The 115,218-nt window shown below is 51.8% G+C and carries 69 protein-coding genes; 20 read left to right on the top strand and 49 right to left on the bottom strand.

From position 1 onward, the window contains the following. The 18 genes from THS27_RS12605 to tssB all read right to left on the bottom strand — a co-directional run. On the bottom strand, nucleotides 1-620 hold a 620-nt coding region (locus tag THS27_RS12605), incomplete at its 3' end, for a hypothetical protein (RefSeq protein ID WP_139835571.1). Continuing rightward, nucleotides 620-3,328, bottom strand: a complete 2,709-nt coding sequence (locus THS27_RS12600) for a toxin VasX (protein WP_085591365.1) — start codon at nucleotides 3,326-3,328, stop codon at nucleotides 620-622. The genes THS27_RS12605 and THS27_RS12600, both read right to left, overlap by 1 nt. Nucleotide 3,329: 1 nt before the next feature. Continuing rightward, a complete protein-coding gene (locus THS27_RS12595; RefSeq protein WP_085591363.1) occupies nucleotides 3,330-4,703 on the bottom strand; it encodes a DUF4123 domain-containing protein in 1,374 nt (457 codons plus the stop codon). Between the two features lie 337 nt (nucleotides 4,704-5,040). Beyond that, a complete protein-coding gene (locus THS27_RS12590; protein ID WP_085591361.1) occupies nucleotides 5,041-6,420 on the bottom strand; it encodes a type VI secretion system domain-containing protein in 1,380 nt (459 codons plus the stop codon). Nucleotide 6,421: 1 nt separating this feature from the next. After that, entirely contained in the window at nucleotides 6,422-7,813 is a 1,392-nt protein-coding gene (locus THS27_RS12585) for a WD40 repeat domain-containing protein (RefSeq protein WP_085591359.1), read from the bottom strand. After that, the gene (gene tssM, locus THS27_RS12580; RefSeq protein WP_085591357.1) at nucleotides 7,810-11,445 is read right to left on the bottom strand and encodes a type VI secretion system membrane subunit TssM; all 3,636 of its coding nucleotides are present in this window, start codon (nucleotides 11,443-11,445) and stop codon (nucleotides 7,810-7,812) included. The genes THS27_RS12585 and tssM overlap by 4 nt, the downstream gene beginning before the upstream one ends. A 13-nt stretch (nucleotides 11,446-11,458) precedes the next feature. Further along, nucleotides 11,459-12,268 carry a type VI secretion system-associated protein TagO gene (locus THS27_RS12575; RefSeq protein WP_085591355.1) on the bottom strand — a complete coding sequence of 270 codons (810 nt, stop codon included), beginning with the start codon at nucleotides 12,266-12,268 and terminating at the stop codon, nucleotides 11,459-11,461. Further along, nucleotides 12,247-13,803 (bottom strand): sigma-54 dependent transcriptional regulator, encoded by a 1,557-nt coding sequence (locus THS27_RS12570; RefSeq protein ID WP_168184885.1) that lies wholly within the window; start codon nucleotides 13,801-13,803, stop codon nucleotides 12,247-12,249. Before THS27_RS12570 ends, THS27_RS12575 begins: the two co-directional genes overlap by 22 nt. A gap of 2 nt (nucleotides 13,804-13,805) precedes the next feature. Continuing rightward, complete coding sequence (tssH, locus tag THS27_RS12565) at nucleotides 13,806-16,586, bottom strand: type VI secretion system ATPase TssH (protein ID WP_085591352.1); 2,781 nt, start codon at nucleotides 16,584-16,586, stop codon at nucleotides 13,806-13,808. Continuing rightward, nucleotides 16,586-17,449, bottom strand: a complete 864-nt coding sequence (gene icmH / locus THS27_RS12560) for a type IVB secretion system protein IcmH/DotU (protein WP_168184884.1) — start codon at nucleotides 17,447-17,449, stop codon at nucleotides 16,586-16,588. The genes tssH and icmH overlap by 1 nt, the downstream gene beginning before the upstream one ends. Before the next feature lie 5 nt (nucleotides 17,450-17,454). Beyond that, nucleotides 17,455-18,798, bottom strand: a complete 1,344-nt coding sequence (gene tssK, locus THS27_RS12555) for a type VI secretion system baseplate subunit TssK (protein ID WP_085591349.1) — start codon at nucleotides 18,796-18,798, stop codon at nucleotides 17,455-17,457. Nucleotides 18,799-18,806: 8 nt separating this feature from the next. Next, nucleotides 18,807-19,334, bottom strand: a complete 528-nt coding sequence (tssJ, locus tag THS27_RS12550; RefSeq protein ID WP_085591347.1) for a type VI secretion system lipoprotein TssJ — start codon at nucleotides 19,332-19,334, stop codon at nucleotides 18,807-18,809. Continuing rightward, entirely contained in the window at nucleotides 19,331-20,758 is a 1,428-nt protein-coding gene (gene tagH, locus THS27_RS12545) for a type VI secretion system-associated FHA domain protein TagH (protein WP_085591346.1), read from the bottom strand. The genes tssJ and tagH overlap by 4 nt, the downstream gene beginning before the upstream one ends. Nucleotides 20,759-20,772: 14 nt before the next feature. Further along, nucleotides 20,773-21,792 (bottom strand): type VI secretion system baseplate subunit TssG, encoded by a 1,020-nt coding sequence (tssG, locus tag THS27_RS12540; RefSeq protein ID WP_085591344.1) that lies wholly within the window; start codon nucleotides 21,790-21,792, stop codon nucleotides 20,773-20,775. After that, nucleotides 21,756-23,528 (bottom strand): type VI secretion system baseplate subunit TssF, encoded by a 1,773-nt coding sequence (gene tssF / locus THS27_RS12535; protein WP_085591342.1) that lies wholly within the window; start codon nucleotides 23,526-23,528, stop codon nucleotides 21,756-21,758. Before tssF ends, tssG begins: the two co-directional genes overlap by 37 nt. A gap of 2 nt (nucleotides 23,529-23,530) precedes the next feature. Further along, the gene (tssE, locus tag THS27_RS12530) at nucleotides 23,531-23,986 is read right to left on the bottom strand and encodes a type VI secretion system baseplate subunit TssE (protein WP_085591340.1); all 456 of its coding nucleotides are present in this window, start codon (nucleotides 23,984-23,986) and stop codon (nucleotides 23,531-23,533) included. Then, nucleotides 23,986-25,467, bottom strand: coding sequence for a type VI secretion system contractile sheath large subunit (gene tssC / locus THS27_RS12525; RefSeq protein WP_085591338.1), 1,482 nt, complete (start codon nucleotides 25,465-25,467; stop codon nucleotides 23,986-23,988). The genes tssE and tssC overlap by 1 nt, the downstream gene beginning before the upstream one ends. 66 nt (nucleotides 25,468-25,533) lie before the next feature. Further along, entirely contained in the window at nucleotides 25,534-26,061 is a 528-nt protein-coding gene (tssB, locus tag THS27_RS12520; protein WP_085591336.1) for a type VI secretion system contractile sheath small subunit, read from the bottom strand. 1,174 nt (nucleotides 26,062-27,235) lie between these two features. Here tssB and THS27_RS26900 point away from each other — a divergent pair. From THS27_RS26900 to THS27_RS12480, 9 genes are all read left to right on the top strand, one after another. Further along, on the top strand, nucleotides 27,236-27,376 hold the full coding sequence (locus tag THS27_RS26900) for a hypothetical protein (RefSeq protein ID WP_168184883.1): 141 nt from the start codon (nucleotides 27,236-27,238) through the stop codon (nucleotides 27,374-27,376). Between the two features lie 312 nt (nucleotides 27,377-27,688). Beyond that, entirely contained in the window at nucleotides 27,689-28,747 is a 1,059-nt protein-coding gene (locus THS27_RS12510; protein WP_085591332.1) for a LacI family DNA-binding transcriptional regulator, read from the top strand. Nucleotide 28,748: 1 nt separating this feature from the next. Beyond that, nucleotides 28,749-30,095, top strand: a complete 1,347-nt coding sequence (locus THS27_RS12505) for an ABC transporter substrate-binding protein (RefSeq protein WP_085591330.1) — start codon at nucleotides 28,749-28,751, stop codon at nucleotides 30,093-30,095. Nucleotides 30,096-30,161: 66 nt separating this feature from the next. Continuing rightward, complete coding sequence (locus tag THS27_RS12500; RefSeq protein WP_210402896.1) at nucleotides 30,162-31,481, top strand: carbohydrate ABC transporter permease; 1,320 nt, start codon at nucleotides 30,162-30,164, stop codon at nucleotides 31,479-31,481. Nucleotide 31,482: 1 nt separating this feature from the next. Beyond that, a complete protein-coding gene (locus THS27_RS12495) occupies nucleotides 31,483-32,712 on the top strand; it encodes a carbohydrate ABC transporter permease (protein ID WP_085591326.1) in 1,230 nt (409 codons plus the stop codon). Between the two features lie 3 nt (nucleotides 32,713-32,715). After that, nucleotides 32,716-34,017, top strand: a complete 1,302-nt coding sequence (locus tag THS27_RS12490; protein ID WP_085591324.1) for a hypothetical protein — start codon at nucleotides 32,716-32,718, stop codon at nucleotides 34,015-34,017. Between the two features lies 1 nt (nucleotide 34,018). Beyond that, entirely contained in the window at nucleotides 34,019-35,071 is a 1,053-nt protein-coding gene (locus THS27_RS12485; RefSeq protein WP_085591322.1) for an ABC transporter ATP-binding protein, read from the top strand. A gap of 115 nt (nucleotides 35,072-35,186) precedes the next feature. Next, nucleotides 35,187-36,230, top strand: coding sequence for a hypothetical protein (locus THS27_RS26655; RefSeq protein WP_139835570.1), 1,044 nt, complete (start codon nucleotides 35,187-35,189; stop codon nucleotides 36,228-36,230). A gap of 129 nt (nucleotides 36,231-36,359) precedes the next feature. Beyond that, nucleotides 36,360-37,982 carry a hypothetical protein gene (locus THS27_RS12480; RefSeq protein ID WP_139835569.1) on the top strand — a complete coding sequence of 541 codons (1,623 nt, stop codon included), beginning with the start codon at nucleotides 36,360-36,362 and terminating at the stop codon, nucleotides 37,980-37,982. Between the two features lie 437 nt (nucleotides 37,983-38,419). Here THS27_RS12480 and THS27_RS12475 read toward each other — a convergent pair whose 3' ends face one another. From THS27_RS12475 to THS27_RS12430, 10 genes are read right to left on the bottom strand one after another with little or no spacing between them, the layout of a single operon-like run. After that, complete coding sequence (locus tag THS27_RS12475; RefSeq protein WP_085591318.1) at nucleotides 38,420-38,818, bottom strand: RidA family protein; 399 nt, start codon at nucleotides 38,816-38,818, stop codon at nucleotides 38,420-38,422. Next, entirely contained in the window at nucleotides 38,808-39,296 is a 489-nt protein-coding gene (locus THS27_RS12470; RefSeq protein ID WP_085591316.1) for a thioesterase family protein, read from the bottom strand. Before THS27_RS12470 ends, THS27_RS12475 begins: the two co-directional genes overlap by 11 nt. Next, nucleotides 39,296-40,141: a tryptophan 2,3-dioxygenase gene (kynA, locus tag THS27_RS12465; protein WP_085591314.1), complete on the bottom strand. Its 846-nt coding sequence runs from the start codon at nucleotides 40,139-40,141 to the stop codon at nucleotides 39,296-39,298. Before kynA ends, THS27_RS12470 begins: the two co-directional genes overlap by 1 nt. Then, nucleotides 40,138-41,331 carry a kynureninase gene (gene kynU, locus THS27_RS12460; RefSeq protein ID WP_085591312.1) on the bottom strand — a complete coding sequence of 398 codons (1,194 nt, stop codon included), beginning with the start codon at nucleotides 41,329-41,331 and terminating at the stop codon, nucleotides 40,138-40,140. Before kynU ends, kynA begins: the two co-directional genes overlap by 4 nt. Next, on the bottom strand, nucleotides 41,328-42,953 hold the full coding sequence (locus THS27_RS12455; protein WP_085591310.1) for an AMP-binding protein: 1,626 nt from the start codon (nucleotides 42,951-42,953) through the stop codon (nucleotides 41,328-41,330). The genes kynU and THS27_RS12455 overlap by 4 nt, the downstream gene beginning before the upstream one ends. Before the next feature lie 15 nt (nucleotides 42,954-42,968). Further along, nucleotides 42,969-44,126, bottom strand: a complete 1,158-nt coding sequence (locus tag THS27_RS12450) for an acyl-CoA dehydrogenase family protein (RefSeq protein WP_085591308.1) — start codon at nucleotides 44,124-44,126, stop codon at nucleotides 42,969-42,971. Nucleotides 44,127-44,128: 2 nt separating this feature from the next. Next, nucleotides 44,129-44,941 carry an enoyl-CoA hydratase family protein gene (locus tag THS27_RS12445; RefSeq protein WP_085591306.1) on the bottom strand — a complete coding sequence of 271 codons (813 nt, stop codon included), beginning with the start codon at nucleotides 44,939-44,941 and terminating at the stop codon, nucleotides 44,129-44,131. Then, nucleotides 44,934-45,425 (bottom strand): MarR family winged helix-turn-helix transcriptional regulator, encoded by a 492-nt coding sequence (locus tag THS27_RS12440; protein WP_246832947.1) that lies wholly within the window; start codon nucleotides 45,423-45,425, stop codon nucleotides 44,934-44,936. The genes THS27_RS12445 and THS27_RS12440 overlap by 8 nt, the downstream gene beginning before the upstream one ends. Nucleotides 45,426-45,427: 2 nt before the next feature. Then, on the bottom strand, nucleotides 45,428-46,189 hold the full coding sequence (locus THS27_RS12435) for an SDR family NAD(P)-dependent oxidoreductase (protein ID WP_085591373.1): 762 nt from the start codon (nucleotides 46,187-46,189) through the stop codon (nucleotides 45,428-45,430). Between the two features lie 3 nt (nucleotides 46,190-46,192). Next, nucleotides 46,193-48,487, bottom strand: coding sequence for a bifunctional salicylyl-CoA 5-hydroxylase/oxidoreductase (locus THS27_RS12430; RefSeq protein ID WP_085591303.1), 2,295 nt, complete (start codon nucleotides 48,485-48,487; stop codon nucleotides 46,193-46,195). Nucleotides 48,488-48,703: 216 nt separating this feature from the next. Here THS27_RS12430 and THS27_RS12425 point away from each other — a divergent pair, with 216 nt between their 5' ends. Beyond that, entirely contained in the window at nucleotides 48,704-49,552 is an 849-nt protein-coding gene (locus THS27_RS12425; RefSeq protein ID WP_085591301.1) for an alpha/beta hydrolase, read from the top strand. A gap of 1 nt (nucleotide 49,553) precedes the next feature. Next, entirely contained in the window at nucleotides 49,554-51,515 is a 1,962-nt protein-coding gene (locus THS27_RS12420) for a 3-hydroxyacyl-CoA dehydrogenase NAD-binding domain-containing protein (RefSeq protein WP_085591372.1), read from the top strand. Nucleotides 51,516-51,626: 111 nt separating this feature from the next. Here the strand turns inward: THS27_RS12420 and THS27_RS12415 are convergent, their stop codons facing one another. The 15 genes from THS27_RS12415 to THS27_RS12345 all read right to left on the bottom strand — a co-directional run bounded on the left by THS27_RS12415 (nucleotide 51,627) and on the right by THS27_RS12345 (nucleotide 83,234). Then, nucleotides 51,627-53,039 (bottom strand): TolC family protein, encoded by a 1,413-nt coding sequence (locus THS27_RS12415; protein ID WP_168184882.1) that lies wholly within the window; start codon nucleotides 53,037-53,039, stop codon nucleotides 51,627-51,629. Between the two features lie 32 nt (nucleotides 53,040-53,071). Further along, complete coding sequence (locus tag THS27_RS12410; protein WP_085591297.1) at nucleotides 53,072-53,989, bottom strand: efflux RND transporter periplasmic adaptor subunit; 918 nt, start codon at nucleotides 53,987-53,989, stop codon at nucleotides 53,072-53,074. A gap of 8 nt (nucleotides 53,990-53,997) precedes the next feature. Next, complete coding sequence (locus THS27_RS12405) at nucleotides 53,998-56,190, bottom strand: biotin/lipoyl-binding protein (protein WP_085591295.1); 2,193 nt, start codon at nucleotides 56,188-56,190, stop codon at nucleotides 53,998-54,000. After that, nucleotides 56,187-58,055 (bottom strand): efflux RND transporter periplasmic adaptor subunit, encoded by a 1,869-nt coding sequence (locus tag THS27_RS12400; protein ID WP_139835568.1) that lies wholly within the window; start codon nucleotides 58,053-58,055, stop codon nucleotides 56,187-56,189. Before THS27_RS12400 ends, THS27_RS12405 begins: the two co-directional genes overlap by 4 nt. Before the next feature lie 78 nt (nucleotides 58,056-58,133). Beyond that, nucleotides 58,134-58,430: a DUF3467 domain-containing protein gene (locus THS27_RS12395; RefSeq protein ID WP_085591292.1), complete on the bottom strand. Its 297-nt coding sequence runs from the start codon at nucleotides 58,428-58,430 to the stop codon at nucleotides 58,134-58,136. A 57-nt stretch (nucleotides 58,431-58,487) separates the two neighbouring features. Further along, complete coding sequence (locus tag THS27_RS12390) at nucleotides 58,488-70,607, bottom strand: LEPR-XLL domain-containing protein (protein ID WP_085591290.1); 12,120 nt, start codon at nucleotides 70,605-70,607, stop codon at nucleotides 58,488-58,490. Nucleotides 70,608-71,187: 580 nt separating this feature from the next. After that, nucleotides 71,188-71,616: a universal stress protein gene (locus THS27_RS12385; RefSeq protein WP_085585201.1), complete on the bottom strand. Its 429-nt coding sequence runs from the start codon at nucleotides 71,614-71,616 to the stop codon at nucleotides 71,188-71,190. Nucleotides 71,617-71,628: 12 nt separating this feature from the next. After that, nucleotides 71,629-74,226: a TRAP transporter permease gene (locus THS27_RS12380; protein WP_085591289.1), complete on the bottom strand. Its 2,598-nt coding sequence runs from the start codon at nucleotides 74,224-74,226 to the stop codon at nucleotides 71,629-71,631. Between the two features lie 185 nt (nucleotides 74,227-74,411). Beyond that, the gene (locus THS27_RS12375; protein ID WP_085591287.1) at nucleotides 74,412-75,389 is read right to left on the bottom strand and encodes a TAXI family TRAP transporter solute-binding subunit; all 978 of its coding nucleotides are present in this window, start codon (nucleotides 75,387-75,389) and stop codon (nucleotides 74,412-74,414) included. Nucleotides 75,390-75,602: 213 nt separating this feature from the next. Beyond that, a complete protein-coding gene (locus THS27_RS12370) occupies nucleotides 75,603-76,454 on the bottom strand; it encodes a 3-keto-5-aminohexanoate cleavage protein (RefSeq protein WP_085591285.1) in 852 nt (283 codons plus the stop codon). Beyond that, nucleotides 76,451-77,791, bottom strand: a complete 1,341-nt coding sequence (locus THS27_RS12365) for an aspartate aminotransferase family protein (protein WP_085591283.1) — start codon at nucleotides 77,789-77,791, stop codon at nucleotides 76,451-76,453. Before THS27_RS12365 ends, THS27_RS12370 begins: the two co-directional genes overlap by 4 nt. Beyond that, nucleotides 77,788-78,723 (bottom strand): MurR/RpiR family transcriptional regulator, encoded by a 936-nt coding sequence (locus THS27_RS12360; RefSeq protein WP_085591281.1) that lies wholly within the window; start codon nucleotides 78,721-78,723, stop codon nucleotides 77,788-77,790. Before THS27_RS12360 ends, THS27_RS12365 begins: the two co-directional genes overlap by 4 nt. 361 nt (nucleotides 78,724-79,084) lie before the next feature. Then, nucleotides 79,085-79,405, bottom strand: a complete 321-nt coding sequence (locus THS27_RS12355; protein WP_139835567.1) for a hypothetical protein — start codon at nucleotides 79,403-79,405, stop codon at nucleotides 79,085-79,087. A gap of 189 nt (nucleotides 79,406-79,594) precedes the next feature. Continuing rightward, nucleotides 79,595-81,991, bottom strand: a complete 2,397-nt coding sequence (locus THS27_RS12350; RefSeq protein WP_085591278.1) for a PIG-L family deacetylase — start codon at nucleotides 81,989-81,991, stop codon at nucleotides 79,595-79,597. Between the two features lie 13 nt (nucleotides 81,992-82,004). After that, entirely contained in the window at nucleotides 82,005-83,234 is a 1,230-nt protein-coding gene (locus THS27_RS12345) for an ROK family transcriptional regulator (RefSeq protein WP_139835566.1), read from the bottom strand. Between the two features lie 194 nt (nucleotides 83,235-83,428). Between THS27_RS12345 and THS27_RS12340 the strand changes: the two genes are divergently transcribed. From THS27_RS12340 to THS27_RS12310, 7 genes are all read left to right on the top strand, one after another. After that, nucleotides 83,429-84,682, top strand: coding sequence for an extracellular solute-binding protein (locus tag THS27_RS12340; protein ID WP_085591276.1), 1,254 nt, complete (start codon nucleotides 83,429-83,431; stop codon nucleotides 84,680-84,682). Between the two features lie 17 nt (nucleotides 84,683-84,699). After that, the gene (locus THS27_RS12335) at nucleotides 84,700-85,632 is read left to right on the top strand and encodes a carbohydrate ABC transporter permease (RefSeq protein WP_085591275.1); all 933 of its coding nucleotides are present in this window, start codon (nucleotides 84,700-84,702) and stop codon (nucleotides 85,630-85,632) included. Between the two features lies 1 nt (nucleotide 85,633). Continuing rightward, nucleotides 85,634-86,482: a carbohydrate ABC transporter permease gene (locus THS27_RS12330; protein ID WP_210402895.1), complete on the top strand. Its 849-nt coding sequence runs from the start codon at nucleotides 85,634-85,636 to the stop codon at nucleotides 86,480-86,482. 4 nt (nucleotides 86,483-86,486) lie between these two features. Further along, a complete protein-coding gene (gene argH, locus THS27_RS12325; protein ID WP_085591273.1) occupies nucleotides 86,487-87,998 on the top strand; it encodes an argininosuccinate lyase in 1,512 nt (503 codons plus the stop codon). Then, entirely contained in the window at nucleotides 87,995-89,074 is a 1,080-nt protein-coding gene (locus tag THS27_RS12320; RefSeq protein ID WP_085591271.1) for an ABC transporter ATP-binding protein, read from the top strand. Before argH ends, THS27_RS12320 begins: the two co-directional genes overlap by 4 nt. Beyond that, a complete protein-coding gene (locus THS27_RS12315; protein ID WP_085591269.1) occupies nucleotides 89,071-90,000 on the top strand; it encodes a carbohydrate kinase family protein in 930 nt (309 codons plus the stop codon). Before THS27_RS12320 ends, THS27_RS12315 begins: the two co-directional genes overlap by 4 nt. 333 nt (nucleotides 90,001-90,333) lie before the next feature. Beyond that, nucleotides 90,334-90,789 carry a MaoC/PaaZ C-terminal domain-containing protein gene (locus THS27_RS12310; protein ID WP_085591267.1) on the top strand — a complete coding sequence of 152 codons (456 nt, stop codon included), beginning with the start codon at nucleotides 90,334-90,336 and terminating at the stop codon, nucleotides 90,787-90,789. A 64-nt stretch (nucleotides 90,790-90,853) separates the two neighbouring features. On the opposite strand, the gene THS27_RS12305 is transcribed toward THS27_RS12310, so the two are convergent. From THS27_RS12305 to THS27_RS12280, 6 genes are all read right to left on the bottom strand, one after another. After that, the gene (locus THS27_RS12305; RefSeq protein ID WP_246832946.1) at nucleotides 90,854-91,429 is read right to left on the bottom strand and encodes an N-acetyltransferase; all 576 of its coding nucleotides are present in this window, start codon (nucleotides 91,427-91,429) and stop codon (nucleotides 90,854-90,856) included. Further along, the gene (locus THS27_RS12300; protein ID WP_085591263.1) at nucleotides 91,401-91,970 is read right to left on the bottom strand and encodes a helix-turn-helix domain-containing protein; all 570 of its coding nucleotides are present in this window, start codon (nucleotides 91,968-91,970) and stop codon (nucleotides 91,401-91,403) included. The genes THS27_RS12305 and THS27_RS12300 overlap by 29 nt, the downstream gene beginning before the upstream one ends. 421 nt (nucleotides 91,971-92,391) lie before the next feature. Continuing rightward, a complete protein-coding gene (locus THS27_RS12295) occupies nucleotides 92,392-93,510 on the bottom strand; it encodes a replication initiator protein A (RefSeq protein ID WP_246832945.1) in 1,119 nt (372 codons plus the stop codon). A gap of 864 nt (nucleotides 93,511-94,374) precedes the next feature. Then, nucleotides 94,375-94,857 (bottom strand): hypothetical protein, encoded by a 483-nt coding sequence (locus THS27_RS12290; RefSeq protein WP_085591261.1) that lies wholly within the window; start codon nucleotides 94,855-94,857, stop codon nucleotides 94,375-94,377. Then, on the bottom strand, nucleotides 94,857-95,732 hold the full coding sequence (locus THS27_RS12285) for a ParA family protein (RefSeq protein WP_085591259.1): 876 nt from the start codon (nucleotides 95,730-95,732) through the stop codon (nucleotides 94,857-94,859). The genes THS27_RS12290 and THS27_RS12285 overlap by 1 nt, the downstream gene beginning before the upstream one ends. A gap of 1,101 nt (nucleotides 95,733-96,833) precedes the next feature. After that, complete coding sequence (locus tag THS27_RS12280) at nucleotides 96,834-98,042, bottom strand: winged helix-turn-helix transcriptional regulator (RefSeq protein ID WP_139835565.1); 1,209 nt, start codon at nucleotides 98,040-98,042, stop codon at nucleotides 96,834-96,836. 1,259 nt (nucleotides 98,043-99,301) lie between these two features. Between THS27_RS12280 and THS27_RS12275 the strand changes: the two genes are divergently transcribed. Continuing rightward, entirely contained in the window at nucleotides 99,302-100,939 is a 1,638-nt protein-coding gene (locus THS27_RS12275; RefSeq protein ID WP_085591255.1) for a ShlB/FhaC/HecB family hemolysin secretion/activation protein, read from the top strand. Between the two features lie 15 nt (nucleotides 100,940-100,954). After that, nucleotides 100,955-115,003, top strand: coding sequence for a filamentous hemagglutinin N-terminal domain-containing protein (locus tag THS27_RS12270; RefSeq protein WP_085591253.1), 14,049 nt, complete (start codon nucleotides 100,955-100,957; stop codon nucleotides 115,001-115,003). Nucleotides 115,004-115,218: the final 215 nt, after the last annotated feature.

The following is a 115,218-nucleotide window of genomic DNA, read 5'->3' as shown; positions in this document are numbered from 1 at the left end:
GACTGTAATTTTATCCGCATCGCACCGTTAAAGCCGCCACCGCTTAAAAGATTAAGGCCAGGCTTGTAGTCGTAGTCAAATATGTACTGCGGATGTATCCAGAGTTTTCCACGATGCCACGTGTAAATAGCACCGAGATTACGATTGAAGCGCACAGGAGCCGGACGGCGTAGGAAGAAAAATCCGAATGCCAAATAAAAAAAGCCACAGGAAATCATCAAAATATCTACATATCTACGAGGATGTCTCTTTACTAATATCAGAAGAAATTCTTCGGGAGTTGTTTGAGCATTACACCCGTACCAATTTTTCTCTAAACATCCCTTTTCATAAGTTCTTTCCCAAGTGGGGTGTTCACCCCATAGATAACCATAACCAAAATTTCCAAGAAATTTCGTATACCGTTGCCAAGTAGTCAACTCAACGCTAGAACTATTATATTTTAAATCATCAAATGAACTTTCATAAAATAAAAAATATTGGATCGACGCAAGCCAAACACCAATAGCCACAAGTCCGAGAACCATCTTAAAACCAGCAAAGAAACGCTCAACGTCAACAATTCCTAATTTATTACCAGCCGCCCCTATATAGCCTTTATATGTTCCGCATCGCGCCATCAGAAACTCCTAATTCTTCCAGAGGACGCCGATAATTTTTTACCCGTCTCTGATCGAGTATATTCAACATGAAATGTATGTTTATGATAAGGACTACCACGCTGATCATCGCGCTTAATTCGGACGATAATTTCAGGCACACCGCCAATTCTGCTGACGCTAATATAATCTTTGTTGAAACCACTAATTTCTCCGTTTGACAAGCTGTATTGCACGTCAACGTATTCATTAAACAGCATCAATTTTATCGAAACATCACCCGGGTCATCTTCTTTAAATGCAGGACTTGAAACTGTAAAAATTCCATCTCCTTCTTCTTTATTCTCAATATCGATTCCCCAAAATAGGTCTTCAAATCTATGAGTTTCTTCGTTATAAAACCCCTCCAATCCGGAAAAATTACTTTTTGCCTCTTCAATCAAATCAGAGATCTCCGGCCTCTCATCATAATCCCAATAAGAATCAGAACTTCCCCAAAAAGATTTCCTAATAATATCTTCAACATTGGAATATGATAACAAAGTAATAGCAAAACCGGTTGCAATAATAAGTGCCGCACCAACTGCAACTGCAACATTAGCACCCGGAATAGCCAATAGAAGCGTGCCAGCAAGCATTGCGGAATTGCCAATAATCTCAGCCCGGTCCTCACGCTCTGCACCCCGCACAATCGCGCCGAAAGACATTAATGCCCCCAAGACCAGAGACACACGGGGAAGCCAGGTTGACACCATGCGGCCCACACCCCCGACCATTCCCATGCGCGGTGCGTAAGAAAGCTTGTTGGCGGCTTGCGGTAATGCTTTTTTATAAAGGGTGGATAAGGCGTCTCCGGCAATACGTTCTGTTGGCCCATATGCCGTAGACATTCTTGTGCCAAAAGTTAGCATGGAATCCGCTATGCCAACGGCTGTTGTTGCAAGCGCAAACTTGTTATCCGTCAAAACAGCCGAGATTTCGCCTTTTTTAAATAACTCAGGCGCTTCCTGCTCCGCCTTGGCCAGTTCAAACAAGGACCAAGCCCCCAACAGCATCCCAACACCGGCAGAAGCGCCATCAAAGGCAACAATACTCCGCTCTGCATTTAGCCCGCCAACCAGAGTAAATTTGCCATCTATTTCGGCTGCGGGCACGTCCACATCGGGCATACGCGGTCTTTGCGTATCCGTTGCGTTAACCTGTAAATTCCCAGATGAATCTATGCGCGCATTCAAATCCTGAAGTTCGGGATCACTAAATCCGCCTTGCAGGAACTTTACGGCATCGTCATAAGAAAGCCTTACCGTTTGAACCATCAAGGTTCCGTCAGATTTCCGACGGTAGGCATTCTGGAAAGCACGACGCCAAGGATCTTCGTGCATTGACCCTTCAGCCGCCAGTTCCAACGCAAAGGCTTCAATTACGCCATCAAACGCCAGCCGCGATCTACGCACCTTATCATATACACCGACCTTAAATCCGCCCCATGCCTTAAGAAAAGATTTCAGATAAACTCGAAGTTCAGATTTATCATCATCCTTTAAGTCGTCTTCCTTTAAGGCATCACGCAATGCCAAGTGGCCCCTCACCGTTGCGCCTAAACCCTTGACGCCGACTTGAAATAACATAGAGGCATATCCGGCAGCGTCCGGATCATTATCTTCCGCGAACCCCAACTCCATATGTTTGCCCAGAAAAAAATTCTGGCGATATGTTACATACTTTTGAATGGTATCAACCAGTTCGTCCGTTGTTTTTTCTATTTCTTTAATATCGGATACGAGACTATTATATTTTTTGTCCCAACCGTCAGCAAATGCAGGAGGATTCCCCACTAAAGAATCCCACATTCCGTCTCGTGGATCGACCTTGTCTTTTAGCACGTCACAATATCGGCCAATCGTCAGTGGATATTTATAAGCTGTGGAAAAATTACTCCGATGCTCGATCATACTCGCCAGACGATGGTGCATTTCGCGTATGTCACCTAACGGATCATGCAGCGCAACAACGACACCACATTCGTCCGAAATTTTCGGCGGTATGGATGGCGCAAACTTAACCTGGGAGAGGTTCAAACGCTTCAAAAGAAGCGGGTTTGCCATCAGCGGCGCGGGCTTATATTCCTCAACCAGTTCCTCAGCCTTGCCGATATAGGCCGCCCATTGATTTTGCCCCCGCAAATTAACAGGCTGCATAATCTGCTTACGAAAGCTCTCCTGATGGGCCTTTTGAAAAAACTTTGATGGCCAGCGATATTCGCTATAGGCCAGCCAGACTTTGCTGGAACTTTTTCTGACCTCTATGAACTTTTGCGCAGCGACAGTCTCATCATATTTCCAGTCTTCAGCGCCATAAGCATCAGACCATTTATATTTGTTAAAACTGAAATCCGCACGGTTATAGTTGTCAGTTCCACTCGGAACAAAATCGCTATTAACGTCCTGCCCCTTGGTCTCGAAACGATAGACGTGCCATACACCAGGACCGTTACGATCGGTAGCATCATCTGTTTCCTGCGGATTTTCGACATAAACATAAACAAACCCGCGCCGCAGCGTGCGGATGATATAAGAGCCCGGATTGCCAATCGAGATCGGTTCCTGCACGCTATCAAGGTCATAGGGCAGCAGCGAAAAACGCACAGGTAGGATAGGGATCATGCCGCGCTGGCAAGGAAAAAACGTTTCTTCTGAATCTGCGTTGGCAGAAAAATCGCCATATTCCATATCAAACGCTCGCCATGTTAACTGCCTGTTCCAGCAGGGCATCGGCCCGGTGGACATCGCTCATATTATCAAAATCGGGGATTGCATCGGTATCAAGTGCATCGGCAGATTTGCCGGCACGCTGCAAAACAAATTGTGCTTCCATGGTTTTTAGAACAGCCAGTTCCGATCGCATTGCCATGCTGCGCGCAAACTGGTACTGGCCGGTCAAAACATCACTGGCGGGGCTTTCGGCATATTTGGCGGTGAAAAACGCCTGAACACGGTCAAGAAAACCGTTCTTTTTATGCGCCGCCACAAAAGTGTTAAAGGTTTCAAAAAACGGTTCGCTGGCGGTGGCATCATGCCCGGTTTTGCCAACCACCCGCACCGACCGTTCCTTATGCGGCACAATCAGCGCATCGATCTGGCGGAAAAAACCATCGGGAAAGGGGCCGGTTGGATGTTCCTGCAAATAATGGGCAAACATGCGGTCCCAAAACCGCAAAAAGAACCACTTGCCATTTGCATCAGGAATTTTGGTAAATTTGCGCAAATGGCGCCAGATATCATCGAAACCACCTGCAGAGCGCACAAACATGGCAGCTTCGCGGTCCCAATATTGCCAGGGTTGATCGCCCTGCGACAAAAGATTGCAGGTGAAACGGTGATCCTCCAACAACTCAACCAGATACGGTGCGACATCCACCAGATTATCACCAGCCTCACCCGTGAAAAGGCAGCGATATTTCAACTCCGAAGATGCCAGCGTTTCGACCAGATTGGGCAGTTTGGAAGCATCAATAACCGCATAGGTTTTAAGGTCGCCTTGCCCGCCTTTTGCCAATGGCCCAAACAGAAAATCCTGCAAATCATCGGGCACCATCTTGCGCGGCCAGACACCAAACTGGTCATCAAGCGGTGTAATACCAACAATAAAATCAGCCCATATGGCGTCCGGATTGTCATGATGAAGGCTGCCGTCCACGGTACTTAGCGGCCCAATTTCGACCGGTCGGTAATCATGAACCCTGCGCGCCAGATCAATCGCAGCCTTATCCTTGGGATGGCGCATCATCCAGCGTGTTGCCGGCATGATATCCTCGCACCACAACAACCGCAGCGGCTGGTCGTTCAAGTACCTTTCAAGTGCTTCTTCAAAACCTGCACGTTCAGTCGTTAAAACCGCCACAAGCCCGTGGCACTGGTCGCCGGTTTCGCTGGAAAACTCAAAAGCAGTGTCATCATCAGGTACAGACGAACGATCATTATCTTCCGCCGAAACGGCCAAACCGGGGCCATCCTGCAGGACGGAATGACGCCGGACAAAATGGCATTGGGCCAGCCATGGTTCGGTCGCCGCAACGGTCGTATCGCTGATCAGATCAACTGACATAACTTATCAGGTTCCGTTTTTAATGTGTCACAACAGCCCAATGCAGCATCCAGCCAGTTGCCTTTACATCCCTGGCAAAGCACAATGCCGCATCATCACCATGCCCAAAACCATTGGGCAGAATCTTGAAAAATTCCGGCACTTGGGCATGAAATGGTTATTTCGATAACACCTTGTTACTAAAAAGATTTTTGCAAAATCGAAAACGACCGCGAAACGCTAACCGGGCGGATTTTCGCCAGTTCGGGCGAAATCCCGCCCAAAACCCGATGCCGGCGGCAAAACACCCGATATACAAAGTTGCCAACATGATATGCGCTGGTGCGCTGCATATTAATCATCCCACCTTGCTGCGGGCCTGTTGGACATCACGCAAAAGCGACTTGTCCCATTCGCCCAGTTTTGCCACGCCAAATTCATGCAGAATTTCGTCAAAAATCAGCCGTGCATGGCTTTTTAACCCGTGACCGGCCATTTCCTGTGCCAGGGCAAATTTCGCCAAGGCGGTTTCGCGCCCCGAGGTGCTTTTTGCCACCGCATCATCTGTATCGCGCAATACCTTTTCCAGTGATGGTTTGGTATTGGCTTCATCGCCGTCGCCCGTATCGCTTAAAACCGATTGCGAAGGAGTTTTATCACCCTTGTCTTTTTGCCCTTTTCCCGGCCCGGTTTGGGCTGCACTTTCCAGCCATTTGGCAATATCGGGCGACACATAGGGTTTGTTATTCGCGTATTGCAGCTTGTCCAGCCCCGGCAAGGACTGCACACGCTCAACCGACCGCTGGCAAATGGCATTGGCAACATTTTCACGGCCCAGCCGACGGGCCATTTTATCGGCCAGTTTCTGGCCTTCAAACCAGTCCGGGCTCATGAACAGGCGGTCTTCAAGTTTGGCAAGTTTCGCATCATCCGGGTCACTGGCTGCTGCCTGATGTTCATCCAGAATAAAAGCGGGCATAGCCTGCTGGCCGGTTACGCCATCCGTGTTTTCCGGTAAGGTTTTATGTTCCAGCCAGGCGGCATAACCACGCATCAGGTATGCTACCGGTGCGTCAGGGTCAAACTGTGTGATCCGATCGGCAACCGATCGAATATCCTTGCGCAAAACGGCACGATCCCGCGCATTAAGTTCACGCGGAATAAACTCGCCCGATGACGTATTGCCGTTTGGCTTTTCCGGTTGCGGTGCCGGTGGGGTTTTTGCGGCCGTCAACGCCTCGTTAAGGTCCGAAACATCAACCCCGTGCGGTGATGCCAGTTCAACAAGGGCCAGCGCCTTAACCCGGCTTTCTTCGGGTATGGCACGTTCTGCCTTGCACACATAGCCTATGGCACCGGCAAGGTTACCGACAATATCGCCCACCCAGACGTCGCGCAGTCGCCCCGCCCGTTTGGATTTTGGGTGCATTTCCTGCCACGCCTGGGCGAACATATAGGTTGCCAGTTGCAAGGACTTTGCCAGATCACCCGATGACGGCTGATGGGTCAATGCAAGTATGGCGGCGTGAAACCCTTTTAAATGGGCACATTGTTTTAAAACCACCGCTGCCTGTTCGGCAACGCTCGCCCAATCCAGTCCTTCGGCGTTCAACGTGCCGCGTTTCATCAGTTCGTTGTCGATCTGATCAAGGGCATCCTGAACGGTATCATCAATCTCGCCAAATTCCCGGTCAGGACCGGGAATACTGGCAAGAATATCGTCAATTGGAAACTTCATATCATTCAAACATAAAGGTTTTTTCGGGTTTATCGGCCATCACGCGCCAGCGTGCCAATTGCCCGTCTGCCTGCGCCACCACTGCCCGGGTGCCATCAGGACTAATTTCAACACCAATTAGCGGCGTATCGGTATGGAACGCCGTACGAATGTAACGTCCGGTGTCGAGGTTCCAGTATTCGACATTGCCTTCGGTGGTTGCCACCGCAATCAAACCAAGGGCATCGGAGACAGCAAAGCCCACAATGTTACCGCCCTGTTCAGGGCTGATCCTGGCAACCAGACTGTTACGCTCCATGCTCCAGACCCGGATCATGTCGTTGTTTTCGCGCGCCAGCAACAAGGTGCCATCCTTGGCGAAGCGCCCCTGCGTCATATGCGCGCCCGAGCCGACATAAAGGCGGCGGGATTCCATTGCATCAAAATCGATATAGTACGGCGAACCAAAGGTCTGGAATATCGCGGCATAGCGGTTGTTTGGGGCAACAACAAGGTTGTAAACCACGGTATCAAATTCCAGCGTATGAACGATCTCGCCTTTTTTACGATCATAAATCGTTACCGTGCCGTCCTTGGCCGACGACACAATCAGATCCCGCCCGCCGACACTCACGATATCAAGCACCGGCCCGGCATGGGCATAAAGTTTGGTGCTATCAACAGCGGGTTTCCATTCCTCAATCTCGCCGCGATTGGTGCCATAGATCACATCGTCATAGGCGCTGCCATCCATGATCTGGCGCGGTTGCGACACCTTGTTTTCCGTGAACTCAACCATTTCACCGGCGGCCAGATCCCATAATTCAACCCGACCCCCTTCAACCGCCATCGCCAGGTAGGGCGAATTTTCGATTGTGCCGACATCAAACACGTTGGTCAGGCCAAAGGTGCTGTTTTGCGGTCGTAACACCACTTGCTGGCTTAAATCCTTTGTATTCCATGACATCATAGTGCCACGCGGGCTTTCGCCAACAATACGTTCATGTTCTTCACCCGCCAGAACAACACCATTCAGACGCGGAGCAACCTGTTCCAGTTCGGTATCTGTACCTTCGGGGGTAAAGGTCACAGCCTTGCCATTGCGATAAACGGCATAGGGCATGTTTTCAGCGCCGACAAAACCAAACCCGGCAAACGGGCTTTCAACCGGCTGACCCAGTTTTTGAAAATCGAACTGTGCGGCAAGCCGGGTACGGTCGATATTTTCCAGTTTGTCGCGTTCGGCATCGCTCATGCCAAAACCCTTGGCGCGTAATTTGGCTTCTGCGTCGGCGCTAAGCGGGCCGGTATAGGTTTTACCCGCCTGAGGGATGGATGATCCCGGGCTGGCACAGCCCGAAAGCATCATCACCGTCGCAACAGCCGTTAATGTAGAAATACCGGTTCTGGTCATGAAGATAGTCCCCCATGGAGATTTCTGGGCAATGAGAAGCCGCTGAGCGGACTGTTGAAAAACGCATTCACACGGGCTTCCGGGCGAACACGAAATGTCGCAGTCTGGCCGTTGGCATTGGCAAAAGTAATGTCGACAGAATTGTTTCCGAGGTTCGATTTTTTGGCACTGTCATACAAATGCAGGAACGACCACGGACCATCGAACTGTTTGGCCATCGACCGCCCCGAACCCGAAAGAGCAGACATATCCACCCGTGAGGAAGCCGGACCATCGATAATATTGGGCCAGAAAACCGTAATCGGGCGGCTGGGGCCGTGGCTGCTCACCACAAGCTGTCCTTCAAAATTCAGAACTGCACGGCTGATATTGGCATTCATGCCTGCCGGGGCGACACTGAATTCAACTGACAGATCCCCTGTCTGATTAAAGAAGCTTTTGGTGATGTTCATGGCGGTGCGCAACTGGTTGGTAAAGTTGCGATCCACCGAGATCGACTGACCATCGATCACTTTGGGTTTTCCGCTGTTTTCATCCACAAATGTCAGTAGTTCCTGCTTGTAGAACGCATCGAGAATGCCACCGGGACGGAAAAATTCTTCAAAATCCTGCAAGGGCAAATCATTGCCGGATTTACGATTAAACGGATATTTCCCGGCAATCAGTCGCTGATAAGCCCCATAAACCTGATCATGCCATTTACGGCTTAAGGCAAGCGATGCCCCCTGCATGATCACACCCCAGGACTGGTTTGCAACCGACTGCAAATGTTTACCAAATGGTTCAGGCGTACGTTCTGCAACCCGTTCAAGCACAAAAATGGGGTCGTCTCCGGCCAGTTTGGCCCGTTCAATCGCCATTTCCAGCGATTTGGCATTGGGATCAGACGCATCGCGTACCGATTTCATATATTGATACACAGCCCCCAACGCATCTTCGATTTCATCCATATTGGATGGCCCACCATCCGGGCGTTCCACCAGCATTTCACGGATATCGGCAAACTCGCGTTTGATATCGCGCGCGGCAACACGGTTGGGGTCTTCGGGGGTATCAAAATCAACCTGGTCGGTAATATCTTCGCCGTCCCCGCCTTTGTCTTGCGGGTCTTCTTTTGGCTCGTACAACACAGTATTGTCCTGCACCAGTTCAGCCACACGACGAATGGGATTATTGCCATCGGCCAGGGTATGTAAAATTTCTGTTGCCTGGCTGATATCGCCGAACGGACGCACCTGCATGGAATTCAGGCTGTGATGCCACGCCCCCATATAGTCATTGACGTAACTTTCGCGTACGCGGCTGCGGATATCATCATAATCGGCTTCGCTGACATTGCTGGTTTCCAGTTTTCCCAACACCCACAAATCGTCACCGGCAACCTTGGCAACCTGTTCAAGCTGCGGCACGAACATGGCGTGATACTGCTTCTTGGTGAAAAAACGCGGGATTTCAAACGGACCCTGATCCGGATCGCTCACACTTTGCACACTGCAATCACGCGCAGCAGCAAGGCCGTTGCCTTCGGCATTTTCGGCTGCTGCCTCCTGCTGCAGGTCAACAGGTTCATACACCACATTAAACGGTGCCCCTGCCGCAATTGGCAATTCAAGCGGCTTTGCCAGTTTCTGGCTGGTCCGGGCGCGAATGGTTCTATAAACGCGACGGAAAGGTGTTTGCTGGCTTAAATCACGCTGGGCCTGTGCGACCAGGTTCTTATCAACCTCGTAGGCTTGCGGGTTCTGGTTCAGCATATAGGCAAGGTGGCTGGCCAGTTGCTGGCGTGCGGCATCGTCACGTTTCAGCCGCGTTTCCCAAAGCTGGTTGAAGTAACCATCAACGATCTGGTTATCGCGGCCCTCAAGTTCGGACATCATGCGATAAATGCGTAAATAATCGAGTTCCTTGTCACCCCCTTTGGGGCACACAGACCGCAGGTTACGCGCCAGCCCGGCCACCAGTGCAGGGGCAAATTCGCGGTGCAGTTCCAGGTTATAGGCACGATCCACGATCGGGCCAATATCGCGACCCTGATACAAGGTCATCTGGGCCTGCACCGCCCCGACATCACGGTAATCGCCAAATTCATCAATGGCAGCACGCAATTCGTTTAAGGGCTGCAAATATTGCTTACCGGTCGGGTCCAGGCTGGCTTGCGTATTGACCTTGCTAAACGCCTGGGTTTTTGCCAGCACATCCTCGGCCCGTTCCAGGTTAACCTGGTAGCGGTCGTTCCAGTAAAACGCCCCGACCAGACAGGCCGCAGCCCCGACCCCAAACGACATCAGAATGCGACGACGATAGCGTTCTTCAACGCGCACATTGTTGCCCGCAAGGCCCGCTTCGGGGAAAACAACCTTTTTCAAAAACGCGGTTACAAAATAGGGATAGGACGTGTTTTGACTGGTCCCATAAAGCGGGGCAGGCAAGGCATAGCGCTGCCCAACGGCTTCAAGAAACACGTTTCGCGGTGCGTTTTCCTGACGGTTACTAAAGAAATACAGGCCGCGCACCAAAGGCGGTGTCGTAAATTTATCTGGCGAAAGTGCGCCTTCAAGAAAAGACCGTAATGGTGCTTCAAGCCCCAAAAAGGTGCGATAAAACGAAAATGCTTCCTGGCGGCTATGCGCGGATTTAAGTTCAAGAACCCGCTTTTTCAGGCGCAAATGCAGACGGTCCAGATATTCGCTATATTGCTTGTCAAACTGGTCCAGCCAGTCCGGGGTATGGCGCCCTTCATACAGGAAGTGAAACCCGTACAGCATTTCGCGGTCAGCCGCACTTAACGTGGCGAAATAATCGCTAAATCCGGCAACCTGATCAAGTTTGGTAAAGGCCAGATGAATGGTCATACGCGTGCCAAGACGGTCGACCATATCGTTAATGACGCGCCGCGTTTCTAGGGCATAGTTTTCGCGTTGGTTAAATGACATGCCCATAAATTCGGACAGGTCAATCGCCAGAATGATGCCATTTACCGGGCGGCGTGGGCGAATGCGCTGCAAATTGCTGTAAAAGGCATCCCACAGGGCATTTTCGACCGAAGACCGACGCTGATGCGGACGGAAATACATCCCGTTCATATCAAGCAAAACGGCCTCGTTCCCCGCGACACGCCAGGTAAAGAAACTATTGGCCTGACGAGAGGGCAACTGGCGCAGTTCCATATCGATTTCATGATCAATCGGAAACCGCAGATCGCCATTTTCGATCAGGCTGGTTTTACCGCTGCCAGGCTGGCCCAACACCAGATACCAAGGCAGGCTATACACACCGCGCCCCTCGCCCGACCAGCGATTGCGAATAACCGACATTGCCCGGTCAAACATCTGGGCCATGGCCGCCTTTTCCATTTCCTCTTCCGAGGGCTGGCGCGCACTGGCATTACGGCGAGACAACCACCAGCGAATGGCCGCACGGACCGCCATAAACAGAAACAGGCAAATCGACAGGATAAGCAACCCGACCGCCACAACGAACCGGATACCTTCATCCTTAAAAGGATAAACGCCGTGCGTTCCAATGCGTTCGCCGAAAAAGAAGATGACCGGCGCCATAATAAGGCTGAAGACTGCGATCAGCACCATTGGCTTGAGCAGTTTTTTTAGAATTGTGAATAATCGCCTAATCATTTTTCTGACCTGCCTACCTGCTATCCATTTTCCATGCGCAGTGCCGCCCCATCATTGGAAGCGCGCCACGCAATGCGTCAGCATCAAAAAACAGCGACCGCTGTTCCTGCCCGGCATCCACCGACACCTGTATTCTGCTGCCGTCCGATATCGTTTTTAAAAGCCGAATGCTTTCCAGCCCGCGCGGCGTTTCAAGGATGTGTCCCTGGCCATTTACCCGCAAAACCGTGCCGGTGGCATTTTCCTGCGCGATGCTGCCGCCATACAAAAATCGCGCATCAGCCGTTCGCCCGGAAAAGGCGTCTTTCCACATCAGACGCAGGCGCGTGATATTGTTTTCACAGCTTACCAGCATCGCGCCCTGTTCACCGGCATCAGCCAGCGATGACAAAGCCAGATACAAATCTGCCTTACGGCGCAACGCATCAAACGCGGCACGATCACGGGGCGGATTAATACGGTCCAGCAAACTGCCATCCTTGCCGCCGGTTATTTTCGCGCCGCTTTTATGATCCAGCAGGGTCACAGCAACACCTTGTGGCGTAACATCGGCTGATCGTAAAAAACCGTTTACATACGAAACGGCAACCGGTGTTTTTTCATCCTCTTCCACCACCGGACGGGACACAGTAATGCCTTCGTCCCCGGTATTGGGACGACCCAGCAGGCTGTCATAACAGCCTAACCGATCCAGCCGGTTCGCCTTGGCAAAACAGGCCCCAAGGGCCGTATCATCAATTACAGTTTGCGCCTGCGCATCAACGCTGATGCCACCACACACCATCATTAACGCCATCACGCTTACAGTCCGTATTTTTTGCATTTATCAGCCAGTGTTCTTTTGGGAACACCCAGCATTTGCGCCGCCGTGGCACGGTTGCCATCGGTTTGCGCCAACGCGCGGGTGATCAGGTCCTGTTCAAACAGTGCAATTGCTTCGGGTAACGGCAAAATTCCGGTCGAAGATGCATTTTCCGGTACAGCATCGGCATCCACCGCCTGAAAATGTGCCACCGTCAACATCGCCCCGTCTTCGGCATTGCTGGCAGCCAGGCGTGTCAGCCCTTCCAGTTCCCGACGATCGCCGGTAAACGGGCGCTGTGCCAAAAAGGCAAACGCCGCAGGATGCAATTTAAGATGACGTTTTTCCTCGCGTTCGATACCGGCCAGAACGGCATGAACAATATCGCCAATGTCTTCGCGGCATTCGCTAAGCGAAGGCACCGCCAATGTCGTTTCACGCAACCGGTAATAAAGGCCCGGAAGGAACGTATTGTCCTGTGCGCGTGTCGCCAGGTCGGAGCGGGCCGAAACAATAATCCGGGCCGAAAGCGGCATGTCGCGCTCGCTGCCCAACGGGCGATATTGCCGGGTTTCAAGCAGGCGCAACAACATTTCCTGACAGGGACCACAAAGCCGGTCAATGCCATCAAGATACAAAACGCCATTGCCCGCCTTGCGCAGCAATCCCTTGCGCGCACTGGCCACTCCTTTGATTGCACCACGTTTATGGCCAAACAATTCGGGGGCAAAAATATCGGCCGACAAGGTCGCGCAATTAACATAAACAAACGGCGCACCTGCCTGCACGGAATGTTCATGCAGGGCCCGGGCAACCTTTTCCTTGCCCACACCGTCATCGCCCAAAATCATGACGGGGCCGGTTTTACCGGCAAGATGGGCCACCTTTTCCCGCAGAATTTGCATCGAGCGGGACCGGCCAATCAACCGTTTGGATAAACGCCCCGTTACCCGGCGACGCAACGACACGCGGTCACCTTCGGCACGGGCCAGCGATTTTTCCAGGGCGGCTTTTTCGGTTTCCTGCCCAGCCACAAATTGCCGGGTTTCAATAGAGGATGAAACCGCACGTAAAATCTGGCGGGTAACGCTGCGGTTCAACCACGGTGCAATGGCACCGTCGGACAAAACGACGGCAACACCCAAAAAGTCCTCGTTGGCGCGTGCCAGGGGCAATACCACCATATGCGACGGTAACGACAAACCATCGGTCGCAGCCGTAACGGGCGATATATCATAGCCCGCCATCCCGTTATCCAGACACAGGGTTTTACCTGTAAAGGCAACCTGGGTTAACGGGCAGACAGGCGACCCGCCACTGCCTTGCAAAGGATGCACCAGCGATTTGGGTGCCCATGTCGAAAAACCATGAGCATACCCGCCCGACAGCACAAAATTACGTCCCGTCGCATCGAGCAGATAAATCAGCGCAATCCGTCCACCGGTCATATTCGCGACCAGCTCACCGCTTTGGACCAGTACCCCGTCCAGCCGTGTCTGGTTCACCAGATTGCACAGCGAAACAAAATGATCCCGAATATTGAACTGATCGATCATGTTCATCCTGCCCTGGCCTCTTTTTCAGGCAACACGGCATCATCAGCCTGTTCCGTGGCGGCCGTTTCCAGTTCAGGCAGAAATGTCATGACAAAGCCGCCATCTGCCGCATCAAGTTCCAGCGCATCAAGGCTGGCATGAAGCGAAATACGTTGCAGGGCTTCCTCGGCAATGCTGGGTAAAATCCAGCGATCAATCACCTGTTCAACCATACGGGCACCATTATCTGCGTGCGAACAAAGATCCTCGATCAGGGCCAGAACATTATCGTTCCAGCTCAGTTCCAGTCCTCGTACTTTTTGCAGGCGATGTGCCAGGGCATTCAGTTTCAAATCAATGATCTGACGAATGCTTTCGCTTGAAAGCGGTTTGAAGCACAAAATACGCATCCGGGCGAGCAAGGCCGGTTTGAAATGTTCCTGCAAATGCGGGCGCAGGGCCTTTTCCAACGCTTCCATCGAGGCATCCTCGACCGTTTCGCGGTTCTGCATCAGGGCGTCGGAGCCAAGGTTTGATGTCATGAAAAACACGACATTGCGGCAATCAATTTCACGGCCTTCACCGTCATTGATGACGCCCTTGTCAAAGCCCTGATAGAAAATGTTCATCACATCGGGATGGGCTTTTTCAACCTCATCAAGCAGCACCACCGAATAGGGCATTTTGCGAATGGCCTCGGTCAGGATACCGCCCTCGCCATAGCCAACATAACCGGGGGGCGACCCAATCAGCCGCGAAACCGTGTGTTTTTCCTGATATTCGGACATGTTGATAACGCTTAAAAACTGGCGCCCGCCGAAAAGGTGAAGGGCAACCTGTTCGGCTGTTTCGGTTTTACCCACACCCGATGGGCCAACCAGCAAAAATACGCCGCGCGGTGCCGTATCACGCACCAGATCAAGCCGGGCAGCTTTCATGCGGTCATGAATAACGTCAATCGCAAGATCCTGCCCTTTGATCACACCGCGCAGGGCGTCGCCCAAACCAAGGATACGGTCGGCATCGTCATCTGACATGGCGGATGCAGGAACACCCGTCCAGTCCGAAATCACATCGGCAATAACGGCTTCGCCAACCTCAAATTCAACCAAAGCAGTTTCATTGCGTCGTGCATCACGCAATTCAGCCAGCAGGGTCACAATCTCGGCACGCAACACATCGGGGTCATGTTGTGCTACTTCTGCGACACTCGTTTCTGCGGCGTCATCATCCTGCACGGGATCAACAATCGTGTCATCATTGGCGGCATTATGGCCATCGCTAATCAGGGTGCGCAGCTCGATCACGCGATCGACCTTTTGCTTTTCCATCTGCCAGCGATGTTGCAATTTTTCGGCCTGGGCCTTTAAGCGGGCAATGGTTTCCTCGATCTGGTCGCTGCCGGCAAGCGCACCGATTGCAGCCATGCGGCTGTCACGATCCCGATCTGATAATTCACGTTCCAGCATCATGATGCGTTTGTTTAACCAGTCCAGTTCGCGCGGCTGGGCCGATTGCCCGGCAGCCACACGAACAGCGGCAGTATCAAGCACATCAAACGCCTTGTCGGGCAATTGCCGACCGGTCAGATAGCGCACCGACAGGGAAGCCGCAGCATGCAGGGCAACATCGGAAATATATACATTGTGCTGTTTTTCATATTGCGGGCGCAGACCGCGCAAAATCGTCACACATTGATCAATGGTGGGTTCCGCCAGCTTGATCAGTTGAAAGCGCCGGGTTAAGGCAGCATCTTTTTCAAAGTATTTTTTGTATTCCGACCAGGTGGTTGCCGCAATAGCGCGAATTTGTCCGCGTGCCAGTGCAGGTTTCAGCAGGTTGGCTGCATCCGAACTGCCCGCTGCCGCACCCCCGCCAATCAGGGTATGGGCTTCATCAATAAACAGAACAATTTTTTCAGGCGCGCTGATCACTTCATCCAGCACTGCTTTCAGTCGCCGTTCAAATTCACCTTTAACCGATGCACCGGCCTGTAACGCGCCAAGGTCAAGTTCCCATAATGCAGCCCCTTGCAAGGCAGCAGGGACATCACTTTCGATAATTTTCAGGGCCAACCCTTCGGCCAGGGCCGTTTTACCAACACCGGGATCCCCCACCAGAATGGGGTTGTTTTTGCGCCGACGCGACAAAATATCGGTCATTTGGGCAATTTCGGTATCACGGCAAAAAACGGGGTCAATTTCGCCGTTTTTTGCCTGTTCCGTCATGTTGCGACCAAACTTTGCCAGCGCGCTTTCGCTTTGGATGGCGGCCGCCCCGGCACCGTTATTGCGGGCGTCGTTCGCGGGGTTATCGGGGTCGCCATTGCCTTCCATGCTGCCTTTTACCAGGTCGTAAAACCCGGCCAGAATGGCGCGGCTATCCAGCGCTTCAAATTCGGAAAATGCATAAAAATGGCAATACCGATCCGGGTTTTGCGCGATAGCGGCAAAAATGGTCCCGGTCCGAATTGTTTCTTCTTCCAGCTCGCCACTGCCCAGCATCAAGGCGTCTTGTAACAATTCAAGCAACAAGGTGGCAAATTCGGGCAGGTCCTGTGCGCCCCGGCGTGCATGATCCAGCGATTTGCGCAGTTTGGCTTCCAGCCGTTCAGGCTGAATGCGCAACACCGACAAAAGTTTGCCAATGTCGCCGCCGGGCTGTTCCATCATCGCCAACAATAAATGGCTGACGGTGACTTCAAACTGATTTTGTTCAATCGCCATTTCGCTGGCCCGTTTCAGGGCCTCACGGCTGTAATTATTCAGTTTTGCAAGAATACGTTCTTTGGAAACCTTTAACATCAGGGCCTCCCTGCCATGTTGTTACCACCGAGGGAGGCCTCGATCTCTGCCCCGATCCGGTCAATCTGAGCGGATAAATTATGATTAAAGACAATGTTGACGCCCGCCAGAATGACGACACAAACCAGCACTACGCCCCACACCGGGAAACGCCATCCCATGCGTTCCTTGCTGTCGTAAATATTGGGTTCCGGATTCACCAGTTTGTCGGGCGCTTCGCCACGATGCTTTTCAAGAATGCCATGAACGGCCAGCAACAGTTGTTCCAGCTTGGCTTGCCCGTTGTGCATCACGTGGTATTTGCCTTCAAACCCCAACGCCAGGCAGTAATAAAGCAGCTCCAGCAAATCAAGAAAGCGGTGCGCTTCGTCCATTACCCGGTCAAGGATGGCAAAAACCTTTTCCCCGCCCCAGGTTTCATTATGGAAAATTGACAACATCGGCCGTTCCGGCCACAGGCTTTCGGCCCCCCAAACCTGCGACAGCACCGCTTCATCCAGGGTTGCGCATAAAATGTAACGGGCTGCCAAAACGGTTGCCTCGTCATATTCCATCTTTTCCAGTTCCTGCTGGAAAACCGGAATTTCATTAACCAGGCGGCTATGCAGACTTTCGATATCGTCAAAATCGTGCAGGTTACGAATACGCACGCTAAGGCCCAGCAACGGCACCGCCGCTTCCAGCAAACGGTTTTTACCCTTGGCCGACAGTTGAAAATCCATCGTTTCGCGCGACGACATCAGTGAATCGATCATGTCATCGGACTTGTTGCCATAGGGTCTTGCTGCGGCCCCACCGCCGGCATTGGCAGGCAAAGCCGCCGAACGCCTTGAATCATATGGTGATACGGCAATATCGGTCATTTGCATTATCCCATGATTGCCCAGAATTGCAGTTCAAGTTCCGGGAACTCCCCGGCGATGTGAAATGCAAATCCGTCGGAATTTTCCAGATGTCCCCAGCGCGGCGAAGACCGTTCGAGCGCAAAATAGGAATATCCGGCATGATAAGGCAGCTGACGCGGGGCAACCGGCATCAAACGCAGCGGAATGCCCGGCAGCTGCTTGTGAACAAGTTCGCGAATTTTTTCGATCGAACTGATTTTGGATTGCGCGACAAAATCGCGGTGCAGGCGTTCCTGCGGCACATTGGCCTTCACCGCCAACACAAATTCCGCCGTGCGGATCAGTTCACGTTCATGAACCGGTGCCACCACATAACCATGCAATTTATGTTCATGCGGGATCGGAATGGCATTTGCCACCAGTGTTGCCGTGACCAGCTGGCGCAAATGTTGCGTTACAGTCGGCCAGCATTGATGGGGCAAGGCGTGGTCATATACCGGCAGGTCCGGGCAAATTTTGCTTTCGTTAAGGAAAGTCGACAATTCACCAATGATTTGCAGCAAAAGTTCATAAACCGGGCGCGGATGCACCATCGACATGCGCACGTAATGGCGCAACAAGGGTGACATCGAATTTAACCCGCGCAGCAACAAAAAGTCGGCTACCTCGGCAACGCCGTTTTGATCAGGTTTGCCAATGCGCCCGGCAATGGTGGCTGCACGTTGCTCAACCCCGTCGGCCAGTTCACCTAAAAACCGACGCAGTGAAGGGGCCGCCGAGATTGACAGCATGGTGGGATAAAATCCCTTGTCGATCACAATGGCCCCTTCGCCGGTTTTATCGACGATGCGGGCAACCGCCAGCTTCGAATATGCCGACAGGTCTTGCGACCCGAGCAGCAACACCGGGCAGGCACGGGCGATATCGATGGCGGCAAGTTCGCCTGCCTGCACGGTATTATCGCGCACGGCAATTTCATCGGTCACATAACGTGCACCAACCCCGGTGGTCGACTTGCGGTTCTTGTCTACCTCAATGCCGCCATCAATCATTAATGGCACACACAGATAGATAATTTCGTTGGCCGTCAAACCTTCGGAAATATCAAGAACCGGCGGCGACACGTCATTCCCGGGAATATCAAACACCGTACCATCGGGCATGATGCCACTGGCATTCACCACGGCCACCTTGCCAAGGGACAAAAGTTCCTCGTTCAGGATCAACTGATGAAAGCCAAAATTGTGGGCCTCACTGCCTGACGCGTAACGTTGCGCCAGGTTTTCCAGATAGCGGGTCTGCTGCTGGAAATGATGGGGTTTGACAAACAGGCCGTCAGACCATGCCACTTTATTATTCGAAGCCATAAACGCGGTTACCCTTCCTGCTTGACCAGACGAACTTCTTCATCAAGCAACAACAACAAAAACTGATCATTGTCGCCAAGGTCGCGTACGCTGACCGAAGTTCGCCACACGGCACTTTCCAGATCGAGATATTCGGCAATCACAGCAATCTTTTTGGTCCCTTCGGGAACCTCATAGGGGCCAAGCACCTGATAGCTGTCAGGCTTGATCATGGTTTCCCCCAGATCGGCCTTCAGGGTCGATCCCAGGGTTTTTTCCATTGAGTCCGTCAGCGAGAAATAGTCATAGCTAAACACCCGATGATCACTGCTTAACGCCAGCACCCGCACCACAACCGGCGAGGGTTCACCTTCAAAGTTTTTGTTCACATCGGCTGCTGCATAGGCCTGCAACGAAACCTTGGTTGGTTGTACCTCCGCAGCGCCTACCTGAATGTCAGGGTCGGAAATGACGTCATAAATCTTTTCTGACGTTTCACATGCAGCCAGCGACAATCCCATCACGGCCACCAGAAAAAAGCCCGCCAAACGCTTCATTGTTCGATATCCCTTTCGTTTTCTTCACCCAGATCGCGCTGCATCTGTTCGTGGCGGCGCGTCGCACGGTATTCGTTGCCAAAAACTTCCCAAAACAGCATCTGCAACCCCTGCTGACGCTGGGACCGCAATTCCGAAAAATAAGCCCGGTACATTCGCCAGCACCACGCGTCATAGGCTTCCTGGCTTTCAGGCACACCGGCGGCGTCATAGGCCTTGAACCGGCGTTCAAGCGCGCGGGGCAACAACGCTGCCAAAACAGCATCAAGGGCACGGTCAATGGATTTTTCCGTTGCCGCCTGATGGGAATTCAAATGATCAAGTGATTCCTGCATTGCGGCGGGGGCTGAAAGGTGAACCGGCCCGCGCTTGGAAAAAAACGCATGCAATGCTTCGTCGGTGTCACTGCTAAAACGGATCGGGTTATCTTCCAGCGCGTGCAAATGCATGGTTGCAAGCGGGAAATTGGCCGACCGTTCCGACGTGCTTTTGTAAATCTGGTTCAAACCTTCAAGAGCCGCACGAAGGGACGCACCAATATCGCTTAGGACCCGGGCGGCTTGCTCCGTGCTCATTTCGCCCAGATGAATGCCAAGGCTTTTGGCCAGGGGGCGCAGTGCCACATGGTCAACCGCATGGGGCAAATCCACCGAAACGGCGTCAATCGGGCTTTCGCTGGCGCGCGATGATCGTGCTGATGTGGTGTTGTCAGACTGAACCGGTTCTTCAAAACCATAACGGTCGCGCCGGATGCGGGTATTAGGCATCGAGGCAAAATGCATATTGGCATCATCCTGCTGGCTGTTGGTAACCCGTGGCTCGGCACCGCGATGAAGATTAACATCGTCCTGAAGCAGGATTTCATCGTCGGTCTGGCGGGCGCGCTGGGCATCGCTAAACGCCGATAACGGGTCTGTTTGCTGGCGGGAAACCCGGCGTTCATCAAGAACATCAAGCGGGTCATCACGGGTTTCGCGGGCCGGGGCTTCGTCTACCGGCCGGGCTTCAACATAAACACTATCGCGCACCAGACGGTCACGCTTGCCATGATCGGCCCCAACCATGGAATGAACACTTACCGGGCGGGCGTCTAGATATTCCGTTTGTCCGGTGCTAACAGTGCATTTCAGATTTTCGATCTGCACTTCATCCTTGTCAGATAAAATCACCGGCCGCCCGGTGGGGATCGGTGCTTTGGCCCGGTTAACCCGGATATTGGCATTCGACACCCGTTCAATGGTAAAATGCCCGTCCGATACCATAATGCGCGCCGCCGTTTCCGGAATGGCCCCTTCGCTATCCTGTATCCGCCAGGTAGCATCGGATGCCGACCCAATCAGGCCGCCGCGCTGTGAAAACACAAAACTGACGGGAAATGCGGGTACCGCGTCATGCACATTTTCGATTTGAAACTTTGCTTTCATCGTTTGTCCCGTTCTTACCCTCGTGCCTGCAACACCACGGGCTTAAGCCCCTCGCGCTGCGTATTTCCGATAAATGTTGTCCATCCCAGACTGGCCGTCCGGGGGCAGCCCAGCTTGAATGCCGGGACTTCGTTACGTTGCAAATTCAGTTCAACGTCGTAGGCAAGCTGATCTTTCAGCAAAAACTCGACCAGTTCCTTCAAGCGGGCGAAATCCTTGCCGCTAGGCAAAAAGTCGCGGAAACGCTCGAATGTCAGGTTTTTCAAAACCACCGTAAACTTGCCTGCGCGGTCCTCGACAAACCGGCCAATAACAAAATCCTGCCCCAGCGACATGTTGGTGGCCCCCATCCGGGCGCGCTGATCTTGCGGAATTTCAACCTTGCGCAGTTCAAGCTGGCGGATCGATACATCAGGCAGGGAAAAAGCATGGGCGATAACACCACTAACCATTTCCGCCGAGCGCACCCGCCCGGCCACAACGCCCAAATAGGTCAAAAGTTTTGCCCAGGGCACATCGGCCTTGCCACGGCTTTCATCGCCGCCAATTCCGATCAGGGAAAACATCCAGTCCGAAAACTGATCCGATGCACCGGCGTGATAGCGCACGTAATACCGGTATTTGCGCCAGATCAGATAAAACAGCCACACCAGCCGGTTCGAGAAAAAGTCGTTAAACGCTTGTTGAACACCTTCTTCGCCCTCGCTCCAGGCGGCGGTTTCCAGCATATGCGACGGCAAAGGGGAAGATGGACCATGCAACCCCAGAAACGAGACTGTCATTTCCAGTTCGCGACAATCACCGTCTTCATCCACCGGGCGCAGCGACACCACATCGGATGCCGGAAAACCAAGGCCCGGTGCGACCCGAAAAATCAGGTCTTCTACGCGCTGGGTTTGCAAGGCACGTTCTTCTACCTGCTGTCCTGATGCCTTCAGCAGGATCTCGACAGCCCGGAAAAACGAATACCGTTGCGGGTTGGCCTTTAAATCATCAATCATATGAGGGGCTGGTTGCCGATACGGGCCGTCCATCGGTATTCCTCCCCTGCTTCAAGTCCACGTACGACAAGTTCGTGGAACGAATTGATGGTGGCATACAGCGCAAAAAACTCGGCCAGCACGGTCGAAAACAGATACATTTCGCCTTCGCTGGCAAACTTGCTTTCGCGCATATCAATCGTCGAACGCATGCCGCGCACAGGCAGCCCTTTAAACAGACGATCAATCGTATGCGATGAAATATTGGCGATCCCTTCCAGGCGCATCACGGCTTCGCGTTCGCGCTGGCGATCGACCTTGGCGTTAAAATCGAAAACATTTAAAATGGTGCGCAGCGCCTCAACACTTTGCAGCGACAGGTAATTCAGCGACAAAGCCGAAATCAGCTGCCATTGCAGGGCACCATCGACAACCGGATAGCGCGGCGGTGTTGGCCGGGTCACATTGGTCGGATTTACAAAAGACGGGATCATATGGGTCGGAATACAAATATCGCCCACCGCCAGATCACGCGGTGTTGCCCCGTTTGAACAGGTCAGGCGCACCGAAACCGTTTCGCCGTCATTGACCTGGTAAAGTTCATCTTCGCGGACAAACGATATCAGCCGGTCCAGTTTTTCCCCCGACAGGGACTGACGCACCTTTTCACGAAAATAAACCGCAGCCCGGCCATCAACCCGTTCAATTTCATGCATAAAGGATTCAAAACGGCTAAATTCGCGTGAAATACCACCTGAATGCCCTTCTTCAGAGGGCCGCCAGCCGGTAACGCCGTCAATCGAAAAGACCTCGATCTCGCCAGCATCGCGCCGGGTGGGGCGAATGTGATATTCAGTACGCCGCCCATCAAGCAAAATGGGTTCGGCATCATGTTCAAACAGGTTAATCGCTGGCACGCAGTGCAACAGAAAACTTTGTTTTCCAATGCGCACATCAGGCGGAAGCGGACGTTCAAATTCAAATACCACTTCAAACTGTGTGGCATCCTGCCCCAGATGCGCGGTCGGAATATTTAAAAGATCGACAAAATAGTACTTTTGCGGAAAGGCATAAAATTCCTGCAACAGGCGATAGCCGACAAAGCTGTTATCGGGATAGGGCAAAACTTCTTCGGATTTTTGCAACCCGACCTGGCGGACGCAATCCTTACCCAGGGCAATTTCATTACCGGTTGCCCGATCGCGAATTTTCACCATCTTTAAATAGCGATGCAGCCACAGGCCAAGGGTTAAGGCCGAATAGTCGCTTCCGCCAAGATGGAACCGCAATTTGGTAAGATTAATGCCGCGAATTTCTTCTTCGGCCAGGCTTTCAACCTGCATGGTGATAACCGATTTTTCCTTCGACACACCATGATGAACATCGCGGATTCCGATGGGCAGGATTTCAGTGTCATAAGCAGTGCGGAATTTGCAAACCGTGCCCCCAACAGGAATACTTTCAACTTCCAGCCCGGCGGGTAATGTTTGACTTTCGTTAATGGCGCCCTGTCGCGGGTTCATTTGCAGAACCACCATTGACGGCACCGGGCGCAAAAAGTTAGGCCACAGCAACATCAAAAGGGATTGGGTGACTTCGGGTAACTGATCGTCAATTTTCTCACGCAGGCGGCCGGTCAGAAGGGCAAAGCCCTCCAGTAACCGTTCGACATCGGGGTCTGTACTGCGTTCGGACAAATAATTTGTCAGCTTGGGGAAATGCCGGGCAAAGTCTTGCCCGGAATTCCGCAAGTAATCCAGTTCGTCCTGAAAATAACGTGCTGTAGACAAAACTACCTACCCATTCTCAAGGCGAAGGAACGACCTTCACACAAAACAAGATCAATTGTGACCTGCTCACGTGCTGTACCGATCTGGGTTCGCGCCGATATCTGGAAAAACAGTTCAAGCCCGCTTTCCTGTTCACGATCGAAACGAACGGCCACGTTACTTACACGTGGCTCGTAGGTTTCAATCACGGTACGGATATCATTGGCGACAATGCGCAACATGTCGGAAGATCCGACCGAGGCATCGTTAAAATCGGCAAGCCCATAACCCGGCGCACTTTGTGACCCGCCACTGCGACCGTTCAGAACCTGTAAAAGGTTGTGTTTGATCGATGCGACGCGGGCGGCAAACCTGTCGCTTACATGCGAGGTCTGCCCCAGATCGTCGGCACGGATGCGTTCCATCAAGGAACGCGACCGCACCGCTTCAACATGTTGACGTGCCAGGGGATGATTCATCAGTCTTTATCCAACCGGCCAACCAGGGAAAGTTCGAAATTCGCGCCCATATATTTGAAATGCGGACGAACCGACATGCCAACCCGGTACCAGCCCGGATCACCGGCAACATCCGAAACCTCGATTTTGGCGGCACGCAGCGGACGGCGCGAACGCACGTCAGCAGGCGGGTTTTCCTGATCGGCGACATACTGAACAATCCAGGCATTCAGTTCGCGTTCCAGATCAGACCGTTCTTTCCACGCCCCGATCTGTTCGCGCTGAAGCACCTTGATGTAATGGGCCAGACGATTGATGATGAACATGTAAGGAAGCTGGGTGCCCAATTTGTAATTGGTTTCGGCTTCCTTGCCTTCCTTGGTATTGGGAAAGCGTTTGGGCTTCTGGATCGAATTTGCCGAAAAGAATGCCGCATTGTCCGAACCTTTGCGCATGGTCAGCGCAATAAAGCCTTCCTCGGCCAGTTCAAATTCACGACGGTCGGTAATCAGGGTTTCAGTCGGAATTTTCTGTTCAAGCTGACCAAAGGATTCATAAACATGAACCGGCAGGTCATTCACAGCCCCGCCCGATTGCGGACCAATGATGTTCGGGCTCCAGCGAAATTTGGCAAAGCTGTCATTGATACGCTCACCTAATAGAACCGCTGTATTACCCCACAGGTAATTTTCATGGCTGTCTTCAACGGCTTCGCGGTACTGGAAGGTTTTGGTGGGATTTTCCAGCGGATCATAAGGAGTGCGAAGCAGGAAACGGGGTGCCGTCAGGCCAACATAACGGGAATCTTCTGACTCACGCAGGCCGCGCCATTTGGCGTATTGCGGGCCTTCAAACAGCGACGACAATTCCTTGATCTCGCCAATCTCGGTGAAGGAATCAACACCAAAAAATTTTGGCCCAACCGACGAAATGAACGGCGCATGCGCCATCGCACCAACCGACGCACAATATTGCAGAAGTTTCATATCCGGCGAGGAGGCGTTAAACGCATACATGCCGATCATGGCCCCGACAGGTTCGCCACCAAACTGGCCGTAACCGGCGGAATAAACATGTTTATAAAGGCCCGATTGCGGAACTTCCGGTGACAGTTCGAAATCTTCCAGCAATTCGTCCTTACGGATCGACAGCAGTTCGATTTTGATATTCTCGCGAAAATCGGTGCGGTCCACCAAAAGTTTCAGGCTGCGCCAGGTTGATTCAAGGTCCTGAAACTCCGGGTGATGCAAAATTTCATCCATCTGATGGGAAATCTTGCGATCCAGTTCGGCGATCATACGATCAACGCGGGCCTTGTTAACCGGTTCAGCGGTGCTGTCGCCAGCCAGAAGTTCGGCAATAAAGGCTTCAACACCCTTGCGCGCAACATCATAGCCATCATCTTCAGGGACCAGATTGCTTTTTGCCATGATCTGATCCAGAAGTGAATCTTCAGCATGTCCATGACTTTGGGCAACAGGATCAAGTGTTTCGGTATTCATGGTTCTCGTCTTTCCAACACTATGTTCGGCGTTTTAACGCCTGGCATTTGTCATGTTTTGGGATGATCAGCTTTTGTCGCCGGGCGTTTTGCCTTCGGCGGTTGCTTCTGCCTTGTCTGCACCGTCAAGTTCGGCCAGCAGGGCGTCGCGTTTTTCCGGATCATCGACGATTTCACTCAGCGCACGGCGAAATGCCGGCAAATTCCCCAACGGGCCTTTTAAAGCCGTCAATGCTTCACGCAGATCCGCCAGCTTCTTAAGCTCGGGCACCTGCTCGACAATGGAATCAGGGGAAAAGTCCTGAAGGGATTCAAATTTCAGCTTCAGGCTAAGTGTGGCATCAGGATCACCGCGCAAAACATCATCAACCTGAAGCGTACGCTCCAGTTTCATTTCACGCAGAACATTACCAAAAGAATTTTTGTCAATTTCCACCGCTTTCCGGCTTTCAAGGGGTGTATCGTCGGCTTTGCCGGCGAAATCCCCCATCACCACCATCTTAAGCGGCAGTTCGACTTCTTCTTTCTGGTCCCCCGTTGCCGGTACGAATTTAACGTTAATGCGCTCTTTAGGCGCTACAGAAGAATCTCTCATGCCGTCTCCAATCTCGAACACAAAACCTCGTGGCTGGCGCTGCCTTTGCGCTGAAAACAGCGATAAGTAAGGACAGCCACTATTTCAGTCCTTTCGGACCAAGGGACACAGCATCACAGCCATAGCCCCCCGTAATCGCGATTGGTTAGTCAGACGGAAAACCGGACACAGCAAATCCTGCAATCTCACGGTTTACGCACAATTCGGCCTGCATGTTTTCAGTTTTCACCAAAAATCATCAAACCCCGAAAACCCGGACACACGTCGTCATCATCCTGTTGCGGCATGACCAAAGGTCACAAGCCAAGATAACGTCAGCCGTCAGCCCTCACCGACAAGCCAAGCAATTGACTCAACCTGTGCGATACCGGTTTACGGTTATATGTTTGGCAACATGCCGGAGGTGATGTCAGAACCGTTAAACTTCAATAAAACCTAAACTAACCGAAGATAGTATTAGAACCCACTCAAACGGTTAGTTAACAATCCTAATGGAAAGTCTAAAAGTGTAGGACATCATATGTATAAGTCTAGATAACCTATTCCCATCCAACTTTGTTAACCCGTCTTTTCCCAACCAAATATTCTACGGAATTTTTTCCGTTGTTTTATAGACAATCCATTCACAAGAACTCGTGACAGATCGTTCTGTATATGAACCTACAAGCATTTAACTCGTCTGGACAATACTTTAATGTTCAAACTTTATGTCCAAAATGTGATGAAATTCGAATTATTGCTGAAACTAGTGGAATCCCGTAGATTTATAACGCAACGGCAACACGAAACCTCACCAATACTTAGTTATTCTGGAATGGGTATTCCATCGCTGAAACGCGCAGAATTCATTAGGTTTCAGGCCAACCGAAACCACAGCAACCGCTAAGTGCCGATCAATATTGTATAAAATCTGCTAAACGGGCACCCGCGAATAAAAATGCATCGTAAACGGGAAATTCACAAACTCCCGCACGCAAATACGTCGAATCCGGGTCAGGATTCGTCATATGCCACCAGAGATAGCAACAGCTGTTCCATCGATTCCGTCATATATCCTGCGCACATTATCGGCGGGCGATATAAAATCGTGTCGCGCGCACAAGGAATTTGTCAGACCGGCACCATGTAAACGGCCCTTATGTAAGGGCACCATATTTTCGTCAGGATTTCCGTTATGCCACCCCTCACTGATCACGACCAGTCCCTGGGGGATGTGTCGGCGGGCGACCTTATCGAACCATTGCCAGTTGCCCCCAATCGCATCACGTCTTTCACGATTGGCCAGATCAACATAAATCATCTCGCCGAAAGCTGATATGCCACCGCCGCTATTTCGCTCTCACTCAGCCCGAACTTCTCTTCATAGCGTTTAGTGCCGGTTTTGATGCCTCATCCATGCGGATGCCACCGTCTCGAAATGCATCTTTCGATCCTTATCAGATAAAAAATAGTCGGCCGGCGGGAACAAAATCAAAAAAATACAGTTATTTGACTTCCGAAAGCGCTTTCGGTAGCGTAATGCGCGTTATCGGAGACGAGTGCAAATTTTATACGCGTCAAGATGTAGGTTGCCTTTTTCATCCGATCAGGAGGTTGCGTGTCACGTTCAACACCACGGAATGAAACCATGTCAATCGCCCGACTGGCCCGCCATCTTGGCCTGTCGGAAGGGACTATTTCACGTGCGTTAAACAATTATCCCGACATTGCCAAAAAAACCCGTGAACGTGTCCAAAAGGCAGCTCGCGACCTTGGATATCGCCCGTCATCCAGTGCAAGGCGCCTGGCACGCGGCGTTATCGAAACCATTGGCTTTGTGTTGCCCACCTGCCGCACCCAGCATTCCGACCCGTTTCTGGCCGAAATCCTTAACGGCCTTGCCTCCGAGTTGGCCCGCCATGACTGGGACTTGCTGGTATCCGCCGTGCCAGAGGGGCAGGATGAGATAGAAGTAATCGACCGGCTGGTAAGCTCTGGCAAGGTTGGCGGGTTTGTTATAGCCCGAACCTACCGTCAGGATGCGCGGGTAGATTATCTCCGCCAAAGTGGTGTTCCCTTCGTGGTGCAGGGCCGAACCGATGACCCGTCTGATTATTCCTGGCTTGATATCGATAACGAACAGGCCTTTGTTGATGCCGTTACCTACTTACGCGGTTTGGGCCATCGCAAAATTGCCTGTCTGGGTGGCGACCCGAAAATGAATTTCGCATGGCAACGCCGCTGTGGTTATTTGCGCGCCATGGCGCAACAGGGCGGCCATATTGGTGTGGGCTATCTGATTGACGGCATAACTGATGCGGTTTCGGCGAAAAATGCCACAGCCCACCTACTTTCCATCTCGAAATCCGACCGCCCCACCGCCCTTTTATGCGTCACCGATGCCGTCGCCATCGGCGCGATGCAGGCCCTTAATGGCGCGGGACTAACGGTAGGGCGCGATATGTCGGTGATGGGATTTGACGGGTTGCCCATTGGGCTGGCCGTCCAGCCAGCGCTGACCACCCTTCACCAGGACAGTTATGAAATCGGCCGCGAAGCCGGGCGTATGGTTTTGGAACTTTGCACCAGCAGTGCAACGTCTCCCTCCCCGTCGCCCCGACAAACCTTGTGGCAAGCCAAACTGACGCCGCGCGCGTCGGTCAATCCGCCGGGCACAAGCCCGGCCCAACAAAACCAGGGAGGCTAAAATGACACTGAAATTTCCCCGTATTCTGGCAGTTGCTGCCATTGGCCTGATGGCCACTACCAGCATTGCCAGTGCCCAGCTTCGCTTCTGGACCACCGAGGAGCAACCCGACCGGCTGGCAAAACAGCAGGAAATGGCCAAGGAATTTGAAAAGGAAACCGGCACATCGGTTGAAGTTATACCGGTGACGGAAACCGACCTTGGCAAACGCGCCACCGCCGCCTTTGCCGCTGGCGATTTGCCCGATGTGATTTACCTGACATTGCAATATGTGCTGCCATGGTCGGAAGCAGGCATTTTAGACACAGTCGCCAATGACGAGATCGTCAAGGAACTGGGCACCGAAACCTTCACCCCCAAAGCCCTTGAAATGGCCGATTTTGACGGTGAAACAGCCGCCGTCCCGTCCGATGGCTGGACCCAGATGGTACTGTATCGCAAGGATTTGTTTAAGGAAAAAGGCCTGGCCCCGCCCAACAGCTATGCCAATATCGAAGCCGCGATCAAGGCGCTGAACAATCCGCCCGATATGTATGGTTTTGTCGCCGCGACCAAGGTTGATGAAAACTTCATGAGTCAGGTTCTTGAACATGTGTTTCTGGCCAATGGTGCCACCCCGATCAAACCGGATGGCAGCATCGGTTTTGATAAAAAGAAACTGGTTGAATCGCTTGATTTCTACAAAACCCTCGCCAACGCATCACCCCCCGGCGATTTATACTGGCAACAATCGCGTCAGGTTTATTTTGCGGGCAAGGCAGCCATGATCATTTGGTCGCCGTTTATCCTTGATGAACTGGCCGGCCTTCGCGACAGCAACCCGCCCACCATCAACGATGACCCGACATCAACCGAACTGGCCGAAAAAACCGGCGTTGTTACCCGCCTTTCCGGGCCATCGAACAAAAAAGGGGCTGCGTGGGGCGACATCCGCTATTTCGGGGTGACGGCTGATGCCGATACGGACCCGGCGATGGCGTTTGTCAAATTTTCGCTTGATAAGGGGTATACCCAAACCCTGTCGATTGCGCCCGAGGGCAAATTCCCGGTGCGCCCCGGCACCAAGGATGATCCCGAAAAATTCCGCAAGGCATGGATGACCCTGCCTGCCGGGGTGGATCGCAAAAAGCCGCTGGCCGATATTTATTCCAAAGAAGTGATTGATAACATCATGGATGGTCTGGATAACGCAGACCGCTGGGGGGTAAAGGAAGGCGAACTGGCACAGGCATCGCGCATCATCAATTCGCAGGTGATTAACCGCCTGACGCGTGAATTTATCGATGGCGAACGCGATGCCGACGCCACCGCAGACATGATCAACGAAGAAATCGCCAAAATTCAGTAAGCGATCCGTTTTGCGCCAACCAACCGGTCAGGGGCCTCCCTGACCGGCATGACTAGGCAGGCCAACATGACCACGGCAACACCCGATACACCATCACAATCCCCCGCCCTACCGCGCAAAAAAAGGCGCCGCATCGGCCCGATGGAACGGCGCGAAGCACGGCTGGCTTACAGCCTGCTGATGCCCACATTTGCCATTGTGCTGGGCATTGTTTTGTTTCCGCTGATTGCCAATTTCTGGATTTCGGCAAAGCCGGTCAGGCTGGGGGATTTGCGACCACCGCGCATTATTGCCTCTGAACGGCTTCGCGGCGATCTGGCAAAAGCCGGTGATGAAGCCCGCATCGAATACCGGGTCCGCAACTCATCGCAAACCCGGGACATCAGCAATGTTACCCTGCGCGATACCCTGCCTGCCGGATTAAGCCTGACCAAACCGGATTCTCATTGCCGGGTCACAGACCGCAAAATTATGTGTGAACTCGGCGATTGGGAAGGTGGTAGCCGCGAACGTTTTTCAATCGGGGTCAAAGCCGAACAGGCCTATATCGATAACCCCGTCAAACCGCGCGACAGCGAACCTGTGCTGACCGGCAAAGCCAATAACATCCTGACCAATTTTGAGTTCACTTTTGATAATTTCATTGGGGTCTTCAACTCGCGCGAATTCTGGTCGGTTTTCTGGGTCACCATCGCCTATACGGTTTTTGGCACCGGTGGGGCGTTAATACTGGGCCTGTTTGCCGCATTGTTGCTTAACAAAAAATTCCCCGGCCGGTCCATTTTGCGCGGCTTGTTTCTGTTTCCCTATGTCGCACCGGTCATTGCCGTGGCTTTTACCTGGTTGATCCTGCTGGACCCGTTTTCGGGCACCTTTAATGCCGTTTTGCAAAAAATGAATATTGCGAACGAAGGCATCAATTTCTTTGGCAGCCGGTCGGTTCCGCTAACCTTTTTTGGCATCACCTTTGAATTCCCCCTCGCCCTTGCCACGGTTATCGCGTTCGAGGCATGGCGCTATTTCCCGCTGTCCTTTTTGTTTATTCTGGCCCGAATGCAGTCCATTTCGTCAGACATGTACGAAGCCGCCGAGGTCGACGGGGCAACGCCCCTTCAGCAATTCTGGCACATTTCCATGCCGCAACTGATTGGTATTTTATCGACCCTGTTCCTGCTGCGCTTTATCTGGACGTTTAATAAATTCGACGACATTTTCCTGCTAACCGGCGGGGCGGCAGGCACACGCACGCTCACGGTTGATGTTTATGAACAGGGCTTTGCACTGTCCAATCTGGGCGCGGGGGCGGCTGTGGCCGTGGTGATTTTCTTAATGTTGCTGATTTTCGCCGTCGTTTATTTCCGTTTCGTCCACCGCGAGGATTCCTGACATGCGTATCGGAACCGGTTTTCTTCTTGCCATTCTTTCCGGGTTGCTGTGGGGTATCATCGCCATTGCCATTGCGGGCATCTCGCTAACCCTTATTTCCGGCTTGCCATCGGCCCCTGTCCTGTCGGCCGGGGCCATTGCCGGGGCGGTCAGTGCCGCCATTATCATGCTGCGCGCGCCCAAATTACGCACAAACGGGCTTTATCTGGCGGCATTCATGGGGGCGATCATCGCCATGCTGGCCATATCCTTTGCCGCACCTTTTACCGAACCCTTTGCCACGGCCCCGATAGGCCAGGCGATTGCCATTGCCATTATCGCCGGGGCCGTCACACTGGCCAACCGCGCCTGTCTGAATGACATCGAAAGTGGCATGCTCAAACGCTACACCCTTGATGTTGTGATTGTGCGGGTATTGCGCGGTTTCGGTTTTGTCTTTTTTACCGTCATCGTGGTTTTGCCCTTTTACGTCATGGTGATGACCAGCCTGAAAAGCCAGCAAAGCCTGTTTCAAAACCCGCTGGATTTATCGGTCGATCTGACACAAGGAACCGGCAGCCTGTTTAACAGTTATGTTGAACTTTTTACCAAATTCCATTTTGGCCGGTTTTTGCTGATCTCGACCATCGTGTCGGTCTCTACCGTATTGATCACGCTGGCATTTTCCATTCCCGGGGCCTATGCCGTTGCCCGCCTGCGCTTTCCCGGGCAAAACGTGCTGTCAAAATCGGTTTTGCTGATTTATCTGGTGCCCATGATCGTGCTGGTCATTCCGCTTTATTCGGTTTTCAGCCAGCTTGGCCTGCGCAATTCCATCATCGGCTTGCTGATTGTATATCCTGCCACCACGGTGCCAGTGGCGCTTTATATGTTGCAGGGTTATTTCCGCGGCCTGCCGGTCGAGCTTGAAGAAGCCGGGTTGATGGATGGTTTGGGCAGACTGGGTGTGATCTGGAAAATCACCCTGCCGCTGGCCCTGCCCGCTTTGGCATCAGTGTCGCTTTATGTGTTCATGATCGCCTGGAACGAATTTTTGTTTGCCTTCATGTTCCTTGATGATCCCAAAATATTCACCCTGTCACGCGGGGTGGTATCGCTTAATTCATCCGAGGTTCCACGCCAGCACCTTATGGCGGGGGCCGTTGTCGCCACGATCCCGATTTTGGTGATCTTTTTGTGGTTTGAACGGTTTCTGGTTCAGGGCCTGACATCTGGCAGCGTGAAAGGATAATCCATGATCGATCCCGAAACAGTTACCCGGCTGGATGCCCGGGCACAGCAGATTTTGCGCGCCAACGACAAAGGCGGTTATACCGTTCCCACCAAGGGACTTTATCCTTTTCAATGGAACTGGGATTCCGCCCTTACAGCACTGGGCATTGCCTGTTTTGATGCCGATCGCGCCTGGCAGGAAATTGAAAAACTGTTATCCGCACAGTGGGATAACGGCATGGTGCCCCATATTGTGTTTTGGCAGCATGAAGAAGGCTATTTTCCCGGCCCCGGCGAATGGCGAAGCGAACGTACCCCGCCCACATCGGGCATCACCCAGCCGCCGGTGGCGGCAACGGTTGTGCGCCAGCTGGCAAACTTTTTGCCCGGTGATCATGGCGCGCGGGTGACACCGATGCTGCATGCGCTTGACCGCTGGCATCAATGGTTTGCCGATGCCCGCGACCCCGACGGCATTGGCGTGGTTGCCATTATGCACCCATGGGAAAGCGGGCGCGACAACCTGCCAGACTGGGATACCCCGCTGGCCCATGTTGATACGTCCGATGTGGGCGCCTTTATGCGCCGTGACATTCAACTGGTGAACGCGGCCGAACGCCCCGTCAACGACGATTACAATCACTATATGGCGCTGGTGCAATTTGGCCGAAATTGCCAATGGGATGTGAAAACCATCGCCGAAAAATGCCCGTTCTGGGTGGCAGAACCGGGCATGAACGCCATTTTGCGCCGTGCGGAGCGCGACCTGATTGCCCTGGCAATGCAGTTTAACCTGCCCGAGATCGCAAGCCGGGCCACCCGCCGCCTCACCCGCCTCGACCACGGCTTTAACCAGCTTTGGTCAGACATCGCCCAAGGCTACACCACGCTTGATTTACGAAATAAAAAACTTGAACATCGTTTATCATCAGGAAGTTGGTTGTCATTGTACGGAGGGCCGGAAAACGATATTCGGGCCAAATCGCACTATTCCAATCTGATTGAATGGCGGCAAAAAATTCGCTTTGCCCTGCCCAGCTTTGACCCCGGCGACCCGGCCTTTGACGACATTCGTTATTGGCGCGGCCCGGTATGGGCCATGATCAACTGGATGGTGGCAACCGGCCTTGCCGAACATGGCCGACCGGACCTGGCAACGCTGCTGGCCAATGATACCGCCGCCCTCATCGAACAATCCGCCTTTCGCGAATATTTCAGCCCCGTCACCGGGCACGGCGGTGGCGGCAAGGATTTTTCATGGACAGCCGCGATGTGGCTTTACTGGGCATCGCCGAGCGCCCGCCAAAAAACGGAGACACAATAACATGGGCCAGATCGAACTTCGCAATGTGCGCAAATCCTTTCGCGATGTCGAGGTGATCAAGGGGATCGACCTGACCATTGAAGAAGGCGAACTGATGATTTTTGTCGGCCCGTCGGGCTGTGGCAAATCAACCCTGCTGCGCCTGATTGCCGGTCTGGTTGAAGCAAGCGACGGGCAAATCCTGATCGACGGCGACGATGTCACCGGCAAACCACCAGCGGAACGCGAATTATCGATGGTGTTTCAGTCTTATGCGCTTTATCCGCATAAAACCGTGCGCGAAAATGTCGGCTTTGCGCTGGAAGTATCGCATATGGCCAAGGCCGACATCAAAGCCAAGGTCGATGAAGCCGCCGCGACCTTGCAACTTGACCAGTTGCTGGATCGCAAACCAAAGGAACTGTCGGGCGGGCAGCGCCAGCGGGTTGCCATTGGCCGGGCCATCGTGCGCGAACCCAAGGCATTTTTGTTTGACGAACCGCTTTCAAACCTTGATGCCGGGTTGCGGGTTGAAATGCGCCTGGAAATTGCCCGCCTGCACAAAAAGCTGGCCGCCACCATGATCTATGTGACCCATGATCAGGTGGAGGCCATGACCCTTGCCAGCAAAATTGTGGTGTTGCAGGCAGGCCAGATCGAACAGGTTGGCACCCCGCTGGAACTGTACCGCAACCCGGCCAATCTCTTTGTCGCGCAATTCATCGGCTCGCCCAAAATGAATGTCGCGGAATGCAAAGGTGAGGGCGAAACCATCATCTTTGCCGGGGGTGGCCGCTTTGCCACCGGGCGCAATGCACAAACCGCCACCCGCTTTGGCATCCGCCCCGAACATATCACCCTGACCGACCCCGCCAACGGCGTTCTGACCGGCCAAATCGAAGTGATGGAACATCTGGGATCAGATAGCTTTGCCTATATCCAAATCGAAAATGTCGGCCTGTTTACCGTTCGCATTGTCGGCTATTCCGAACTTGAAAGCGGCGCAACTGTTGGCCTGTCCTTTGATGCCGAGAACCTGCATCTGTTTAACCGGGATGGAGAGGCATTGCGATAAGAAAACGACACAATCTACCTGCATGCTTCTAGCCGGACTGGTTTAAATCAGTAGTGTTTGCAAAATAGATGTCCACTTTAGCGCGACATCCGACTTAAAAATGAGGTGTGCTTCTGTGTTGCTCAACGAATTATTCCCTAACAGGTCTATCAAAATCGACCCGGAGGATTTTAAAGACCGGTGCGGCCCCAAGGTGCTGGTTGCCCGGCCAGGAGAAATGACACCGGTTCAACAGCTTTTTGATGAGTGCCACTTTCCTTGGCAAGAAAGCTACCAAAAATTGCTTGATGATTTTAATAGTCCGAATTGCGGAGAGTTGGCGAGAGAAACGGACAAACCTTGCATAAAATGCACGGTTGGCGCAGCACGTATTGTGCTATGGCCGTATCATGTAAAATCAACCAGAGACTTGCCGCCTACCTATTTCTCCGGAAGAATTGAACCAGAATACTACCATCCGTTAGATAATCTCAAATTTGCACGAGACCAGTTCACGGAAAGATTGTCATCTGCCAAAATTGCAATACAGGCCTCAAATACAATCGGATGCGGATGGACTTCGGGCCCCAGCAACTTACACCTCACGATTTTCCCGTACGAATTATCCTGCGAACCGGAAAAAACTACGCGACGCTTATATTATCGCAATAGAAGCTCAAGAATCTGCTCGATTTCCACCTATACCGGGTTTCGACAAAAGCTCAGTTCACAGGAGCTCGAATGGCTTCACAACAGCCAGCGCATCATCGAGCGCCCAAACCAGATAAAAGCATCAAACTTCCGTGAAATATGGTCGAACACTCCCATCCGGGCAGAAAGGTTCCAAAGAGAACCGCCTGAAACAGATATTCCCGTTTATGAATCAATTAGCGTGTCGAACGATGGAAAGGCACTGATCGCTTGTAGTCAAAACCTGACAGTCATTCCGACGGAACGAATTACGCATTTGGCCATACATACACTATTGCCAGCACGAGGAGGCCCGGAAACATGGTTAACTTTACTGGCAGTTTCCCGTCATATAGAAACAACAAATGAAGAATTTTGGATCGAGTTGTTTTGTGATACAGCAACTTCCGACTTCATGGAACTTTCCAAAAAACTAGCAAAAGCCATTGAAAAACCGATCAGACGCCTAGAGCCGCAATATAATTGTTAACCGCGATATTTGCGCTATGTCTGCACACGCTTAGCGAAACTCGCCATCAAACAACATTTGAACTATTTTATTTACATATGATCGAAATCTGAAATCATACACCCTTGGGTTGATATGGTCCGGGGGGACATGATGAAAAAATTACCGGTCTTGCGCGGTTGTGCCTTGGCAATGACGCTGATCTTCACATCCGGTTGTGCAATGGTCTCCAATGTCGATATTCCCATTTCCGACAATATGACAAAAGGTGCCAATACGCGCCTGTGGGAACGGGACCTGTGCGGGATCAGGACCACCAAAGGCACAAAAGCCAAAGACATAACACTACCCGACCTTTACCCGCAGCAAGGTTGCGTTGCCTTTGCCTCCGCCCTGATAAGCTGGAAACGTTATCGCGATGCGGCTGACGACATCACCACCAGCGAAAACCTGATCAATATCGGCATTCTCGGCCTTGCTGCTGGCACCATATGGGCCGCCGTCAGTGAAGGACCAGATGACCTGATTGCCGGGCTTGGTTTGGGTACGGCGGTTCTTTATGCGGGTTCGAACATTCTGGCCCCCGAGCAGAAACGTGAAATTTACCGTGCTGGCGCAAGAGCTACCGCGTGCATCATGCGCCGCGCAAACAGCCTGATGACCGACCCTGTCATTGCGGGAAACTATCAGCACACACTAAATGGTCTGACCAAAGAATATATTACCGTGAGGCAAGAATCAGCGTCACTGCCAAAATCGGACAAAGAGGTGGTAAAAAACCAGCTTGCTTCAATCAGAACAACAATCCGCGAAGATCAACAGGCGATCGACGTGCATAACCTGAAAGGAAGCCAAGCAGCGGTCGAGATCAGCCAGCTTCTGATCGAAATTGACGACAAGCTGCGCGAGCTTTTGGATCAAACACTTCCCAATCCCGCGACCATTTTCGAAACGGTACAACGCAGCACGACCGGTTATTTGACCCAAGCCAGCACGATAACAACAACACCTATCGCCAGCCCCCATATGAACGAAACCGAAAACATGTTTCCGGCTGCTGACGATACTGATATTGAAAATTCGCAGCAAAAAATTACCGAGCTAATCTCGAAAATAAGCGAACTTGCGACAGAGATTGATGCCTTTCACCTGAAATTGCAGGCGACCCTTCAGGTTCCTTACGACTTTGACTTTGCAGGCTGCAACGATTTGGGCATCGACACAAAACTGGTGCTGACCGAAAGCGAAATCTCGCTTCAGGCTGGTCAAACCGCAACCGTCAGCATCATTGGTGGCAAACGCCCGATCCGGGCTGCCATGACCCGCAAACCTGCCGGACTAATGCTTGATCGAGATTTCAACCAGGATGGCGACACGGAATATACCATTCACTGGAACGGAACAGGCAACCAGTATGGCAGTTATCCTGTGCGATTTATTGATGATAACGGTGCCAGCAATATCGTGATGCTTGAACTGTCACCCGGTCTGGTTTTGGCAGAAACGGAGCTTACACCCGATACCGGCAATAAGGTTACGTTGACCATCAAAAATGGCAAGCAACCTTTTCACATTTTCTATCAGGGCAACGAAACAGCGCCGGATCTGAAAACAAAAAACAACACCAGCTACACCTACGGTGCGCCGATCACAGAACAGCCCATTACATTAAATGTCGCCAATAACGGCAGCGCCGCAAACTCAACTGGAACGTTCATGCTTGTTGATAAAACCGGAAAATCGGCGACCTTTACTATCGCCATCCCAGATTGAGATCCGGCTGGTTTTGCACGCCGGACATTGTAAAACAGTCACAAACAGGCAGCGCCGATAAATTCGGCGCTGCCTGTGCCCGTTTTAACTATATCGGAACCGTAACAGAACAGAAAATTCGGCACTGACGACATTCTCGACGATCTAAACCCGCTAATGTCATTACGGTTATTTAATAAAATTAACCATCAACAACTACAAATGAAGATAGAGAGAAATCGAGATCTAATGCTACCGCAAAAATTCCACACCAGATAACTTTAAAAATCCCTAATAAGGGATAATATGCTTTAAATTAGCAAATAAATGCAAATTCAGAACTTTAGAGTTGCCTAATAGGGAATATCGCATACGCCATATATCAGCAGAATGACCATCGTGGCACCATCGTCATTCAATCCGCCCCCTATCGAATAACGCTTAAACACCGCTCTCGTCTAGTCTGGCAGCACCGCCGTTGCTTCAATCTCGACCAGCGCCTCATCCTCAACCAAAGCGCGTACAACCACCATTGTCATGGCCGGGAAATGCTTGCCCAAAACCCGACGATAGGCTTCGCCAACTTCGCGCTGATGGCTCAGATAATCCTGCTTTTCGGTGACATACCAGGTCAGGCGACAAATATGTTCAGCTCGTCCACCTGCGGCCTCAACTACCGCCATGATATTGCGCAAGGCCTGCTCCATCTGGCCGACAAAATCACTGGCTTCAAATACCTGCTTTTCGTTCCAGCCGATCTGCCCACCGACAAACAGGGTTTTGCCGCTTGCCAGCACGCCATTGGCATAACCTTTCGGTGCGGTCCAGCCTTCGGGCTGCACGATTTTATGTATCATGTTGGTCCTGTTTGTTAATGTGATGTTGCAATGCTGTGCGCAAATCGGCGGGCCAGGGTGCCGACCCGGCAATATCCTTGCGGGTAAAAACCAGCGTCGATGTCATGGTAAAACGATCCGGTCCATCCGGGGCATCAGCCGGTGCCGCCGTGATATGCAAATCGATGCTGCTGCGCCCCAACCGCGTTACATAAAGTCGAAATTCCAGCACATCGCCTAACCGGCTGGGATGCCGAAAGTCGATATTAATGGCTGCGGTTGGCACGGCTGCGGCCATATCGCCGTGGATTTTGGCAAAGCTGAAGCCCAATGCCGTTTCAAACCATTCTTCGACCGTGGCATTAACCATTTCAAAATAACGCGGATAAAAAACAATCCCCGCCGGGTCGCAATGCGCAAACCCAACCTTATGACGGCAGCAAAAAGCGGGCCGAAACGACGATGTAGCGATGGAAGCACCAGCCAGCTTTTGCCCCATTACAACACCGTCCGCACACGCCATAATTCGGGGAACAGTTCGACCTCTAACATCCGTTTCAAATAGGACACCCCGCCTGTACCCCCGGTGCCGCGTTTAAAGCCAATAACCCGTTCCACCGTGGTGACATGGTTAAAACGCCAGCGGCGAAAATAATCTTCGAAATCGACCAGCTTCTCCGCAAGCTCGTATAATTGCCAATGATCTTGCGGCGACTGATACACCTGTTGCCAGGCTGTAATCACATCGTCGGAGGGCTGATAAGCATCGGATACATCACGTTTCAAAACAAGCTCGGGCACGGCAACGCCAGACTGGTCTAGCAGCCACAATGCCTCGTCATACAAGCTGGGCTTTGCCAGTTCCCCTTCCAGTATCGCCAAAATATCGGGCCGGTGAGCATGGGGCTTTAGCATCGCCTTGTTACGGTTACCCAGCATGAATTCAACCATGCGATATTGCCACGACTGAAACCCGGATGACGGCCCCAGCGCATCGCGAAAAGTGGTGTAATCGCTGGGCGTCATGGTACGCAAGACATCCCAGGCGTTATTAAGCTGTTCAAAAATGCGCGATATTCGGGCCAGCATTTTAAAGGCCGGCTGCAACTGCCCGGCCCGCATGGCCGTGCGGGCCGCATCAATTTCGCGAATGGCCAGTTTCATCCATAACTCAGACGTTTGATGCTGAATGATAAACAGCATTTCATCATGGGCGTCACTTTTGGGGTGCTGCGCGGTCAAAATCGCATCGAGCGACAAATAATCGCCATAGGACATTTTGCGGGAAAACTCGGTTTCCGCCCCTTCGGAAGACGGATCATAGGGGGTGTTTTTGGTTTTCATGTCACAGCCTGACGTTTTTTATATTCTGCAACATCCCACAGGCGGTTTTCCATAATATCGGCCAAAATGTTAATCCCGGCTTCCACATCCGCTTCATCAAGATAAAGCGGTGTGAACCCGAAACGGATCACATCGGGGGCGCGAAAATCGCCGATCACACCCCGCGCGATCAGGGCCTGCATCACCGCATAACCATCATCACACCGGAAAGAGACTTGCGATCCGCGACATTCGGCATTTCGCGGACTAATCAGTTCAAGCATCGGGCAGCTTTTTTCAACACCGGCAATAAACTGTTCGCATAATTCAATCGATTTGGCCCGAATTTCGGCCATTTCCACATCATCCCAAACATCAAGCGCGGCATCAAGAATGGCCAGTTGAATAACCGGCGGCGTGCCCACGCGCATCCGTTCAATCCCCGGGGCCGGTTTGTAATCGCACTCAAAGGCAAAAGGGGCCGCGTGCCCCAACCAGCCCGAAAGGGCCGGGCGCACCTGATCAACCAGATCGGGGCGCACATAAATAAAGGCCGGCGCACCGGGACCACCATTGAAATATTTATAGGTGCAGCCAACGGCAAATTCGGCGTTACACCCGGTCAAATCAACCGGCACCGCCCCGGCAGAATGGGCCAGATCCCAAATGACCACAATGCCCAGCGCCTGAGCCTTCTTGGTTATTGCCGCCAAGTCGTGCATACGCCCGGTGCGATAATCGACCTGGGTTAACATCAACACGGCAATATCGGTGCTTAAAGTTTCAACCACATCTTCGGGATTGACGGTTTTTAACACATGGTCCTGTTTCAAACTGTCAATCAGGCCCTGAGCCATATAAAGGTCGGTTGGGAAATTGCCGTTATCAGACAAAACCACCTTGCGACCGGGATTAAGCTCCAGCGCACTTGCCAGCGCCTGATAAACCTTGATTGACAGGGTGTCACCCATGACAACACTGCCATTTGGCGCGCCGATCAGGCGGGCAATGCGGTTTCCCACCCGTCCCGGCAAGGCCATCCAGTTAGCATCGTTCCAGCCACGAATAAGCATTTCGCCCCACTGATCGGCAATGGTGGCGCGCGCACGTTCTATCGCGGCCTTTGGCATCGGGCCCAGGGAATTGCCATCAAGATAAATCACATCGGATGGCATATGAAAAAGTGCCTTGCTGGCAGCAAAGTCCGTCATGCTGCGGGCTCCTGTTTTAGTCTGAAACGCTGAATTTTGCCGGTTGCCGTTTTTGGCAGGGCGTCGGTGAAAATTATGGATCGGGGATATTTATAAGGCGCAATCGTCGCCTTCACGTAATCCTGTAACAGTTTTGCCATTTCCGGCGAGGGATTGGCCCCTGCGTTTAGCACCACATGGGCCTGCACGATCTGCCCGCGATCGGCATCATTTGCCGAAACCACGGCACATTCGGCCACATCGGGGTGCCCCAGCAATGCGGCCTCAACTTCCGGCCCGGCAATATTATAACCCGCTGAAATAATCATATCATCGCTGCGTGCGGCAAAATGAAAATAACCATCTTCATCGCAATAAAATGAATCCCCGGTCACATTCCAGCCATCACGCACATAGTCGCCCTGCCGGTCATCGGCCAAATAGCGACACCCGGTTGGCCCACGCACCGCAAGGCGGCCCACCGCCCCCACCGCAACATCATCCATGTTTTCGTCAACGATGCGGGCCTGAAAGCCCGTCACCGGCCGCCCGGTGCAGGCGGGGTGGCTATCGCCAAACCGGTTGGAAATAAAGATGTGCAGCATCTCGGTCGACCCAATGCCATCAAGCATTGGTTTGCCGGTTTTTTCCATCCATGCCTTGTAAACCGGGGCGGGCAAGGTTTCGCCCGCTGAAACGGCGGCGCGCAACGACGACAAATCAGCCCCGTCTTCCATTGCCGCCAACATCGCCCGATAGGCCGTGGGTGCTGTAAAGCAAATGGTCGCCTTATAGGTTTCGATAATTTCGATCATGTTGGGTGGCGATGCCTTTTCCAAAAGCGTTGCGGTTGCCCCAAAACGCAATGGAAATACTGCCAAACCACCCAGGCCAAAGGTAAAGGCAAGAGGTGGCGATCCGACAAACACATCATCGGGCGTCACTGCCAGAACTTCTTTGGCGTAGGCATCGGCAATGATCAAAAGATCGCGATGGAAATGCATGGTGGCCTTGGGGTCGCCAGTCGTACCCGATGTAAAACCCAGCAGGGCCACATCATCGCGCCCGGTTTTCACGGCGGTAAATTTCACCGATTTGGTCAGGGCAACGCGATCAAGCTCGGCATCGTGGTTGGCGGTGCCGTCAAAGCCGATCACCTTTTGTAAAAACCGGCTGTCCTTGGCACAGGCAACCATTTCATCCATCAGCCTTGTATCGCACAAGGCAAAGGCAATTTCGGCCTTATCAACAATTTTGCCAAGTTCACCTGCGCGCAACATCGGCATGGTATTAACCACCACTGCGCCAATTTTCGTCGCCGCCAGCCAGCACGCCACCATCGCCGGATTATTGGCCGAGCGGATCAACACCCGGTTGCCCGGTACAACCCCGTAATCCTCGGCCAAGGCGTGGGCGATACGGTTGGTCCAGTCCGATAATTCCTTGTAAGTGCGCTGGCGGCCATTGCCGATCAGGGCAGTGTTATCGCCAAATCCCAGATCCACCATGCGGTCTGTCAGTTCAACCCCGACATTGATATGGTCGGGATAGTCAAAGCCATCCAGCAAAAATTCCGGCCAGGTGCTTGCTGGCGGTAAATTATCGCGGGTGAAGGTATCTGTATGCGCCGATGGTCCAAGCATGATGAAGCCCCTGAATTATGGCTGTGCCAGCGTTTGCCGTGCGATGATTATTCTTTGGACGTCAGATGCGCCTTCATAAATCCGAAGGGCACGGATCTCCCGGTACAGGCGTTCGACGATGTGCCCAGATCGCACACCATCGCCCCCATGAATTTGCACCGCCTTGTCGATGACGGTTTGAGCATGATCGGTTGAAAAAAGTTTCGCCATCGCGGCTTCGCGGCTGACGCGCGCGGCCCCGCTATCTTTTAACCATGCGGCGCGATACACCAAAAGCGCGCTGCTATCGACATCCAGTGCCATATCGGCCACATGCCCCTGCACCATTTGCAAATCAAACAAGGGCGCACCAAACAAATGCCGGTTTTGAACACGATCAATGGTTTCATCAAGCGCACGCCGCGCAAAGCCAAGGGCGGCCGCCGCCACGGTGGACCGAAAAACATCCAGCACCGACATGGCAATTTTAAAGCCCTGCCCGCCCGCACCAATGCGGTTACTTGCGTGAATGCGGCAATCGGTGAATTTCAGCCGCGCCAAGGGATGCGGGGCAATGGTTTCCAGTCGCTCGGCAATTTCAAGCCCTGGCGTATCACCCGGCACGATAAAGGCCGACAACCCTTTGGCCCCGTCCCCTTCGCCCGTGCGCGCAAAGACAACGTAAAAACCGGCAATGCCGCCATTGGAAATCCAGGTTTTTTCACCGTTCAACACAAAGCTGTCGCCATCACGGGTGGCCGATAAGGTGATATTTGCAACGTCCGACCCCGATTGCGGTTCGGTCAGGGCAAAAGCCGCCAATGCCGTGCCATTGCGCACCTGTGGTAGCCATTCGGCCTTTTGTGCATCCGTGCCAAACAATGAAATCGCGCCGCTGCCCAGCCCCTGCATGGCAAAGGCGAAATCGGCCAAACCATCATGGCGGGCCAATGTTTCGCGGATGATACACAGACTGCGCACATCAAGGCGCGATTGCGCATCGTCGGGGTTTATTGTGGCGTTGGTTAACCAGCCGTCCCGGGCCAGCTTGGCAACAAGGGCGCGGCAACTGTCGTCCACATTACCCTGATCAACCGCTTGAAGATTTTCGATTGCCCAGACGTCCAGCCTTTCGGCCAGTTCCCGGTGGGTGTCGTTAAAAAACGGCCAATCGCGCCATGATGTATCGCCCATCATCAATCCCCTTTGAAAACCGGCTTTTCGCGGGCAACAAAAGCATCATAGGCGCGTTTGAAATCGGCGGTTTGCATACACAGGGCTTGCGCCTGGGCTTCGGCCTCTATTGCCTGTTCAATGCCCATATTCCATTCCTGCGCCAGCATGGTTTTGGTCATCATGTGGCCGAAATTGGGGCCTGTGGCAATGCGCTTCGCCAGTGCAATGGCATCGCTTTCCAGTATTTCGACATCGACAATCCGATTATAAAATCCCCATTTTTCGCCTTCTTCGGCACTCATCGACCGCCCGGTATAAAGCAGTTCCGCCGCCCGCCCCTGGCCGATAATGCGCGGTAATATGGCACATGCACCCATATCACAGCCCGCCAGCCCAACACGGGTAAACAAAAACGCTGTTTTGGCATTGACCGTCGCCAGGCGCAAATCCGACGCCATCGCAATAATCGCGCCCGCCCCCACACACACGCCGTCCACCGCTGCAATTACGGGTTTGCCACAAGCCACCATCGATTTAACCAAATCGCCCGTTAACCGGGTAAAGGCCAAAAGACCCTTCATATCCTTGTCGATCAGCGGGCCGATAATATCGTGAACATCACCACCCGAACAAAAATTGCCCCCGTTCGAGGCAAAAACAACCGCCTTCACATCATCGCATTCCGGCAAGGCGCGAAACATGTCGCGCAGTTCGGCATAGCTTTCAAATGTTAGCGGGTTTTTGCGATCCAGCCGGTCCAGCGACACCACCGCAACATCACCGTCCATCCGCCATTTAAAATGAAGGGGCTGAAAATGGCTCATATCAGTCATGGGTCTGTCCCTTTCGGCTTTGCACACGCCGTAAAATGGCAATCAAATCGTTGGCATCCTCGGCATTCATGCCGTCAAACAAATCGCTGACCCAGCCTTCATGCACCAGGGCGCGGCGGGCAAAATCGGCACGGCCTTCGTCGGTCAGTTTTACAATCAGGGCACGACGGTCATTTTCCACCGCCACGCGCGTCACCATGCCTTCATTCACCAGCCGTTCGACGATGCCGGTAACATTACCGTTCGACACCATGAGCGATTTTGACAGCGCACTCATACGCAGGCCGTCTTTGGCGCGGTAAAGGGCGGCCATCACATCAAACCTGGGCAGGGTACTGTCATATTCCACCCGCATTTTTTCGCGTAACTCACCTTCGGTTTGGCGCGAAACCCGCAATATTTGCAACCAGGCCCGCAACCGCGCCTTTGAAAGGTCGCTGGTTTCTTCGCCTGTTTCCGGGCGCGAAAGGTTCGGATCATCCATTTTCATATTTCCCCCCCCGACACCGAAATCGCCTGCCCGGTGATCGACCCTGCCCCACGCTGGCACAGCCACAGCACGGTTTCGGCAACTTCGCGAGGCGTGATAAAGCGGTTTTGTGGATTAATTTTTGCCAGGTTCGCACGGGCATCATCCATGCTCATACCGGTTTTTTGCGCGATATTGGCAATCGAATGTGCCAGCATCGGCGTATCGGTAAAACCGGGGCAAACAGCATTAACTGTAATGGCACTGCCCGCAAGTTCGGCCGCCAACGCCTTCACCAAACCGACAACACCATGCTTGGCCGCACAATAAGGCGCGACATAGCCATACCCCTTAAGCCCGGCCGTTGACGCAATGGCAATCAACCGGCCCGGTTTGGCTTTATCCATCACCCGCAGGCCTTGCTGAAAGCTGTGGAACGTGCCCGTCAAATTGACGTTGATGGTTTCCTGCCAGCTATCAAATGTGGTTTTACCAAAAGGGGCACTCGTCGCCATACCGGCATTGGCAACCACCACATCAGGCATACCAACCTGTTTTACCATGCCGCCAAACAGGTTTACCATCGATGCCTGGTTGGTCACATCGGCCACCATCGGCACAATGGCATCATGTAAGTCGGCAATTTTGCCAAGCGCATCTTTGTTGCGCCCGGCAATCACCACCTGCATACCCTGAGCGGCCAGAAATTGAGCCATTTCGGCACCAACACCACTGCCACCGCCCGTTATCAGGGCTGTTTTCACGGCCAGATCAGCCATCACTTACACCTTTCCGGTCATTTGATCGGTGCGTTCGGCCAAACGCCACATCTGGTCGCGCCCCGGGTGATAGGGTTTGGGCCATTCTTCGGTGCGGTTGCCAAGTTGTGCAGCCGCGTGCAAGGTCCAATACGGATCGGCAAGGTGCGGACGCGCAAGGCATACAAGGTCTGCCCGACCGGCCATCAATATCGAATTGGCATGGTCCGGTTCATAAATATTACCCACCGCCATTGTCGCAATGTCGGCTTCATTGCGGATACGGTCGGAAAACGGGGTTTGGAACATGCGGCCATAAACCGGGCGGGCATCCGTGGTGGTTTGCCCGGCAGAAACATCGCAAATATCAACGCCGTTTGCTTTCAGAATTTTGGCAATTTCAACTGCGTCTTCAGGCGTAATACCGGCGTCACCGACCCAGTCATTGGCCGAAATACGCACTGCAAGCGGCTTATGATCGGGCCAAACCGCGCGCACCGCCAGGATAACCTCCAGCGGATAACGCATCCGGTTTTCAAGGCTGCCGCCATAGGCATCATCCCGACGATTGCTAAGCGGTGTTATAAAGGATGACAGCAAATAACCGTGCGCGGCATGAATTTCGACCATGTCAAACCCGGCACGATCCGCCATTTGCGCCGATGCCACAAACTGGTCACGCACCTGGTCCATATCATTGCGGGTCATGGCGCGCGGGGTTTGATTACGCGCCGACCATGCAACGTCGGAGGCGGCCATAATCGGCCAATTATTGCTTAAAAGCGGCGCATCCATTTCTTCCCAACCCAGTTGGGTTGACCCCTTGGCACCGGAATGGCCAATTTGCGCGCATATCTTTGCATCGGTTTCTGTGTGAACAAAATTAACAATGCGCGCCCAGGCCGTTTCATGGGCGGGGTCGTATAGGCCCGGGCAACCCGGTGTAATGCGGCCTTCGGGCGACACACAGGTCATTTCGGTATAAACCAGCCCGGCCCCGCCTTTGGCCCGTTCTGCGTAATGCACCAGATGCCAATCCGTCGGGGTACCGTCAACCGCCTTGTATTGGGCCATGGGCGATACAACAATACGATTTTTAAGCATCATGTCGCGCAACTTAAAGGGCACAAACATCGGATGGCGCGAGGCTTCAACCGTGATAATACCGGCTGAATGCTGAAACCAGTTTTCGGCCTGCCCCAACCATGAAGGATCGCGCAGGCGCAAATTTTCGTGGCTAATACGCTGGGACCGGGTTAGCAATGAATAGGTAAACTGCACCGGATCAAGGCTGAAATAACGTTCGATTTCTTCGAACCATTCCATTGAATTGCGGGCCGCCGATTGCAGGCGCAAAACCTCCAGCCGTCTTTCATCTTCATATTTGGCAAAGGCAGCGGGCAAATCGGCTTCGGTATGCACATATTGCGCCAGTGCAATCGCACTTTCCAGCGCCAGTTTGGTGCCCGATCCGATGGAAAAATGCGCGGTTGCCGCTGCATCACCCATTAAAACGATATTCTCGTGCGACCAGCTTTTGCACAACACACGCGGAAAACTCAGCCAGGCCGACCCGCGAATATGGTTGGCATTCGATATCAGGGCATTGCCGCCCAAATGTTTGGCAAAAATTGCTTCGCAGGTGGCAATGGATTGTTCCTTGCTCATGGCAGCAAAGCCATAGGCGGCCCAGGTTTCCTCGGAACATTCAACAATGAAGGTCGCTGTATCGTCGTCAAACTGATAGGCGTGCGCCCACACCCAGCCTTTGTCGGTTTCTTCAAAAATGAAGGTGAAGGCATCGTTGAATTTTTGATGAGTGCCAAGCCAGACGAACTTGCATTTCCGGGTATCAATATCGGGCTGAAAATGTGGGGCCAGTTCGGTGCGGGTACGCGAATTCAGGCCGTCACACGCCACAACCAGGTCGTATTCCGCAGCCAGAATACGGGCACTTTCAACCTCGGTGCCAAAGCGCAGGTCAACCCCCACATCGCGGGCGCGTTGCTGTAACAGAATCAAAAGTTTTTTACGGCCAATGCCACAAAACCCGTGCCCGGTTGAAACAATGGCCTGATCCCGAAAATGAACAGCAACGTCGTCCCAATAGGAAAAATTTTCCCGAATGGCGGCCGCACTTTTTGCATCATTTTCCGCCAGATTGGTCAGGGTTTCGTCCGACAGAACGACCCCCCAGCCAAAAGTGTCATCGGGCTGATTACGCTCAAAAACAACGACCTCGTGCGAAGGATCGCGAAGCTTCATTGAAATAGCAAAATACAGCCCCGCCGGACCGCCACCCAGACATGCTATCCTCACCTGATCCCCCTTTTGTTGTCGCTATGATGCGGGATGAATGAAAATACGGTACGCCCGGATTTTATTTAGTTCAAGCATAAATATTTTATGTTTAAACTAATTTCAGAACTGGCTAGGCTGTATGCAACAGGGCAAATGCAAATAGGCAAAATTACCAGTGTCACGCAGTGCCACCAGCATATGCCATTGTAAGTAATATAAAAATAAGGACCCGCCATGATTACGGACTGGGACGACGCCTATGCCAACGGTGACCATATTGAAAACGCAGCCAGCTATCCGCCCGCATGGGCAACGGCGGCGGCCGATTTTCGCACCAACATGTTGACGCGCAATCAGGCACGGCTGGATGTACCCTATGGCATCAGTGATCGCGAAAAATACGACCTGTTTTTACCCGCCGGGACACCCCAAGGCGTAGTTGTATTTGTGCATGGCGGATACTGGAAGGCGTTTGACAAATCATACTGGTCCCATTTCGCGAATGGCGCCCTTAAACAGGGATGGGCGGTTTGCCTGCCCGGTTACAGTCTGGCTCCCCATGCGCGACTGTCAGACATAACCCGTCAGATCGGCACCGCGATTGACCATGTCGCAGGCACGATCAATGGCCCCATTCATTTAACCGGTCATTCGGCGGGCGGCCATCTGGTAAGCCGCATGGTTTGCGCCAACACCCCCGTATCATTGACAACACTGGCGCGCATTGGCCATGTCATGTCGATCAGCGGCCTTCACGATCTACGCCCACTGTGCCGAACAGCAATGAATGACACCCTGAAAATTGATGACCACGAAGCCGATGCCGAAAGTACGGCCCTGCTGAGGCCTGCACAACCACCGGGCAAGCCAATACAAATAACCTGCTGGGTCGGGGCAAACGAACGCCCCGAATTTATCCGTCAGAATGACCTTCTCGCAAATATCTGGACCGGCCTTGGCGCAACCACCCAAAGCATTCATGCCCCGGACAAGCACCATTTCAATGTCATTGATGACCTTGCCGACCCGCAATCAGACATGACTTGCTGCCTTTTGGCCGGAATTATCGAGGATGGAGAATAAAATGACTGTCGTTTCGGTAGAGTTTTCAGGATCTGTTGCACTTATTTGCATTGATAACCCGCCCATCAATGCCACGAGCCATGCAGTAAGGGCAGGTTTGATGGATGCGATTAACCAGATTGCGCAAAACACCACCGTTACGGCTGCCGTTTTATATTGCACCGGCAAAACCTTTATCGCAGGGGCCGACATAACCGAATTTAACCAACCGGCACAGCCACCGCTATTGCCCGATGTTATTTTGCAGTTGGAAACCTTGCAAGTCCCGCTGGTCGCTGCATTACACGGAACCGTTCTTGGCGGCGGACTGGAAATTGCCCTTGGTTGCCATTATCGCATCGCGGCGGCCAGCACAAAACTTGGATTTCCCGAGGTTCAGCTGGGTTTAATTCCCGGTGCTGGTGGTACCGTAAGGACACCCCGGCTGATTGGCGCACAACATGCCTGCACCCTTATTGCCGAAGGTAAACCGGTTTCCGCCGCCCAGGCGCAAGACTGGGGTTTGATTGACCAAATCGCGGATCAGGATTTACGGCAGGTAGCCATTGCCTTCGCACAAACAATCGCCAACGCACCATTACCCCCGGCATTAACAAACCGCGAGACCCCGGATACGTCGAATACCCCAATAAACTGGGACCAGCTTTTGGAAAAAACAGCATCCAAAGCGCGTGGTGCACATGCGCCAATAATAGCGATCGAAACCATCCGTGACGGTTTGTCCCTGCCAGCACATGATGCCTTAACCCAGGAACGCCAACAATTTCTAAAGCTGCGCGATAGCGCACAATCCCGTGCCTTGCGCCATGTTTTTATGGCTGAACGAAGTGTTGGTAAACTGGCCGGTCTTAACGGCATCAAACCGGCGCAAATGAACGCCGTTGGTATTATCGGCGGCGGCATGATGGGGGCAGGTATTGCCACCGCGTGCCTGTTGGCAGGTTACACTGTCACCCTGATCGAATGCGACGAAAATGCCCTTGAAAAAGGGCGGCAAATGGTGACACACCATTTACAAAGCAGCCGGAATCGAAACATTATTTCCGACACGGTTTACGACCAGCACCTAAGCCGGTTTCGGGGCAGCATTGATTATACGGCACTGGCAAACTGCGAACTGGTTATCGAAGCCGTGTTTGAGGATTTCGAGATCAAAAAAGCGGTTTTTGCCGCCATTGATGCAGTTGTCAGCCCTCAAACCCTGATTGCATCGAACACATCCTATCTTGATATTAATGCGCTGGCGGCGATGGTCAACCATCCGGAACGGGTCATTGGCCTGCATTTTTTCTCACCCGCCCATATCATGAAATTGCTGGAAGTCGTCCGCACCGATACGGCCAATTCGCAAACAATGGCAACAGCATTGGCCTTTGCCCGTTCCCTTGGCAAAATTGCAGTTCCTACCGGTGTTTGTGACGGCTTCATTGGCAACCGCATCATGTCGGCCTATCGCAAACAATGCGAATATATGATCGAGGATGGCGCTTATCCCGAACAAATTGATGCCGCCATGACAGAATTTGGCTTTCCAATGGGCCTGTTTGCCATGCAAGACATGGCGGGACTGGAAATTTCATGGAATACCCGCAAACGACAATCCAATACCCGCGATCCGAACGAACGCTATGTCGCACTGGGCGATTATCTGTGTGAACGGGGCCGGTTTGGTCGCAAATCCGGTGCGGGCTGGTTTTTATATACCAGTCCAAAAGCTGCTCCTGTCCCTGACCCTGATGTTGCCAAAATGATCGAAGAGGAATCAGCTAGAAAAGGCATTCTCCGCCGTCATTTTACCCACGATCAGATCATGACAACCATTATTGGGGCCATGCAAAACGAAGGGCACAAAATATTGGCAGAAGGAATCGCCACAAGCCCCGACGCAATCGATGTGGTCATGATCAATGGTTACGGCTTTCCACGTTGGCGGGGCGGCCCGATGTTTATGGAGCAGACCTGACGAGTTACATTTACCTTGCTTTGCCCCAACGACAAAAGGAACGCGCAGAAAACCACCCCCGCCAGGTAAACTGTGGGGGTGGTTTTTGGTCCCGCAATCAGCGATGCATTTTTACTGAACCGAAATCGGCATCGTATCATGATCATATTGGCTAAAATCAGTACCCGCCGTGATCATGGGCAAGGTCGGGTCCAGCAACTGGTTGATAGATGTGATCTGGTCATCGCCCAGCGTGCCGGTTACCTGGTGGATCAGCGCATAATTAAGAAGGTGGCTGTAAATCGCCGCCAACGCACGGCGTTCCATTGCAAACAGATCTTCGTCTTCGTCAAGCACATCGAGCACGGTTGACTGACCGGCATCGAACTTGATCTTTACGGCATCCACAATTCGCCGGTGCGTCTGCACGCCTTTTACCAGCGCCCTGATACGTTCAGGTCCATTCACCAGTTCGTTAATGGTGCTGGCGACGGTTTCACGCAATTCACGTAAATAAATCGCCCGCTGATACCGCGCCTGGTCTACCTGGCTTCGGGTTTCCAATGCTTCATAACCACGACCACCGGGGTTAAACAGTGGCACATTGAGGCGCAGCATTGCCACGCCTTCGTGGGTCAAACTGCCGCCGCCAAAAAGCGACCCGCCGGAATCACGCCGCGTATCGGTAAAGATAAAATCAAAGGTCGGCATCGCCTGCCCGACATCGGCGGCCAGTGCGGCCCGGCGTTCATCAATGGAATAATCCATCGCCCTTACCCGCGGGCTGCTTTTAAGGGCCGCTTCCAGCCAATGATCAACATCGGTTTCATCAAGTTTAGGCAAGGACACGTTATTTGCCAATGTCGCAAGTGATGCGGGCAAATTCCCCACCCGGCGCTGCAATTGTGCAAAGGCTCGCTGATACGAGGTGCGGGTGGCAACAACCCTGGCTTCAGCCTCGGCCAGGCGCGCCTCGACCAGATCGGCCTCATAGGACGTTGCAAGGCCCTGCTTTTGCCGGGTTAAAATATCAACCTGGCGTTCTGCCATCGACGCATTCTCAATACGGGCCAGGCGGGCATCGTCTGCCGCAGCCAATGTGCCCAGATACGCCTCGATTGCCTGATAGCCGACATCCTGTTTCGCCGTTTCCAATGATTCTTTCAGGCGCATACGGCCCATATCGGAACTAACGATATTCATGATCGTTTCAAAGCTGAAAATGTGCTGCTGTAACTGAAACGTGCGCTGACGGTTATCAAAGTTACCTTTGCCCAGCGCAAACACCGTGTTGTCGGACCGATCAATGCGCTGCTTGACCCATTCACGGTCAAACGTTGCCGACACCTGCGGCAAATACCCCATAAATGCGTTTACTTGATTGGCAACACCTTCGCTAACCTGTTCTTTGGCCAGCGAAATATTGGGGTTTTCCGTCATTGCCATCTTATAGACAGCACTCAGATCTTCAGCGTTTGCGTTGCTGGCAATACCCGATGCGGAGATGCCTAACACACACGCCGATACTAGAATTTTCTTTTTCATCACCATGCTCCCCACAGGAATAGTCCCCCTGATCACTGTTGTTTTGGTGACAGGAATTCAATATGACAGCCAATCCCGGCGGGAATGGCCAAATCCGGATTTGGCAACACAATACGCATGCCAAAAGTTTTGCTTTTGGGTTCAACAATCTGATCAACCAGCGATATTTCAGCCTGGCTTGAGCGCAGGTTAGGCCCGTCAAAATGAACGACGACTTTTTGGCCTTTTTGATATTTTCCAAACCGGGCAACCGGCAAAGATACTTCGACAAAAAGGGGATCAAGCTGTGCGATCAGGGCAATTGCCTTGCCGTCAACCTGTTCGCCAACGGTTAAAAGTTTTTCGATCAAAACTCCGTCAATCGGGCTTTTGATCATGCGATCCGCCAATTGCGCCCGCGACAGGGCCAATTCCGCTTTCATGATCGTGATATTTTCTTTTGCCGCTTCATAATCCAGCCGGGCGCTGTCACGGTCTGTTTCCAGGGTGTCGATCTCTTCCTGGGTCATCAGTTTTGCCGCGCGTAATTTTTCGGTCCGTTTAATGCGGCGTTCGGTAAATTCAAGCTGCCGTTTCCGTGCGGCCACCGAACTTTGCGATTGCGCACGTACCTGTGCGTAATTGACCTGTGCCTTTTCAACATCGGCCTGTAATTCAGCGATCAGTTCGCCTTTTTTAACCCGCTGCCCCCGGCTGGCGTGCATGGCGTGGATAACCCCGTCAACCGGGCTTGCCAGTTCGACCAGTTCACTTGCACTGACCTGGCAAACATTTTGTTCGGCGCCAACCTGTTGTTCGCCGGCATCGCTGCCCTGCCGGGCATTTTCAAGCAACTGCGCGAACGGATCAGGGTCGGCCGGTGTTGCCGCACCGGTTTGGGCAATCGCAGGCGATAATGCACCTGCCAGCACAAGGCACAGCACGGGAACAGCAAGTGCAATATGTCTCATCGAAAACGTCAAACCTCGAACCTCTTAAGGAAATTGCGCCGCACAACGCGATAAATCAGCACGGCGACGGGTTCCCATCCCAAATCAAACCGGACATGGGCACGGTCACCATAATTTTCGGGTGTCTGCCCGACACAACAGGCAACTGTGGCCACAAAAACCGGGTTCACCAGTTCCGGGCGGGAATTGGCCTCGGGTTTCAAGGCAAACGGCCCGCCGCCTTCAAGGGATAAAACCGGGCTTGGCAGTTTCAGGGTTGCTGTTGGCGACCATGATGTGACGGTACCGGGAATAACATCGTCCAGATGCCCGGCAAACCGCAGCTCTACCCCCCGAAGCCGTTCGCGCACCAGATCTCCATCAATCGCCGGGACGGCCACCTTGATGACCGGCGCGATATCAGGTTCTACCAGATAACCCGCCTCGCCTCCGCGAGGTAAAAAACGCCCGATCAGGTCTTCTTCAATGCCTGCTTCATAAATACCGTCATGCGGCGCACGAACAGATAACGCATCGATATCGCGCGTGGTCGTTGCCAAACGTTCCTGTGCATTTGCCATGCGCTGCCGGGTAATCGATGCCGCCACCTGATCAGTTGCGTTATCAGCATCAAGCTGTTGTTTCAAAGCATCTATTTCAGCCAGAACCTTGCGCCGATCGGTTAGCAGTTTTTCATTATTCAGGGTCATCAGCAAATCGCCCGTATGAACCCGGGCACCGCTTTGCTGGTGAATTTCGGTAATAAAGCCACTGGTGCGTGCGCGCACAGCCGCGTCATCGGGCAACCACACAACGCCCTGCGCGACCACCCGGTCAGGCACGGGAACAAAGGCCAGCGCCACCAGCCCCCCGGCCAGCAACAAACCACGAAAAACCGATTTTGCCCGCTTTCCAGACAGACCGGGATTGGTGAGCAAAAACCCGGACCCTTTAAGAACGGGCATGGCAAACATGTTAAAGACAGTCCAGCATCCCAGCAGGGCACCAACAAAGAAATATCGTTCGGCCAGATGAATAGCGATGGTCACCAGCACCATTGAACGATAGGCAAACGAAAATGGCGCATAAAACAAAAACCACCGCCGTTCGGATGGCAGCGCCTCAAATTCATATTCGCGATCAAGACCAATGATGTATCGCTTAATCAGGTAGCTGTAATATTTGGTCGATTTTAACGCCAGATTGGGAATTTCGATCAAATCGCACAGCAGGTAATAACTATCGAACCGTTGCAACGGATTACCATTAAACAACAAGGTCGATATGCCGCTGATCAACATGACATTGTGCGCCACCGACCTGACAATGCCCGGTTCTGCCGCCACCCAGACAAACATCGCAATCGATGCCATCGACAGTTCAACCAGAATCCCGGCCCCATCAACAAAGGCGCGGTGCCATTTGCTGCGAAACGTAATGCTGGAGGACGCATCGACATAGGGCACCGGCACAAACAGCAAAAACATCAGGCCCAGTTCGCGAACATTGCCGCCGTAATGGCGCACAACAACCGCATGTCCAAATTCATGGATCAGTTTTAAAACCGGATAAACCAGCCAGACAATCATAAGATTTTCGGCACTGATAAACTGGTCCAGCCCACCTTCGGTCAGTGTTTCCCAATGCACCCCGGCCAGGGTAATGGCAGAGCCCACCAGCAAAATGAACAGAAAGGCCGTAATCGGGCTGAAAACCCAGCGCATTGCCGGTTCCAGATAATCCAGCACGCGAGTCAGATCAAACAGCGGGATCCGTACATAAAGCGGGTTTTTAAACGGCGCAATCGCCTTGGCCCGCCGCGTGCGCACCATGCGCTGTTCCAGTGCGCGCGGATTAGGTGCCTCGCCCGTGCGGATCAGCTCCAGTGATTTAAGCTGATCAACGATCTGGGCAAACTCGGCATCGTCGCCCTCGATCTCGCCTTTCTTTTCCAGATCGCGGCGAATATCGGCCAGCGGTGTTGCCCCGTCCATCCGGCGCAACAAGGCATGTGCTGCCGTTGTTAACCGATGATACCGGTTTGAAAGGCGGTCATGGGCAATATAGGCCGCAACATTATGATAAACATGGCGAAAGAACGAAACATCCGCACGCACCATCGGCTTAAGACCTGACAGTGTTTCCCAGCGCGAAGGCTGGGTCGGTGCCATCGGAGATGGCATCATATCGCGGGTTGCATCGGCTGCGAGCATGTCACTCATGGCATCACCCGCCAAAGCCGAAGACGCATCCAATCCCACAGCGGATGAGTATAAATCCAGAAAACCGACCGGGGTTCGGTTTCCACCTTGGCGACACCACGCATACCTGGCTGTAAGTCCTGGGTGGATTCAACCAGCAAGGCTTCGACATTGAAATAATTTTCGCCATCGCCGGCTTCAGAAATCGGGGATATCCGCTCGACCGAAATTTCGTTCAAACTGTTGGGGCGGGCATGAAGAAGCAAGACCCCGGACTGACCGACCGCGATGTGCCGAATGTCTTTTTCATTCACTTTCAGTTTCAGGCGGTACTGGTTAAGCGGGCTTAGTTCAAAAAGAACCTCCCCCTCTTTCACCGGCGATCCGATTTTTTGCGAAAGATCGCCTTCAATGACAAATCCGCTAAAAGGCGCCTGCAATTCAGTTCGAACCAGCTGGCTTTTCACCAATTCCAGTTCGGAAATGGCCTGTTGCATCCGTGACCGTAAAATACGCGCTTCCGACAAATCACGTTCGCCGGTTGCTGCCTCAATTTTACGCTGACTTTCAACAATCGAGCTTTGCAGTTCAAACCGGTGTAACTGCAATTCACGGGTTTCCATACGTCCCAGAACATCGCCTTTTTGCACGACATCCCCGGCACGCACCAGTCCCTCGGCAATAAAGCCATCAAACGGGGCGGGCACAGCCCGCTGCACCAATCCTTCGACCTCGGTTTCGGCTGTAACGCGATACGGAATATGAATGAGCAGGCTTGCAACGAACAGGGCCAGCACAAGCACCCCGACAGCCTTAACCCGGGTGTGATGCAACCCGAAAACCCAGCCCATCGCCCGGTTTACCCGACGATAAAACCGGTGCAAACCACTGCGGGCTGCCGCCATTTGCAAACCAAATGCCGGTGCTATTAATTCGGATAAAACACCACCAAGTGCCTGAACCCGCAGGCATTGATCAAGATTGCATTCGATTTGAACAACGACGACGCCATCTGCCAGACCAGGCAAAACCACGGGCCACGATCCAACCCAGGCCTTTTCACGCCCTTCAACCAGTTTTGCGTGGCTTTCAGTCGCGGTTTGCGAACTGCTGCCAGCACCGGAAAAATGCACCGGGCCCTTTTGATACACAGCTTCACGCATGGCATCGACAATCAGGTGGACACGGTCACTTTTGGCGGTAACCATCGCCGTATGAGAAGACCCCAGAATGCGCACCTTGCGCCCCTGAACCAGACCAATCGTCACACGGTTCGCAACCAGATCATCGGCCATAACGGTGGCACAACTGGTTGCACCGGCCTCAAGATCGGTGCAGGACAGAAGGGCCGCACTGGCGTGTTGACCATACCGCAAGGCTACCGTCTCGGCGGTATCACGGTATTGTTCCCCGCGCCAAAACCCCGCCAGCCACGCAGCATTCCATTGCAGGCACCGCATTGCCAGGTTCAAACGTGCGGTATCGGCGGTTGGTAAAACAATACCAACCGCACCTTTCAGGTCATCATCAACGAAAATGACATTGGATACATACCCCACCCCCAAATCGGGGTTGGTTGTTGCAACGCCGCTGCGTACAACGAGGCTGCGTTGAACAACCTGGGTCAATGTTGCGCCGGGTTTGCCATCGGCACCACGATAGGCAGCGACCCGAAAATGCCGGTTGGCACCTTCAGCACTGTTAAATGCAACAACGATTTCAACAGGTGCAGCCCCCAGAACAAGTTCCAGGTTGGCCCGGCACAAATCAATCCAGCCATCGGCCAGGTCGGAAAACGACCGGGCTGACGACAGTTTTCGCCATAGTTCCGGGGATATAAACCCCGAAGCATCACCTGTCGTCGGGTTACCGGGTAGATTAGTCAAAACGCCCCCAAACCCCGATATCAAGTCCCCCGCAAGTCATCTCCATTCCCCTCAAAACAGAGTCAGACGAACCTGGCCTTAGCCAAGTTTTCCATATACGCGTTCATATTCGGCCAACGTATGGTCGAGGATTTTCTTCAGGCGTTTCGCCGCAAACGGGCTCATGATGATACGGTCACTCAGCTGAACACGAACATCATCCTGCGAGCTGCTCCATACCTGGCTGGTCCCGAACAGCAGCATGACTTCTTCCCGCGTGCTGGCAACGTTCGACACATTGGCATAGGTGCTGCGCATGTTGGCGTCATCCCAATTGATCTTGCGCTGATCGGTATCGGTGGTTACGCCAGTTTGCGATTTGGTATTCTCAGCCATTCTTCGTAAATCCTTATATTCAACTTAAAACGGGGTATCGCGGTTTTCAGGCCAACGCTATGCGGCCTTGGTTACCAGCGAAAGAACCGGTGCCTTTTCAACCAGTTCCGGTACAAAAACCGGGCCTTCGTCTGTTGCGGCATCATTCAGCCACAGGCCGGATTCCGCATCAAAAACAAGGCTGGTGCCACCTGACGGTGCCAGGGCGGCAAAATCTACATAACGGCCATTTTCATCCAGCCACAGGAACGCGCCATCTTCCGGTTCGGCATCCTGCTCGCTGGTATCATTTCCGTCAGTTCCTTGTGCTGGCGGATTGGCCGGGGTTTCGCCAGTCGCATCGGGTGCGGCATTCCCCGCCGGTCCTTGCGCACCTGGCGCTTGCGGGCCAGCCGGGTTGGTATTTTGCCCTGCGGAAGGCAGGTCGTTGGCCCCTTGCGGCGTATTAACCTGGGCACCGAACGAAACCGAAGGTGTCGAAAGACCGAGACCATTGTTCCCGGTACCATTCGCCGATGACAACGCGCTTTGATCGCTTGTTGACAGGATTGTGGCGGCTTCAATGAACCCGGCAATGCTGCCATCATTTGTTTGATGAACAGACCCAACCCCGCCCAAAATGGCATTCGTGCCACCAGCAAGCGAAAGCGAGCCGGCACCATTGCCACCGATACCGTCACCACTTTGCCCGGTCGCAGACAAGACGCCCGCAAAACCGGAGGCTCCGCCCCCCGTCAGGAAGCTGCCTGGTGCCGATGTGCTGTGCGACGAAGATGAACCTGAGCCCGACGACGTTGTACTGGTGATCGATTGCAAGATCGGGCTGCGTTCATCAATGCTGGCAAAATATGCTGCTTGTGGCTGCAAAATCGGGTCGCCCTGGAAGGCCGGGAACTCGGTTTTGGAATTACGGGTTTCATCTATCCGGAATTCGCCATTTTCAATCTGAACCAGATCAAGGGCCGCGTCAGCCACAATAAAGTTGGGTTGTTCACCACCAAGGATGAAGTCGACACCCGAACCTGAATCCAGTGTATCCTGACGACCGGTGAAAGACTCAGTTGAGCGTGCCATCCGCGGCAAGCTGTCGTGATATTCCTTCCCTTGTTCACGCGGGACAAAGCCATAATAAACTTCGCCTTCGTCACCAATCAGGATGTCGTCGTCCACACCACCAAACAGGCTATCTTCATAGGCCCCGCCGATCAGCTCGTCATTGCCCTCATCACCATAAAGGATGTCATTGCCGTTATTTTCGGCAAGCAGCTCTTTGGTATGAATTTCAAGACGGTCAGTAACGTCCCGATAGGTGGCACCACCCTGATCACCGATGATGGCATCATTACCGGCATCACCATCAAGATAATCATCAAACGAACCGCCAATCAGAATGTCATTGCCTTCGTTGCCATGGATAGTGTCATCCCCGCCGACTGCCTGATTACGGGTTTCAAGGGTATAATGCGTGCCAAGATCCCAGTTTTTCTTTTCGGCAATCACATAGATTTCCGAATTGTCCAGCTTGAGATAACCGGCATCCCCCAGAACAACGTCATCCCCGGCACCTGCCGAAATCGTATCGCCACCCTGACCACCAAAGATCGCATCGTTGCCAGCCCCGGCGTTAATAATGTCGGCACCGCCAATGGTTTCTTCAACCGTTTCAAACATCACAAGGGTGCCATCAGCCTTGCGTGTCAGTTCGGCAAGGTCCCCGGCGATATAATCGCTACCGGTACCGGTCGTGATGGTGTCACTTCCCGAACCACCAAACACCACGTTGTTGCCATTCCCGGCATCAATAATGTCATCGGTATTGGTCCCGATATTGCCATGACGTGCAATCACATCTGCGCCCGCACTGCCCATCGGTACAATAATGCCAAGGTCACCCAGAATGGTGTCATTATCGGCATTGCCAAAGATGCTATCCTGGCCAATCCCGCCCAGGATCATGTCATCACCGGCCCCGGCTGTGACAAAGTCGTTGCCGCCGATGGCTTCTTCAACAGTTTCAAAACTGACCAGCGTGCCGTTGATATCGCGTTTCAATTCGGCAAGATCGCCCGAAATATAATCTACGCCGCTGCCCGTGGTGATCGTGTCGTTACCCGACCCGCCGAACACAACATTATCGCCATTCCCGGCATCAATAATGTCGTCGGTATCTGTACCAATATTACCGTTCCGCGCAATCACATCCGGGCCAGCATTCCCGACCGGAATAACAATACCAAGGTCACCCAGAATAGTGTCGTTACCATTGCCGCTGGCAATAGTGTCCTGTCCAACACCACCAAGAATAAAGTCGATCCCTGCACCCGTACCGGTCGTGATGGTATCATCACCACCAACGTTTTCTTCAACCGTTTCAAAGCTGACAAGCTTGCCATCGGCATCACGTTTCAGTTCGGCAAGATCACCCGAGATATAGTTGGTATTGCCAGCACCATTGCCGGTGCCTGTACCAATCGTGATCGTGTCATTACCAGAACCACCCAGCACGATCTTGTTACCGTCACTTGTGGTAATGGTGTCGTTATTGGTCAAACCGATGGTGCCATTGCGTGCAATCACATCCGGGCCTGCACTGCCAACCGGAATGACAATACCTAGGTCACCAATGATAATGTCGGTGCCATAGCCGGTCGAAATCGTATCCTGACCAATACCGCCCAGAATGATGTCATCGCCCGTGCTGCTACCGGTCGTGATGGTATCATCACCACCAACGCTTTCTTCAACCGTTTCAAAGCTGACAAGCTTGCCATCGGCATCACGTTTCAGTTTGGCAAGATCGCCCGAGATATAGTTGGTATTGCCAGCACCATTGCCGGTGCCTGTACCAATCGTGATCGTGTCATTGCCAGAACCACCCAGCACGATCTTGTTACCATCACCTGCGGTAATAACATCATTAGTGCTTGCTCCCAGGTTGCCATTGCGGGCGATAACGTCGGCCCCAGCACTGCCAGCCGGAATGACAATCCCCAAATCACCAAGGATAATATCATTACCGTCGCCGCCGCTGATGGTATCCTGACCAATGCCGCCCAGAATAACGTCATTCCCGGCACCGGTTTCAATAATGTCGTTACCACCGGAAGATTCTTCGGCAGTTTCAAAAACCAGAACAGGATCTGCCGCCAGTTCACTTAGCGGATCTTCCGAGCCCTCGGGCAAGGTAAATTCGCTGCGCGTGACTTTGGCATTATCACCTGCAATGTGGTTGTTGCCTTCACCCCCATAAATGCTGTCATCGCCGCCACCGCCCAGCAGAATATCGTTACCTGCATTGCCATAAATGGTGTCGGCCGCGCCATTGGCAAAGTTATGCGCGATAATATCAGCATCGGTGCCATTAGCAGGGATCACGATACCAAGATCGCCCAAAATAACGTCAAGGCCATCATCACCAGTCAGGGTATCGGAACCGGTGCCGCCCATAATGACATCGTTGCCAAGCTTGCCATTGATAATGTCGTTGCCGCCAATATTTTCATTGGTGGTTTCGGCACGGGAAATACGGGTAACCTTGTCGCGAGTAACGGTGCCAATATCACCCAGCAGGGTATCATTACCTTCACCGCCATCAATGGTGTCGTTGCCACCACCACCAATGACAACGTCAAACCCACTATCGGCATTAATCAGGTCGTTGCCACTATTGGTGCCATCACGACCGGTGATGGTTGCACCAAGGCCGGTTGAAGGTTCGATAATGCCGTAGTCACCAAGGATAATGTCGGACCCGGTGCCACCAGTGATGAAATCACCAAACACGACAACATTGTCACCGCCATTACTGACCGACAGGGATTGTGTTCCACCGCCGCCCAGCAACATATCGGTACCGGCACCACCATCGATAATGTCGGAAGAGCCTTGCCCTTCATCGACGGTTTCAACCGAAATAACATCAAGGATCAAACTGGTCTGACTGCGCAGCAGGCTGATATTATCGCCACCCACAACATCGCGACCACTTTCGCCCGACAGGGTATCCGAGCCCAGGCCACCAATCAGGATATCGTTGCCGCTGCCACCCTTGATTGTATCGTTACCCGTGGCACTGTTATTACCACGTACAAGATACTGACCCGATGTTGACCCCGCAGAACCCTGAACCAGGCCGGTATCACCAATCAGAATATCGTTATGATTGCCGCCTTCGATATAATCGTTACCGATACCGCCAAAGATGATGTCTTCGTTATCGCCACCGTAAAGGGTGTCATTGCCGCCAATTCCCGGTGCGACATCGGTATTGGCCGTAACGAGCATACCATTGTCGGCATCAAAGGTGATGGTGCCAGTATCGCCAAACAGAATATCGTTGCCATCACCGCCATTCAGCAGATCGGTGCCAGCACCACCAAACATATAGTCATTACCATCATCGCCATACAGCGTATCATTACCCCCCTGAGATGATGAGGATTCCAGCGTAAAGCTGGTGGCAGTAGAACCGGTTTCATCGCCAAACATGCGATCGACGCCGTCGCCACCATGCAACACGTCGTCACCCAAACCACCAACGATCAGATCGAAACCTTTGTCACCATAAAGGGTATCTTTGCCATCTTCGCCAAAGATGTCGTCGTTGCCCGAACCGCCATAAATAATGTCGTTACCCGCACCACCATGGATAATATCGTTACCCGAACCTGCATCGACATAATCATTCCCGGCCCCGGCATAAATGGTGTCGTTGCCGGTATCGCCGTAAATGCTGTCGTTGCCCGAGCCGCCATAAACCGTATCGTCGCCCTTACCTGCGCGAATAACAGCCGTGCCCGAACTCATGGTGCCGCCGCTGATCCCCTGACCATCAAGGCGAATAACGTCATTGCCCGCGCCGCCATCAAGCACCATGCTTGATGTAATGCCGCTAAGAATGATCTTGTCGTCACCAGCGCCGCCAAAAGCGACAACCGATTTTACATGGTCAAATGTCTGGACAACATTATTAAACAGGGACGACCAAACCTCGATCTTTTCGTCACCGGCGGTGCCACCGACATGCTTGAGATAGAAGGTTTCGTCACCATCCTCGGTGTTATCAACCAGACGATCACCCGCATGGGTACCCATGTTAACTGTGAGCGTTCCGCTATCATCAAGATTAGCCAGAACAGGCGCACTTGGCGGGTTCAAATCCCAGGTAAAGATGGTGGCCTTGAAAATGGTAATATCAAGTTCAAAAACCGTGACATTCGTAAAGAGCAGATGTGCCGTAACATCGGCAATTGCTGCAACCCTGATATAAAGTTCACCATGAATATCAAACAGATATTCAGGTGAAATTTCCATCAGGCCAAGGAATTCGGATGCACGCAGTTTGCCATCATCGTTCGGATCGTTGATATCAAACGAAATCGTCGTACCAAGAGCCAGCTTCAAACCACCCGATGCTGAAATAATCCCGGCGTTCAACTTGACACTGGCAGAGCCGTAGATTTCACCATTCACGACAACTTCGGGAATATCCTTACTGCCCTGATGCAGGTCCGAAATATAGAAACCGTCAAACAGGGAAATCGGATCGCCACTATCGACAAATTCGGCGAGGCCATGCAGGTCATAACCACCGGCAAGGTCAAAGGTTACTTTAAAGTCAGTTCCAATGCCGATTTCAAGCATCAAAAGCGGCGGATAAAGCGGATACGGCCAGCTTTTGTTCAGATTAAATTCGAGATCAAACTTCGGAAGATCAAAATGGAACAGTTCGACTGCATCAGTCTGGCCGGTTAACAGTTTAAGCGGCAGATTGTTGTCTGTCAGAATTGGTAATGAGAAAATGTTGACCCAGGTTTCCTTGGTCAAATCATCAAGTAACCCGCCAGAAACGCCCATTTGAGTTTTAACAGTACCAAAATTGCTGAATGCGTAATGATCGTAATCAACGGCATCGGCAAGATTGATACCTTCAACGCCATTCGGATTATTCAGGACCGCATTGCCATCATATTTAAAAGTACCAAATTCGGCACCAATAGCATTATCACCACTGGCAGACTGGAACTTTTTAACCTGGTCAATAAGATCGATCAGGTTATCAAGCGTTGCAATAAATCCAAATACGCCACCGTTGGTCGCCCCGACAGAACGCGCCATGTCGAGAATGGACATGCTGCCAATAACCTCGGAAATACCGGGGATCGGTGAGGTCAGGAATTCAACAAGCGGGCGCAACGGGTCCAGCATTTCATCGATGGTCTCGAAGATCGGCATCAGGATATCATTGATGATCCCGGCCAGATTCATCGTTACATCGCGATATTCCAGACTCCCGTAATTGGCAACAGCTTCCGTGCCATCGCCAAACTTCTGATGGAAATCAAAATCGACATAAAGTTCATGCGAAATTTCGGGCAAACCGACACCGGAAGCAGCACCGGATGCGGAACTATGAACATTGAAGTCGAGCTGACCTTCAGCATCGAGTGTTGATGCAAACAAATGGTCAACACTGCGGACTTCCGCAAATGTCAGACGGCCATCCTGTGTCCGGTCGTTGACATCAATATCGTTGCCAGTCGTGCTGCCCTGGTCCGGATTAATATCAAAAGTGACCGTACCGGCAAAGGCTGACGCCTTGTCGGTAATATCCGAGTTCAGAATGCCCTGACGGCCTTCTGCATCAAGCCCTGCGAAATCAAGATTAAACGACAGAACCAGTTCGTCAATGGCACCGGTTTCAACGAAGAAACCCTGAGCCGCATTGATACCGAAATCAAAATCAAAATCCATGCCCAGTTCAAGGTTGACCATCCCGCTTGAGACATCCAGCCCAAGTCCGGCAATGCCCAAATCTTCGGCAAGGCTTATATCCTGATTATAGAAGTCCCAGTGAATGTCGGTTGAAAAGCGCACCTCGTCACTGTCAGCATCATAGGTGGCAATAACGTCGACATCCTTGTTATGATCCGAACCATCAACAGCGCCGATCTGCTTGAGCATATTTTCAAGCGCTGTTTCAACAACCGTTGTCGTCGGCACAACAAGCCCCGGATTATCATCCTGGAAATCCTGAATGGCTTCCGAGATTGCGTCGATCAGGCCTTCATGCAGGTCTTCAAAATAATCAGCAGCCACGCCAAGCGCATCGCCAATAAAGGGCAGGTCAAGTTCAAGCAGGCGACTTTCGAGCTGCCCTTCAAGCTGGCTTAGGAAATAATCAAGACCGTTAAGAAGCAAACCGGGGCTATTAAGAATGCTTTCAGCATTCAGACTATCGGCAATATCGGCACTGGAAACCGAAATGGTTTTCCCGTCACCAAAATAATCGCTGATTTCAACGCCGACACCCGGGTTAAATTCTACCCCGCCAATGGTTAGCGGCAAGTCGGCCTTTACGGCAACGTCAGAATCAACATTTACGATATTGGAAATATCGTTGCTATCAAGTTCACTGAAATACAAACGCTCATCGGCATCTGAACCGTTATATTGATCATTCAGCGAAAGTTTGAGATGCGCCGGGCCCGAAACGGCAAAACCGTCTTCACCCGCCACAGCACTGCCTGAAAGCCCCCCCAATGCAACCGATCCGCCCTCAACCTTGCCGGTAGTCGCCCCGAAATTGGTGTTGAATGTCAGGTTTTCGGCCGAAACTGAAATATCAAGGCTGACACCGGTTTTAGAGGTATCGAGGAAGAAGCGCTCGTTGGTGCTATCGGCATAAAGGCGGGCGCCGGTCAATACACGTTGGCCATCCACCACAGTGGATTGCGTACCTGCAATACCCAGGTCTTCAGCAGCGGTTGAACCATTAATGGATTTAATGATCAGGCCCGGCTCGGCGCTGCTGGCCGCGACATCCGACAGTTGCAAAGTCGCCGATCCACCCAGAACATTGGTATCGGCACTAAAGGAAATATTATGGGAACCATCGATCGAAACCGAAACCAGATTGCCAAGTGCAGCATAAACCGGCACCGAGCCCTCAATCCCCGACATATCGCCGGTACTGACAAAGGTTTGAGCCAATGCATTCTGGAGGGCTTTTTCAAAGGCGGCTTCGGTCGTGCGGGTTTCGTCGGCATCAAGATGCACAGTAACGGCCCCGGCACCGTTTACAGACACGGCAAACTCAAAGGCACCCGTCGTATCAAAATCATTCCCCAATGACCCTGAAATCACCGATGCAACATCACCACCATCCATGCCAAGCCCGTCCAGGCCAGTCGGGATAGACGATACATCTGCCGTAGTCAGATCGGTAAAGACCAGACGGCCATTTTCGTCAATATCAATGGTCAGTTCACTGTCTGAAACACCGGCATCATTCGCCGCCTGCTTGATGCCGGCAAGAATGTCAGAAACCGTCGCACCGGTTTTTACCAGAGCATCCAGGTCAACTTCAAATTTTTCAGCATTTGCCAACGTGACCGAAAGATCGGTCTTGCTTGACGCGTTGGTGCCAATTCCCTGCCCGCCATTGATATTGCCCACGGCCGTACTGCCGGTGGCGGGGGTGCTGTTTTCAGGCTGAGCCAACCGAAAGCCAAGGGTCAGCCCGACAGTTGCCGCTGCCGTAACATCAACAAGGCCGGTTCCATTGACATCAACAATGTCGGAAAGCCCGCCCAGCAGGTTTTTAACTGCGTCGTCCCCGGCCTGACTGGCAAGGTCACCAATGGCAAGGTTTAACGATTCTGAACTGCTGACAGTGGCCGGGCTGTAGTTGATATCAATCATCAACGCCGTAGCATCATCGGTCAGATGAACATCAATGCCATTACTATTGGCATCCATGCCAAATGCTGTTTTCAACGCGGATTCAAGGTCACCAAGGCCGGATGCCGGGTTGTTTTTGAACGCAAGAAGGTGGGCTTTAATATCACCGGCAAAATCAAGCAGGTCGGTAGCGCTCATACCAAGCAGTGGCAGGTCTTTTGCCAGAATAGAACCCGAATACTGACCATTGATATATTCAAGTGCGGTTTGAAGACCCGCCAGAATATTGTCGATGTTCAAATCGGCAAGGGCAGAAACGCTGCCGTCTGCCAAACCACCCAGATTAACCGTCGGTGTCAGGTTTTGCAGATCACCAATGGTATCAAGGTCGCTTAGCGTGATGGTGATATTGCCAACATCAATGTCATCAAGGACATCGCCGGAAATGGCAACATTGGTAAGGGTTAACTGCGCATAAGGCTGATCACCGTGGCCCGAACTGTACTGAACATCAACAATGTCGGAAATTGCACTGTCATCATTGCCATACGCCGTTGCCAATACATCCCGCGCCGTTGTGGTATGCGGTGTTTCTGAATCGGATTCAGCATAAGTATTATGCAGCGAGACAACCGAATTAAGCGAGACAAACCCACTGCCATCGGCGGTAAAATCAATCAGCCCGACACGGCCGGTCGCATCAAGATTTGAAATGGCAAGCTCAACATTGACAGCGGCATTGAAATCCTGAATGCCAAGATGGTTGGCATAGCTATCGCCATGAAGGGCAGAACTGGTGATACGCGAAACAGTTTCAGCCGAATTTGCCTGATTGCTGCCTTCGATACCCAGATTAAGACCAACCAGCGAATCATTAATCGAGGTCACCGAAAGATCAACAGCATCCATTCGCAAGGACGAATTGAGCAAGTTACGTTCGCTGATTTTCTTGGTGGCCGCATCAATAACATTGGTGATGGTGGTCGCCACTTTCATCACCGATTTGCCATCATCCTCGCCAATGGTGACATGGACGATATCGCTGTAATGTTTATCGGCAACACCAAGCGACCCTTCGGGAACGTCAATATCCGCCAAAGCCGCATTAATGGCTGCGGCAAAGTCATCGGCGGTTGTTCGCGATCCATCTGCTGCGATGTTAACGATGACGGGCGAAAACTTGCCAACTTTCAAAATAAAGCTGGTGGCAGCCCCAAAATCGGCATCGTCGGCAATGGCACCCGACAAAACAGCTGACGGGGTAGAAGACGTGGTGTCGCTATAGGCATTGTGACCCAGATTCAGGCCAAAATCGCCCGCATTGTCGCTGGTACTTGCAGATGCGTCCTCGATGGTAATACGGAACGTATCCGTGTCGAGTGACACATGCAGATAGTCATCAAGCCCGTCAAGGGCGCTTACAAGTTCGGCGACGGTCCAGGACGGATCAACATCAAGGGTATATTGGGCGCCATCGCGCATGGTGATCTGAAGATCAGCCAGACCATCATCCGCGGTTATAACACCGTTGCCATCAAACAAACCGGACAGCGCCGGGGTGCTATCGCTCCAGTCGACACTGCTGCCCAGTCCGTGCATGTCAAACAGCAACGTTGCCGAAACGCCCATCACGGAATGCACCGACATATCGGCGCTGCCGGTCAGGCTATCAAGATCGCCAAGCGTTGTGCTGGCGTCAAAATTGACATCCCCGCTATAGGTCTGGGTATCGCCATAGGAAATATCCATGGCAAGGGAGCCATCGATAAAGCGCAAGTCAAGCGCCTGGATCATTTCAGCGGCGGTGCCGGTGAAACCCAGAAGCGCCCCGGTTTGTTCGGAAAATTCGACGATATCACTAAAGGATGTTTTACCCGCCAGGCTACCAACTTCCAGCTTTGCCGGGGTATCGGTGCCGGTTTTGGTCGCGGCAAATACCAGCTTGCCGTCCCGCTGGGAAACCGTAACCCGGTCCTTGACCGACGATGTCGAAAGGGCCGCTGCAATTGCAGTGGCAAGGTCGGTAATATTGCTAATGGCATGTTCATCGCCAGTAACATCGGGGTCGGGGTCAATATTGCCCAGGGCAATATTTACTTCTTCACCGTCCAGGGTCAGAACAAAGGTCAGGCCGTTTTCGGGGAACGGGTTTTCGCCAAAATCAATAACGTCGCTCACCAGTTCCACTGACGAATTACCGTCGCTGGCCGAAGCACTTTGATCTTCGCTAAAGCCGATAACGCCAACTTCCGATCCCAATTGATCAATGATGTGCTGCATTTTTGCGGCAAGATCAATGGCATCGCCGACTGTCAAACCGTCGGTAAAGGGCAGGCTGACGTCAAGAACGTCCCCTTGGTCAATGCTGTCAACAACACTGACAAAGTTCGTCATGATCGACAGAAAATCCTTGGCATCAAAATTCGACAGAAGTTCCAGTTCCGAGTTCATCGAAACACTGACTTCTTCATTCACCCCGACGACATGCCCGGTCACCGTAATATTGGGGATATCCCCAACATCGATACCTGAAATACCCGCAGCCGGCCCTTCAAGGGCCAGGGGCAGACTTGCCAGAACGGAATTATCGCTGCCATTATTTTGCGCACTAACGGTAAGGACGCTCGACAAATTTGAAATCGATGACAATTGCGACATTGTAAGGTCATCAAGATGGCCGCTATCGGCAACATTCAGTGTAACGGAATAGTTGATACCGCCCTGTGTTGAATCATTGGCAACACCGCCAACCGTTAACGGGATAATACCCAGGGTCAATTTATGCCCGGTCAAATCCTGATCAACGGTGCTTTGCAGGCTCAGACTATCGAGGCTGAATGTAATCGCGGATGTTTCATCAACGCTTTTATCAATCTTGACGGTGAAATTGATATCAAAGGTCAGTTCCATTTCGCCATTGGTATCAAGCGAAATGTTGTAGTCGTGGTTGGGGTCATCCACGCCAATGGTAAATTCACGGTCAATCGTCTGCGACATCGACACCGCGTAAGTTCCATCTCCGTCATAGCTAATATCCAGGGTGCTGTCGCCATCTGAGTAATAACCCGACTGTTTAAAGAAAGTTTCCCAGTCAGTCTTTAAATTGGAAAGGTCGTCGAATTCCGAATTGTCATAATATTGCGTGATCGAGCTCAGCGGATCTATAATGTTTTGTTTGAAAATGTCGCTCAGATCCGCAAGCGCACCTGCGCCAGAATTTTCGTCTGTGCCAAACACCATTGGCAGCGGGTCCGCAAACAGGTCGTGCCCTTCAAGATTGTCGAGCAGGTTCTCAACCTGGGTCAGGGCATCACTAATGTCATCGGCATATTTTGCATCCAGCGGATCAGCAGACAACAGAATACGGGGTTCAATTGGCTCCACATGCAAACGCCGCGTGTTACGTACCGGTGCAGCCATCAAGGCAGCATGGCTAACCTTCACATCACGAACGTGCTTGCGCCTGTTTGACACCCAGTCCCGGATTGTCCGCATCGAATGAAGCCTTTCTCCAAATAACCGCCGAGCCCCCACGCCCGCACCCCTGCGAACGTCACTATACCATAGTGGCGCCCTCAAATTTTATACCGCAAACTTTCCGCAAACTGGACTCTGAAAATCTGACAAATACTGACAGATTTTCACATGATTCCCTTCGCCCCTGCCGCAGCGCGAAACGGCTTGATATCATCCAATGCACTGAAACTAATAATTTATTTATGTGGCTTTTAAATAACGGGAAAAATAATCGCAATCATTGCTGCAACACAAAAGCTTCTACCATTAGGTATTAAAGTACGGACGCTTACACCTATACATACGTCAAATTCAACCTGTTTTTTTAATCAACCCCGAAGATATTTCCGGGTCAAACAAATGCCTTTACCTGTTTGTAAATTAACAAATTTTAATCCAGACGAACCCTGCTGCCCTAAACGCGGCGTCACAACGGTACATTGACACGCCCGATCAATTCCCGGTCGCGGGCACCACCATTACAAAATTGCGGTACGAACAAAAAAATGGGACCCTCAAACGAGCGCCCCATTTCCAGATCCCTGATTTGTCCGACAGCCTAGTCACGCACGACCAGGACCGAACAATTAGCATGGCGAACCACGCGTGCGGCGTTTGGCCCCAACAGATAATCTTTCAGTTCCGGGCGATGCGCGCCCATAACGATCAGGTCACAATTGGTTTTTTCGGCGATTTGCAAAATCACCTCATAAACCGTGCCCTGACCGACGATATGCTGAACCTTGATATCGCTCGGAACATTGGCCGCAACAAATTCGTGCAAGCGGTCGTTATAGGTGGCCAGGACTTTCTTTTCGTATCCTTTGGGAAAGAACTGCCCCACCATCGACATGCCAACTGTGGGAACAACGGTTAAAATATGTAACCGTGCCCCATCAATTTTAGCTTCCCGGATGGCCGCAGGCAGTGCCTTGGACCATGATTCATCATGATCAAAGTCGATGGTAACAAGGATATCCTTATACATCTTGATCCCTCCTTACGCGTTGCCGGTTGCGGTGTCGCGATGACGGCGCCGCTGAATGAAAATAATCAGCCCCAGCAACAAAAATGCCGGCAGGAAGAAGATTTCCTTGGGCATACGATCGGCTTGCAGCTTGATCGCCGTGATTTCAAAGTCGAAATCAAGACCAACCTTTTCCGCCGGGCCGCCAAACACCACGTCATCAATAAAGATCCGGCCATCTTCGTTCCGCACCACAATACCGGCATTTTCCAGGCGATCTTCGCCTGACGCCTGCGGACCCAACGGCAACATCACCGATTTTTTAACCTCATCGCCTTCAAGGCTGGTGCCTTCGACATCAATGCGCAAATTGGCATTGGCAGGAAGGGTGGCAACCTGTTCGACAATTTCAGCAGGGTTCACATTGTTAAAAGGCGGCTCAATCATATCAAGCCAGAAACCGGGCCGAAACAGGGTAAAGGCCACCAGCAACAAGGCCGCACTTTCCCACAGGCGCGAGCGGGTAAAGAAATAGCCCATCGTGGCTGCGGCAAAAACCAGCATCGCGATAATCGCCACCGCAATCACCCATATCGCCTCGAACACATGGTCAATACCAATCATCAAAAGCTGGGTATTGAACAGGAACAGGAACGGCAAAACGGCAGTCCGCATGCTGTAGAAAAAGGCGACAAACCCGGTTTTCATCGGATCCGCCCCCGATATCGCCGCCGCCGCAAACGACGCCAGCCCCACCGGGGGTGTTACATCGGCCATAATGCCGAAATAGAACACAAACAGATGCACCGCTATCAACGGCACGATCAAACCATTTTGCGCACCAAGTTCAACAATGACCGGGGCCATCAGGCTGGAAACCACAATGTAGTTTGCCGTCGTTGGCAGACCCATGCCCAAAATCAGGCTGATAAAGGCCGTCATGATCAAAATCAGCATCAGGTTACCACCCGATACGATTTCAACAAATTCCACCATCACCTGGCCGATCCCGGTAAGCGAAACTGTTCCGACAATAATGCCCGCCGCTGCGGTCGCAACACCGATGCCAATCATGTTACGCGCGCCGGTGGCAAAACCATCCACCACATCGACAAAACCATTGCGCAATTGCGCCATATAGTCTGGCTGCTTACGGAAAAATGCCTTCACCGGCTTTTGCGTCAGCATGATGAAAATCATCAGGACTGTTGCCCAAAAGGCAGACAAACCAGGTGATTTCAATTCAATCATCAGGAACCAGACCAGGACCACAACCGGCAACAAATAATGCAAACCGGCTTTTGCCGTTTCACCCAGTGCTGGCAGTTCCACCACGGGCTGGTTGGGATCGTCCATTTCCAGATCCGGATATTTCGAGGCATAAAAAAGCCCGGCGAAATAGACCAGCGCACATTCCACGGCAACAATCCAGCCAACACCATTGCCAAACAATTGTTGCTGCCATTCAAGCACGTAGTAAACCACACCCGACAAAATCACCAGCGAGCAGATAAAAATCAGCGAACGCAGCAGGCTTTGTTTGAGGTTAGGTGCGTGACGACGCGGCAAGCCCTGCATGTTTGCTTTCAGGGCTTCAAGATGCACGATGTAAATCAGCGCGATATAGGAAATGGTCGCAGGCAGGAACGCATGTTTAATAACTTCGGGATAAGGAATACCGACATATTCCACCATCAAAAAGGCAGCTGCCCCCATCACGGGTGGCATAATTTGCCCGTTTACCGACGATGCCACTTCCACTGCGCCGGCTTTTTCACCTGAAAAACCAACCCGTTTCATCAGTGGAATGGTGAAAGTACCGGTAGTAACGACGTTGGCGATCGACGAACCTGAAATAAGGCCGGTCATTGCCGAGGACAAAACAGCAGCCTTTGCCGGGCCACCGCGCATATGCCCAAGGGCGGCGAAAGCAACCTTGATAAAATAGTTGCCCGCCCCGGCCTTATCAAGCAGAGAGCCAAACAGAACGAACAGAAAAACAAAGCTGGTGGAAACACCAAGGGCAATCCCGAACACACCCTCGGTGGTGAGCCACTGGTGCGACATTGCCTTGGAAAAACTGGCGCCGCGCCACTGCAAAACATCGGGTACCCAGGCGGCATTGCCAAAAAAGACATAGGCCAGAAAAATCAGTGCTACGCACATAAGAGGCGGGCCAAGGGCACGGCGGGTTGCTTCAAGCAACATGACAAGGCCGACACCTGCAACCACCAGGTCCATCGTTGTCGGCAAACCAGGGCGGCCGGAAAGCTCGACATAGGCGATGTAAATATAAGCAGCACAATAGGCACCAACCAGCGCCTGAACCCAGTCAAGAACCGGGATATATGAACGCGGTGACGATTTTAATGCCGGATAAGCCATAAAGGCCAGAAAAACAGCAAAGGCCAGATGAATGGACCGTGCTTCGGTCGAATTAAAAACACCAGCGCGAAAAATGTAAGGCAAAGGTGATGCCAGCCATAGCTGAAACAACGACCATGCCACCGCAACATAAAGTAAAATTTTAGCTGTGATACCTGTGGGTTGGCGTGCGCCGGTATCGGTTTCGGCAATCAGGTCCTGAAGGTCCCGATCCTTTCCATCATTGACGTTTTGTTCATTCGTCATGTTTTTTCCCCGGTCAAAACGGCTTGGCCGTTCCAAATTCACCCAGAAACTGCTTGATCCCCGCCAGTAAAGGCAAGGGACCATAAGCGGACATATTTTTGGTTTCTTGAAATTTTAACGTCCGCGCAGAATAGAACAGACAGACAAAACGGGAGACACAAGTGCCTCCCGCTTCCAGGTCGGCCTTACATCAGGCCAGCTTCCTTGTAGTATTTAACAGCGCCGTCATGCAGCGGAGCAGACAGACCGTCTTTGATCATTTCTTCTTTTTTCAGATTTGCAAAAGCCGGATGCAACTTTTTGAAATCGTCAAAATTTTCAAAAACCGCTTTGACAACATTGTAAACGATGTCGTCGTCGGTTTTGGTCGAGGAAACGAAGGTCGCGCCAACACCAAAGGTTTTAACGTCGTCCGGGTTACCGCGATACATGCCACCCGGGATGGTGGCGACACGATAATAGGGGTTGTCAGCAACCAGCTTGTCGATTTCCGGGCCGGAAACATCAACCAGAACCGAATCACAGGCAGTGGTTGCTTCCTGGATCGAACCCGCCGGGTGACCAACGGTGTAGATCATGGCATCGATTTTGTTGTCGCAAAGGGCCTGGGACTGTTCAGCCGGCTTGAGTTCGGATGCCAGCGCAAAGTCGTCAACCGACCAGCCTTTGGCCGCCATAACAACATCCATGGTGTCGCGCTGACCGGAACCGGGGTTACCGATATTGACGCGTTTGCCTTTCAGGTCATCAAAAGTTTTGATGCCGGAATCCGCACGGGCGACAACGGTGAACGGCTCGGGATGGATCGAGAAAACAGCGCGCAGTTCCTTGAACGGGCCCTGATCGGCGAATTTGCCGGTACCATTATAGGCATAATACTGAATGTCGGACTGTGCCACACCCATATCAAGTTCACCAGCACGGATGGTGTTGACGTTGTAGACCGAACCACCAGTAGATTCGACCGAACAACGGATACCATGATCCTTGCGGCCTTTATTAACCAGACGGCAAATCGCGCCGCCAGTCGGGTAATACACACCCGTAACACCACCGGTGCCAATGGTGATAAATTTCTGTTCAGCAGCCGAAGACTGGCCCGCAAACATCGAAATGCCCGCCAACGCAACCACGGCACTTGCAATAGCAACAAGTTTTTTCATCAGGATTGTCTCCCTTTACACCCTGTTGGAAATATTCAACTGCGCCAGAAGGCAGCAGAAGAATTTCGATGAGGCGGCTATCATTACTAATAGCCGCCCCGATTTTCGGGACTATATTTAAAGCTGTGGTATTATGAACCCAACAGCTGCGAAAGTGGCCCTAATTCACTTCCTAACTGTGAAGCCGATCACACTTTTTTTATATTTTCGCAATTACCACACCGGACGAAGCAACTTGCGCGCCATATCGGCATCTGCAACTTTACGTCCCAGCATGGCAACCCCCTTTCGGGCCTGATCAATCAAGGCGGCATTATTCGGTGCCATTTCCCCGTTAACCATTTGCATATTATTTTCAAAACCGATGCGGGCATGCCCGCCCAGGGCGACGGCAGCCATGGCACAGGCATTTTCAAACTGACCAAAGGCACACATCATCCAGTTTGACACCAAAGCGGGCTGTTCGCGCACAACAGAAGATGCCACAAACCCCAACAAATCGACCGGGCTGGATTTTTGCCCGACGGTATAACGCCCCAACACATAAAGCAGGGGAAACCCGGTGCCCGGAATAATGCCACGTGCCACCAGATCAGCAAAACGGCTGATGTCTTCGGGGGCGTATAAAATGAATTGCGGCCGAATATCGGCATCCCGCGTAAAGGCAAAAAAATCAGCCAGGGCGCGTTCGTCGCCACCCTCAGGTGCAATTTCACGAATTGCCAATGACACCGCCTCAGGCACCAGTTCGCGGACCATCGCCATTTGCTGCTCAGCACTATAAATGCCGACCGCCTCGCTGGTGACCTGTATCAACATGTCATCCCCGACAGTGTTACGGATTTCAGCAATTGCCTCGCGGTAACGTCCGGTATCAAGGCTATGCCCGCCATTATCATCGCGCACATGCAAATGAATAACAGATGCCCCGGCATCGCAACATAAACGCGCCTCGCGCGCCAGATCTGCTGGCGTTATTGGCAAATTGGGAAAATCGACCGGTAATTTGCGCGCCCCGTTGGGGGCCACAGCAAGAATGGAAGGAATATCGGCATAACCGCTCATATCAACCCCTCGGCGGTAAATACCTGGTCTACCGTTTGGGAAAACAGATCAACAATGTCGCCAATCTGGTTTTGGGTAATAATATAAGGGGGCGCAAACAACACATGATCACCCCGCTGGCCGTCAATTGTGCCCCCCATCGGGTAACACATCAGACCATTTTCAAAGGCAGCCTTTTTGATTTTAGCGTGGATCTTGCGCGACGGTTCAAATGCCTCCTTTGTTGCGCGATCTGCAACAAATTCGACCCCGCGAAACAGGCCGCGCCCGCGAATGTCGCCAATATAGGGATGGTTTCCCAGCCGCGACGCCAATGCCTTTTGCAAGTTTTCGCCCTGATCAACCACGTTTTCCAAAAGATTACGCCGGCGAATGGTCCGCTGGGTGGCAAGTGCGGCAGCACAGGCCGTTGCATGCCCCTGATAGGTGTGCCCGTGCTGGAAAAAACCCGTACCATTGGCAATCGCCTTATGAATTTTACCTGAAACAAGCACGGCACCAATCGGCTGATAACCTGCACCAAGGCCCTTGGCAATGGTTTGCAAATCGCCGGAAATGCCTTCCTGCTCAATCGCGTGAAGCGTTCCTGTACGCCCCATGCCACACATCACTTCGTCCAGGATCAACAACACGCCATAGCGATCACAAATTTCGCGAATGCGTTTAAAGTACCCCGGCACGGCGGCAACGGCGCCGGAAGTTGCGCCCACAACCGGTTCTGCGACAAAGGCAGCAACCCGGCCTGTCCCCAGTTGCAAGATGGCTTCTTCCAATTCATTGGCAATACGCAGGCCGTAATCTTCGGCGGTTTCATCATCTAGCTGACCGCGATAGGCATAACAGGGCGATACGTGACTGGCATTAATCAACAAGGGTTCAAACTGGCGACGGCGCCACATATTGCCCCCGACAGAAAGCGCCCCCAGCGTATTGCCATGATAACTTTGCCGCCGGGCAATCACAAATTCGCGGTCCGGCTCGCCAATTTCCAGAAAATACTGCCGCGCCATTTTTAACGATGCTTCAACTGCTTCCGAACCACCGGAAACAAAATATACCCGTTCCATCCCGGCCGGAGCATGAGCAATCAGATCATCGGCCAGTTCTTCCATCGGATCGGACGAAAAGAAACCTGAATGGGCATAGGCAAGTTTCCCTACCTGATCAATAATAGCAGCCCGCACATCGGGGGCAGAATGGCCGAGACAGGAAACCGCAGCCCCACCTGATGCATCCAGATAACGTTTGCCATTCTCATCAATAATATAAATGCCATCGCCCGAAACCGCACGCGGCGGTTGAACCAGACTATTGCGGTGTAAAACATGTGACGTCATGATCGATTGTTCCGTTTGGGACCGGAGTCCTGCCAGTAAGTATCAAAAACCGAGAGCTGTTTTTCAGCCACGGTAATTTGTTGCAGTGCCGCCTCGCCACCCCGTGCCACCAGCAACGTAACCAGTGCCTGCATGATGGAAACAGCGGCTGTAAAACTTTGAAAAAACGACGGGGACGCATCCGATACCACCAGATTAACACTGGCGTGACGCGCAAGCGGTGAAACATCTGAATCCGTAACGCTGATTACGGTCGATTTTTGCGCCAAAGCATAGTCAACCATTTGCAGAGTATCGTTGGTATAAGGGCTAAGACATACTGCCAGCATTACATCGCGCCGCCCCATGCCGCGCAGTTGATCGCCAAATGTGCCTGCGGCACCATCCACCAATGTTAAATTATCGCCAAACAGGCGATAAGCATAAGCAAACTGAAATGCCGCAGGAAACGCTCCGCGCCGACCAAGGACAAAAACCCGGCGAGCGCCTTCGATACAGGTGCAAGCCGCGATCAGGGCTGCCCGCATTTCAGGGCCGTAGGAACGTGCAAGGTTGCCATGTTCCTGATCCAGGATTTCGTCAATCAGGGCATTTTCACCGCCAGTAACCACATCACCATGGTTCATTGCCATTTCATCGGCAACCCCGCGATGCTGCAATTGCCGCGCCCGCCCCGCATAGCTGGCGGGCATGTCTCGCAACCGGTTTTGAAAACCAAGGCGAAATTCCTGATACCCCCCGACATCAATGGTTTTCATCAGACGAACGATCGTGCTGGGTGGAACATCCGCCGACTGGGCAAGGGCACGCATCGATTTCAAGGCCACATCATCGGGGTGATCAAGCATATAGCGCGCAGCCCGCTGTAATTGCGGGCTCATGGCACCATAGTGCGCAATCAGCCTTTCCCGAAAATCGGTATATGCCCTCATCAGCCGTTAAGCTCCCTGTCATTCTGGTAAAATTACGCCACAGAACACGGCGCGAAACAACAAATGTTTCAATCAGGCCCATAATGAAACATTTGTTTCTATTATTGTTCCATTTTTTACATGTCTTATGTAATTAAAATTACATAAATTCATGCGCTTATCATCATTTTACCGGTTTTTATCATCCATTTAGAATGATCGTTTTTGTTTTATTATCCAGTCAATTAATCGCGCCTTGATTGCCATAACGGCGAATCGGATCTCAAATTCGCACCGTACGTTCGGGAAAACGAGCCCCTGTAGCGCATCGTCTGCCCCTACAAAAGCAATCCACAACGCACTTTGAAAAAACCTGTGCTGTTTAACTGACAGTAAACTGCGTTGGCACCACATGTGTCCCGACAACAGCAGGAACCAACGCATATTTTTCAACCGCTTCCATCACAAAATCAAACCCGGGACCGGGTTTCTGCGGCACGGTAATCTGCTCGTCGCGGACAATAACCGGGTTATCAATAAACTCGGCAAAATTCGCGATGTCACTGGTTGGAAAATATTCGATAAATCTGAGCGCTGACCATGCCGCCACCAGATAAACATACAGGGTTTGCCATCCTGATAATCTGTCACGGAAGGTAGGGCGACCCATGGCATCAAGCATCAGGGTAGTGTTATCACCCATAAAACAACAGGCGGCTTTAACGCGGCTCAGGTCCTGGTTCCCGGCCAATTGTTGCCCTTCGCGACCGGGTTTTGGCCTGTTGCAGCAATATCCAGGCAACAAATTGAATGTAGTCGGCATATCGCGGACATTAACTGTCCGCGATATGCCGATAGAATTGATTAGTCGCCAATAGCGAAAAATGTCATTTTACAGATAGTTATGCTGCCCTTGCACCAGATTGGCCAACAGGCGAAAGGCACCCGGCACACATTTATCAAGCTGATGATGCAATATCAGGCTGGTATGCGTATGACGCCCCTGCCCGATTTCAGCGGTAATCAGGCCTCCTCGCAACGGGGCTTCGCCTGCATCGGAAACCGAAATTAACGGCTGATAGGCATCATCCCATTCCGCGGCAAAATAAAGCCCGCGTTCCTTATCCCAACCTGCCCAGTCTTCGGCACCAATCTGATTTGGTCCGTTTAATAACGGATGATCCGGCAGCAGTATTTTAACCGGCGCGGCCGGGTTGGTCACCCGCCAACGCAGGGACGGCGAGCCGATTTTTACCGGGCGGGGTGGTGTCTTATTGATATCCCAGCCGTCCCCGGGGCGATGATAAAGGGTTAGCAAATGCCCGCCCTGCGCCACAAATTCATGTATTTGTGGAATTGCCAATGCCAGATCCTGACGCATCCCAAAGGCAAAAATACCAACGACCAATGTATCATATTGTGAAAGGTCACCGGCAAGATCACTAGCCGCAAGGTTGGTTACATTCAACCCCATACGCGCCATCCAGTGTCCGACATTATCGGCCCCGGCCCCGATATACCCAATCCGGGTGTTTTCAGGCAGGGTTAAATCCAGTGCCAAAACCCGTAATGGCTGACGGCAATGATAAATCAGTTTGCTGATATGGGGGTAATCAATGGCAGTTTTGGTTACCAGCGGCATGTTATCGCGCACAGGCAAAATATCATACAAACCCGCCGACATATCCGCCGGGGCCGCAACTTCAAATTCGTTACGGGCCGTTGCAGTAACCTTCCAGCCAGCCGGAACCTTAAAATCCAGTTCGTCGACTGTAACATTGTGATCCAGTGTCATCAGCCAGGTACGTGTTGATGCAGCCAGAGGTGCAATGATTGCATCTTCTGCCCATTGACCTTCATAAGCTGGTACGATTTGCACTGTTTCAGCCAAATCAAAGTTACGTTCAATTATCTGGCCATTACAATTTGCCCGCATTTGCAAATAAAGCGGGCCATTGCCATGGGCGGCAAAAAACAACCGCGGATAAAGCGATCCTACCGGGGTGTTATTACCTGCCAAAACTGCCAACCGGATGTGCCCTGCCTCCTGCGTTAGCAATCGGGTTGAAACTCCATCACGAACAACAGGAACAATTTCGATATTTTTCAATTCATTATTAGATGAAAAACGAATATCGACTATCGTTTCTCCGTTTGGCTGCAAGAACGGGTTTTCGATGCTGCTGTTGACTTTAACCTGCATTGTTTCAAACAGGGCAATCGCAATTTCCTGTTTTTTACGGGCCAGCCTATGTCCATGCCGGCTGGCAAAATCATTTGGCAGGATGGCCTTTGCCTGCACAAGCCCGGCGTAAGCGCCTAGCAAAAACACTTTAATTGCTGCACGGTCGGGAAAGGCCGCAATCGCACGGTCCTGTGCCGTTTGAACAGTATCCAACAATACCGCGACATCGGGCGTGCATGTGTCACATTGCGCTAGATCACGCAATGTTGCAGGCAGATTATCGGTAATATCGGCTTCTTTGCGGCCGCCTTTCAGGTGTAAATCCCATCGGGATTCCGGTCGGTAAAGCCATTTTCCCATACCCTGTGAATGATGACAGGCGCGCGACCATTGACCAATTTCATCATAGCTGACACCGGTAACAACATCGTCGTGATCAGCACTAAGCGAAACAGTCACCGGTGGTGGCGGGACTTCATCGTCATAGGCATCGCTTGCACCCGACCATGCCGGTAAATAAAATTTGGGCACCTTCCACGGTGCAAGTCCATCACAATCATAAACCGGGTCGGCGGCAAGGGCCACGGCGCGCTCGGCGGCCAATGTCATGGCGCGGTGATGGCCATGTTGCCCCGGTACATCAAGAAATGTTGGAATAACAATATCCGGCTTCTCACGGCGATAGGATCGGACCATTCGGTCGATCAGCAAATATTCACCCCAGCGTTCCAGGGTTTCTTCGCCATTTTTCGAAAAACCAAAGTCATTTATCGGGTCGTCCGGCCCGTGCCCAACCCAGTAAATATCACAATCAAGTTCACGGGCAGCCTGCTCCATCTCACGGGTTCGAAGCGCGCCGAGCGCCCCCTGCCGCTCAGGCCCTAAAATATTTTGTCCACCCTCGCCACGTGTCGAACAGGTAACCACCACCCGCATGCCCCGACCATAACGCAAATACGCCACCATCCCGCTTTGCTCGTCATCGGGATGCGCACCGCTATGCATTACCGTAACAACCGATTTCAACCGCGATAGCGTACGATGTAAGCGAATAATCGCCGGGTCCGATTTCTGACGGGTCAGGCGTTCTCGATCATTAAGCAAGGCGGTTCTCCTGTCAGGCAACGGGGTGGTTCACTTTGGTATCAAGTTTCGGGGTCATGATTTCCCACAGGGGCAACGTCGCGGCACCCAATGCCGCTGTCAGTTGCCCTGTATGACCCCGCATCAGGCGCGGCTGGGTACGAACAGCGCGGGTTGATACCGAAATGGGCAGGGGATTGATACGCGCGATCAATTCGTCAACAATTTCGTCAGGCAAAGCCCCGCCCAGAATAATGGTTTCAGGGTCGAGGATATTTTCAAGCGTCGATAACATTGGTGCCAGATGCAGGCTGGCTTCGCCTAGCCATTCATCCATTACAGGGTCGTTATCGCGGTACAATGTTTTTAATCCGTCGAAATCGGGTCGCTCGCGCCCGGCGCGACTCATTTTCTCGTACAGCGCATATAAGGATGCATACCGTTCCAGGCAGCCACGTTGCCCGCACGTACATTCACGCCCGCCTGGCAATGAAACCGCATGGCCAATTTCGCCCGCATTGCCATAAGCCCCGCGATATGGCCTTCCTTCATGGATAATGCCAAGACCCAGCCCCGCGCCGAAATAAACCAGCCCAAAAGATGAAATAGACTGGGCCGCCCCGAAAAACCGCTCGCCAACGGCGGCAGCCGAAGCATCATTTTCCAATACAACATCTTCGCCGGTGGCTGACGATAACAATGTGGCCGGGTTTTTCCCCTGCCAGCCCGGCAAGGTAGTCGGGCCCACAGATGTCATGCCGTCAATTTCAAACGGGCCAGGCATAACCAGGCCAATGCCCTGCAGGCGTTCGGGGGCAATGCCGGTTTGCCCGCGCAATTTGGCCAGTTCTTGCAAAATAATCGGAATAATGTGGTCCGGGTCGGTATTTTCAACCTGTATTACCCGTTCCGCCCGCAAAGTGCCGACCATATCAAGGGCAACCAGCACCAGATGGTCGGCCGCAATTTCAATGCCAACAGTGAAGGCACCATCGGGATTAACAGCAAACTGAATGGGCGGCTGCCCCCGACCGGACCGCAAACGCCCCTTTTCGATCAGCAAACCGTCGGCCACCAGTTCATCAACAATATTGGTTACCGCCTGGGGACTCAGATGGGCCAGCTTGGCAATTTGCGTGCGTCCCATCATCCCGTGGCTGCGAATGGCATCAAGCACCACGCGCCGATTGTGGCTACGGCTGCGTTCCGGGTTATTGCCAATCGGCAGGGGGGTATTTTCGGGAATATTGCGGGTTTTTGGCACGTTTGGTGTCCTCCTTGGGCTATCATTTGCGCCCCATTAAAATAAATCAAGTAAATTATCTTATTGACAGAGCCCGTCGATCAGGCTGAAGCTATAGAGGATCAGGGTTGCCCAAATCGGGGCTTATGCGCGTCAAAAAAGCCAAAATCAATGTTGGGGAACCTTTCAGGGGCTTTACATAACTGGAGACGACAATGCGTAAATATCTTGCACTGACTGCAATTGCAGCCGGTCTTTGGGGGGCAGGTGCATCACAGGCCCATGCTGTTGAAATTGAATATTGGCAGTATCTGTTTGATAGTCGCGTCACCGCCATGAACGAACTGATTGACCGGTTCGAGGAACTTAATCCTGATATCACGGTCAAGCAAACAACCTTCCCCTATGCCGATTACCAGACCCGCCTGGTCGCCGCGAAAGCCGCAGGCAAAAGCCCTGAAGTCATGCAGTTGTTTTACGGCTGGCTGGATAAATTTGCATCGGGCAAGCTGTTGCAACCGCTTTCCGAAGACATGTTTCCCAGTGCTGAAATCGAGAAAGACTTTTTCCCGATTGTGACGGCGATGAAACGCGATGGCAAATATTACGGTTTGCCTACCGCCGTTCGCTCGCTTGCATTGTTTTATAACAAAAAGCTGTTCAAGGAAGCGGGCCTCGACCCGGAAAATCCGCCGCAAAACCTTGATGAACTGGTAAAAGCAGCCCAAGCTACCGTTAAACAGGATGGTAGCGGCAATATGATTTCGGCAGGTATCACCCTTGATATGGCCGGACAGGACCAGCATTGGTGGCGTGAAGTTCTGGTACGTCAATTTGGCGGCGATCCGTACAAAAACGATTACACCCAGGTCAATTACAATGATGAGGCTGGCAAAAAGGCGCTTGAATTTTATACCGGCCTGCAAACGGACGAAAAGGTCGGCAAAGTCGGCTTTATGGATGAAGGACAGGCTGCGTTCCGTGCCGGCCTTGCTGCCATGACGATTGACGGCACCTTCCGCCTGGGATCATTTTCATCGATCAAGAATTTTGACTGGGGTGTCACCGAACTTCCCGCCAATGCAGATGGCCTTCGTTCCAATTACGCCAGCTATTTTGCCAATGGCATTGCCGCCGGTGTTGAAGGTGAAAAACTTGAAGCCGCTGAAAAATTCCTGAAATTTGTTTCTTCAAAAGAAGCAATGGATGTGTGGTTAAAAACCGTGGGTGAGCTTCCGGCCCGCCGCGAAGCGGCCATGACCGATGAAAACCTGAAAGACCCGATCTATGGTCCGTTCCTGAAGGGCCTGGATTACGCGCATACCACTCTGTTTGTTGATGAATCAGCCCAGCGTCAGGTTTCGATCGACATGGTTAATCGCGTTCTGTTGCAGGACCAGGCCCCGGCCGAAAGCCTGAAGCAGGCGGCTGAAGCCGAACAAGCCATCATTGATCACAGCAAAAAATAAAAGATAGGGTCAACGCCATGACCTCGGCCAATAACACACAGGTTGCGCCCCCCGCGGGGCGCAGCCGGAAACGCCTGCGCATGCAAACCAAACGGGTTTTATGGGCATGGGGGTTTCTGGCACTGCCGATCATTTTCTATTCATGGATCCGTTTTTATCCAACACTGGATGCCTTCTGGCTGTCCTTTACCGACTGGGATTTGCTAAGCGAACCCAATTTCATCGGTCTGGACAATTACCGACATCTGTTTAACGATCCGCAATTCTGGCAGGTCTTTAAAAACACCTTCACCTACCTGCTGGTCGGCACACCGCTTAGTCTGTTCTTTGCTTTCATCATTGCCTATTTCCTTGACCGGGTGCGGTTTATGCAGGGCTTTATTCGTGCCCTGTATTTCCTGCCGTTCCTGACCACGGCATCGGCAATGGCCTGGGTCTGGCGCTGGTTCTATCAACCTGTTCCGATTGGCATTATCAACGGTTTTCTATCTGATTTCGGCATTGCCCAGCAACCGTTTATCCGGTCAGTTGACCAGGCATTGCCATCGGTGCTGGCAACCGCGATTTGGGCCGGTATTGGCTTTCAAATTGTCATTTTCATGGCCGGACTTCGTGCTATCCCGCAAACCTATTATGAAGCTGCGCGCATCGACGGGCTGGGTGAGATGGCAATCTTGCGCAAAATCACTCTCCCCCTGTTAAAGCCGACCACTGTTTTTCTGGTGGTGTTTTCCTCGATCGGGTTTTTGCGAATTTTTGACCAGGTTTACAACATCACCACCAACGATCCCGGTGGGCCGTTAAATTCTACCAAACCACTGGTTCTGATGATTTATCAAAGCGCATTCTCGTCCTATCAAATGGGCTATGCCGCAGCACAGACAGTGGTTTTATTCACCATTTTGCTGGTTGTTTCGCTGATGCAGCTTTGGGTGATGAGGGAACGTTGAGATGAGCACGACAATTTCAGAAGGCCTGATGCAGGCCAAAGCCCACCCCGGACGCATCATAACCTGGGCTGTTCTTTTGATCGGCGGCCTGATCATGATCACCCCGATCCTGTTTATGTTTGGCACATCCTTTAAGGATGCCAGCCAAGTGTACGACATGCGCCTGTTTCCCGAATATCCGACACTGGATAACTATATTCAGGTCCTGTCGGACGGACGCTTTTTGCGCTGGTTTGGCAATTCACTGGGCATTGCCACCACCGTTACCCTGTCCAACGTCTTTTTTGACAGTCTGGTAGGCTATACCCTGGCGAAATTCGACTTTCGCGGACGCTATCTGATCTTTCTCGCCATTCTGTCAACATTGATGATCCCCACCGAAATGCTGGTGATCCCGTGGTATCTGATGGCGAGCAAGCTGGGCTGGATTGATACTTATTGGGGGGTGATGTTCCCCGGCATGATGACGGCCTTTGGCACGTTTTTAATGAAGCAGTTTTTTGAAACCGTCCCCAATGATTTTCTTGAAGCCGCCCGCATTGACGGCCTGAATGAATTTCAGATCTGGTGGAAAATTGCCCTGCCCCTGGTCACCCCTGCCCTGTCCGCCCTTGCCATTTTCACGTTTCTGGGTAACTGGACAGCCTTTTTCTGGCCGCTGATTGTGACAACCAGTCAGGAATTTTACACCCTGCCTGTTGGTCTCACCAGTTTTGCCATCGAGCAATCCATCCAGTGGGAAAAGATCATGACCGGTGCTGCCCTTGCCACCATTCCCACCCTGCTTGTGTTTCTGGTTCTGCAACGCTTTATCGTGCGCGGCATCATGCTGGCCGGGTTGAAAGGATAAGACCGTGGCAAAAACACCTTACACCGATCACAGCACATTTCCCGATCCCGTCTATAAAAACACGGTTCTGGGGCCGTTATTTGATGGCGCACGTGACCATTTCGCCCATGATTTTCAGCGCATTGACCGCGCCCATCTGGTGATGCTGCGCGAACAGAAAATTCTGGGCGACGATCAGGCTGGCAAAATTGCCAATGCCCTTATGGCAATTGAACAGGAAATTGACCCGGCAACACTGGTTTATACCGGCGAGGTCGAAGATTTTTTCTTTTTGATTGAGAAGGAATTAAAAACCCGCCTTGGCGCGGATTTAGGCGGGCGCCTGCACACGGCCCGGTCCCGTAACGATATCGATCATACCCTGTTCAAATTGCAGCTCCGTTCCAAAATTACCGGGTTGCTGGGCAAAATCCTGACATTGCTTGAAACCGCCATTAACAAGGCCGAGGCCGAAAAAGATACCCTGATTGTGGCCTATACCCACGGTCAGCCGGCCCAACCCACCAGCTTTGGCCATTATCTTTCAGCCCTGATCGAAGTTTTGCTACGCGATGCAAAACGCCTGCTTGATGCGCTGGCGACAGTCAACCTGTCACCGATGGGGGCAGCGGCCATTACGACATCGGGTTTTAACATTGACCGGCACCGGATGGCCGAATTATTGGGGTTTGATGCCCCCTTGCGCAATTCATACAGCTGCATTGCCGCGATTGATTATGTCAGCGGCACCTATGGGGCGATCGAACTGCTGTTCCTTCATCTTGGCCGGCCGATACAGGATTTTCAATTCTGGTCCAGTTTCGAGGTCGGGCAGCTTTATGTACCCAATGCACTGGTGCAAATTTCGTCAATCATGCCGCAAAAACGCAACCCGGTGCCGATTGAACATATGCGCCTGCTGGCGAGCCAGACTTTTGCCCGTGCGCGCGGCATGATCGAAATCATGCATAACACACCCTTTACCGACATGAATGACAGCGAAGGCGAAACCCAGGCATTTGGCTATCAGGCCTTTACCACGGCAGGCCGTGTGATTGACCTTATGACCAGCTTTGTTTCCGCCGTTCAAATCAACGAAGACAAGGTTTCGGAAAACATTCGCAAATCCTGCATCACGATTACCGAACTGGCCGATGACCTGGTGCGCAATGAAGGTTTATCGTTCCGCGAGGCCCATGAAATTGCCGCCCATGTAGCCAAAACCATTGTGGCGATGAACGGCGATTTAACAATTGATGGCTATGCCCCGTTCAAACAGGCCTTTGTCCAAAGCACCGGCCGGGAAACGAAAATGGATGCAGAGCGGTTTGCATCTGTGGTTTCGGCCCGCCATTTTGTCGCCGTGCGCGACCGTTTTGGCGGCCCCGGCGACACAGCCATAACTGAGGCACTTGCATGTTATCGCGATACCTTATCAAACCTGCGCGCTGGCCTTTCGGCTTATATCAAGCGCGCAAAAGATGCCGATAACCTGCTTCAATCAGAATTCAATGCCTTGCCGGGAGCCAGCGCATGACCGAAATTCAACTGGAAAAAATCACCAAAAAATATGGTGCCATTGAAACCATTCACGGCATTGACCTGACGGTTAAGGATGGCGAATTTGTTGTTCTTGTTGGCCCGTCGGGCTGCGGAAAATCAACCACATTGCGTATGATTGCGGGGCTGGAACCGATCACCGGTGGTGATTTGCGCATTGGTGGTGAAGTTGTAAACGAACACGAACCCAAAGAACGCAACATCGCCATGGTTTTTCAGAACTATGCGATTTATCCGCATATGTCTGTCCGCCAGAATATCGGCTTTGGGCTTTATACCGCCAAAATGTCAAAAGCCGATAAAAACAAACGCATCGAGGAAACAGCCGAAATGCTGGGTCTGGTTGAATTACTGGACCGTAAACCATCCGCCCTTTCGGGCGGGCAACGCCAGCGTGTTGCCATTGGCCGTGCCATGGTACGCAACCCGGTGGCGTTTTTGTTTGATGAGCCACTTTCCAATCTCGATGCACAGTTACGCTCGCAAATGCGCATCGAAATCAAACGCCTGCATCAGCGGTTAAAAAGCACGATTGTCTATGTCACCCATGACCAGGTTGAAGCCATGACAATGGCAGACCGAATTGTTATCATGCGAGATGGTTATATTTTGCAAAGTGGCTCGCCGACCGATCTTTATGAAAACCCGTCTGACATTTTCACGGCCCGGTTTATTGGCAACCCGTCGATGAACATGATTAGTGCAATTGCCACGCAAAACGGTCTGGTTGCGCAAAACGCCAATGCTGTTTTGTCCGTTGCATCGCCCAAAGTAGCCGTAAACAGCAATGTTTCAGTGGGGGTACGGTCCCATGCCCTGACGGTTGGGGAACCTACTGATAAAACCGGTCTGACCCTTAACGGGGAAATACTGGTTCTGGAACCATTGGGGTCGGAAACGCTGGTGCATATTGATACGGCAGATGGTGTTATCATTGCATCGGCCCCTGCCCTTCATCAGTTGGCCGCGGGTCAAACTGTTTCTGTCACAGCTAATGTTGAAAGCCTGTATTTTTTTGACAGCGACAGTCAGAAGGCTTTGATGCGCCCATGAATACAAAAACATCTCCTCCCCCTGCCCCACACAATGCCGGCGGCGTTTTGTGTATTGGCCGAACCTATTGTGACTTGCTGTTTACCGGTGTGGAAAATATGCCGGTTCTTGGCCGCGAGGTTTTTGCACAAAACCTCGCGATTGAGGCTGGCGGCGGTGCCTTTATCACGGCTGCACATTTACATCATTCAGGTCGCCCGGCAGCCCTGCTCAGCCGGGTTGGCACAGACCCGCTATCGGCTGTTTTACGGGCAACATTGGAACAAAGTGGCATTGAGTTACAATTTTTGGAAATTTCCCCCGATGCCGGACCACAGGTGACGGTTGTAACCATTCAGGACAATGACCGTGCCTTTTTGTCTCGCCGGGCCGGGAAAGCACGTCCGGCGACTTTGTCAAAGGCCTGGCAATGGAAACAAGCCCGCCATTTGCATATTGCCGAATATGCAACATTACATGAAATCCCGGATCTGGTTGAACAGGCGCGTGACTGTGGATTGACCATATCTCTGGATCCAAGCTGGGATGAAACCCTTATTCACGGCAGCCAGATCCTTCAAAACGCGGCCGGGATTGATATTTTTATGCCCAATCTGGAAGAAGCCCGTGCGATAACCGGGCAGGAAGACGCTTTGTCTGCCTTAAAGGTGTTGGCCCGGTCTTTTCGTGTTGTCACCTTAAAAATTGGTATGGGCGGGGCATATATTGCGATAGAGGGCGATATTTTGCACCACCCAGCCCCGTCGGTACAGGTTGTGGATACAACCGGAGCTGGCGATGCCTTTAATGCGGGTTTTCTGGATTTCTGGTTAAAAAAATTACCCGCAATAGAGTGCCTGAAAGCAGGGATTGAAGCCGGTAGTAAAGCTGTGCAAATGGCCGGTGGAGCAAGCAACTTATCATCCCGTCAGCATGTCGTGGCTTAGACTTAGGCGCGTCGTTTAATCTTGACGCTTTTTTAAATTCGCATTGTCGGGCGCCATCACATGCTGACGGATGCCCGGCTTGCCGTCCCATCTATGCTATAGGGCAATTATCCTGGCAAAATTCTGCCATTTGTTGTCATGCCTGCCTAAACTTTCTCATAGTCACTATATGGTGAAGCATGCCTGTTTTATACGGGTGTGTTTTTTGTCATGATCAATTGGCAAGCATGCCAAACCATTGCTAAAATGATTAAAAGTCTTTTTTAATGAATTTCCCCAGCCTGCCAGGCTAATGCAGGTGCATGACCTTGGCGCAACACACAGGACAATGGCGTGGAAAAAAAGCAGTTTTTTGAAGATTACCGTATTGGCCACATCCGCCACAGTCCTGCGCGCACCATCACAGAAACCGATATTGTCGTACATGCAGGTCATACCGGTGATTTTTCTCCACATCATATGGATGCGGAATATGCCAAACATACACCGTTTGAACGTCGCATTGCTCATGGCACGATGGTTTTTGCATTTGGCATTGGTTTGGCAGCACAATCGGCCAACAACCCGGGCGCGTTTTCATCGGGTTACGACCGCATACGGTTTGTCCGCCCCGTTTTTATAGGCGATACGCTTAAATCAAGGATCACGATTGGTGATTTGAAAACAATGGCAGATAACCCGGATTTTGGCGAAGTAATTGAACAAATTGATGTCGTAAACCAGAAAAACGAAACCGTTCTAACGGCAAGCCACGTTTTAATGGTTGAACGCCGTCAAGCCACTGCTTGATAAACCATTGTAGCTGACTTGCATCAAATGATGGGCAAAGCTATTTTTTGGTTTTCAGCCAACATCACGTGATCAATTTGTACATTATCGTCGTTGCATCAAATGTATCTGTAAAAGGGTCTTTGGCATATTCGGGAATGGTTCCAACTGTTTGATAGCCTAGTGTGCGATATAAAGGTTCGGCATGGTCGCCTGTGCGCGTATCAAGGGTGATCAGGCGACGTTGGCGCTGCCGGGCTGCATCTTCCAGGGCGAGCATTAGCGCTCGTGCAATGCCTTTACGACGAAATGCAGGATGCACCAATAATTTGGCAACTTCGGCACGGTGAGGTTGATTGGGCGGTGTATCGCAATCAAGCTGAACGCAGCCGGCAAGCTGTCCTTCAATTTTGGCAATAAGTAAAATTCGGCTCCCGTCAAGAACGCCAGGCAACACCTTTTGATGCCAGAAGTCTTTGGCTGCATTAATTGTGAAGGGCTGAACAAAACTGATGCTGGCTCCACTTTGCACGCAGGCATGAAGCAATCTAGCAAAAGCGTCGATCTGTATTTGCAGCTGTGTCCCGTCATAGCTATCAATTTCAAGCGTGCTTATTTTCGTCATGTTTGTCTCACAGAATGAATAGCTGGTAACGGGCAATGTGATCTGGTGATGTTTGAAAACTGCTTGAACCTGATAGCTGATAGCGCAGACAATCACCCTGGTTCAGAACATATTGTTTATCATCAAGTGTCAGGGTTAGTTTCCCGGCCTGCATGACAAGATGATGCTCCAGCCCCGTTTGCGGCGGCTGGGCGTATGTTATCGTGGTATCGGCTGGTATCATGCACTCCAGCACTTCACCTCTCAGACGCCCTGTAGGAGGTGACAGTGAACGGCGAATAAAGCCGGTGTCGGGATCTGCCCAGATTTCCTGATCATTATTGAGGATCAGAGGCGTAAAATTATTTTCTTCGGCCATATAGATCAGCCTGGATAATGTAATTCCATATGTAGAGCATAACCTGGCGAGCAGGATGGTGGTGGCACTGACGTCCGCTTTTTCCAGTCGGGAAAGGGTTGATTTGCTGATACCGCTATTGTTTGCCAGAGTTTCAAGCGTCCAGCCGTGGTTTTGGCGCAGTACCTTGAGATGGGTTGCTATTTTGATATCTATGCTGTTTTCGGGTGCCTGTTCCATATGTGGGATTTATTCCCAAAAATGGAACGGCGCAAGCCTTTTTTTATTGGCAAAACGTTTTGATGATAACGCGGACAATTGGGTAATTTCTGCCTTCGTGTTGCCCGTGATGTTTGCCAAGTCGTTTTATTCATTAACAAAATATTAATCAGAATATAACGTCCCTGCCCTTAGATTTGTTATATGAGTTAATAAAGAGTGTTAGAGTAAAGTTAGATAAGTTACGGATGGCAGAGACTCCTTTTTGTTTTCAGGAGTCCGGGGCAGTTAGACGTCCGCGATGTATCGATGAATTGTCCGCGATGTATCAAATATCACGTCCGCAAAAGCACGACCGCAAAGTATCGAACCTTTGTCCGCGATGTACCGATCTTTCGTCCGTGATGTGCTGTTGACTGTCAAAACTTATCCACAGGACGGGTTACATATCGATACTGCGGTTGGCAACATACCGTTCGCAGAACGCCATGAAGGCCTTTTCTGGGTCCTTGATGACCAGCTGGTTTCTTTGGCTTGAACCTGCCCATTCGCGCTCCAGATGGTCTATGTCCCACTCTGGAAAGCGCTCACGGGCATTGTTGATGACGTGGATCGATAATGGCTTGGGGCGAAAGCGTGTATCGCCGATTTCAAACAGTTTATCGGGGCTTTCTTCGGCCGGATTGGCAGCTGCTTCGATCGGTTCGTCACTTTGCGGACGTATGGGGCGAACCTCCAGCATCCATTCCTTGGGGTTCCGGCTTTTGAAAGCACTGTCAAAATCGGCGGATTTGCCCATTTTAAGGCTATAATCAGGGATATTGGCATCAATGATAATTTTGCCGAGGTCAGCCCGGAATTTGCGTTCTTCGCGGTCTGATCCGCATTTTTCCTTAAGTGACGGAATGCTGATCAACCAGCTGCGCTGTTGTCCGCAATGTTTGCGAGCCAGTTCGTAAATGCGCCTTTCAAGGCCTTTTGACAGATCGAAATACCGTGGACTGATGGTCAGAACCCGGCGGTCAATGACGATGGCTTTGAACATCCATTCATTCAGGGTTACTTCCACCCCGGCCATCATGGACCGACCATTTTTTGTTTTGCGTTCAATGATGCGATAGCTTTCGATCCAGCCAAAACCGGAGCGGATTTTGTCATTGCCTGACTCAACGTTTGTTCGCACGCGTGTGCCGTCAAGTCGTTCCAGCATATCAAGAAAAAGCGTATAGCCGCGTTTGGATGTCTGGCGTTTTGTCGACCGCAAAAAGTCGTGCGCCGCGAAGGTTATCTTGCGATCGCTAACCTTCTCTCCGCGTTCCAGCTTTTCATTAATGATCGACCCCAGATACATCAGCAGGTCTTTGTCATAGATATTTGCCATGCCTTTGGCACCGGGCTCGATACGAATATCAACCCCGCCCCGGCTATAATGAAACGGGGTCCGGCGTGGCTGCTTGGTCAGGGAGAACCATGGATGTTCCATCAGCATCCGGTCGTCCTTGAATGGCGCACCGTCGACCAGCTGATCCAGAAAAAGATCTACCTGTTGAGAACTCGCCACCTGTAAACCCTTTTCCCTTTTGTCCGCGTTGTGACGAGTTTGGTCAAATCTGCCCGATATATCAATGTATTGATTCGTATTTGTCCGCGATGTACCGAGCAAAAATGTCCGCGTTGTGACGAGAAAAACGAATGCTAGCGGCTTGAATATTCGGCATTTCACGGTCGTATTCATCAGGACCGTGTTTGGCCGATTTTTTTTAAGGCCCTGTTTCATTCGTTTTTGAGACGCAGTTTTACGGTTTTGTCCGCGTTGTGACGAGCAGGTTAAAGCGTGCCGGTTTACATTTTGGTAGTCAATTTTATTAAGTTGCTGATATTAAATGATTTTTGTTGTTAAACCGATGCTTTAAAAAGTATTTCCAAATGTTTAACGTTGATTTGTCCGCGTTATAACGAATCGTTTCCGGGTCGAATCGGTACATCGCGGACATGATAGAAGGCAGCTAAAGACGAAGTGGACGACATTCTGAAGGCATTGTCGGGAAGGTATGAGGACATTTGGCGTAAAAATGGTCCGCGAAATGCCGAAGATGTACCGTGAGAATACCCTGCCCTGGAGCTGATAGCGCGGATTTTGGGATAACCATCCATCATTAAGAGATTTCGGGTGTTTGAAGAAAACTTTAGGTCTTCAGAACCAGTTATCGGCATGGTTATCTGGCAGATTACGTCTTTAATATCGAAATCGGCCAATTTAGATGCAGGACGATATAGTACGATTTTGATTGGGGCGAGTTTAAGCGGAGGATTGTTAACCTACTCCGTTTTAATAAAAAACGGCAGTTCTGTAGGAAAACCGCCGTTTTTAAGGTCGTTCAGAGATGGCATTGTGTTATGGAATTGTCCGCGATGTTACGAACTTTTAATCTTCTTCCATAACCTTGCGTTGAAGCTCGATTCGGTCGTCAAAATTGCTATCAAGGTCCCGACAGAAGCGGATTAACGCCTCGCGCATAAAATCGGCTCGGGTATATTCTTCACCTTCCGGTAACGGGTCGTTCTTTTGCAAGTTGGCTTTGCGTTTGCGAACCAGCATTCGTATGACGTGATCAACGGCCTCGTCCACTTTGGTTTCTATCCGCAGCAAACCGATATATTCCTTGCCGGAATGGATATCGCGGACATTTGCTGCGGCTGAGGCCGGCGCCGTGGCTGGTGTATTGAGAGGCCCCGATGCTTCCTGGTCTGGAGATGCCGGTTCTGTTGTTGCATGTTCCTGGGCGTCAGCGATGTCAGCAGCCGTTTCGTCCGGGCTCCAGATTTCGGCAAGGTCTTCAGGGCGCGGAGGAACTTTTTTAACGCGTTCACGGCGGGCGAGACGGGCGAAATTCGGTTTGGTCGCCATTACGCGTCCTCCTTGTTTAGACGGTTTAGCAGTTCAAGTAGAAAGGCATACATTTCATCGGCAGCATTGCCACGCTGATAGCGCGTGATTGGCATGCCAACCGTTTGGGATTCCTGAAATGCTACCCGCTTGCCAAGCCTGGCTTCAAATATTTTGTCGCGAATTCCATAATAGAACTCGTCAGGGTCGGCCCCCTCGCCCCGCATCAGTTCAATATAATCTTTTTTGATTTTGGAACTGTTATCGACGTCATTGAGGATGACACCGAGCAGGTTAAGGCCCGGATTATATTTGCGTTTGAACCGGGTAATGGTTTTAACCACATTTTTAATAGCATCAGACGAATATTCATCGGCATTGGCAGGGGACAATACATAGTCTGCGGCCATTGCTGCGGCCGTCACGTGGTTGCCCGGTGTTGGCGGGCAATCGATAATGATGACGTCATAATCGGTTTGTCGGGCGAGGTATTCGTCAAGTTCCAGCAACAGATCATGCTGGATGCCCATTAAGGCAACAAGGTTTGTATTCCCGGTATTTAAAGCAAGGTTTTCGCTGACCGGCAGAGGTTTGACACGTTCATTGGCGTTTGAAAAAATGGTCATGGAGTTGGCGCGATCAACGTCGGTATCGTTAAAAACCCGATCATGTTGTAATTCGCCATAGCGTAAGGTTGTTTTGGTCAGGTTTCCTTGCGGGTCAAGGTCAACCGCCAGAACTTTCAATCCTGCTTCAGCAAGATGGACGCAAATCTGAAAAGTAAGGGTAGTTTTGCCGACACCGCCTTTTTCATTAAGGGTGGCGATTACCATGGGCCCTTTTGCCCGTACCTGTTCAATCAGATCCGACGGCAAGTCGTAATTATAGCGTGCCATTTGGTGTTCCTTGACCTCGTTGGTTCAGCTTCGGCCCTGGTTGGTAACCGGATTACGTATATCGATCCTTTGAAAGTCGATAATCGACATACGTAATCCGAAATGTGATTGGCGGGGATTCGATTTATGCGAATTCGTAGATACGAAAAACGCTTGGTCGTGCTGCGGTTTTCGGTGTTGCGTTTGTTGCCTTTCCGAGATTGTCGTTTTCGTTTTTCGAAAATCGAATGATCGATAATGCCTTTTTCGGTAATCGAGAAAGCATCCTTCGTTTTCCGGTCCTCTGATTTTTGAGTTACGGTTTCCCGAAAATCAAAATTCGATTACCCGATTTACGTAAACCTCAAATTCGAGCCTCGTACATTCATTTTCCGATATACGAGTATCGTTACTCGATCATCGAAAATCCATCTTACGAAAATCGTAACACGATAACGTGCTTTTCGATTTTTCCTGAATCGTTCCTCAATTTATCGATGATCGTATCACGACCAACCGACATTTGCAAATGTGAATTTCGTTTAAACGTATCGCGATCATTCGATAAACGTTTTTCGAATATCGTTTAATCGGTTCTCGAAAAGCGTTACTCGTCAATCAAGTTTTCGATTTACGTATATGGATTATTCGATATTCGTGTCACGGTTACACGGTTACACGGTTACACGGTTACACGGTTACACGGTTACACGGTTACACGGTTACACGGTTGTTCAATAAACGATCAATCATTTTTCGATAATTGTGTTTACGTTTATCGTCTTACGTATAAACGACAAACGATACTCGTTTTTTTATATTCAAGTAATTGTTTTTATTGATTTTAATGCTTTAAAAAATGTTCTTTTGCCCGCGAAATCGGGTGCAAGCATACGGTAAAATCCGTTCGGTGTCATGCCGTTTAGCCTGAGGACCTGAAATTTTGGGCCGTGCCTGTGGTGTGGGTGAGGGTGGCTGTGCCTAAAATGTTCCAGGTGGGTGTTGGCTTTGACACAAATTTCCACGCGAGTTGGTGGAGGGGACTATTTTACATGTTGTCGGTGACAGGTTGTTAAAATCACAACCAGGTCATCAAGTGCATATTGCTATAAAAGGGCGAGCTTACATTTGAAGTAACACGTCAAGAAAGTAATGACCGCCAAGCTTTCCCCGCGGCCCGGGGGATACAACACCAGCTTTCAACAGGCGTTTGATCTGATAATGGGCAGCTTGTGGGGTAATGTTACAGTCTTTAATTATGTCAGCAACACATATGCTGCCGGTTTGAAAAAGATGTGTGTTAATTTTGCCAAGGCTGGTGCCGCGCCCCTGTCGCGTCAGATGATCGGCATGACTCCATTTTTCGTTTATCAGCCGGTCTATGTCGGCAAGTTTAGTTAGTGATGCGGCAAGAATATTAACGGTGAACTGCCGTGCCACACGTGACGGTGCTTTTCTTGCCAGAAGTTCGGCAATTTTTGGCAGATGGCGGGTTAGTGCATCGCCTGTAATGACAGGTAGAAATATTCCCTGGCAGAAATGGCTGATGAGAAAAGGGACCATGATACGAGCGATCCGATTCCAGTAAGCAGCCTGGGGATCGCTTATTTCAATCTGCAAATGCCGGGTCGATGTAGGAAGATTAAGGTCAAGGCTGTCAAGGCGGGCCTGATTCATGACCTCAAGTACTATATATAATGCGTCGGCCGCGCCAATTAGCCCGGAATCAGGTGAAATTTCCATGATACGGCTGTGAAGTCGTTCGATAGTATTTTCGGGAACAGGGCAGGGAACGTGACGATCGGCAACAATTTGTCGCCATTTGTCCGTTTGTCCGGGCTCAAGCCAATTACGCGAGCGTATGCTTGACCGTGTTGCAATATGGATAAGTAATTCAAGGCTTAAGGGTCTGTGTCCGGTGTTGTAACATGATAAAAGAGTTTCAAACACATCGGCGGCCCCGCTGAGGTTTTCAAAATGGGCGGATGTTTCGCCAAGATGAGCATAAAACTGCAGTAATCTGCGCGGAGTTGCGCCGCGTCCCTCGGCTGAAACAGCTTCACAGGCATCGGCAAGTGCTGCGCCAACGCCAACGCGCATTTTTCTATCAGGATTGCTCAGCCGTTCGGAAAGTTGGCCAAGAACTCGTTCAGCTTTCAGCGCTGTTCCCACATAATCAGACGTATCGAGATTTATATGAGCCGGGGGAGGGGCTGTTTCAACGGCTATGTCTCGGTATAGCTCGTCAGTCTCCATTGCAATCTTTTGCCTGTCGTCAGCCAGGTTCTGTCGCAGTTTGTCTAACGTCAGTTTGAACGAATTTTGCTCCAAATGATGTCCCTCTACCGATCCCGATTTCTGCTTTTAACGCAAATGTTTAATAAGGTGTTTTAAAAATAACATATCCCTTATTTTGATGATCTCAGTGGTTAAATGCAAATCATCTTTTTCGCAGGATTGATCCAGGCTATTTTAGTGTTTTGTACGGCCCTCCTCTTTGGGCCTTGTTCGGAGCGCGATAGCCACTTGCGGTGTGCTAATTGCCCGAAATAGCAAGCCTGTCAGCAATGAACATAAAGCATATGGGCATTAGATTAATGTTTCGTATGTGCGGCATGTTCGCAGAGGGCGTTATCGCGAAATTCAGCATAGGGTAAAACAGTTACCGCTTTCTTGCGATAGAGCCGCAATGAGTGACCGGAGCATTTTCTTGCCCGGCTGTACCAGATGCCGGGGGTGAAGAAAGCGCCGCCGGTTTCCGGCCTTCTTATGCTTGGTGTAGAGCCGGGAAATAGCCGACCGGATTTGCATGTCCTGCCTTGGGAGGCGAACGGGATAAGCATGCTGTAAAAAGCGTTCAGACTGCAAAACGCCAATAGGATAGGGGGGTGAAAGTCAGAGTTGCTGAGATGCCGGAGGGGGTTTTGCGGAGGTGTCGAAAAATGTGGCCTCAATTTACTGGCCGAAACTGTTCGGTGTTTGACGGACATCACCATTATCGATTCGCCGGGAAAAATTACCCGATTTATTTTGATTAAGCTTTTGGACGGCGCTGATTCGAGGTGACATTAATATTGAAGAAGAAAAATTTTGCGATCAATTCGCAAATGAAACCATCGATTTGCCGTCGTTTTCAGAGACTGTCCATAATGAGACGTGATCTTCAAATTCACATGTAAAATGAGTAAAACTACCCAAAAGCGTTATGAAGCAAGAGTTTGAGCATGGGCAAATTTTGGGCGAAAATTAGGGAAATTAATTCAATATTTAAACAAAAAACATTTGATCATATGGGTTTGACCATAGACTCAAGTATGTGGCGAATTTGTCGGGTTACTCGCACGTAAAAAAAAATGTACTGACTCTCTTAAACAGGGTATAGCCAGTTTATACCTATATGATAGTATGGTTTTCGCTCTGCATTGGCCTAGCCATTTCGGGGAATGCAACAGCGAAATGCCGTAAAAGGTTTTTGGGTTACATTTGGCGAAAAGCATCGCTTTTGGCCAACTACTTGGGTTCTTGGGGGAATCGCGTGAGAAAAAATAGTCTGGTCCTGTGCCGCCACATGTGCGTTATTCGTATTGGGTATGGTTTCCGAAGTTTCGGCCCAAACCGTACCGTCGCAGCTACCCTCGGGGGCAGAGGCGGGGCGTGATCTTGCCAGGCCGGACCTGCCAAAGCCTTCAGATACGACAGGCAGCATTTCTGTGCCGGGTGCGTCGGCAGTTGAAGTTCCGGCCGGGGCGGAAAAAGCCAGCTTTGTTTTGCATTCCTTTGAAATTGAAGGTGCCACGGCCTTTACACCCGATGAACTGGCACCGCTTTACCAGGACAGGATGGGGCAAACCATCACTGTAGCGGATGCCTTTCAGATCGCGGCCAATATCGAACTTAAATATCGTAATGCCGGTTATGTCATTTCGCGCGTGGTGGTCCCCCCCCAGGAAGTTACCAATGGCGATTTCAAAATCCGTGTTGTTGAAGGTTTTATTTCCGACATCGTCGTGCAGGAAGATGTCGGCCCGGTTAGCGAGGCGGTGAAACGGTTGCTCGCACCGTTGATTGGCAAAACTCCGGTGACGGTTGATGAAATGGAACGGCGCCTGCTTCTGGCCAATGATCTGGCTGGAATGACCGTGCGCGCCACCCTGAAACCATCAGAAACCGCGCCTGGCGGTTCGGAAATGCTGGTCGAGGCGGATCGTGTTGCCCGTACGGCGACACTGTCGGCCGACAATCGCAATTCGCCCTATTCGGGGAATGCCGAGGGGTTGGCTGCGGTGCAGTTCAATTCCTTTGGTACCCATGCCGACCAACTGGCGATTCAGACGCAGCTTTCCTCACCGATTGAACGGTCATGGTCGCTCAGCGCCAATTATCAGGGCCTGTATTCCGAAGATGGCCTGATGCTGGGGTTTAGTTCCAGCTATGGCCGTTCACGTCCGGGGAAAGAACTTGAAGCCCTGGAAGTCAACAGTGTGGTGATGGCCGAACGTGCGATTGCCACCTATCCGCTGATCCGTTCGCGGTTACAGAATTTGCGTATTTCGGGTGAATATGAATATCGCGCGATTGATACCGATATTCTTGATAATGAATTTAACCAGGACCGCCTGCATATTGCGCGTGCCGGGATCAGCTATGACTTAACCGACAGTTTCCAGGGTATTACCGCCGTGCGGGCCACCGTGCATCGCGGGCTGGATGTGTTCAATGCAACCGACAAGGATGACCCGCTGGGGTCACGCGCTGATGCCGGGGGCTCCTTTACCAAGGCGACCATCGATTTAACCCGTGTGCAACAGGTAACCGACCGGGTCAGCATGCTTTTGACTGCAACCGGGCAATATGCGGTTAATCCTTTGCTGGCGAGCGAGGAAATGGCGTTGGGCGGGGCCAATTATGGCCGTGGTTTTGACAGCAACGAATTCTCGGGGGACGACGGCTGGGCGACATCGCTTGAAGTGCGGTATTCGCCCGATCTTCCTGAAATATTTCCTAACGGTGTCCAGTTTTACAGCTTTGTTGATAGCGGGCAGGTTTGGGATATCGACGACAATGTGTCCCATGAACGCACCAGCGCGTCGTCCTTTGGCGGCGGTATCCGGGTGAATGTTCTGGAAAATCTTTATGCATCGGCAGAAGTGGCCAAGGGGTTTCGAAAACCGACGGCGGATTCCTCCGCCAAGCCCCAAGCCTTCTTCACCATTTCAGCCAAATTTTAAGTGCGGGTCAAATTCATGAGCAAGAACAGCTTTTCCAATCCGTCACGTCGTCCTTCGAAATCAGCCCACAGCCGGTCATCTGCGGTGCGCGCAACGGGTGAGGCTTTGGCCCCCGCGCGCAAGCATTCGGGCAAAGGGCTGACGCCGTTTAACATTCTTGCCGGTGCAACTGCACTGGGCTCGTTCTTTTATGCAACGGCTCATCCGGCACAGGCCCAGTCGGCTTTGCCTCAGGGCGGAACGGTTATGGGCGGGGATGTCAGCATTGCGCAGCCGTCTTCTGATACGCTCAATGTGGTGCAGGGGTCGAACTCGGCGATTGTAAACTGGCAAAGCTTTAACGTTGGCAGTGGCAATACGGTCAATTTCCAGCAGCCCGGCTCCAGCAGTGTGATTTTGAACCGCGTGGTCGGTAATGATCCTTCGGCTATTTTTGGCACCATTACCGCCAACGGCACGGTGATGCTGGTCAACCCCAACGGGGTGGTGTTTGGCAAGGGATCGCGCGTCGATGTGGGGGGGCTTGTTGCCACCACAGCCAATATCCGTGACGCCGACTTCATGAGCGGTAATTACAATTTTGACATTGCGTCGGCCAATCCGTCGGCTAGCATCGTCAATGCCGGGGATATCAGCATTCGCGATGCCGGTCTGGCCGCTCTTGTGGCGCCGAATGTGCAAAACGCGGGTGTGATTCATGCGCGCCTGGGCAAGGTCGCTCTTGGCGGGGCGAAAACCTTTTCGCTCGATTTCCATGGCGACGGGCTGCTTAGTTTTGGTGTGGGATCGGACGTCGATACTGCCCCGGTTGGGACGGATGGCAATCCGGTTGACGCGCTGGTTAGCAATAGTGGTTCGATCATCGCCGATGGCGGCGTGGTGTCGATTTCTGCGCGTGCGGTCAAGGACGTTATTGATAACGTGATTAACACCAGCGGTGTGATCCAGGCCAACAGTGTTTCAAGTGCCAATGGCCGGATTATTCTGTCTGGTGGCGACAACGGCACCGTTGTCGCCAGCGGCAGCATCAAGGCGACCGGCGATGATAGCGGCGAAACCGGCGGCAGCATTGTCGCCACCGGTGAAAAAATTGCGGTTGCCAGCGGCGCCAGCATGGATGCCTCGGGCGATGCAGGCGGTGGCCTTGTGGCGATTGGCAGCGAAGGCGACGGCGCCAAAGGCCGGGGCACGGGCGCGTGGTCCAACACGGTCAGCATTGCGAAAACAGCTAGCCTGAAAGCGGATGCAATCACCAGCGGTGACGGTGGCACTATCACTGTTTTGTCTGAAACTCTGACGAACTTTGCCGGTAGTATTTCGGCAAAGGGCGGGGCTACGGGCGGCAATGGCGGCTTTGCCGAGGTGTCGAGCCACAAGGGTGTCAAATTGACCGGCACGGTTGATTTGACAGCCCTTAATGGTGATACCGGGACTTTCCTGCTTGACCCTGATAGCCTGACGATTGTTGCCGGGGCAGGTGGTAGTCTGGATGGCGTGGCTGGCGACGGCACTGTTGCAGAGAATGACGATAACAACGGGGCGAACACAATATCTGCCGGTGTTCTTGAAGGAATTGCCGGAACGACCAACATTGTTCTTGAATCAACCGGTCTGATTACGGTCAGTACCGACCTCAGTTTGCAAACGACCAGCGGGCACAGCTTTACTCTGCGATCAACCGGGCTGGGTGGCATTACGTTTTCTGACGCGAGCTACAAAATTGTCACCCAGGGCGGTGACATTGTGTTGCAGGCAACATCGCCGGGCGCGTCGATTACCAATATCGGTCAGCTTTTTTCAAATGGTGATGGTAACCCGGGGCCCGTATCTGCTGCCGGGAACATCACGGTGCTGGCTGCCCGCGATATTCAGCTTAAAGGTGGGCTTTATGCTACTGGTAAAACAACCAGTGGCAACATAACCCTTACGTCGATTGCCGGATCGATCAATGCGTCATATCTGTCTGGTAAGTCAGCGAAATTGTCGACGGGGACGGGCAATATTGGCGCATCTGGTAACGCCATTAGCGTGAAGGTTGATGATCTTGAAATCAACGCGGGGGGAAGCTTTTTCGTCAACGTTTCCGCGCCCTTGAAATCGCTTAATCTTTCGCTCGATCATTTGTTGTCAACCGATACCCAGACCTATCAGCTTACAACAAGTCAAGAATTCCAGTCTTTTGATCTGACCGATACCGCTGATGCCTATGTTCTGAACACAATTTTAACCCACACCTCTAGTCTGAATTTCACCTTTAGCGGTGAAAAAAGTCTGACCCTTGGCACCATCAATGTTGGCGCGGGCGATGTTTCGCTAACAGCGAGCAAGGGATCGATAGCCGGAGCAGAAGGTGGCAAAGTTACGGCCAGTGCTTTGACCATTGCCGCGCGTGATGGCATTACGGGCGTCTCGGGCGGCAATCAGGCTCTTGCGACAGATATTAGCACCTTGAATGTGACCACCGAAACGGGCGGTATTCGTATTTATAACAATGATGCGGACGATAGCGGCCTTTCTGTTGTCAATTTTGTCGCAGGCGGCGGGGCCGAGTTTACGTCCCTTGTGGCTTCGACATATAGGATAACACTTGGACATGTTTCGGTTGGCGCGGGTGAGATTGGGATAGCGTCGTTTGGCAACGATGTTGTTGATGACGGTGATGATTCAACTTTTATCGATGCCGCAAAGCTGACTTTGCAGGCGGGCGAGGGCGACAAAGGCAGCCTAGGGAAATCCGGGCGCGCACTTTCCACCAACGCCCGTGAACTTAGTTTATTCGCTGCAAATAATATCTATCTTGACGCGACAGCGACAAGTGGAACGGTGACCTTCAAGAAGGTTCAGGCCGCAAATGGCGAGATCGGGCTGACCACTCATACCAGCACCAAAATCAATGATATCGGGCACGATACCTATAGTGGGTCAAGCAGTGGCAATTCGGGTAATATTGCAATTGTGGTTGATTCTGCCGCAACCCCGGAGACGGCTGCATTCCTTGATATTGATGCGCTGGATGCCGGCGCCGAGGGTGACGTTACCCTTACGCTGACCAACGGTTATGTTAATGCCGATGATCTAAAGGGCGACGATCTGGTGGTTTCGGCTACTGTTTTGGCATCTGCGTCTAATAATTCAACTAATAGTCTGACAACCACGGTTAATACGGTTGATATTACGACCGTGGGTGCCAGCAAAAACCTTGAGATCGTTGAAACGGATGCGTTGACGGTCAAGAATGTTCAGACTGGCCTGTCGACCAGTTCAATCGAGATTACCAACAAAGCCGGTGATATGACGATTGGAAAAATCGACCTTCAGGCGGTTCCTGAGACAGATGATTCAAACATGCCTGGGGGAGGGAGTTCTTCTTCCCTGCCAAAGGTTTCTCTCACAGCAGAAGGCGGCGCTCTGGTTGCACTTGATGGCGATAACAGCATCACCGCCCCGTCACTGACTTTGAATGCCAAGGGTGCGATTGGTTCGTCTACACACGCGCTTAATATCTATTCGACGGTTCTTGATATTGAAAATATCGGTGATATTTACCTTAAGAATATCAATTCTACGCTGACGGATCTTTCGATTGACAACACCCACAGTGCAAATCAATCCCAAAATACAATCTCGCTAACATCGGATCATTTGGCATTTGCCGTATCAGACGATGGAACCTCGGTCTCGGTGAGTAACCTTACCAGTGCGAATCTGAAGACGGTTTCCTTTGAGACCGACAGCAACCTTATTGTCGGGCAGGTTGGTACATCTAACGCAAAGGTCACCTTGAAGGCAGGCGGTAACATTGCAGATGACGGCAATGCAAATACCCGTATTGCAACCAGTGGCAGCTTGTCGCTGACAGCGCAAAAAGCAATTGGTACCAGCAGTGCTTCTGTCGAAGTGATCGCTGATGACGTTACCCTGAACGCCGGGTCGGACGTTTATTTCCGCGATATCTCGGACCTTGATAAATTCTCACTGACACTTGGTAATGCCGATTCCGAGCACGCCAATCTGTATGCGATTGAAGCACAGGGACTGGAATTTGCGCTGAGCCACAACCTTGAGACGGGCTATCATCTTGACAAAGTGTTTGATCTGTCTGGTCTGACATTTGGCATCAGTACCGATGCCGATCTGTCGGTTGGGGCGCTTGATGTCAGCTATAGCACCAGTAATTCGATTATACTTAAATCTACTGGTGCCATCAAAGATGACGGCGAGAGTGCGACGAACGTGCTTGCAAATTCCATCACACTTTCTGCCGGAACGCATATCGGTGACAGTGATCATAATCTTTCTTTGATGGCTCAATCCCTTAGCGCAAGTGCGAACAATGGCGGGATCTATATTGATGTCAGGAACCCGACCGGTTCGTCTAATTATGTCGGGGCCCTGTCTGTTAAGTCGCTTAATGCCGCAGGTGATATTGTTCTGACCGCCAACCATGGCGATGTCATTTTGGCGGGGCAGGTTAAGACCAATGATCATAACCTTACCCTGACCGTAAAAGACGGTTCCCTTCTTGGGGGAAGTGATGGCTCGATTAATGCCGGAAGTGGTAGCGCCACTGTTAACGTTACATCGGGCGACATTGGTCGCGATAGCGACGGTGATTACAGCAATGTCTTTACTGTATCTGCGGCGCAACTTGATCTTCAGGCCGGTGGTTCGATCCTGACATCGGGCTCGGGTGCAACGACGATTGCGATGCAGGCCGGTGGGGCTTCTGCATCATATACGCTTGGCAATGGCGACTTAACGGTAAAAGATATTTCTGTTGCCAGCGGCGCCGGGGCATTAACCCTCGTCGCGAAAAGTGGCTCTATCAACCGCGCTGATGTTTCTTCACTTGACGCCGCCAAACTGGTTCTTGATGCCAAATCCGGTTCTATTGGTAACATTCTTTCAAGTGCGACCGATGTGGCCTTGACCGCGGCTAATGGTATTTCCTTTACGTCATCGAATACGCTGACCAAACTTTCAATTGATGCCAAATCGACACTGGCGGATGATGTAAAAGTTGGTGCTAACGGGCAAAGTTTTGCTATTTCTTCTGCAAATTCGGTTCTTACTGTTGGTAATGTCACTGGCGGTTCATCGCTGGATTTCTCCTTCACGGCGGTTAACGATGTTGTATTGGGCCAGGTGGCCCTTGGCTCTGGCAAGGCTGATATTAAAACATCGGGTTCCATTTTCGATGACGGTGATCATACCAACACCAAAGTTACAGCAGGCAGTGTCAGCCTTACAGCAGGGGCCAGTGGTGATATCGGCGCCGATGGCAATGCCCTTGATCTTGATACCGCAAAGCTGTCGGTTGCGGCAGGTGGCGATGTTCGGGTTTCCAATTTAAAGACGTTAACGCATCTCGATGTGACCAGTACTAATAGTTCTGTATCGACGCAGAATATTTTCGATTTTGGTACAAATTCGCCTGTCTTGGTTACCGATGACGGCGCCGGGAAATTGACGATCGGTATGGCAGATGAAAACGCTGTAATAACGGATTTCAGTTTGACATCGGCCAAGAACATTGTTGTGGGCGATGTTAAAGCCAGCGGAACGGTAACGCTTGTCACTACCGGTTCGGGTGCGCTTAGCAACATTCAAGCCGCCGAGACCGGCACACTCGAGGCTGGCCAGGTTGTTCTCAAGACGTCTTCCGGGGGATCAAATGGGGCGATTGGCAGTGCAGAAAAATCGTTGCAGTTGAAAACGGCTGGTATTTCCATTGTCTCGAAAGGGAATGTCTATATTGACAATGACAGTGGTGCCACATTGTCGGCCCTTAGTCTTGATCTTCGCCATACAGGTTCCGGCACCCAGGTCTATAAATTCACAGATATGGGCCTTACCCTTACCGATTCCGGAAGTGATCTGACCTTGGATTTAACTTCCGGTAGTGCTTTGGATTTTGCCTTGGTTACGGATCGTCACCTTAATGTTGGCACCGTGACAGCGGGTACGTCTTCTACCGGTTCTGTTTCCTTGACGACAACCGGCCAGGCATCTGACCAAGGTAATGATGGGTCGATATCTTCTGGCAGTAACGTCATTACGGCCGGAAGCGTGACGCTGAATTCGTACGAGTCCGTCGATGTAAAGACCTCAACCCAAAACCTGTCGATTCATTCCAGCTATAAGGTCAAGGTTACCAATAACGCCACTCTTGACAGCCTTAAACTGGACCTTGATCGGGCGAATGTTGATCAAGCTGATAGTTCAAACAGTATTAGCTACACCATCACCAGCACAGGCCTGGATTTTTCTGCGACCGATTACTATTCCGATAACAATGGGCTTTTGCTTGACAATATTATCCAATCCGGGCTGGATCTTGAAATTACGGCGGCGAAAACAGTTACCGTTACCAAGGTCGATGTCGGGAGCGGCAAATTTACCCTGAATGCCGGGGACAACTCTATCAGGGCGGTATCGGGCAGCACGGTAATTACGGCAGACCAGCTGACATTGAATGGCGGGAATGTTGGTCGGTCTTCGTCGGGCTATTTTACGGTCGATGTAAATAAACTGTCGGGCAGCGTTAAAAGCTCGGTGATGCTGTCGAATTCCGGGGATTTGGCCGTTTCCGATCTGTCGGTCACGAGCGATGATGGTTCGATTAATCTGGAAGTTACCAACGGCAATTTGACCGTTTCCGATCTGTCGGTCACGAGCGATGATGGTTCGATTAATCTTAAGGTTACCAACGGTAATTTGACCAGTGATGGCGCCAATGGCGTTTCGGCCAGAGACGTGAACTTGAGTGTGGCTGATGGGAACATAGGTGTTACCAGCAATGCCTTGAAAACTAAAACGTCCAATCTGACGGTAGATGCTGGCGGCGATATTATTTTGTCGAATGCGTCAGATCTGTATTCTCTTGATGTGACGGCAAACCATCGTGCGGACACTCATTATGTCTACGACCTTCAGTCGCACGGGCTTTCACTGTCGATTAACGATACCGGCTCGCTCATGCAGCTGGTTAATCTGACTGAAGATAGCGGACTGAATGTTAACTTTACGAGTGATCGCAACATCGCGGTCGGCACACTTGCTGTCGGTGACGGGCGGTCCCTTACGATAACGACCACGGGTGCCGACCACAATATTTCTGCCTATAACAGTTCAGCTTTGTCTGGTCGCAGCATTAAGCTGGTCTCGACGGGATCAATTGGTGTGGATGGTGCCGAAGCAACAGCCCATATTAAAACCACAACCAAAGACCTGACGCTGAACACGCATGCGAATGTTTATGTTGATAACAAAGACACACATCTTGCATCGCTGTCTTTGACGTCGGATCAGGAAACCGGCGGGGAGGATGCGCCTGTTTATATTTTGACGTCCTCTGGTTTGACCTTTGATGTTACGGATAACGGCACTACGAATGTTAACCAGGTTAAGGATGCGGACGCAGGGCTGATCTTTAATCTTAATACCAAGCGCGCACAGGTCATTGGTACAATTGATACCGGGTTAAGCGGTTCTGTTACGCTTACCAGCCCGGCTAATATTACTGGTGCCACCGACAACCATATTACAGCGGGTACTGCAACGTTTAATACCAAGGGCGATGCCGTGCTGGGAAGCGATGGCTCCTCTCTTAAGCTGACGGTAGCAGACCTGTCGACCAATACATCCAGCGACATTTATATTGTAAATGACCGGTTGCTGAGCAATCTTGCCATGACAACGAATGGCAGCACCGATGCGACAATTCGTATCCTTGGGGCACCCAATAATCCGAACGGGGAAAACATACTTGTTTCGGGGCTGGTATCTTCGGCAAACGGAACTGAATATACCACGATTGACGATAATACCGGTCTAACGCTGTCACTTACCGGTGGGGGTGACGTTACAATCAAGGATATCAACCTTAACGGGATTGGTGAGCTTACGGCAACGAGTAATGGTGGTAGTCTCTATGGCGACAATGCCCCCGAAACGACCATAAATGCTGCGATTGTGAACCTGAGTTCCGACGGATCAGTCGGCACCAGTGAGAAGACCATTTACATTGATGGTGGGGAACTCACCGTTTCGGCTGATAATGACGTTGATATTGCCCTGAGCGGACGCACCAACTTTGAAACGCTGACGGCACGTAACGGCAATGCCAAGGTGGTGAACACCACCGGTGATGTCGCCCTTGGAAAGGTTTCGATAGAAGGTGGCGATTTCTATTTTGAAAATACCGGTGGGTCGATCCTGAGCGGTTCGTTGTCAGATACGGCTCATGTTACGCTAATCGCTTCGGGTTCCATTGGTAATGTCAGCGCCATTTCAATGACCGCAAATGGAAATGGCACGACCACATTAGATCAAATTTCGGCGACCACCAATGACCGGGGTGCGACAGGCTCTGTCAATATTGCGGAGACCTACGGGTTAACGGTGACCAGTGTTTCGGCAACTTCTGACGTAACCTTGTCAGCCGGAACCAGTTCAACTTCGACAGGAACACTGACGACGGGGAATATTAATGCTGGCACCGCAACCGTCAGCTTAACCTCAGGCAATGGTGCCGTAGTCGCAAGTTCGGATACGTTGATTACGGCAGGCAAGCTGATAATTTCCGCAACCAGCGACTATATTGGTAGCACTGGGGCCATTGTAAAAACAACAGCGACAGATCTGGACTTAAGAAGCCCTGGCGATATTTTCGTTAAGTCAGAAGGTGACTTGTCCAAACTTTCAATTGATCGCAGCAACAATAAAACCAACAGCGATTATAGCACAGGCACTGTTTCGATAGAGGCGACGAACCTTACATGGTCTGTTTCGGATGGTAGTCGAATCACCACACTGAGCAATGTAACCGACACTACCGGGCTTGATTTTTCCTATAAAGCAATCGAAGCACTGAAAGTCGGAACCCTCAATACCGGCGAAAATGGATCAGTAAACCTTTCGGCTTCTTATCAAAATCCGGATAATCTTGGGCAGGATGATCTCAGGTACTATGGGGATATTACCGCTGTAGATGGCAATTCCCTGATTACGGCGGGGTCCGTCAAACTGACCGCCCAGGGTAGCGGTGCCGCGATTGGTTCGTCTGGAACGTCCCTTAAGATGGATAGCAAAACGCTGGAAGCGTCGTCGCAAAGTGGGGGCATTAATGTCACTAATGCCTCGGCCCTTGCTTTGAACAACATTACGACGACTGGCGATCTAAGCGTTACGATTTCGTCTGGCGATCTGACCGTCGATGCATTGTCTTATGGCTCTGGTAAAAACCTGACATTGACGGCATCGAATGGCCATATCTATACCGGTGTGGGCGCGACACTTTCCTTAAATAGCGGTAATATTTCGCTTTCGGCATCGGACGGTATCGGGTCGAATACATCGCGCCTGCAATTGTCGGGAAGTGGTGCAGGGGAATTCACCGCAGATGTGACCGGCACAGGCAGTATTTACCTGAATGCCCAGAACGGTATGTCGAACAAACTTGTGGCGAAGACAGCCAATGGTGCAATTGACATCGTGTCGAACGGCAATATTGCCCTGACCGATTTGTCTGTGGGCCAGGATGCGGTTGGGAACGATATTATCGTTTTGGCAAAATCGGGTAACATCACCATTGGCGATAGTAATGGCGCGAACGGTGTGGTTGCGGGTGGCAATAACGGCAAGATTAACCTGACAGCACAAAATGGCGCGATTTATGCCGGGAATGCCAGCAGTGCCCTTGGCGCGTTTGAGGTGCGTCTGACGGGCGCGAATGGCGTAGGGACGGCTGACAATGCCATTGCCGCCAGTGGTCAGCGCGTGCTGGTATCGGCAACAAATGTCCAAGCCGGTGTTTACCTGCGTTCTGAAGTTGATGGCACCTTTTCGTCTGTGTCGACAAATGGTGGTAATATTTCGATCAAGGGATCGCAGGGGGCCACCATTCTGGTTGCCAATGCGGTTTCGGGTGCAGGAAGTGCTTCAACGGCAGGGAACATCACCATTTCGACAGCGGGCTCTGGTGGCGATCTGATCCTGGGCAATATTAATGCCAAAGGCTCGTCGTCCGACGGTCAGATCACGCTGACTTCAACGAATGGCAGTGTGGTTGACGACGCCATTGATGCAACCCGCATCGTGGGTTCCTCGCTTGAGGTTAATGCCGGTACAGGCGTTGGCACAACCGAGCGCCACTTGTCGACTACGGTTTCTCAAATCATCGGTAATATTGCCGCTGGTGATGTGTATATTGATGACAATAATGCTGCGGGTGTCACGCTGGGGACAAGCCAGAATGCCTTGTCGCTGGATGATGGTTCGCTGTTATTTTCGGCAACCAACGCTGTGACACTGACCAACGTTGTCGCAAAGAAAGATGGCGAAACCATTGATGTGACGGCAGGTGACGGTGACATCTCGGTTAACTCTGTTCTGGCAGGGGCTACCTCGTTTGACACCGATACGCAACCATCGACATCAACGGTTAAACTAAAAGCAACCAATGGTTCGATCCTGAGCGCACGCAGCGATAATTCGACGGTTATCATGGCCGGGACCTTGACACTGGATGCCAAAAACAACGTGGGTGCCCTTACCTGGGAAGACGGTGAGAGCGGCGATAATTCCGTTCGCAAGCCATTGCAGGTTATTATCAAAAACCTTGAGGCAACCACGGGGAGTGACGGTTCTGTTATCGCCATCCGTAACGGCGGAACTGACACGCTGAGCCTGGACAAGATAAACGGCCAGGCGATGACATCTGTTATGGTTTATTCCCAAGGGGATATTACCTGGGGGGATGCCGTTACCGGCAGGACCCTGGACAAACTGATGCTGTCAACTTCTGGTACATTGACGCTGGCAGATACGGTTTCGGCGACGGCCATATATCTGAATGGCGTTAAAGATATTGTCTCGACCAATGTTGACCCGCGTAAATTGACCCTTGAAGCGACAGGGGCCAGCGGCATTCAAATCTATAGCGGTTCACAAGGTGGCACGACCACTTTGAACAGTACCGCCAAGGCATTGAATGTGCAGCTTCTTGAAGGTGATACCAACTCGGCACTGGTTGTGAGCAACACCGGCGCGCTGACCAAGGCTAATCTGTCTGCCTATAATGACGTGTCCCTGACCAACGATGTCGGCGTATCCGGTGCAACCATTACGACGAATGGCGAGAACCACACCGCACGTATTACGGCAACTACTGGTGATGTGACGGTTGGTACGATCAATTCCGGGCAGACCGGCACTGTAGCGCTTACGGCAACGCAGGGTGCGATCAAATTTGATGGTGACCAGTCGGTGGTAACGGCCAACGTGTTAACCCTTACCAGTTTTACCGGGATCGGCACCGAAGAACAAAGCTTCTCGACGGATGTAAATACACTGAACGCCACGGTAACCGGTACGGGCAATATTTACACCAGCTACAAGGCCAACAGCTCAACTGGCCATCTTGAAACGCATGATGGCGACATTTACGTAACGGGCACATCAAGCCTTGATGTGGACCTTCATGATGTCTGGCTCGAAGACGGGCCAAATAATGAGAGCAGGAAACTTGTCGTTACTGTTATGGGCGGCGATGTGGCCCTAAGCAACGCCTTGAGTGGTGGCAATACGGTTGCCAGCCTTGAGGTTACAGCAGCCAATATTTCGACTGACGCCCTGACGACAGGTGGCAGCCAGAGCTATACCGGCACCACGACCCTGAATGGTAACCTGACTGCATCGGCCATTTCCATTAACGGAAATGCCATTCTTGGCGCAAATACCATGACGCTGGCATCCACCAATGGCGGTGATGTCAAAATCACGGGCAGTGTCACCGGCAAAGATGACCAGACGGGGACGGCGCTTACGGTTAATGCCGGGGCCGGAGACGTTGGGATCGGTTCGGCCACCTCGCACATTTCCCAGATCGCCCTTACCGGTGGTAATATAACGGTCGGTAATGTGACCACTTCAGGCACACAGACCTATACCGGCACGACCACGCTGGGAGGGGGCACTTATATCTCCGGTGGTGACTTCAAGGTTGCGGGTGCGACCTTGCTGGGAACCTCAACAACGGTAAATACATCGTCAAACAACAGTAATGTGACCTTTGACGGTGCCGTCGACAGTGACGGGCAAAACTATCAGGGTCTGGAAATCAATTCCGGTTACGGCACGATCAATTTCAATGGCGCGCTTGGCGGAACCCGTTTGTTGAACAGCATTGTTCTGACCTCGACGAGCAGTCAGAATGACGCACCAACGGATGGTCAGATCGTTTTTGCCTCGGCTGCCAATGTCAATGTTTATGAAGACTTCAAACAGAATGGTGGTCGTCGTATTGCCTTGCCGAGCTCGATTGAAACTGAAATCGGCGATATTAAAATTGATGGTGACGCATATCTTAAAGCCGGTGCTTCAAGCATCAAGGCACTGGACGACAACGAAGGCGGATTGGTGCGTTTCTTAGGAACGATTACTGGGAATGGCTCTCAGTTAACTGTCAATGCCGCTTCGGCGATCGAGTTTAATGGCGCTTACGCCGATAATGCTCAGGGTTCGACTCTGGCACTGACAGCACCCAATATTACGGTAAATGCTGTCACCACCAAAGGGGCGCAGTCCTATACCGGGGCGACCCGTATTCTCAATAACCTGACGGCAGGCTCCATCCAGATTGATGGTGCTGCTTCTTTGGCGGCCCAAATCGTGACATTCGGGTTACCGGAAACCCAGACCACCACGTTTGATACCAGTGCAGCCAACGGGAATATCACCCTGACGGGTACACTTGATGGCGGCAGTGACATTGTGGTTATGAAAGCCGGGACGGGGGCGGTTTCTATTGCTGGTGCTGCGACCAACGTAAATAACATGACCGTTTCGGGCAGCACGATTTCTGTCCATGACGTGACAACCACAAATGCACAGGATTATACCGGTGTTACGACCCTGAACGGGACTTACCAGGTTGGCAGTGATTTCACCGTTACCGGGGCATCCTGGATTGACGACGACACCACAATCAACACGCAAGATGGTACTTTGTCCCTTAAGGGAACAGTGAACAGCGTTGCACATGCGGATCTGACGCTGAAGTTAAACCTGAATGGCGGCAATACCACCACTCACTTTGATTACGCCCTTGGCAATACCAATGCTTTGGGAATGCTGACCATCAATGCAGGCGTAAACGGGGTGACCGAATTTGCCCGCACGGCGAATATTTCGGTCATTGACGGCCTTGTTTATACCGGGGGCCTTAAGCTTCTGTTGCCAGCCAATATCACGGCCAGCAACGGCCCGATTAAACTTGGGACCCTGAAACTGGTTGATGACACCGATCCTCTGGATGAAATTGCGGTTAAGCCGCAATCGATTTCGGGTGTTATTGCGACGCTGCCGTCGGGCAATGTCACCATTCGTAGTGGCGATGACATTACGATTGCGGGTTTGATTGGCAAAAATACCAATTTGGTCATGACATCGGGAACGGGTGATATTCGTATCGGGTCCAAAGAAGGCACTAGCGACCAGAAAATTGATGTAAAATCGCTTAATGTTGCGACGGCACGTACGGCCAACCTTTACGGAACCATTGGGGGCATTACCGGTTTTGATGCCTCCTACGAAATTGGCCCGTTAAAGTTTGCGCCGTATTACATCAACGATGCTTTCTGGCGGAACCGCGATTTGCCGCCCGCAGCAACCAAAACAACACCATTGCCCAAGCCGCCAAGCACCCCTCAGGTTGATGCGCTGTTCAATCTGAACACCACGAGTACGGGCATTACGCCGAACGTTGTGGGTGCCTTTGCTGCTCCGACGGTATTGAATGTCGGAACCGCACCAACAAATCTGTCAGTGGCACCAAGCCCGACCGTGATTACAACACCGGTTAGTGGTTCGACCGGAGCAGGCGTTGTGGTTACACCGCCGTCAGGTTCCAGCGGGATTGCAGGTGGCAACGGGGCTGCATCGAGTGGCGGAACGGCGACTGGCGATGGGGCAACCGGCACAACGACCGAGGGTGGTGATCAGCCTGGTGTGATTGGTGGTCAGTCAGATGATACCGATCTGATCCAGTCGAACGACCAATAAGTCATATCGGGCATTACATAATACTAACCTGAAATGTGAGGAATACCTTGGCTAAGCAAAGCAAAACGAACGGTGCGACAAAAACCGAAACAGCGGGTGCAAATCTGCCACTGTTTTATAGCAAGCCGCGCGCTGTTCTGGCCGAGCGTCATGGCAGCATGTCGTTGACACCAACGTCGGATTTTTCGTTTGCAGCGACCACCAATTCGGTGCCG

Source organism: Thalassospira sp. MCCC 1A01428 (assembly GCF_002115825.1).
Taxonomy (GTDB): Bacteria; Pseudomonadota; Alphaproteobacteria; order Rhodospirillales; family Thalassospiraceae; genus Thalassospira.
Note: the sequence above shows the minus strand (reverse complement) of the source record. Positions and strands in the feature narration are given on the sequence as shown.

Excerpts from the sequence above, each read along its gene's own strand:
- THS27_RS12600 (WP_085591365.1), bottom strand. The coding sequence starts at position 3,328 with ATGGAATATGGCGATTTTTCTGCCAACGCAGATTCAGAAGAAACGTTT.
- THS27_RS12595 (WP_085591363.1), bottom strand. The coding sequence starts at position 4,703 with ATGTCAGTTGATCTGATCAGCGATACGACCGTTGCGGCGACCGAACCA.
- THS27_RS12590 (WP_085591361.1), bottom strand. The coding sequence starts at position 6,420 with ATGAAGTTTCCAATTGACGATATTCTTGCCAGTATTCCCGGTCCTGAC.
- THS27_RS12585 (WP_085591359.1), bottom strand. The coding sequence starts at position 7,813 with ATGACCAGAACCGGTATTTCTACATTAACGGCTGTTGCGACGGTGATG.
- tssM (WP_085591357.1), bottom strand. The coding sequence starts at position 11,445 with ATGATTAGGCGATTATTCACAATTCTAAAAAAACTGCTCAAGCCAATG.
- THS27_RS12575 (WP_085591355.1), bottom strand. The coding sequence starts at position 12,268 with ATGCAAAAAATACGGACTGTAAGCGTGATGGCGTTAATGATGGTGTGT.
- THS27_RS12570 (WP_168184885.1), bottom strand. The coding sequence starts at position 13,803 with ATGATCGATCAGTTCAATATTCGGGATCATTTTGTTTCGCTGTGCAAT.
- tssH (WP_085591352.1), bottom strand. The coding sequence starts at position 16,586 with ATGTTAAAGGTTTCCAAAGAACGTATTCTTGCAAAACTGAATAATTAC.
- icmH (WP_168184884.1), bottom strand. The coding sequence starts at position 17,449 with ATGACCGATATTGCCGTATCACCATATGATTCAAGGCGTTCGGCGGCT.
- tssK (WP_085591349.1), bottom strand. The coding sequence starts at position 18,798 with ATGGCTTCGAATAATAAAGTGGCATGGTCTGACGGCCTGTTTGTCAAA.
- tssJ (WP_085591347.1), bottom strand. The coding sequence starts at position 19,334 with ATGAAGCGTTTGGCGGGCTTTTTTCTGGTGGCCGTGATGGGATTGTCG.
- tagH (WP_085591346.1), bottom strand. The coding sequence starts at position 20,758 with ATGAAAGCAAAGTTTCAAATCGAAAATGTGCATGACGCGGTACCCGCA.
- tssG (WP_085591344.1), bottom strand. The coding sequence starts at position 21,792 with ATGGACGGCCCGTATCGGCAACCAGCCCCTCATATGATTGATGATTTA.
- tssE (WP_085591340.1), bottom strand. The coding sequence starts at position 23,986 with ATGAATCATCCCCTGGCACGTCAACATGTTGAAGCGGTGCGGTCGCGT.
- tssC (WP_085591338.1), bottom strand. The coding sequence starts at position 25,467 with ATGAATACCGAAACACTTGATCCTGTTGCCCAAAGTCATGGACATGCT.
- tssB (WP_085591336.1), bottom strand. The coding sequence starts at position 26,061 with ATGAGAGATTCTTCTGTAGCGCCTAAAGAGCGCATTAACGTTAAATTC.
- THS27_RS26900 (WP_168184883.1), top strand. The coding sequence starts at position 27,236 with ATGCCACCCCTCACTGATCACGACCAGTCCCTGGGGGATGTGTCGGCG.
- THS27_RS12510 (WP_085591332.1), top strand. The coding sequence starts at position 27,689 with ATGTCAATCGCCCGACTGGCCCGCCATCTTGGCCTGTCGGAAGGGACT.
- THS27_RS12505 (WP_085591330.1), top strand. The coding sequence starts at position 28,749 with ATGACACTGAAATTTCCCCGTATTCTGGCAGTTGCTGCCATTGGCCTG.
- THS27_RS12500 (WP_210402896.1), top strand. The coding sequence starts at position 30,162 with ATGACCACGGCAACACCCGATACACCATCACAATCCCCCGCCCTACCG.
- THS27_RS12495 (WP_085591326.1), top strand. The coding sequence starts at position 31,483 with ATGCGTATCGGAACCGGTTTTCTTCTTGCCATTCTTTCCGGGTTGCTG.
- THS27_RS12490 (WP_085591324.1), top strand. The coding sequence starts at position 32,716 with ATGATCGATCCCGAAACAGTTACCCGGCTGGATGCCCGGGCACAGCAG.
- THS27_RS12485 (WP_085591322.1), top strand. The coding sequence starts at position 34,019 with ATGGGCCAGATCGAACTTCGCAATGTGCGCAAATCCTTTCGCGATGTC.
- THS27_RS12480 (WP_139835569.1), top strand. The coding sequence starts at position 36,360 with ATGATGAAAAAATTACCGGTCTTGCGCGGTTGTGCCTTGGCAATGACG.
- THS27_RS12475 (WP_085591318.1), bottom strand. The coding sequence starts at position 38,818 with ATGATACATAAAATCGTGCAGCCCGAAGGCTGGACCGCACCGAAAGGT.
- THS27_RS12470 (WP_085591316.1), bottom strand. The coding sequence starts at position 39,296 with ATGGGGCAAAAGCTGGCTGGTGCTTCCATCGCTACATCGTCGTTTCGG.
- kynA (WP_085591314.1), bottom strand. The coding sequence starts at position 40,141 with ATGAAAACCAAAAACACCCCCTATGATCCGTCTTCCGAAGGGGCGGAA.
- kynU (WP_085591312.1), bottom strand. The coding sequence starts at position 41,331 with ATGACGGACTTTGCTGCCAGCAAGGCACTTTTTCATATGCCATCCGAT.
- THS27_RS12455 (WP_085591310.1), bottom strand. The coding sequence starts at position 42,953 with ATGCTTGGACCATCGGCGCATACAGATACCTTCACCCGCGATAATTTA.
- THS27_RS12450 (WP_085591308.1), bottom strand. The coding sequence starts at position 44,126 with ATGGGCGATACATCATGGCGCGATTGGCCGTTTTTTAACGACACCCAC.
- THS27_RS12445 (WP_085591306.1), bottom strand. The coding sequence starts at position 44,941 with ATGACTGATATGAGCCATTTTCAGCCCCTTCATTTTAAATGGCGGATG.
- THS27_RS12440 (WP_246832947.1), bottom strand. The coding sequence starts at position 45,425 with ATGGATGATCCGAACCTTTCGCGCCCGGAAACAGGCGAAGAAACCAGC.
- THS27_RS12435 (WP_085591373.1), bottom strand. The coding sequence starts at position 46,189 with ATGGCTGATCTGGCCGTGAAAACAGCCCTGATAACGGGCGGTGGCAGT.
- THS27_RS12425 (WP_085591301.1), top strand. The coding sequence starts at position 48,704 with ATGATTACGGACTGGGACGACGCCTATGCCAACGGTGACCATATTGAA.
- THS27_RS12420 (WP_085591372.1), top strand. The coding sequence starts at position 49,554 with ATGACTGTCGTTTCGGTAGAGTTTTCAGGATCTGTTGCACTTATTTGC.
- THS27_RS12415 (WP_168184882.1), bottom strand. The coding sequence starts at position 53,039 with ATGAAAAAGAAAATTCTAGTATCGGCGTGTGTGTTAGGCATCTCCGCA.
- THS27_RS12410 (WP_085591297.1), bottom strand. The coding sequence starts at position 53,989 with ATGAGACATATTGCACTTGCTGTTCCCGTGCTGTGCCTTGTGCTGGCA.
- THS27_RS12405 (WP_085591295.1), bottom strand. The coding sequence starts at position 56,190 with ATGAGTGACATGCTCGCAGCCGATGCAACCCGCGATATGATGCCATCT.
- THS27_RS12395 (WP_085591292.1), bottom strand. The coding sequence starts at position 58,430 with ATGGCTGAGAATACCAAATCGCAAACTGGCGTAACCACCGATACCGAT.
- THS27_RS12390 (WP_085591290.1), bottom strand. The coding sequence starts at position 70,607 with ATGCGGACAATCCGGGACTGGGTGTCAAACAGGCGCAAGCACGTTCGT.
- THS27_RS12385 (WP_085585201.1), bottom strand. The coding sequence starts at position 71,616 with ATGTATAAGGATATCCTTGTTACCATCGACTTTGATCATGATGAATCA.
- THS27_RS12380 (WP_085591289.1), bottom strand. The coding sequence starts at position 74,226 with ATGACGAATGAACAAAACGTCAATGATGGAAAGGATCGGGACCTTCAG.
- THS27_RS12375 (WP_085591287.1), bottom strand. The coding sequence starts at position 75,389 with ATGAAAAAACTTGTTGCTATTGCAAGTGCCGTGGTTGCGTTGGCGGGC.
- THS27_RS12370 (WP_085591285.1), bottom strand. The coding sequence starts at position 76,454 with ATGAGCGGTTATGCCGATATTCCTTCCATTCTTGCTGTGGCCCCCAAC.
- THS27_RS12365 (WP_085591283.1), bottom strand. The coding sequence starts at position 77,791 with ATGACGTCACATGTTTTACACCGCAATAGTCTGGTTCAACCGCCGCGT.
- THS27_RS12360 (WP_085591281.1), bottom strand. The coding sequence starts at position 78,723 with ATGAGGGCATATACCGATTTTCGGGAAAGGCTGATTGCGCACTATGGT.
- THS27_RS12355 (WP_139835567.1), bottom strand. The coding sequence starts at position 79,405 with ATGGGTGATAACACTACCCTGATGCTTGATGCCATGGGTCGCCCTACC.
- THS27_RS12340 (WP_085591276.1), top strand. The coding sequence starts at position 83,429 with ATGCGTAAATATCTTGCACTGACTGCAATTGCAGCCGGTCTTTGGGGG.
- THS27_RS12335 (WP_085591275.1), top strand. The coding sequence starts at position 84,700 with ATGACCTCGGCCAATAACACACAGGTTGCGCCCCCCGCGGGGCGCAGC.
- THS27_RS12330 (WP_210402895.1), top strand. The coding sequence starts at position 85,634 with ATGAGCACGACAATTTCAGAAGGCCTGATGCAGGCCAAAGCCCACCCC.
- THS27_RS12320 (WP_085591271.1), top strand. The coding sequence starts at position 87,995 with ATGACCGAAATTCAACTGGAAAAAATCACCAAAAAATATGGTGCCATT.
- THS27_RS12315 (WP_085591269.1), top strand. The coding sequence starts at position 89,071 with ATGAATACAAAAACATCTCCTCCCCCTGCCCCACACAATGCCGGCGGC.
- THS27_RS12300 (WP_085591263.1), bottom strand. The coding sequence starts at position 91,970 with ATGGAACAGGCACCCGAAAACAGCATAGATATCAAAATAGCAACCCAT.
- THS27_RS12290 (WP_085591261.1), bottom strand. The coding sequence starts at position 94,857 with ATGGCGACCAAACCGAATTTCGCCCGTCTCGCCCGCCGTGAACGCGTT.
- THS27_RS12285 (WP_085591259.1), bottom strand. The coding sequence starts at position 95,732 with ATGGCACGCTATAATTACGACTTGCCGTCGGATCTGATTGAACAGGTA.
- THS27_RS12275 (WP_085591255.1), top strand. The coding sequence starts at position 99,302 with ATGGTTTCCGAAGTTTCGGCCCAAACCGTACCGTCGCAGCTACCCTCG.
- THS27_RS12270 (WP_085591253.1), top strand. The coding sequence starts at position 100,955 with ATGAGCAAGAACAGCTTTTCCAATCCGTCACGTCGTCCTTCGAAATCA.